The 115,343-nt window shown below is 72.3% G+C and carries 91 protein-coding genes and 3 pseudogenes (1 of these 94 running past the window's edge); 54 read left to right on the forward strand and 40 right to left on the reverse strand.

Annotated elements, in window-relative coordinates:
* Positions 1–144: 144 nt before the first annotated feature.
* From AC07DO_RS16880 to AC07DO_RS16910, 7 genes are all read left to right on the forward strand, one after another.
* Positions 145–1,509: an aminotransferase family protein gene (locus tag AC07DO_RS16880; protein ID WP_479060336.1), complete on the forward strand. Its 1,365-nt coding sequence runs from the start codon at positions 145–147 to the stop codon at positions 1,507–1,509.
* A complete protein-coding gene (locus AC07DO_RS16885; protein WP_479060338.1) occupies positions 1,506–2,498 on the forward strand; it encodes a zinc-binding dehydrogenase in 993 nt (330 codons plus the stop codon). The genes AC07DO_RS16880 and AC07DO_RS16885 overlap by 4 nt, the downstream gene beginning before the upstream one ends.
* A 38-nt stretch (positions 2,499–2,536) precedes the next feature.
* Positions 2,537–4,207 carry a GH3 auxin-responsive promoter family protein gene (locus AC07DO_RS16890; RefSeq protein ID WP_479060340.1) on the forward strand — a complete coding sequence of 557 codons (1,671 nt, stop codon included), beginning with the start codon at positions 2,537–2,539 and terminating at the stop codon, positions 4,205–4,207.
* A gap of 4 nt (positions 4,208–4,211) precedes the next feature.
* Complete coding sequence (locus AC07DO_RS16895) at positions 4,212–5,129, forward strand: TIGR03619 family F420-dependent LLM class oxidoreductase (protein ID WP_479060342.1); 918 nt, start codon at positions 4,212–4,214, stop codon at positions 5,127–5,129.
* Positions 5,130–5,142: 13 nt separating this feature from the next.
* On the forward strand, positions 5,143–5,889 hold the full coding sequence (locus tag AC07DO_RS16900; protein ID WP_479060344.1) for a fumarylacetoacetate hydrolase family protein: 747 nt from the start codon (positions 5,143–5,145) through the stop codon (positions 5,887–5,889).
* An 81-nt stretch (positions 5,890–5,970) separates the two neighbouring features.
* Complete coding sequence (gene thrS / locus AC07DO_RS16905) at positions 5,971–8,001, forward strand: threonine--tRNA ligase (RefSeq protein WP_479060346.1); 2,031 nt, start codon at positions 5,971–5,973, stop codon at positions 7,999–8,001.
* A 30-nt stretch (positions 8,002–8,031) separates the two neighbouring features.
* On the forward strand, positions 8,032–8,757 hold the full coding sequence (locus tag AC07DO_RS16910; RefSeq protein ID WP_479060348.1) for a helix-turn-helix domain-containing protein: 726 nt from the start codon (positions 8,032–8,034) through the stop codon (positions 8,755–8,757).
* On the opposite strand, the gene AC07DO_RS16915 is transcribed toward AC07DO_RS16910, so the two are convergent.
* On the reverse strand, positions 8,740–9,162 hold the full coding sequence (locus AC07DO_RS16915) for a VOC family protein (protein ID WP_479060350.1): 423 nt from the start codon (positions 9,160–9,162) through the stop codon (positions 8,740–8,742). The genes AC07DO_RS16910 and AC07DO_RS16915 overlap by 18 nt on opposite strands.
* A gap of 34 nt (positions 9,163–9,196) precedes the next feature.
* On the opposite strand from AC07DO_RS16915, the gene AC07DO_RS16920 reads away from it, so the two are divergent.
* Positions 9,197–9,331 carry a hypothetical protein gene (locus AC07DO_RS16920; protein WP_479060352.1) on the forward strand — a complete coding sequence of 45 codons (135 nt, stop codon included), beginning with the start codon at positions 9,197–9,199 and terminating at the stop codon, positions 9,329–9,331.
* Positions 9,332–9,368: 37 nt separating this feature from the next.
* Positions 9,369–9,779, forward strand: a complete 411-nt coding sequence (locus AC07DO_RS16925) for an NUDIX hydrolase (RefSeq protein ID WP_479060354.1) — start codon at positions 9,369–9,371, stop codon at positions 9,777–9,779.
* Positions 9,780–9,795: 16 nt separating this feature from the next.
* Here the strand turns inward: AC07DO_RS16925 and AC07DO_RS16930 are convergent, their stop codons facing one another.
* Complete coding sequence (locus tag AC07DO_RS16930; protein ID WP_479060357.1) at positions 9,796–10,554, reverse strand: hypothetical protein; 759 nt, start codon at positions 10,552–10,554, stop codon at positions 9,796–9,798.
* Between the two features lie 26 nt (positions 10,555–10,580).
* Entirely contained in the window at positions 10,581–12,011 is a 1,431-nt protein-coding gene (locus tag AC07DO_RS16935) for a hypothetical protein (RefSeq protein WP_479060359.1), read from the reverse strand.
* Between the two features lie 112 nt (positions 12,012–12,123).
* Here AC07DO_RS16935 and AC07DO_RS16940 point away from each other — a divergent pair.
* Positions 12,124–12,735 (forward strand): annotated as a pseudogene (locus AC07DO_RS16940) (dienelactone hydrolase family protein); the annotation flags it as partial.
* A gap of 108 nt (positions 12,736–12,843) precedes the next feature.
* Here AC07DO_RS16940 and AC07DO_RS16945 read toward each other — a convergent pair.
* Entirely contained in the window at positions 12,844–15,705 is a 2,862-nt protein-coding gene (locus AC07DO_RS16945; RefSeq protein ID WP_479060361.1) for a glycoside hydrolase family 2 TIM barrel-domain containing protein, read from the reverse strand.
* Positions 15,706–15,890: 185 nt separating this feature from the next.
* Here AC07DO_RS16945 and AC07DO_RS16950 point away from each other — a divergent pair, with 185 nt between their 5' ends.
* Positions 15,891–16,619: a pyridoxamine 5'-phosphate oxidase family protein gene (locus tag AC07DO_RS16950; RefSeq protein ID WP_479060363.1), complete on the forward strand. Its 729-nt coding sequence runs from the start codon at positions 15,891–15,893 to the stop codon at positions 16,617–16,619.
* A gap of 40 nt (positions 16,620–16,659) precedes the next feature.
* Here the strand turns inward: AC07DO_RS16950 and AC07DO_RS16955 are convergent, their stop codons facing one another.
* Positions 16,660–17,949 carry a hypothetical protein gene (locus AC07DO_RS16955; RefSeq protein ID WP_479060365.1) on the reverse strand — a complete coding sequence of 430 codons (1,290 nt, stop codon included), beginning with the start codon at positions 17,947–17,949 and terminating at the stop codon, positions 16,660–16,662.
* Positions 17,931–19,193, reverse strand: a complete 1,263-nt coding sequence (locus AC07DO_RS16960; protein ID WP_479060367.1) for a hypothetical protein — start codon at positions 19,191–19,193, stop codon at positions 17,931–17,933. The genes AC07DO_RS16955 and AC07DO_RS16960 overlap by 19 nt, the downstream gene beginning before the upstream one ends.
* A 202-nt stretch (positions 19,194–19,395) precedes the next feature.
* On the opposite strand from AC07DO_RS16960, the gene AC07DO_RS16965 reads away from it, so the two are divergent.
* Positions 19,396–21,942, forward strand: a complete 2,547-nt coding sequence (locus tag AC07DO_RS16965) for a polysaccharide lyase family 8 super-sandwich domain-containing protein (RefSeq protein ID WP_479060369.1) — start codon at positions 19,396–19,398, stop codon at positions 21,940–21,942.
* Positions 21,943–21,975: 33 nt separating this feature from the next.
* Here AC07DO_RS16965 and AC07DO_RS16970 read toward each other — a convergent pair whose 3' ends face one another.
* On the reverse strand, positions 21,976–22,170 hold the full coding sequence (locus AC07DO_RS16970) for a ferredoxin (protein ID WP_479060718.1): 195 nt from the start codon (positions 22,168–22,170) through the stop codon (positions 21,976–21,978).
* 26 nt (positions 22,171–22,196) lie between these two features.
* Positions 22,197–23,414 (reverse strand): cytochrome P450, encoded by a 1,218-nt coding sequence (locus AC07DO_RS16975; RefSeq protein WP_479060371.1) that lies wholly within the window; start codon positions 23,412–23,414, stop codon positions 22,197–22,199.
* A 340-nt stretch (positions 23,415–23,754) separates the two neighbouring features.
* Between AC07DO_RS16975 and AC07DO_RS16980 the strand changes: the two are divergent.
* The 5 genes and pseudogenes from AC07DO_RS16980 to AC07DO_RS17000 all read left to right on the forward strand — a co-directional run.
* Positions 23,755–24,192: pseudogene (locus tag AC07DO_RS16980) on the forward strand (GNAT family N-acetyltransferase); the annotation flags it as partial.
* A 204-nt stretch (positions 24,193–24,396) separates the two neighbouring features.
* Entirely contained in the window at positions 24,397–25,164 is a 768-nt protein-coding gene (locus AC07DO_RS16985; protein WP_479060720.1) for a class I SAM-dependent methyltransferase, read from the forward strand.
* Between the two features lie 332 nt (positions 25,165–25,496).
* Entirely contained in the window at positions 25,497–26,618 is a 1,122-nt protein-coding gene (rsgA, locus tag AC07DO_RS16990; RefSeq protein ID WP_479060373.1) for a ribosome small subunit-dependent GTPase A, read from the forward strand.
* 254 nt (positions 26,619–26,872) lie between these two features.
* Positions 26,873–28,276 (forward strand): DNA-3-methyladenine glycosylase 2 family protein, encoded by a 1,404-nt coding sequence (locus AC07DO_RS16995; RefSeq protein ID WP_479060721.1) that lies wholly within the window; start codon positions 26,873–26,875, stop codon positions 28,274–28,276.
* A gap of 72 nt (positions 28,277–28,348) precedes the next feature.
* Entirely contained in the window at positions 28,349–28,645 is a 297-nt protein-coding gene (locus AC07DO_RS17000) for a hypothetical protein (protein ID WP_479060375.1), read from the forward strand.
* 69 nt (positions 28,646–28,714) lie between these two features.
* Here the strand turns inward: AC07DO_RS17000 and AC07DO_RS17005 are convergent, their stop codons facing one another.
* Together AC07DO_RS17005 and AC07DO_RS17010 are read right to left on the reverse strand one after the other, a co-directional pair.
* Positions 28,715–29,197 (reverse strand): DUF456 domain-containing protein, encoded by a 483-nt coding sequence (locus tag AC07DO_RS17005; protein WP_479060377.1) that lies wholly within the window; start codon positions 29,195–29,197, stop codon positions 28,715–28,717.
* A gap of 41 nt (positions 29,198–29,238) precedes the next feature.
* Positions 29,239–30,267: a helix-turn-helix domain-containing protein gene (locus AC07DO_RS17010; protein WP_479060379.1), complete on the reverse strand. Its 1,029-nt coding sequence runs from the start codon at positions 30,265–30,267 to the stop codon at positions 29,239–29,241.
* Positions 30,268–30,493: 226 nt separating this feature from the next.
* Here AC07DO_RS17010 and AC07DO_RS17015 point away from each other — a divergent pair, with 226 nt between their 5' ends.
* The 3 genes from AC07DO_RS17015 (at position 30,494) to AC07DO_RS17025 (ending at position 37,976) form a co-directional block, all read left to right on the forward strand.
* A complete protein-coding gene (locus AC07DO_RS17015) occupies positions 30,494–34,279 on the forward strand; it encodes a S8 family peptidase (protein WP_479060722.1) in 3,786 nt (1,261 codons plus the stop codon).
* A 130-nt stretch (positions 34,280–34,409) separates the two neighbouring features.
* Positions 34,410–36,113: a protein phosphatase 2C domain-containing protein gene (locus AC07DO_RS17020; RefSeq protein ID WP_479060381.1), complete on the forward strand. Its 1,704-nt coding sequence runs from the start codon at positions 34,410–34,412 to the stop codon at positions 36,111–36,113.
* A 120-nt stretch (positions 36,114–36,233) separates the two neighbouring features.
* The gene (locus tag AC07DO_RS17025; RefSeq protein ID WP_479060383.1) at positions 36,234–37,976 is read left to right on the forward strand and encodes a pyruvate dehydrogenase; all 1,743 of its coding nucleotides are present in this window, start codon (positions 36,234–36,236) and stop codon (positions 37,974–37,976) included.
* A 36-nt stretch (positions 37,977–38,012) separates the two neighbouring features.
* Here AC07DO_RS17025 and AC07DO_RS17030 read toward each other — a convergent pair whose 3' ends face one another.
* Positions 38,013–41,057: an alpha-mannosidase gene (locus AC07DO_RS17030; RefSeq protein ID WP_479060385.1), complete on the reverse strand. Its 3,045-nt coding sequence runs from the start codon at positions 41,055–41,057 to the stop codon at positions 38,013–38,015.
* Between the two features lie 257 nt (positions 41,058–41,314).
* Here AC07DO_RS17030 and AC07DO_RS17035 point away from each other — a divergent pair, with 257 nt between their 5' ends.
* Entirely contained in the window at positions 41,315–41,719 is a 405-nt protein-coding gene (locus AC07DO_RS17035; RefSeq protein ID WP_479060387.1) for an ATP-binding protein, read from the forward strand.
* A 25-nt stretch (positions 41,720–41,744) separates the two neighbouring features.
* Here AC07DO_RS17035 and AC07DO_RS17040 read toward each other — a convergent pair whose 3' ends face one another.
* Positions 41,745–42,821 carry a DUF2637 domain-containing protein gene (locus AC07DO_RS17040; RefSeq protein WP_479060389.1) on the reverse strand — a complete coding sequence of 359 codons (1,077 nt, stop codon included), beginning with the start codon at positions 42,819–42,821 and terminating at the stop codon, positions 41,745–41,747.
* A 188-nt stretch (positions 42,822–43,009) separates the two neighbouring features.
* Positions 43,010–43,882 carry a (2Fe-2S)-binding protein gene (locus AC07DO_RS17045; RefSeq protein ID WP_479060391.1) on the reverse strand — a complete coding sequence of 291 codons (873 nt, stop codon included), beginning with the start codon at positions 43,880–43,882 and terminating at the stop codon, positions 43,010–43,012.
* Positions 43,883–44,021: 139 nt separating this feature from the next.
* Between AC07DO_RS17045 and AC07DO_RS17050 the strand changes: the two genes are divergently transcribed.
* A complete protein-coding gene (locus AC07DO_RS17050; protein WP_479060393.1) occupies positions 44,022–44,732 on the forward strand; it encodes a GntR family transcriptional regulator in 711 nt (236 codons plus the stop codon).
* A 761-nt stretch (positions 44,733–45,493) separates the two neighbouring features.
* On the opposite strand, the gene AC07DO_RS17055 is transcribed toward AC07DO_RS17050, so the two are convergent.
* Together AC07DO_RS17055 and AC07DO_RS17060 are read right to left on the reverse strand one after the other, a co-directional pair.
* Positions 45,494–46,255, reverse strand: coding sequence for a hypothetical protein (locus tag AC07DO_RS17055; RefSeq protein ID WP_479060395.1), 762 nt, complete (start codon positions 46,253–46,255; stop codon positions 45,494–45,496).
* A 186-nt stretch (positions 46,256–46,441) separates the two neighbouring features.
* The gene (locus tag AC07DO_RS17060) at positions 46,442–48,118 is read right to left on the reverse strand and encodes a PucR family transcriptional regulator (protein ID WP_479060397.1); all 1,677 of its coding nucleotides are present in this window, start codon (positions 48,116–48,118) and stop codon (positions 46,442–46,444) included.
* A 341-nt stretch (positions 48,119–48,459) separates the two neighbouring features.
* Here AC07DO_RS17060 and AC07DO_RS17065 point away from each other — a divergent pair, with 341 nt between their 5' ends.
* From AC07DO_RS17065 to AC07DO_RS17085, 5 genes are all read left to right on the forward strand, one after another.
* On the forward strand, positions 48,460–49,350 hold the full coding sequence (locus tag AC07DO_RS17065; protein WP_479060399.1) for an FAD binding domain-containing protein: 891 nt from the start codon (positions 48,460–48,462) through the stop codon (positions 49,348–49,350).
* Positions 49,350–49,943 carry a (2Fe-2S)-binding protein gene (locus AC07DO_RS17070; protein WP_479060400.1) on the forward strand — a complete coding sequence of 198 codons (594 nt, stop codon included), beginning with the start codon at positions 49,350–49,352 and terminating at the stop codon, positions 49,941–49,943. The genes AC07DO_RS17065 and AC07DO_RS17070 overlap by 1 nt, the downstream gene beginning before the upstream one ends.
* A 2-nt stretch (positions 49,944–49,945) precedes the next feature.
* Positions 49,946–52,330 carry a xanthine dehydrogenase family protein molybdopterin-binding subunit gene (locus AC07DO_RS17075; RefSeq protein WP_479060402.1) on the forward strand — a complete coding sequence of 795 codons (2,385 nt, stop codon included), beginning with the start codon at positions 49,946–49,948 and terminating at the stop codon, positions 52,328–52,330.
* A 232-nt stretch (positions 52,331–52,562) separates the two neighbouring features.
* Positions 52,563–54,020 (forward strand): NCS2 family permease, encoded by a 1,458-nt coding sequence (locus AC07DO_RS17080; RefSeq protein WP_479060404.1) that lies wholly within the window; start codon positions 52,563–52,565, stop codon positions 54,018–54,020.
* A 45-nt stretch (positions 54,021–54,065) separates the two neighbouring features.
* Positions 54,066–55,226 (forward strand): XdhC family protein, encoded by a 1,161-nt coding sequence (locus AC07DO_RS17085; RefSeq protein ID WP_479060406.1) that lies wholly within the window; start codon positions 54,066–54,068, stop codon positions 55,224–55,226.
* A 19-nt stretch (positions 55,227–55,245) separates the two neighbouring features.
* Here AC07DO_RS17085 and AC07DO_RS17090 read toward each other — a convergent pair whose 3' ends face one another.
* The 10 genes from AC07DO_RS17090 to AC07DO_RS17135 all read right to left on the reverse strand — a co-directional run bounded on the left by AC07DO_RS17090 (position 55,246) and on the right by AC07DO_RS17135 (position 69,717).
* Positions 55,246–55,692 carry an SRPBCC family protein gene (locus AC07DO_RS17090; protein ID WP_479060408.1) on the reverse strand — a complete coding sequence of 149 codons (447 nt, stop codon included), beginning with the start codon at positions 55,690–55,692 and terminating at the stop codon, positions 55,246–55,248.
* Between the two features lie 24 nt (positions 55,693–55,716).
* Complete coding sequence (locus tag AC07DO_RS17095; protein WP_479060724.1) at positions 55,717–56,517, reverse strand: polysaccharide deacetylase family protein; 801 nt, start codon at positions 56,515–56,517, stop codon at positions 55,717–55,719.
* A 95-nt stretch (positions 56,518–56,612) separates the two neighbouring features.
* Positions 56,613–57,164, reverse strand: coding sequence for a hypothetical protein (locus AC07DO_RS17100; RefSeq protein ID WP_157869104.1), 552 nt, complete (start codon positions 57,162–57,164; stop codon positions 56,613–56,615).
* 39 nt (positions 57,165–57,203) lie between these two features.
* Positions 57,204–57,629, reverse strand: a complete 426-nt coding sequence (locus tag AC07DO_RS17105; RefSeq protein ID WP_479060410.1) for a hypothetical protein — start codon at positions 57,627–57,629, stop codon at positions 57,204–57,206.
* A gap of 25 nt (positions 57,630–57,654) precedes the next feature.
* Entirely contained in the window at positions 57,655–58,467 is an 813-nt protein-coding gene (locus AC07DO_RS17110; RefSeq protein WP_479060411.1) for a hypothetical protein, read from the reverse strand.
* 49 nt (positions 58,468–58,516) lie between these two features.
* A complete protein-coding gene (locus AC07DO_RS17115) occupies positions 58,517–59,038 on the reverse strand; it encodes a hypothetical protein (RefSeq protein ID WP_479060413.1) in 522 nt (173 codons plus the stop codon).
* Between the two features lie 23 nt (positions 59,039–59,061).
* On the reverse strand, positions 59,062–60,660 hold the full coding sequence (locus tag AC07DO_RS17120) for a phenylacetate--CoA ligase family protein (RefSeq protein ID WP_479060415.1): 1,599 nt from the start codon (positions 60,658–60,660) through the stop codon (positions 59,062–59,064).
* A 9-nt stretch (positions 60,661–60,669) separates the two neighbouring features.
* A complete protein-coding gene (locus tag AC07DO_RS17125) occupies positions 60,670–62,169 on the reverse strand; it encodes a pyridoxal phosphate-dependent decarboxylase family protein (RefSeq protein ID WP_479060417.1) in 1,500 nt (499 codons plus the stop codon).
* A gap of 833 nt (positions 62,170–63,002) precedes the next feature.
* Complete coding sequence (locus tag AC07DO_RS17130; protein ID WP_479060419.1) at positions 63,003–65,558, reverse strand: ArnT family glycosyltransferase; 2,556 nt, start codon at positions 65,556–65,558, stop codon at positions 63,003–63,005.
* 235 nt (positions 65,559–65,793) lie between these two features.
* Positions 65,794–69,717 (reverse strand): WD40 repeat domain-containing protein, encoded by a 3,924-nt coding sequence (locus AC07DO_RS17135; protein ID WP_479060421.1) that lies wholly within the window; start codon positions 69,715–69,717, stop codon positions 65,794–65,796.
* Positions 69,718–70,433: 716 nt separating this feature from the next.
* Between AC07DO_RS17135 and AC07DO_RS17140 the strand changes: the two genes are divergently transcribed.
* From AC07DO_RS17140 to AC07DO_RS17165, 6 genes are all read left to right on the forward strand, one after another.
* On the forward strand, positions 70,434–71,450 hold the full coding sequence (locus tag AC07DO_RS17140) for a hydroxyacid dehydrogenase (RefSeq protein ID WP_479060423.1): 1,017 nt from the start codon (positions 70,434–70,436) through the stop codon (positions 71,448–71,450).
* Positions 71,451–71,587: 137 nt separating this feature from the next.
* Complete coding sequence (locus AC07DO_RS17145) at positions 71,588–71,818, forward strand: hypothetical protein (RefSeq protein WP_479060425.1); 231 nt, start codon at positions 71,588–71,590, stop codon at positions 71,816–71,818.
* 20 nt (positions 71,819–71,838) lie between these two features.
* The gene (locus AC07DO_RS17150) at positions 71,839–72,699 is read left to right on the forward strand and encodes an ABC transporter ATP-binding protein (protein WP_479060427.1); all 861 of its coding nucleotides are present in this window, start codon (positions 71,839–71,841) and stop codon (positions 72,697–72,699) included.
* Positions 72,696–73,676 (forward strand): iron-siderophore ABC transporter substrate-binding protein, encoded by a 981-nt coding sequence (locus tag AC07DO_RS17155; RefSeq protein WP_479060429.1) that lies wholly within the window; start codon positions 72,696–72,698, stop codon positions 73,674–73,676. Before AC07DO_RS17150 ends, AC07DO_RS17155 begins: the two co-directional genes overlap by 4 nt.
* Before the next feature lie 4 nt (positions 73,677–73,680).
* Positions 73,681–75,747, forward strand: coding sequence for an iron ABC transporter permease (locus tag AC07DO_RS17160; protein ID WP_479060430.1), 2,067 nt, complete (start codon positions 73,681–73,683; stop codon positions 75,745–75,747).
* 112 nt (positions 75,748–75,859) lie between these two features.
* On the forward strand, positions 75,860–77,374 hold the full coding sequence (locus tag AC07DO_RS17165) for a SulP family inorganic anion transporter (protein ID WP_479060432.1): 1,515 nt from the start codon (positions 75,860–75,862) through the stop codon (positions 77,372–77,374).
* Between the two features lie 22 nt (positions 77,375–77,396).
* Here the strand turns inward: AC07DO_RS17165 and AC07DO_RS17170 are convergent, their stop codons facing one another.
* Entirely contained in the window at positions 77,397–78,521 is a 1,125-nt protein-coding gene (locus AC07DO_RS17170) for an agmatine deiminase family protein (RefSeq protein WP_479060434.1), read from the reverse strand.
* A 184-nt stretch (positions 78,522–78,705) separates the two neighbouring features.
* Between AC07DO_RS17170 and AC07DO_RS17175 the strand changes: the two genes are divergently transcribed.
* Positions 78,706–79,305, forward strand: coding sequence for a TetR/AcrR family transcriptional regulator (locus AC07DO_RS17175; protein ID WP_479060436.1), 600 nt, complete (start codon positions 78,706–78,708; stop codon positions 79,303–79,305).
* Between the two features lie 112 nt (positions 79,306–79,417).
* A complete protein-coding gene (locus tag AC07DO_RS17180; RefSeq protein WP_479060437.1) occupies positions 79,418–79,807 on the forward strand; it encodes an STAS domain-containing protein in 390 nt (129 codons plus the stop codon).
* Positions 79,808–79,952: 145 nt separating this feature from the next.
* On the opposite strand, the gene AC07DO_RS17185 is transcribed toward AC07DO_RS17180, so the two are convergent.
* Both AC07DO_RS17185 and AC07DO_RS17190 read right to left on the reverse strand, forming a co-directional pair.
* The gene (locus AC07DO_RS17185) at positions 79,953–81,245 is read right to left on the reverse strand and encodes an aminotransferase class I/II-fold pyridoxal phosphate-dependent enzyme (protein ID WP_479060439.1); all 1,293 of its coding nucleotides are present in this window, start codon (positions 81,243–81,245) and stop codon (positions 79,953–79,955) included.
* Positions 81,242–81,796: an NAD(P)/FAD-dependent oxidoreductase gene (locus AC07DO_RS17190; protein WP_479060441.1), complete on the reverse strand. Its 555-nt coding sequence runs from the start codon at positions 81,794–81,796 to the stop codon at positions 81,242–81,244. Before AC07DO_RS17190 ends, AC07DO_RS17185 begins: the two co-directional genes overlap by 4 nt.
* Before the next feature lie 107 nt (positions 81,797–81,903).
* On the opposite strand from AC07DO_RS17190, the gene AC07DO_RS17195 reads away from it, so the two are divergent.
* Positions 81,904–82,134, forward strand: a complete 231-nt coding sequence (locus AC07DO_RS17195; protein ID WP_479060442.1) for a hypothetical protein — start codon at positions 81,904–81,906, stop codon at positions 82,132–82,134.
* A 211-nt stretch (positions 82,135–82,345) separates the two neighbouring features.
* On the opposite strand, the gene AC07DO_RS17200 is transcribed toward AC07DO_RS17195, so the two are convergent.
* Positions 82,346–82,564 carry an FAD-dependent oxidoreductase gene (locus AC07DO_RS17200; RefSeq protein WP_479060444.1) on the reverse strand — a complete coding sequence of 73 codons (219 nt, stop codon included), beginning with the start codon at positions 82,562–82,564 and terminating at the stop codon, positions 82,346–82,348.
* Positions 82,565–83,527: 963 nt separating this feature from the next.
* On the opposite strand from AC07DO_RS17200, the gene AC07DO_RS17205 reads away from it, so the two are divergent.
* From AC07DO_RS17205 to AC07DO_RS17225, 5 genes are read left to right on the forward strand one after another with little or no spacing between them, the layout of a single operon-like run.
* The gene (locus AC07DO_RS17205; RefSeq protein WP_479060445.1) at positions 83,528–84,217 is read left to right on the forward strand and encodes a hypothetical protein; all 690 of its coding nucleotides are present in this window, start codon (positions 83,528–83,530) and stop codon (positions 84,215–84,217) included.
* A 28-nt stretch (positions 84,218–84,245) separates the two neighbouring features.
* A complete protein-coding gene (locus AC07DO_RS17210; protein WP_479060447.1) occupies positions 84,246–85,496 on the forward strand; it encodes an FAD-dependent oxidoreductase in 1,251 nt (416 codons plus the stop codon).
* A gap of 11 nt (positions 85,497–85,507) precedes the next feature.
* On the forward strand, positions 85,508–86,311 hold the full coding sequence (locus AC07DO_RS17215) for a HisA/HisF-related TIM barrel protein (protein ID WP_479060449.1): 804 nt from the start codon (positions 85,508–85,510) through the stop codon (positions 86,309–86,311).
* A 10-nt stretch (positions 86,312–86,321) separates the two neighbouring features.
* Complete coding sequence (locus tag AC07DO_RS17220; protein WP_479060451.1) at positions 86,322–87,326, forward strand: zinc-dependent alcohol dehydrogenase family protein; 1,005 nt, start codon at positions 86,322–86,324, stop codon at positions 87,324–87,326.
* Positions 87,327–87,366: 40 nt separating this feature from the next.
* Positions 87,367–90,474 (forward strand): amino acid adenylation domain-containing protein, encoded by a 3,108-nt coding sequence (locus AC07DO_RS17225; RefSeq protein WP_479060453.1) that lies wholly within the window; start codon positions 87,367–87,369, stop codon positions 90,472–90,474.
* A 143-nt stretch (positions 90,475–90,617) separates the two neighbouring features.
* Here AC07DO_RS17225 and AC07DO_RS17230 read toward each other — a convergent pair whose 3' ends face one another.
* The 4 genes from AC07DO_RS17230 to AC07DO_RS17245 all read right to left on the reverse strand — a co-directional run bounded on the left by AC07DO_RS17230 (position 90,618) and on the right by AC07DO_RS17245 (position 93,754).
* Positions 90,618–91,151: a VanZ family protein gene (locus AC07DO_RS17230; protein WP_479060454.1), complete on the reverse strand. Its 534-nt coding sequence runs from the start codon at positions 91,149–91,151 to the stop codon at positions 90,618–90,620.
* A 26-nt stretch (positions 91,152–91,177) separates the two neighbouring features.
* A complete protein-coding gene (locus AC07DO_RS17235; protein ID WP_479060456.1) occupies positions 91,178–91,570 on the reverse strand; it encodes a DUF2267 domain-containing protein in 393 nt (130 codons plus the stop codon).
* A 107-nt stretch (positions 91,571–91,677) separates the two neighbouring features.
* Positions 91,678–92,604, reverse strand: coding sequence for a YihY/virulence factor BrkB family protein (locus tag AC07DO_RS17240; protein WP_479060458.1), 927 nt, complete (start codon positions 92,602–92,604; stop codon positions 91,678–91,680).
* 259 nt (positions 92,605–92,863) lie between these two features.
* The gene (locus tag AC07DO_RS17245; RefSeq protein WP_479060460.1) at positions 92,864–93,754 is read right to left on the reverse strand and encodes a DUF72 domain-containing protein; all 891 of its coding nucleotides are present in this window, start codon (positions 93,752–93,754) and stop codon (positions 92,864–92,866) included.
* Between the two features lie 186 nt (positions 93,755–93,940).
* Here AC07DO_RS17245 and AC07DO_RS17250 point away from each other — a divergent pair, with 186 nt between their 5' ends.
* From AC07DO_RS17250 to AC07DO_RS17265, 4 genes are read left to right on the forward strand one after another with little or no spacing between them, the layout of a single operon-like run.
* Positions 93,941–95,035, forward strand: coding sequence for a glycosyltransferase (locus AC07DO_RS17250; protein ID WP_479060461.1), 1,095 nt, complete (start codon positions 93,941–93,943; stop codon positions 95,033–95,035).
* Positions 95,032–96,099: a glycosyltransferase family 4 protein gene (locus AC07DO_RS17255; protein WP_479060462.1), complete on the forward strand. Its 1,068-nt coding sequence runs from the start codon at positions 95,032–95,034 to the stop codon at positions 96,097–96,099. The genes AC07DO_RS17250 and AC07DO_RS17255 overlap by 4 nt, the downstream gene beginning before the upstream one ends.
* Complete coding sequence (locus AC07DO_RS17260; RefSeq protein ID WP_479060464.1) at positions 96,096–97,172, forward strand: glycosyltransferase; 1,077 nt, start codon at positions 96,096–96,098, stop codon at positions 97,170–97,172. The genes AC07DO_RS17255 and AC07DO_RS17260 overlap by 4 nt, the downstream gene beginning before the upstream one ends.
* Positions 97,157–98,008 (forward strand): glycosyltransferase family 2 protein, encoded by an 852-nt coding sequence (locus tag AC07DO_RS17265; RefSeq protein ID WP_479060465.1) that lies wholly within the window; start codon positions 97,157–97,159, stop codon positions 98,006–98,008. The genes AC07DO_RS17260 and AC07DO_RS17265 overlap by 16 nt, the downstream gene beginning before the upstream one ends.
* On the opposite strand, the gene ligD is transcribed toward AC07DO_RS17265, so the two are convergent.
* Positions 97,986–98,999 (reverse strand): non-homologous end-joining DNA ligase, encoded by a 1,014-nt coding sequence (ligD, locus tag AC07DO_RS17270; RefSeq protein WP_479060467.1) that lies wholly within the window; start codon positions 98,997–98,999, stop codon positions 97,986–97,988. The two genes, AC07DO_RS17265 and ligD, sit on opposite strands and share 23 nt — an antisense overlap.
* A gap of 5 nt (positions 99,000–99,004) precedes the next feature.
* On the reverse strand, positions 99,005–99,682 hold the full coding sequence (locus tag AC07DO_RS17275) for a DNA polymerase ligase N-terminal domain-containing protein (protein ID WP_479060725.1): 678 nt from the start codon (positions 99,680–99,682) through the stop codon (positions 99,005–99,007).
* 260 nt (positions 99,683–99,942) lie between these two features.
* Between AC07DO_RS17275 and AC07DO_RS17280 the strand changes: the two genes are divergently transcribed.
* The 5 genes from AC07DO_RS17280 to AC07DO_RS17300 all read left to right on the forward strand — a co-directional run bounded on the left by AC07DO_RS17280 (position 99,943) and on the right by AC07DO_RS17300 (position 106,569).
* A complete protein-coding gene (locus AC07DO_RS17280; protein WP_479060468.1) occupies positions 99,943–100,878 on the forward strand; it encodes an anti-sigma factor RsbA family regulatory protein in 936 nt (311 codons plus the stop codon).
* Positions 100,879–100,969: 91 nt separating this feature from the next.
* A complete protein-coding gene (locus AC07DO_RS17285) occupies positions 100,970–102,811 on the forward strand; it encodes an APC family permease (RefSeq protein ID WP_479060469.1) in 1,842 nt (613 codons plus the stop codon).
* A gap of 152 nt (positions 102,812–102,963) precedes the next feature.
* Positions 102,964–103,377, forward strand: coding sequence for a hypothetical protein (locus AC07DO_RS17290; RefSeq protein WP_479060470.1), 414 nt, complete (start codon positions 102,964–102,966; stop codon positions 103,375–103,377).
* Positions 103,374–105,482, forward strand: coding sequence for a bifunctional polysaccharide deacetylase/glycosyltransferase family 2 protein (locus AC07DO_RS17295; RefSeq protein WP_479060471.1), 2,109 nt, complete (start codon positions 103,374–103,376; stop codon positions 105,480–105,482). The genes AC07DO_RS17290 and AC07DO_RS17295 overlap by 4 nt, the downstream gene beginning before the upstream one ends.
* 19 nt (positions 105,483–105,501) lie before the next feature.
* On the forward strand, positions 105,502–106,569 hold the full coding sequence (locus tag AC07DO_RS17300) for an LCP family protein (protein ID WP_479060472.1): 1,068 nt from the start codon (positions 105,502–105,504) through the stop codon (positions 106,567–106,569).
* Between the two features lies 1 nt (position 106,570).
* Here AC07DO_RS17300 and AC07DO_RS17305 read toward each other — a convergent pair whose 3' ends face one another.
* The 3 genes from AC07DO_RS17305 to AC07DO_RS17315 all read right to left on the reverse strand — a co-directional run bounded on the left by AC07DO_RS17305 (position 106,571) and on the right by AC07DO_RS17315 (position 109,325).
* Entirely contained in the window at positions 106,571–107,938 is a 1,368-nt protein-coding gene (locus AC07DO_RS17305) for a phosphatase PAP2 family protein (RefSeq protein ID WP_479060726.1), read from the reverse strand.
* 69 nt (positions 107,939–108,007) lie between these two features.
* Positions 108,008–108,361 carry a PRC-barrel domain containing protein gene (locus tag AC07DO_RS17310; RefSeq protein WP_479060473.1) on the reverse strand — a complete coding sequence of 118 codons (354 nt, stop codon included), beginning with the start codon at positions 108,359–108,361 and terminating at the stop codon, positions 108,008–108,010.
* A 499-nt stretch (positions 108,362–108,860) separates the two neighbouring features.
* Entirely contained in the window at positions 108,861–109,325 is a 465-nt protein-coding gene (locus AC07DO_RS17315; protein WP_479060474.1) for an RrF2 family transcriptional regulator, read from the reverse strand.
* Positions 109,326–109,481: 156 nt separating this feature from the next.
* Here AC07DO_RS17315 and AC07DO_RS17320 point away from each other — a divergent pair.
* From AC07DO_RS17320 to AC07DO_RS17335, 4 genes and pseudogenes are all read left to right on the forward strand, one after another.
* Positions 109,482–110,132: pseudogene (locus AC07DO_RS17320) on the forward strand (FAD/NAD(P)-binding protein); the annotation flags it as partial.
* A 954-nt stretch (positions 110,133–111,086) separates the two neighbouring features.
* The gene (gene cysC, locus AC07DO_RS17325) at positions 111,087–111,590 is read left to right on the forward strand and encodes an adenylyl-sulfate kinase (protein WP_479060728.1); all 504 of its coding nucleotides are present in this window, start codon (positions 111,087–111,089) and stop codon (positions 111,588–111,590) included.
* Positions 111,587–112,528 (forward strand): sulfate adenylyltransferase subunit CysD, encoded by a 942-nt coding sequence (cysD, locus tag AC07DO_RS17330; RefSeq protein ID WP_479060475.1) that lies wholly within the window; start codon positions 111,587–111,589, stop codon positions 112,526–112,528. Before cysC ends, cysD begins: the two co-directional genes overlap by 4 nt.
* Before the next feature lie 2 nt (positions 112,529–112,530).
* Complete coding sequence (locus AC07DO_RS17335) at positions 112,531–113,847, forward strand: sulfate adenylyltransferase subunit 1 (protein ID WP_479060476.1); 1,317 nt, start codon at positions 112,531–112,533, stop codon at positions 113,845–113,847.
* Between the two features lie 894 nt (positions 113,848–114,741).
* Here AC07DO_RS17335 and AC07DO_RS17340 read toward each other — a convergent pair.
* Complete coding sequence (locus tag AC07DO_RS17340; RefSeq protein ID WP_479060477.1) at positions 114,742–115,161, reverse strand: hypothetical protein; 420 nt, start codon at positions 115,159–115,161, stop codon at positions 114,742–114,744.
* Positions 115,158–115,343 carry the 3' end of a hypothetical protein gene (locus AC07DO_RS17345; RefSeq protein WP_479060478.1) on the reverse strand. It continues 441 nt past the right edge of the window, so the window shows 186 of its 627 coding nt (coding positions 442–627); its start codon lies beyond the right edge, outside the window — the gene reads right to left on this strand; its stop codon occupies positions 115,158–115,160. Before AC07DO_RS17345 ends, AC07DO_RS17340 begins: the two co-directional genes overlap by 4 nt.

Raw genomic sequence — 115,343 nt, forward strand, 5'->3', positions numbered from 1 at the left:
GTCTGGCTCTTCCCGCGATCTCCTCCCCCCCCCCCCCCCCCCCCCCCCCCCCCCCCCCCCCCCCCCCCCCCCCCCCCCCCCCCCCCCCCCCCCCCCCCCCCGGGGCCCCCCACCGCCGTCAACACCCCGCAGAGAGGTTTCCCAGTGGAGAAGACCGACGTCGACCGGCTGCGCAAGCTCGACCGAGAGCACATGTGGTACCCCTGGACGCCGATGGCCGAGTGGATGGCCCGCGACCAGCTCGTCGTCGAACGCGCCGAAGGGTGCTGGCTGATCGACGCGGACGGCAAGCGCTACCTCGACGGCCGCTCGTCGATGGGCATGAACCTGCACGGCCACGGCCGCAGCGAGATAGTCGAGGCCCTGGTCACCCAGGCGCGCAAGGCCGGTGAGACCACGCTGTACCGCGTCTCGCACCCGGCGGCGGTGGAACTCGCCGCCCGCCTGGCAGCGATGGCGCCGGCCGGGCTCCAGCGCGTGTTCTTCGCCGAGTCCGGATCGACCGCCGTGGAGACGGCCGTCAAAGCCGCCTACTCCTACTGGGTCGCGAAGGGCGAACCGCAGCGATCCACCTTCGTGTCCATGGAGGGCGGCTACCACGGAGAGACCCTCGGCACCGTCAGCCTGCGCGGCACCAACGGCGAACAGGTCGACATGATCCGCAAGACCTACGAGCCGCTGCTGTTCCCCTCACTCTCCTTCCACCAGCCCAACTGCTACCGGTGCCCCGTCGGTCAGTCGTCCGACAGCGACTGCGGGATGGCGTGCACCGACTCGCTGGAGAACCTCCTCGCCCGGGAGGGGGACCGCATCGCCGCGGTCATCGTCGAGCCGCGGGTGCAGGCCCTCGCCGGAGTGATCACCGCCCCGGAGGGACACCTCGCGAAGGTCGCGGAGATCACCCGCAGGCACGGAGTGCTCCTCATCGCCGACGAGGTCCTCACCGGCTGGGCCCGCACAGGACCGACGTTCTCCTGCGACGCCGAGGGCGTCACACCGGACCTGATGACGGTGGGCAAGGCGCTGACCGGCGGCTACCTGCCGCTGTCGGCCACCCTGGCCACGGAGGAGATCTTCGAGGCCTTCCGCGAGAGCGTCTTCCTCAGCGGCAGCACCTACTCCGGATACGCGCTCGGCGCGGCCGTCGCCCTGGCCAGCCTCGACCTGTTCGAGAAGGAGGACGTGCCCGCCCGGGCCGACGCGCTCGCCGACGTGCTCACCACCGCCCTTGAACCCTTCCGCGCGCTCACCCACGTCGGAGACGTCCGGCAGCTGGGCCTCATCGCGGGCGTCGAGCTGGTGGCCGACCGGGAGACCCGCACCCCCTTCCCGCCCCAGGAACGCGTCGTCGACCGCATCTGCACCCTGGCCAGGGACAACGGCGTGCTGGTCAACGCCGTCCCCGGCGACGTGATCACCATGCTGCCCTCGCCCTCGATGAGCCCCGACGACCTGCGCTTCCTCACCGGCACCCTGTACAAGGCCATCCGAGAGGTGACCGAAGAGTGAAAGCTCTGATGCGGGCGGCCGTCATCCGTGCCTGGGGCGGCCCCGAGCGGCTGACCCTGGACCGGGTCGAACGGCCGGCACCCCCGCCCGGATGGATCGTCGTACGCGTCGAGGCATGCGCCCTGAACCACCTCGACATCCACGTGCGCAACGGGCTCCCGGGCGTACGCCTGGAACTTCCGCACGTCTCCGGCGGCGACGTCGTCGGCGTCGTCGAGCAGGCCACCGACGAGGCGGGGGAGCGGCTGCTCGGCAGCCGGGTGCTGCTCGACCCGAAGATCGGGCGCGGCATCCTCGGCGAGCACTACTGGGGCGGGCTCGCCGAGTACGTCGTGGCACCCGCCCACAACGCGATCCCCGTACCCCGGCAGGACGCCGATCCGGCCCGCTACGCCGCACTGCCCATCTCCTACGGCACGGCCCAGCGCATGCTCTTCAGCCGGGCGAGGCTGCGCCCCGGCGAGACCGTGCTGCTGTTCGGCGCGACCGGCGGCGTCGGCGTCGCCTGCGTCCAGCTCGCCCTGCGCGCCGGCGCCCGGGTCATCGCCTGCTCCGGATCGCGGGCCAAGCTCGCCCGGCTGCGTGAACTGGGCGTGAGCGACACGATCGACACCGGCACCGAGGACGTACGGCGCCGGGTCCGCGAACTCAGCGACGGCGGCGCCGACGTGGTCGTCGACTACCAGGGCAAGGACACCTGGCCCGTCTCGCTGCGCTCGGCGCGCCCCGGCGGCCGCATCGTCACCTGCGGCGCGACGACCGGGTACGAGGCGACCACCGACCTGCGCTACGTGTGGTCACGTCAGCTGGACATCCTCGGCTCCAACGCGTGGCACCGCGACGACCTGCACACGCTTCTCGACCTCGTGGCCACCGACGCCCTGGAACCGGTGGTGCACGCCGACTTCCCCCTCTCCCGCGCCCCCGAGGCGGTCGCCGAGCTGGAGGAGCGCCGGGCATTCGGGAAGGTCGTCATCCGCGCGGCGTGAACCCACTCCTGTCCCGGAACGAACCAGGGGGAAACAGCGTGACCGGCAACACCACATCCGCACCGTTCCTGCAACGGACACAGAACGCGCTCGCCATGCAGCGCAAGATATGCGCCCAGCCCGAGGAGACCGCGGAACGCGTGTTCTGCGACCTCCTCTCGGTGTCACGCGACACGGGCTTCGGCCGCGAACACGGCCTCGCCCGGGTCCGCACCCGCCAGGAGTGGCGGCGCGCCGTACCCATCCGCACCTACGACGAACTGGCTCCCTACGTCGACCGGCAGCTCTCCGGCGAACGCCGCGTGCTCACCACCGACGACCCCCGCGCCTTCCTGCGCACCTCGGGATCGACCGGCCGCGCGAAGCTGGTGCCCACCACCGACCACTGGCGCCGCGTCTACCGCGGACCGGCGCTGTACGCGCAGTGGGGGCTCTACTTCGAACAGATCGGCACGGACCGCCTCTCCGGCGACGAGGTCCTCGACCTGTCCTGGGAACCCGGCCCCATCCGGCACCGGCTGCGCGGACACCCCGTCTACAGCATCACCGAACGCCCCGTGTCGGACGACCCCGACGACTGGAACCCGCCGTGGCGGCACGCGAGCTGGTTCACCCGTGACGCCGAGGCGCCCACCATGGCCGACCTGCTCTACGGCAAACTGCTGCGGCTTGCCGCCCACGACCTGAGACTCATCGTCTCGGTGAACCCCTCCAAGATCGTCCTGCTCGCCGAGGTACTGAAAGAGAACGGCGAACGCCTGATCCGGGACCTGCACGACGGCCGCGGCACGGCCCTGGCCGCCCGCCCGGCCCTGGCCCGCCGCCTCGCCGAGGCCTTCGACCGCACCGAGGGGCGGCCGCCGCTCACCGACCTGTGGCCCGGCCTGCGCCTGCTGGTGTGCTGGAACTCCGCCTCCGCGGCGCTCTACCGGCCCTGGCTGTCCCGGCTCGCGACCGGCGTGGCGACGCTGCCGTTCAGCACCACCGGCACCGAGGGGATCGTCACGCTGCCCGTCGACGACCACCTGTCGGCGGGGCCGCTGGCCGTGGACCAGGGGCACTTCGAGTTCGTACCGTGGCAGGACCTCGACGACGGCAGCCCCCTGCCCGCGGACGCCCCCACGCTCGGCTACGACGAACTCGAACCCGGCGCCGACTACCGGCTCGTCATGAGCCAGGCCAACGGCCTCTACCGGTACGACGTGGGGGACGTGTACCGCGTCGTCGGCGCGGTCGGCGCCACACCCCGCCTGGAGTTCCTGGGACGCGCCGGATTCCAGTCCTCCTTCACCGGTGAGAAGCTCACCGAATCCGACGTGCACACCGCCGTCATGCGGGTCCTCGGCAGCGAACCCACCGACCATCCGCACTTCTCCGGCATCCCCGTGTGGGACACCCCGCCCCACTACCTCGTCGCCATCGAATGGGCCGACGCCCACGGCACGCTGAACGTGCAGGACACCGCCCGCCGCATCGACGCGACACTCCAGGAAGTCAACGTGGAATACGCCGAAAAACGCCGCAGCGGACGACTGCGGCCCCTGCAAATACTGCCCCTCGTGCCCGGAGCCTTCGGCCAGGTCGCCGAACGACGGTTCCGCCAGGGCGCCGCCGGCGCCCAGATCAAACACCACTGGCTGCAGAAGGACTCGGCGTTCCTGGACACCCTGCGCGACCTCGGCCTCGTCCGGGCCCGCCCGGGGACGTGACGGCATGCGCATCGGATTCGCCGTACCGATGTCCGGCCCCTGGGCCACCCCGGACACCGCCGTGCATGTCGCCCGCACCGCCGAGCAGCTCGGATACGCCTCGCTCTGGACCTACCAGCGGGTCCTCGGCGCGCCCGACGACTCCTGGGGCGAGGCGAACCGCAGCGTCCACGACCCCCTGACCACCCTGGCGTTCCTGGCCGCGCACACCACCCGGATCCGACTCGGTGTCGCCGTCCTGATCATGCCGCTGCACACCCCCGCGGTCCTCGCCAAGCAGCTCACCACCCTCGACCTGCTCTCCGGCGGCCGACTCGACGTGGGGCTCGGCAACGGCTGGGCCGCGGAGGAGTACGCCGCCGCGGGTGTGGACCCCACCGGCCTCGGCCGCCGTGCCGAGGACTTCCTCGCCTGCCTGCGCGCCCTGTGGGGCGAGCAGACGGTGGTGGAACACGACGGCCCCTTCTACCGGGTCCCGCCCGCCCGGTTCGCCCCCCGGCCCGTCCAGTCCCCGCACCCTCCGCTGCTCCTGGGCGGCGCCGCGCCCGCCGCCCTGCGCCGCGCCGGCCGCCTCTGCGACGGCTGGATCGCGAGCAGCAAGGCGGGCCCGGACGCCATCCGCGATGCCGTCACCGTCGTACGCGACAGTGCGGAGCGGGCCGGACGCGACCCGGCGGCCCTGCGGTTCGTCTGCCGTGCCCCGGTGCGGCTGCGGACCGGACCGGGCCACGCCGAGCCGCCGCTGACCGGCTCCGCGGACAAGATCCGGGCCGATCTCGCCGCGCTCGCCGACACCGGCCTGACCGAGATCTTCCTGGACCCCAACTTCGACCCCGAGATCGGCTCACCGGACGCGCCGACCGACGACGTGGCGCACCGCGTCGACCTGCTGCTGCATGAACTGGCCCCCGCAACCTGGTGAGAGGACAAGAACAGTGCTGATCGCGCGCGTTGCCGTCGGAGACGACCGAACGTACGCCCGTGTCGACACCGACGCCGGGCTGGTCCACCTCCTGTCCGGCACCCCCTACGACGAGATCCGCCCGACCGGTGAGACCCGGCCGCTGGCCGAGGTGCGCCTGCTCGCACCGGCCGAACCCGGCAAAGTGCTGGTCGCCGGCCGCAACTACGGTGACGTCGTCACACCGGACCTGGTGGTCTTCATGAAACCGTCCACCTCCGTCGTCGGCCCCGCGGGCGCCGTCCTGCTGCCCGCGGAGGCCAAGGAGGTCCGCTACGAGGGAGAACTCGCCGTGGTGATCGGACGCCGCTGCAAGGACGTTCCCGAAGCCGACGCCGAACAGGCGGTGTTCGGCTACACCTGCGCCAACGACGTCACCGCCTGGGACATCGGGGAACCGAAGGGCCACTGGACCAAGGCGAAGAGCTTCGACACCTTCTGCCCGCTGGGCCCGTGGATCCGCACCGACCTCGACCCCGCCGACCTCGCCCTGCGCACGACCGTGAACGGCACACCGCGCCAGGACGGCTCCACCAAGGAGATGAACAGGAACGTCCGTGCCCTGGTGGCCCGGTGCAGCTCGCTGATGACGCTGCTGCCCGGAGACGTGATCCTCACGGGAACGCCCGCGGGCGCCGGCGTGCTGCGTCCGGGCGACGAGGTCGTCGTGGAGATCGACGGGATCGGTTCGCTCACCAATCCGGTTGGCATGGCCAGGTAGTTCACTGACTACACTCGCACGATCAACACGGTTCCGCCCGCGGCGACTTCGAGCCGCGCCGCTCCTCGAGGAGAGATTCCAGTGTCTGTAATCCGTCCCACCGCCGAGACCGAACGCGTCGTCGTGGTGGTTCCGGCTGGGACGACGTGCGCCGACGCGGTCACCGCGGCGAAGCTGCCGCGCAACGGCCCCAACGCGATCGTCGTGGTGCGAGACCCGTCCGGCGCCCTGCGGGACCTCGACTGGACCCCCGAGTCCGAAGTCGAGGTCGAGGCGGTCGCGTTGTCCAGCGACGACGGGCTGAGGGTGCTGCGACACTCCACGGCACACGTACTGGCGCAGGCGGTCCAGCAGCTCTGGCCGGAGGCCAGGCTCGGCATCGGCCCGCCGATCGAGAACGGCTTCTACTACGACTTCGACGTGGAGCGCCCCTTCCAGCCGGAGGACCTCGAACGCGTCGAACAGCGGATGAAGGAGATCATCAAGTCCGGCCAGCGCTTCCACCGCCGCGAGTTCCCCGACCGGGACGCGGCCCGTGCCGAGCTGGCCGAGGAGCCGTACAAGCTCGAACTCGTGGACCTCAAGGGCGATGTGGACACCGCCGAGGTCATGGAGGTCGGCGGCGGCGACCTGACGATCTACGACAACATCGACGCCAAGTCCGGCGACGTGTGCTGGTCCGACCTGTGCCGCGGCCCGCACCTGCCGTCGACCCGCCTGATCCCGGCGTTCACGTTGCTGCGCAACGCGGCCGCCTACTGGCGCGGCAGCGAGAAGAACCCGCAGCTGCAACGCGTCTACGGCACGGCCTGGCCGACCCGCGACGCCCTCAAGGCCCATCTCGCCGCACTGGAGGAGGCCGCCAAGCGCGACCACCGGCGCATCGGCGAGGAACTCGACCTGTTCGCGTTCAACAAGGAGATCGGCCGCGGCCTGCCGCTGTGGCTGCCCAATGGCGCGATCATCCGCGACGAACTCGAGGACTGGGCCCGCAAGACCGAACGCAAGCTCGGCTACAAGCGCGTCGTCACCCCGCACATCACCCAGGAGGACCTGTACTACCTCTCGGGTCATCTGCCGTACTACGCCGAGGACTTGTACGCTCCGATCGACATCGACGGCGAGAAATACTACCTCAAGCCGATGAACTGCCCGCACCACCACATGGTGTACAAGGCGCGCCCGCACAGCTACCGCGATCTGCCGTACAAGGTCGCCGAGTACGGCACGGTGTACCGCTTCGAGCGCAGCGGCCAGCTGCACGGCATGATGCGCACGCGCGGATTCAGCCAGAACGACGCGCACATCTACTGCACGGCGGAGCAGGCCAAGGACCAGTTCCTGGAAGTCATGCGCATGCACGCGGACTACTACCGCGGTCTGGGCATCAGCGACTTCTACATGGTGCTCGCACTGCGCGACCCCGCCAACAAGGACAAGTACCACGACGACGAGCAGATGTGGCAGGAGGCCGAGCGGATCACCCGGGAGGCCATGGAGGAGTCCGACATCCCCTTCGAGATCGACCTGGGCGGTGCCGCGCACTACGGCCCCAAGGTCGACTTCATGATCCGCGCCGTCACCGGCAAGGAGTTCGCCGCCTCCACCAACCAGGTCGACCTGTACACCCCCCAGCGCTTCGGGCTCAAGTACCACGACTCCGACGGCACCGAGAAGCCGGTCGTGGTGATCCACCGCGCCCCGCTGGGCTCGCACGAGCGCTTCACCGCGTATCTCACCGAGCACTTCGCGGGCGCGTTCCCGGTGTGGCTGGCTCCGGAACAGGTGCGGATCATCCCGATCGTGGACGAGCTCACCGACTACGCCGAGGAGGTCCGCGACCTGCTGCTGGACGCGGACGTGCGCGCCGACGTCGACGCGGGCGACGGCCGGCTGAACGCCAAGGTGCGGGCGGCCGTGACCCGGAAGATCCCGCTCGTCGTCGTGGTCGGCCGCCGCGAGGCCGAACAGCGCACCGTGACCGTGCGCGACCGGTCGGGCGAGGAGACCCCGATGTCCCTGGACGAGTTCGTCTCCCATGTCACCGAGTTCATCCGGAGCAAGAGCCTGGCCGGTGCCGGCCACCTCCGCTCCGGATCCGCAGCCGGCTGATCAGGCGCGGCGCGGCGTAATCTGGTCCCCGTGACCCCAGAGAGCGTCGCGCCGCGCGACTACCGGGAGCGGCCCTCCCGGCTGGCCGGCGCGGTCGTCTGGACCCGCGTGGCCACGGGCGCCCCCGGTGACACCCGGCCCGTGCTGCCCGACGGCTGTATGGACCTGCTGTGGACCGAGGGCAGGCTGTTCGTCGCGGGGCCGGACACCCGGGCGTACGTCCCGCAGGAGATGGAACCCGGCAGCCGGTTCGTCGGTGTCCGGTTCCACCCCGGCGCCGCGCCCGCCTTCCTCGGCGTGCCCGCCCATGAACTGCGAGACGGGCGTGCGGAGTTGGCGGACCTGTGGAGCGCCGCCGAGGCGCGACGGCTCACCGAGCGGGTGGACGACGCGCGCGACCCGGTGGCGGTCCTGGAGACCGTCGCGGTGGAACGCGCCGCCGCAGCCGAACCGCCCGATCCGCTGCTCGCCCACATCGTCGCCTCCCTGGACGCGGGCCGCTCCGTCGCGCGCACCGCGGCGGACGCGGGCATCAATGCCCGGCAGCTGCACCGACGTTCACTGCCCGCCTTCGGGTACGGGCCGAAGACGCTGGCCCGGGTGCTGCGGCTGCAACGGGCGCTCGCGCTGGCCCGCGACGGCATGTCGTACGCCGACACGGCGGCCGCCGCCGGCTTCGCCGACCAGGCCCATCTGGCCCGCGACGTGAAGGAGTTGACCGGGATGCCGCTCGGCACGCTACTCGGCGGCTCGTAGCGGCGCGAACAGGTCGACGCCGTTGCCGTCCGGGTCGAGCACGACGGCGTACCGCTGGCCCCAGGGCGCGTCGAACGGCTTGAGCTCGCTCGCGTACCCGGCGCCCGTCACGTCCTCGTACGCCGCGTCGACCCCGGCGGGCGTCCCGCAGTGGAAGGCGAGCCCGACCCGGCCCGCGCCCGCGGGCGGCTGCCAGTCCGGGTGGAAGGACCGCACGGTCGCCTCCGTGTCGAAGACGATGCGCAGCCCGCCCGGGAGCGCCGCCTCCACGTGCGGCAGGCTCTCGGCCCCCGCGGGGAACTCCAGGCCGAGACGGCGGTAGAAGGCGAGCGAGGCGGCCAGGTCGGAGACGACGAGACCGATCAGGTCGAAGCGGGGCGTGGGTGACTCCGGTGTGCTGTTCATGCCCGCAGCGTAGGCAGCGGGCCGCTCACCGGTCTTGAAGGAAACGGACACGGCGCCGCCGGGGCGTGCGCGGGTGGTGGGCTACGGCACTCTGCTGACGGACGTCTACCTTCCGTTCCGCCTCGACCAGGGAGAACGCGAACCGGTGGCCGACGAGCCGCTGCCGTGACTGTCACGGGCCCCGATTCCCCGCTACGTTGGAGGACATGGACTATCCCGGTGACAACCGGCTCGCGGCGGCTGTCGTGGTGTTCCGCCGCCGTGTGCTGCTCGTGCGACGCAGCGAGACCGAGCGGTTCCTGCCCGGCGTGTGGGGCGTGCCGTGCGGGAAGCTGGAGGCCGGCGAGAGTCCGCGGGACGGCGTCCTGAGAGAGCTGAAAGAAGAGACGGGACTGCTCGGCCGGGTCCTCCGCAAGGTCGGCGAGTCCTCCTTCGTCAGTACGTACCGCGGGCACGAGGTCAAGAACTGGCAGGACAACTTCCTCGTCCGCCCCCTCACCTTCGACGTGACCCTGCCCCTGCCCGACCAGGACCACCGCTGGCTCGCCCCCGCCGACCTCGGCACCGTCCGGATCGACGACTACAACCGCGAGATCGTCCGCCAGGCCTTCGGCTGAGGCCGAGCCGCACCCGTCAGTCCCCGGCCCGGCAGTCCAGGGGGCCCTCCGCGAGCAGATCGGCCAGCGCCGACAGCTCCGCCAGATAGTCGTTCACCTCGAGTGGCTTCTTCGCCACCGCGCGCCCCGACGGGTCGCCCCCGACCGCTCCCGCGTACACGTCCGTGTACCGCAGCCGCTCCGCCCCCGTCTCCAGGAACAGCGTGACCGTCGGCCGCTCCGCAGCGCACCACGCGCGGTGCAGCACGTGCGGCGGCAGCGCATAGCCGCTCCCGGCCGTGTACCGCGCGCTCTGCACGAGCCGCAGCCGCGCCCCGCCCGCGGGCTCGAGCAGCCAGTCACCCTCCTCGCCCGTCAGGGACTCCCGGTACCAGGACGCGGCGACGCCCTCGTCCGCACCGGGGACCGCGGGCTCGTACAGCTCCATCCCGAGCACGCCCCGCACCACGTACGAGGAGAGCGGCGAGCGGTGGTTGTGGATGTCCTCGCGGGTGCCGCGGCCCGGGTGCCACACGTGCGCGCGCAGCATGTGCCGCGGGCCGCCGTCGATGAGGAGCAGCTTGTCGAAGCCGAGGACGTGACGGTACGACAGGAGCGCGCACCCCGACGGATCGCCGGCGCCCGCGGCCAGCTCGCGGACCAGCGGCAACAGGCGTCCGGGGCGGCCCAGTTCGGCGACGACGGCGGCGGCCGCCCGCACCAGCCCGTCCCTCTCCGGCCCGTCCAGCGACTCCCGCAGAAGCCTCGTGGCGTCCTGGACGTGCCGACCACCCAATGCACTCTCCCTCTCGTCCGCGCGCCTCAGCCACCCGGCTGATACATCCATACGGCATGTGCCCGCAGGGCCGAAAGGCCTTGGTAGGTCATCCACAGCGGGTAGGCGAGATCAGCTCCGTCCCACGTCCAGATTCCGTTGTCCTGCTGCCGCCACACGCACGCCGCCGCCCCCGCGAGCATCTCCTGCCGGACCGCCTCCGTGCCCTCGTCGACGGCGACCGCGTGCGCGCCCGGCGTGAGCAGCGCCCGCATCACCCAGGCGGCCGAGAAGTGCCGCACGGCGAGCACCTCGGAGCGCGACGCGTCGTCGGGGTGCGGCCGGCGCACCGTCTCGTGGCCGCTCTCCAGGTCGTCGCAGCCGTCGTGTGCGGTTCCGGGGCAGGAGAGGAGCCAGCGGATGCCCTCCTCGCGCGTGGCGCGGGCGTTCGCGTCCTCGCCGAGCACCCGGGCCGCCCGGTCGAGGGCGACGACGGCCTGCGCCGTGTGCACGGCCGACGGCGCCACCGTCCTGCCGCGCGGCGGGGTGAGCCGGGAGCCCCAGCAGCGCCGGTGCCCGCGTGCCGGATCGGTGACGGCCCCGTCGACGAGCGCGTCTCGCAGGACCGGCAGGGCGGGCGAGCCCGGCGCGGCGCGCAGCAGTCCGCGCAGCACCGTCGTCACGACGTGGGTCAACTCCGCCCCGGCGGGTTCGTGTTCGCGGGTGAAGCGCTCCGTGCACCGCTCCGCCTCCGCGGCGAGGAGCCGGGCGTCGGCGCCCGCACGCGCGAGCGCGCCGAGCACCAGAGCGGTCACCTCGGGCCGCCCCACCGCGCCCTGCGAACGTGCCGACCAGCCGCCCTCGGGCAGCCGCAGCCGCCACAGCGTCTCCACCAGGTCGGAGGCGCGCAACCGCCCGTCGGGCATGCCGAGTTCGAGAACGATGTGCAGTCCGTACGCGGTGCCGGTCGCCGTCGGCCGCACCGGCTCCGGCTGTTCGTCGAGCGCGTGCGACCAGCCGGTGAGGCGGCCGCGCGGCGGATCGTCGAAGACCGTCAGGCGGTCGAGGAGTGTGGCGTACGTGGCGGCGGAGAGCCCCGGCAGCGGCCCCGGCGCACCCGCTTCCGCCGCGCCGGACGTCGTTCCGGGCCGCGGGCGGCGCGGCGAGGGCACCCCGTCCAGGGGGTCGGCGGCCCCGTCGTCCGCCGACCCCCTGGCCCGCAGCAGCGCCGCGGCGAGCCACGCGGAGATCCCCGTCCCGAGACCGCTGACCACCGCGAGCGAGTAGCGGGCCGTGTCCCCGAACAGCGCGTCGGGGAGCAGCCCGACCAGGGCCTGGAACACGGCGTAGCCCACGGCGACGGGACCGAATCTCCCCAGCCACGTCACGACCCGCCCCGACGGCGGGTCGGAGGGCGGCTCGGGCGGCACGGGGTGCCCGGCGGGGTCTGTGCTCGTACGCATGCGTGCTGTAGGCATGAACTCCACCTACCCATAGGACACGTGAGACGAAAGGGAGTGGGTACCGTGCCCGGTTCGGACCTGGGCCGGTCTCACCCATGATGTATATGAGAAAGGGACAGGCCCGGGCGTCGTCCTGGTTCCCGAGATACCGGGTGTGCATCCCGGAGTCCTGGGCCTGGGCGAGCACTTGGTGAAGCAGGGCTTCACCGTCGCGGTCCCGTCCCCTTTCGGTGAGCCGGGCCGCCCGGTCTCCGTACCGTATGCCATGGGCGTCTTCGGCCGGGTGTGCGTCGCCTCCGAGTTCCGTGCCTTCGCCACCAACGCCCGGCGCCCCTTCGCCGACTACCTGCGCGCCCTCGCCCGCGACCTCGCGTCCCGCACGCCCGGCCCGGGCGTCGGTGTCATCGGCATGTGCTTCACGGGCGGCTTCGCGCCGGCGGCCGCCACGGACCCGGCCGTCCTCGCCCCCGTGCTCAGCCAGCCCTCGCTGCCGCTCCCGGTGAGCGCCGCGCGCCGGGTCGACCCGGGCCTGTCCCGCGCCGAGTTCGACACGGTCGTCGCCCGCACCGGGAACGAGGGCCTGTGCGCGCTCGGCCTGCGGTTCAGCGAGGACAAGCTGGTCCCGCGCGACCGGTTCGCCACGCTGCGCCGCCCCTTCGGCGATGCGTTCGAGGTCATCGAGCTCGACTCGTCGCCGGGCAACGGGGCCGGGTTCGCGAAGTCGGCGCACTCCGTCCTCACGGAGGAGGTGCGCGAGGTGCCGGGGCACCCCGCGTACGCGGCGCGCGAGCGGGTCGTCGAGTTCCTGCGGGAACGGCTGGCCCCTACGGGACAGGGGCCGGGCCCCTCAGCCGTCCACCGCCGAGAACACGCAGCTCAGGGACGAGGGCCGGGGTGTGGCGCGGAGCTCGTACTGCGGCAGGACGCCCGGCCCGCACGACTGCGTGCCGATGCCGTGCCGGTCGATGTCGAGGTTGACCCAGACCGTGTCCCCGGGCACGAGGTCGGTGCGGTGCCGGGCGGCGTCGAGCTGTTCGGACGTCCAGCGGCGGGCGGTGAACGCGGGGGCGCCGTCGCTCTCCACGCGCAGCCCGCCGACCTCGGCCCAGCGGACGGCCGGGCGTGCCCCGTTCTCCTGCGGGCGCACGTACGGCGTCTGGAGCGCGTCGACGTCCGACTCCCAGACGCCGATCAGTGAGGCGGCCGCGGTGTCGGGGTAGGCCTCGCCGGGCCCGCCGCCGAACCACCGCACCCGGCCCGCCGCCCCCGGCAGCCCGAAGCGGATGCCGAGCCGCGGCAGCGGCACGGGCCACTCGCCCTCCGGCGTCACCGACATCCGCAGCAGCAGCTTCGGGCCGTTCGACGCCCAGTGGTACTCCGTGCGCAGCGCCAGGTCGCTCGCCGCGGGCGCCACCCGGGTGCGCACGGTCAGACCGGCGCCGCTCGGCTCGACGGCGTCGACGCGGTGCTGCATGCGGTGCAGGCCGAGCGCGCGCCAGCGGTCGGCCACGGACGGTTCGGGACGCCAGGGCATGCCGTTGTCGTTGTCGGTGGGGGCCCGCCACACGTCCAGGCGCAGGCCGGTGATCTCGCGGTCGTGGAGGGCGAGGAGCGTGCCGGTGCGGGCGTCGAAGGTGGCGGCGCCGAGCGTGATGTGCCGGCCGTCCGCGTCCGCCGTCGGAACCGCGCCGCCGGGCACGGGCAGGATCATGCCGTACTCGACGGGCAGCTGGGCCCATGCCACCACATGTCCCTTCGCCGCCCACGCCGTGTCCTCGGCGAGCGAGGCCCGCACCGTCCACTGGGTCTCGGCGTCCGGGTCCCTGCGGGGCGGGGGCGGCAGCGCGACCTCGGTGCGCTCGCCGGGGCCGACGTGCGGCACCGCGAGGGCGCCTTCGGTGACGGTGGTGCCGTCCTTCTCGTACGACCAGGTGAAGGCGAGGTGGGAGAGGTCGGCGAAGTCGTGGAGGTTGGTGACGGTGACCGTGCCGGACGGGCCGTCGCCCTCGATGCGGACCGGCTCGATCACCTTCTTGTACTCGGCGAGTCCGGGGGACGGCGTCCGGTCGGGGAAGACGAGGCCGTCGCAGACGAAGTTCCCGTCGTGCAGCTCCTCGCCGAAGTCGCCGCCGTACGCGTACTCGTACGCGGGGTGCGCGATGCCGTGGTCGATCCACTCCCAGACGAAGCCGCCCTGGAGCCGGTCGTACGTCTCGAACAGCTGCTGGTACTCGCTGAGTCCGCCGGGGCCGTTGCCCATGGCGTGGGCGTACTCGCAGAGGATGAACGGGAGGCGGCGCCGTCGCTCGGGGCCCTCGTCCTCGCCCCGGCCGATGCGTTCGACCTCGGCGTGGTCGGCGTACATGCGTGAGTAGACGTCCGTGTCCGCGCAGGACCGGTCGCCCTCGTAGTGGAGGAGGCGGCTGTCGTCGCGCGCGCGGATCCAGTCGGCCATCGCGGTCAGGCCGCGTCCGGTCCCGCACTCGTTGCCGAGCGACCACAGGACGACCGAGGGGTGGTTCTTGTCGCGCTCGACCATGCGGGCGGCGCGGTCCAGGAGCGCGGGGGTCCAGCGGTCGTCGTCGACCGGGTTGGCGCGCCAGCCGACGGCTCCGAAGCCGTGGGTCTCCAGGTCGCACTCGTCGACGACCCACAGGCCGAGCTCGTCGCACAGGTCGAGGAAGGCGGGGTGGGGCGGGTAGTGGCTGGTGCGGACGGCGTTGATGTTGTGACGCTTCATCAGCAGCACGTCGGCGCGCATCGTTTCGAGGTCGACGGTCCGGCCCGTCTCCGGGTGGAACTCGTGGCGGTTCACGCCCCGGAAGAGGAGGGGGCGGCCGTTGACCCTGATGGTGCCGTCCTCGACGGTGACCGTGCGGAAGCCGACGCGCAGCGGGACGCGCTCGCCCGGCGTGGTCAGCGTCGCGTCATACAGGCGTGGCGTCTCGGCCGTCCACGGCTCCACGGCCGCGGCGGTCTCCTCACCGGTCGCCACGTCGATCCCCAACTCGGGCACGGTGACGCGCCCTCGGACGTCCGAGTCGACGCGCAGCGTGCCCGTGCCCGTGCGGTGGTCGTACGACGCGTGGACGAAGAAGTCGCGGGCGCAGCCCTCGGGCCGGTGCAGGAGCGTCACGTCGCGGAAGATGCCCGGCAGCCACCACTGGTCCTGGTCCTCCAGGTACGAACCGGCGGACCACTGGTGGACGCGGACCGCGAGGACGTTGCCCGCCGGGCGCAGCAGCTCGCCGACGGCGAACTCGTGGGGCAGCCGGGAACCCTTGAAGTCGCCGAGCTCCGTGCCGTTCAGCCAGACCCGGGCGCAGGACTCCACGCCGTCGAAGCGGAGGACGGCGGTGCCGTCCGTCGGCCAGTCGGCGGGCAGGTCGAAGGTGCGCAGGTGGTCGCCGGTGGGGTTCTCGGTGGGGACGCGCGGCGGGTCGAGCGGGAACGGGTAGAGCATGTTGGTGTAGCGGGGCGCGCCGTGGCCCTGCAGCACCCAGTGGCCGGGTACCGCGATCTCGTCCCAGGCCGTGCTGTCGTACCCGTCGGTGGCGAAGGCGTCGTCCTGGGCGTGGGCGGTGGGGGAGAGGCGGAAGCGCCAGGGGCCGTTGAGGGAGAGGGTGACGGCGTCCGGCGTCGCGTACCACGCGCGGGGCGGGAGACAGCCGTTGCCGGGGGACACGTCCTCGTGGTGGGGAAGCTCCATGGGTTCCATCAGATCGTGCGGGGGCGGGGGCCCGCCATCCTCCAGGGGTGGGAGTCGTTGGATTCTTCGGGGCGGACTTGGACGGGTGGCGCTGGTGTTGCGCATATCGTCGCTGACGACGGCTCTGGCGACGAATTTCGTTAAACTATGGCTATAGGTGCGCGATATCGGTAACTTCTCGCGTCATGAACGGTCACCCCGAGCAGTACGGCGACGCCCCGCCCACCTCGCCCGCCCCGCCCGCCGCACTCCCCGCGACCCTGCCCGTCACCGACCGCACCCGCCACCGCCGCCTGCGCGAGCAGGGCAGCCTGGACCGGGCCGACCTGGAGGCGGTCCTCGACTCCGGCTTCGTCTGCCACCTGGGTGTCGTCGTCGACGGCCACCCGATGGTCGTCCCCACCGTCTACGGCCGCGACGCCACCCACCTCTACCTGCACGGCTCCGTCGCCAGCCGAAGCCTCGCAGCCGACCCCGAGGCGCCGGTCTGCGTCACCGTCACCCACATCGACGGGCTGGTCCTCGCCCGCTCGGTGTTCGAGCACGGGGTCAGCTACCGCAGCGCGATGATCCACGGCGTCCCGCGCGTGGTGACCGACCCCGGGGAGAAGCTGCGCGGCCTGCGCCTGCTCACCGAGCACGCGACCCCCGGCCAGTGGGATTACGCCCGCCGCCCCAGCCGCAAGGAGCTCGCCGCGACCACCCTGCTCGCCCTCTCCCTGGCGGAGGCCTCGGTCAAGGTCGCGGCGGGCCCGCCCGACGACGGCACGGGCCCGGACGCCGCGCTCGGCGTCTGGGCGGGCAACCTGCCGCTGACGGCGACGTGGGGGACGCCGGTTCCTGACCCGCTGCTGCCCGAGGGCATCGAACCGCCGCGGCACATCGCGGAGCGCAGCGGGACCCGCCAGGGGTGACGTGACCGGGCCCTGCCCGCACCGCCGCCTGTGGCCGAGGTCAGGACAGCTTCGGCGCCTCGCAGCCGTGGGCCCGCGCCGAACGTCGCGCGAACTCCTCCAGCGCCGCGCGCTCGTACGCCAGGTCGGCCGCCGACGGCTTCGCGCGGTGCTTGTCGTACGTCCTGGACCTGTCCTCGTGCCACGCTCCCTCGTCCCGGACCGTGAACAGCGCGGGGCCGCTCCCGTCCCGGCAGACCGCGCTCGCCCAGCGGCCACCGCCCGCGAGGCGTCCGGCCGGAGCGTCGCCGGGGCCGGGCTTCTCCGTGTACTCGCCGTGGCGTCGCTCGTAGTCGACGCGTTCGGAGTCCGCGTACGGGCCGTAGAACGCGGTGAGGTGGTAGCGGGGCGTCCCGTCCGACGGTGCGGGGCCCGGGAGTTCGGGCCGCTCGCCCGAGACGACGCACACCTCGACGGGGCTGTCGCCGCTCGCGCTCTCCCAGGCCCGGGAGACGCGCGCGCCCCGGCCGGGGACGCCGCGGCATGTCCCGGACGCGTCGGCGAGCGGCACGCTTTCGTCGGCGTTCACCGGCAGCGCGACCGTGCGCGGCGGTGTGCCCGACTCGGCGTCGCAGCCCCACTTCTCGGACGCCTTCGCGGCCGTACCCGTCGCGATCCGCGCGAAGGCGGCACGGCGGCGCGGGTCGTCGAGCGTGACGTCGTCGTCCTTCGCGTCGACGGTGACGAGGAGGCCGCCGCGGTCGCGGGCGCAGGCAAGGAGCGTCACCACGGTGGCGCTGCCGCTGTCGGACCGGTCCGTGTCGGCGGCGGACTCGGCGGTCGTGAACAGGCCACGCCAGCCGCCACCGAGTCCGACGGGCGGGAGCTCCGCCGCCGGTCGCGGGTACAACGGGTCCATGCCGCGAGCGCGTGCGGCCGCGGGGTCCACCGTGAAGTCGTCACCGCGTCGCCGCGGCACGCTCTGCACGGTGACCTGGACCTCCGCCTCGTTGGTGTTGCCGCCCGCCACGGACACGCCGTCGCCGGTGACGGAGCAGGTGACCGTGTGCTCCTCGTCCCGGGCGCGGTCCGAGGACTCTTCGGCCAGGAGCACGTCCACGCGGCCGGGCCCCTTCTCGAACGGCCCGTCGCCGAGCACGTCCCGCATCTCGCGCGAGGGCAGCACGCCGTCGCACGCCTCGTCGAGCACCCGCTGTGCCGCGCGGTGTTCGCGCGGGCCGCCCCACCAGTAGGAGCCGCCCGCGATCAGGGCCAGGGCGACGAGCGCCCCGCAGGACGACAGGACGACGCGTCCCGTCCTCGTCCGCCAGGTCAGTCGCGCCCGCGCCACTCCGCCACCTCTCCCACGATCTTCGTCCCGCGGCAGTGCGAACGCTTCGGCCAGCCGTCGGGCGCCGACAGATAGCGGTCGAGGACCGTGCGCACGTGCCGCGAGAGGCGCCGCTGGTCCTTCGGTTCGAGGACGACCTTCCCGTCTTCCGGGCCGTGGTCGAAGTCGAACGCGGGGGTCACCGACACGCGGTGGTACGTCGGTCCCGCCGCGCACTCGGACCGGGCCCACAGGGCGAGCTGCCGGTCGTCGGCCGACTGCTCGACCGTGAGGGGCTTGTCGTGCCCGGCCGGGGCCTTCGGGTCGGGCACCAGCGCCTTGTCGGCGTACTCCTCGTACGCGCCGACCGCGAGCACGCCCGACCAGCTCCGCGCGCCCGCCGCCCGGACCGTGAGGTGGCCGGGCGAGCCCGCCGTGTCGTCCCACCGCCCGCCGCACGCGCCGGCCCGCCGGTTGTACACCTCGTCGTTCCCGTCGAAGCTCCACTCGCCCGGGGTCGAACCCAGCCCCTCGGGCGAGAGCCAGGCGCAGAGCTCCGGCGCCTTCGCCGGGGCCGCGCCGGGCTCGGTGCGCAGCGGCTCGCTGCCGCAACCCTGCTTGCGGGAGACCCAGTTGGTGACCTTCGCGGCCGTCCGGGCGACGGCGAGCCGCTCGGCCCTCGGTACGCCGTACACGTCCGCCCCGTCCGCGTCGGACGGCAGCTCCACCGACACGAGGAGGTCCCGCGTCGTGCGGCCCCGCCCGTGCAGGCCCTTCGGGCAGTCGACGAGCAGCGACGCCGTCGCCACCGCGCCGCCGTCCGACCGGTCCGCCGTGCCCACGCCGCCCGTCGCGCCCGGCGGAAGGGGCAGCCCGAAATCGCCCGTCACGGAACCGGGGGACGTGCGGTCGGGGACCGCCTCGGCCCGCACCCGTGCCCGTACGCCCGCTTCCGCGCCTTTGCCGTCGCCCCAGGCCAGCGTGCAGTCGAGCAGCGCGCGGCTCTCCTGCCCGGGCCGCAGCAATGCCCCGTACTCGTCGAGTACGCCCCGCGCGTCATCCGGCACGGAGGCGTACATCTCCTCGCGGAGCAGACCCGCACAGCCGCGCGTCACCAGCTCGCGGTTGGCGTCGAGCCGGTCCTCGCGCTCCTCGGCCCGCGCCACGGCGAACCAGGTCACCGACGACGCGGCCAGCAAGGTCACCGCCAGAGCGGCCACCAGCCAGGTGCGCCGCCGCGTGCGCGGCGCGCCCTCCTCGGGCATGGCGCTCCCCTTCCCCCGTACACGGCTCCATGATCGAAAGGGACGCTATCAACCGGACGGGACGCGCCGGGGGCGGGGACCCTTGTCGCCGGTCGGACCGTCTGCTTGACTCCGCACGCCCCCAAAGGCTCCCTGTATGCACCGGAACGCTCCCCCCTTTCACGCTCCCGGAACGCCCCGCACGTCACCGTTGGAGGCCGCCATGGAGATCACCCGCAGACGTCTGTTGTCCGCCCTGTCGGCGGCCGGCCTGATGGCGGTGGTCCCCGTGGGCCCGGCGACCGCCGCCGCGGGTGCGGAGGGCCGTGCCCGGCTCGTCGCCAACACCGTCGCGGTCTTCGCCGGGACCACCGAGTCGAACGCACGCCCGGAGAACGCCGCCAAGCTCGCCGCCATGGAGAGGACCGCCCGGTCCGGCCTGCAGGCGATGGACGACGCGCGGGAGGGCGAGCTCTTCGCCGGTCTGGTGCTCGGCACCGACGAGGCCAACCTCAACACCGCCTACCGCAGGCTCTACGAGATCGCCCTCGCCACCCGCACCCCGGGCCTCCCCGCCGACCTGCACGGCAACACGACCGTGCAGTACCGGGTGCTCGACGGCCTCGCGTGGCTGCACGAGCGCTACTACGGCGACCAGTCCAAGGGGTACTACGGAAACTGGTTCCACTGGGAGATCGGCATCTCCCAGCACATCAGCAAGACCCTCGTCCTGCTCGCCGACGCCGTCTCCGCCCACCGTCCCGACCTGCTGCCCGCCTACGTCGCCTCCATGGACGCCTACCTGCGCAACGGCACCGGCGGCGACGTCGACCTCGAATCCCGCTTCCACACCGGCGCCAACCTCGCCGACATCACCACCAACCGGATCCTGCAGGGCGCCCTCCTGGGCGAGCCGGGCGAGGCGCGGATCCGCAAGGCGCTCACCGACCAGCTCACGGTCTTCGCCACCATCGACCCGTACCACCTCGAACACCGGGTGACGGACGGACATTACGCCGACGGCTCCTTCATCCAGCACTCCTCCGTCGCGTACACCGGCTCGTACGGCAAGGGCCTGCTCACCCGCGTCGTACAGACCCTCAAGATCCTCGACGGCACCGGTTTCGCGCACGGCGAGGAACTCGTGCCGACCGTGTACGGATGGGTGAGGAACGGGTTCGCCCCGCTGATGTTCGAGGGCTGGATGATGGAGATCGTCAAGGGCCGCGCCGTGTCGCGCCCCGACTCCGGATACACCGACGTCGCGGTGGTCGTCGAGGCCGTCGTCGACCTCTCCTCGCTCGCCGCCGGCGCCACGGCCACCGCCCTGAAGAGCTACGTGAAGCACGTCAGGGCCACCTCGCGCGCACCCCTCGACCCGGCCCGCTTCGTGTCGCCCGTCAGCGTCGTGCGGTACGCCGACATCCTCGACGACGCCGCCGTGCCGCCCGCCGACCTCAACCCCGCCGCGCGAAGCGTCGCGTTCAACGCCATGGACAAGACGGTGCACCGGCGGCCGGGCTACGCCTTCGCGCTCGCGCGGAGCTCCGACCGCATCAGCAAGTACGAGTACATGAGCGGCGAGAACCTCATGCCGTGGTTCCAGGGCGACGGCGCGTACTACCTCTACCTCTCGGGGCAGGACCAGAGCCGGGCATACGGGATCGACTACTACACGACCGTCTCGCCGTACGGCCTCGCCGGCGTCACCGCCCCGGTCGAACATCGCCGCACCGTACCGGAGTTGTACGGCAAGGCGTACTACGACAACCCCGGCCACCCCCTCAACTTCACGTCGTCGTCCGAGTCGCAGAACAAGTACGTCTACTTCCCGCGCGGCACCAACCGGTTCTCGGGCGGCGCCGTCCTGGGGGAGTACGGCGCGGCGGGAATGGCGCAGTCCAGCGACGTGGCGTACCACGACCGGGCGCTGCTGCCCGACGACTTCGTGGTGTACCGCGCCGCGACGGCGACCAAATCGTGGTTCCTGCTCGACGACGAGATCGTGGTGCTCGCCGCCGACGTCGCCGGAGCGGCCGGGCGCGCCGTCACCACGACCGTCGACGCCCGCACCGCCGCAGCCGACGACCGGATCTCCCTCACCGGGGCGCTCCGCGACGGCCGCCCCTGGACCGGCCCCGGCACCGCCGACCTCCACTGGCTGCGCTACGCCAACGCCACGGAGGGCACCGCCGTGGGATACGTCTTCCTGGACACGCCGAAGGTGCGGGTCACCCTGGACGAGGTGACCCGCAGCCGCCGCGTCGTCCGCGCCGCCAACCCCGATACGCGGGTGACCCGTTCGGTTCTCGGCGTCACCGTCGACGGGGCGGCGGGGGCACGGCCCGCCCGCCTCGCCTACGCGCTGGTGCCGAACGCCGGCGAGGCCGAGCTGCGCGCCCACCGCCATGGGCCGCTCAGGATCCTCGCCAACTCCGGCCGCCTGCAAGCCGTCACGCACACCGGCCTCGGCCTGACGGCCGCCAACGCCTTCACGGGAGGGCGGCACGAAGCAGGGGCCCTGCGCGTGCACGGCCCCGCCTCGGTCCTCGTCCGGCGCGAAGGCCGCCGCGGCGGCCCCGTCCGCGTCGCGGTGTCCGACCCGACGATGGACCGGGACACCGTGACGATCCTGCTCCGCGGCCGCCCCCTGCGCAGGACCACCGGGGACCCGCAGGTCCGGGTGGGCGGAGCCGTGGGCGGCACCCGCATCGAGGTCGACACGCACCACGCGTACGGCAGGAGCTTCACCGTCACGCTGAGCGAGTGAATCGCGTTACGTGGGCGTCCGGCTGACGGTGTATCAACTTGTCCGCACACTGATGGCCTGCACCGGGCACGCCCGCGCGGCCTCCCGCACCAGGGGATCGCCACCGCCGTCCTGACGCCCGGGCAGCACCTCGCTGAGACCGTCGTCGTCCTGGGTGAAGACGCCCGGCGCGGTGAGCGCGCACATGCCCGCGCCCACGCACCTGTCCTTCTCGACATGAATCGCCATGTGTTCCACGCGCGCTCCTCTGCTCCTCACCAGGTGACGGGAAGTTCGAGCATCCCCTGAATCGTGTCGCCCGGCTTGAAGGGGATGTCCTGCGGGGGCGCCGCGAGCCGCAGCCCCGGGAAGCGTTCGAAGAGCGTCCGGAACGCGATCTCCAGCTCGGCGCGCGCGAGGTTCTGGCCCAGGCACTGGTGGATGCCGAAGCCGAACGCCAGGTGGTGACGGTCCGTGCGGTGCCAGTCCAGGTCCTCGGCGCCTTCGAAGACCGTGTCGTCGCGGTTGATGAGGGACGTGGCGAAGACGACGCCGTCGTCGACGCGGATGGTGCCCGCCGGAGTCTCGATCTCCTCCTTCGCCACCCGCAGCAGCCCGTCCACGATGGACAGGAAGCGCAACAGCTCCTCGACCGCGTCCGGCAGCAGCGGCGGATCCGCGCGCAGCCCCGCCCGCAGTTCGGCCAGCCGGTCGGGGTGCTGGAGCAGCGTGAACGTACCGAGCGAGATCATGTTCGCGGTGGTCTCGTGCCCGGCGATCAGCAGGATGGTGGCCAGCCTGACGAGCTCCTCCGGGTCCACGGTGCCCGACGCGAGCTGCCCGGCGATCAGCTCGTCGAGCAGCCCCTCGCCCGGTTCCTTGCGCTTCTTGGCGATCAAGTCGTAGAAATAGGCGTCCAGTTCCTCCCGGGCCGCCTGCGTGTCCTCGGAGGTGGGGCCGCGCAGCAGCCGCCTCGACTGCTCCTCGAAGAACTCGTGGTCGCCGTAGGGCACCCCCAGCAGGGCGCAGATCACCATCGAGGGGACGGGCAGCGCGAAGGCGCTCACCAGCTCGGCGGGCGGCCCCTGCTCGGCCATCGCGTCCAGGAGCAGGTCGACCGTCGCCTGGATCTGCGGGCGCAGGGCCGCGATGCGCTTGACGGAGAAGCTGGGGATCATCATGCGGCGCTGTACCTTGTGCTCCGGGTCGTCGACCCCGAGCAGGGCGACCCTGCGGTCACGGACCCGGGCGAGCCGTTCGGCCGGAATGGGGAAGGCCTCGTTCTCGCGATCGGCGGAGAGGCGCGGATCGATGAGCAGCTCACGTGCCGCCGCCCGCCCGGTGACCAGCCACACGGAGCGGCCGTCGAACAGTCTGACGCGCGAGAAGGGCGCATCGTCGCGCAAGGGCGCGTACGCGGTGGGCGGGTGGTACGGACACGTGCGGTCCTGGGGGAAGTCGATGGATTCGATGGGGTTCGTTGTCTCCGTCATGGAAGTACCTCGCAAGCGCAGTTCGTCCCTGATCCACTCCCCATTGGATGGCTGAGGCAACTAATTCGTCCACGGCAAGACCGGCCAGATCGCGGGGGTGCGGGAGTTGTCCGGAACGGCACCCTCCGCTCAACCTGCCCGCGTCCATGGGGTCGTGACGGCTCGGCGGCGCGTTCGCGGTGGTCGGCGGCGACTGCGCGCGAGCCCGGTCCGGTGCGGCGACGCGAAGGCTGCTTCATGAGCGCCATGGACCGCCGCTGAAGGAAGAATTCCGGCCGACGTGCAACGGACCGGCGTGCGAAGATCCGGGTCGACCGCGAGGCCACTGTGGAGGACGAGGATGTTCGCGACACCCCTGGGAGACGGAGCGGAACTGCGCCCGCTGGAACCGTGGCAGGCCGAGGAGTTCCTCGCGCACATGGACCGTGGCCGCGACTACATCGGCCGCTACGTCGGACTCCCCGACATCACCGCCGACCTGGACTCCGCACGCGCCTGGCTCCAGGTGTTCGCCGACAAGGCCGCCGCCGACACCGGCCGCCTCTACGGCATCCGGCTCGAGGGACGGCTCGTCGGCGGCGTCCTCCTCCGGGCCTTCGACGCGGCGGCGGGCACGTGCGAGGCAGGCTGCTGGCTGGAACCGGACGCCGCCGGACGCGGCCTGGTCACGCGTGCGGTACGCGCCGTCCTCGACTGGGCGATCGAGGTGCGCGGCATGCACCGCGTGGAGTGGCGGGTGGCCCCCGAGAACACGCCGAGCATCAACGTCGCGAAGCGTCTCGGCATGACCCGCGAAGGCCGCCTGCGCGAGGACGACCCCTACCGGGGCGTACGGCAGGACACGGAAATCTGGTCGGTGCCGGCATCCGAGTGGCGGGAGGCGCGTGGGGCGGGTGAAGTGCGTGCGGGGCGGCAGGCGGTCTCCCCTCGCCGTGCGGACACGATCGATGCGGAGGCGGACATGATCGACGCGGAGGCGGACATGATCGATGCGGAGGCGGACACGATCGACGCGGAGTACGCGCACCCGCGCCTCGCCGCGCTCTACGACGTCCTCGACCCCGACCGCTCCGACCTCGACGCGTACGTCGCCATGGCGGAGGAGTTCGGCGCGCGCCGGGTCCTCGACATCGGCTGCGGCACCGGCGTCCTCGCACTGGAGCTCGCCGGGCGCGGCGTCGACGTGGTGGGCGTCGACCCGGCCGGCGCGTCGCTGGACGTCGCCCGTGCCAAGCCGGGCGCCGAACGGGTGCGGTGGATCCACGGCGACGCGCCGTCGCTCCCGCCCGGCCCGCCGCTCCAGGTCGACCTGGTCACCATGACGGCGAACGTCGCCCAGCAGATCACCGACCCGGACGCGTGGCGGGAGACCCTGCGCGCCGCCCGCGACGCGCTGCGGCCGGGCGGCCGTCTGGTCTTCGAGACGAGGGTCCCGGCCCGGCGCGCTTGGGACAACTGGACCCGCGAGGCGTCGCACCGCGTGACCCGGGTCCCGGGAACGGGCGCGGTCGAGAGCTGGGTCGAGGTGACGGCGGTGGACGGACCGCTGGTGTCGTTCCGCTGGACCTACGTCTTCGAGTCGGACGGACACGTGCTGACATCGGACTCGACCCTGCGGTTCCGTGAGCGCGCGGAGGTCGAGGCGGAACTGGTGGCGCAGGGGTACGTGGTGGACGAGGTCCGCGACGCCCCGGACCGGCAGGGGCGGGAGTTCGTGTTCGTGGCGCGGCGGCCGACGGCCGGGGGCTGAGGGGCGGCCCGTGACGGCGGCCGGTGGTCCAAGGGCCTTGCGGTGGGCCGGAGTTCGGGACTGCGGGGGACGGCGGAAAATAATCGGTGGTGGTTCGGGCGGGGGTGTGGATAGGGTCTGGGGTGTTGCCAGGCGGTCGTTCGCCGCCCGGTTCGGCTGAGCAGGATCAGATCTGGAGGTGTTGACCGATGGCTGTCGTTGCGACGGGCGCTGCCCGCATCCGGAAGTTCATCAAGTCCACCTCCGTGGCCACCGGCTGATCCGATCTCTCTCTGTGCCGCGCGCCGACAGCGTGCGCGGATGCCGGGGCCATCCCTGTGAAGGGTTCCCCCTTGTCTTCCTTGTCTTCCTTCTCGTCTTCTTCCTCCTCGCTCTCCTCGCATCCCCTCGCCCCGTACGGCTGGGACGCGGGCTGGGAAGCCGAGTTCGCGCTCTACGCGGCGCGAGGTCTCGTACCCGGGCGCGTCGCCCGGGTGGACCGCGGGCAGTGCGACGTCATCACCGCCGACGGCACCGTGCGCGCCGACACCGAGTTCGTCACCCCGCGCGACCCGCTGAAGGTCGTGTGCACCGGCGACTGGGTCGCCGTGGACGCGGACGGCGCCGATCCCCGCTACGTACAGACGTATCTGCCGCGGCGCACCTCCTTCGTGCGCTCCACCTCGTCCAAGCGGTCCGAGGGGCAGATCCTCGCGGCCAACGTCGACCACTCGATCATCGCCGTGTCGCTCGCCGCGGAGCTCGACCTCGCGCGGATCGAGCGGTTCCTCGCGCTCGGCTGGGAATCCGGCGGGCAGCCGGTCGTCGTGCTCAGCAAGGCGGACCTCGTGCCGGACGCCGCGACGCTCGGCCATCTCGTCGAGGACGTGGAGACCGCCGCGCCCGGCGTGCAGGTGCTGCCCGTCAGCGCCACGTCCGGGGAGGGCGTCGAGATCCTCGCCGCGGTCGTCTCCGGCGGCACGTCGGTGCTGCTCGGTCAGTCCGGCGCGGGCAAGTCGACGCTCGCCAACGCGCTGGCCGGCGCCGATGTCATGGAGGTGCAGGCCATCCGCGACGTCGACGGCAAGGGCCGGCACACGACGACCACGCGCAACCTCATCCCGCTCCCCGGGGGCGGGGTCCTCATCGATACGCCCGGACTGCGCGGAGTGGGCCTGTGGGACGCCGAGAGCGGCGTAGGACAGGTGTTCTCCGAGATCGAGGAACTGGCGACACGGTGCCGGTTCCACGACTGCGCCCACGGTGCGGAGCCGGGGTGCGCCGTGCTCGACGCGGTCGAGTCCGGCGTCCTCCCCGAACGCCGCCTCGACAGCTACCGCAAGCTGATCCGTGAGAACCGGCGCATCGTCGCCAAGACGGACGTGCGGGCCCGTGCGGAGATGCGGCGGCAGTGGCGGTTGCGGGGGGCGGAGGGGCGGGCGGCGCTCGAGGTCAAGCGGGGGCGCTTGCGCTGAGCCCGGGCGGTGTCGGAGGCCTGGGGCTGCGCCCCTGGGCCCCCGCTGCCGGGGGTGCGTGCTTCGGCCCCGCGGGCGGGTGCGGGTTCGCTGGGGCCGGGCGCGCAGTTTCCCGCGCCCCTGGGGCTCCTGGGCCTGCGCCCCTCGCCCCCCGGGTCCCGGGCCCGCCACCCCGCGCCTCACCCCCCACCTCCACCTCCACGTCCGAATTCCGCCAGACCCCGGCCTCCGCTCCACCCCACAATGGAGGCGTGATCGATGAAGAGACCAGGTACGAGGCCGTGCGCAGCCGGGACGCCCGGTTCGATGGTGCGTTCTTCTTCGCCGTTCGGACCACCGGCATCTACTGCCGTCCCAGCTGCCCCGCCATCACCCCGAAACGTCAGAACGTCCGCTTCTACACCACCGCGGCCGCCGCCCAGACCTCCGGCTTCCGTGCCTGCCGGCGGTGCAGGCCCGACGCCGTTCCCGGGTCCGCCGACTGGAACGTCCGCGCCGACGTCGTAGGCCGCGCCATGCGCATGATCGGTGACGGTGTCGTCGACCGTGAAGGGGTACCGGGGCTCGCCGTGCGGCTGGGGTACAGCGCCCGGCAGGTGCAGCGTCAGCTCACCGCCGAGCTGGGCGCGGGCCCCGTCGCCCTCGCGCGGGCGCAACGCGCGCACACCGCCCGCGTACTGCTGCAGACCACGGACCTGCCCGTCACGGAGATCGCCTTCGCCGCCGGATTCGCCAGCGTGCGGCAGTTCAACGACACGATCAGGACGGTCTACGCACTGACGCCGACCGCCCTGCGCGCCGCCGCCCCCCGCCGAGGCGCCGCCCGCGCCACCCCCGCCGCCGGCATCCCGCTCCGCCTCGCCCACCGCGGCCCCTACCGCGCCGACGCCGTCTTCGACCTGCTCGCCGGAGAGACCGTTACCGGCATCGAGGAGGTCACCGGCGAACGGGGCGCCCGCACCTACCGGCGTACGCTCCGGCTGCCCCACGGCACCGGCATCGTCGCCGTCGAGGAGACGCACCACGAAGGCACGGGGACCGGCGCGCACTCAGCCGGTGACGCCGTGCACCGCGGCGGCTGGCTCGACGCCCGGCTGCACCTCACCGACCTGCGCGACCTCACCACGGCCGTGCAGCGCCTGCGCCGACTCTTCGATCTGGACGCCGACCCGTACGCCGTGGACGAGCGGCTCGGCGCCGACCCCCGGCTCGCCCCGCTCGTCGCCGCGAGGCCAGGACTGCGGTCGCCCGGCACCGCCGACCCCGACGAGTTCGCGGTACGCGCGTTGGTGGGGCGGGAGGGTGCGGGGCGCCTCGTGCGGGAGTACGGCACCGTGCTCGACGCCGCGTGCGGCGGGCTCACCCACACCTTTCCCGCCCCGGCCGCGCTGGCCGCCGCACCGGGCACGCTCGGCGCGCTGGCCACGGCGCTCGCCGACGGCTCCCTGCGCCTGGACGCGGGTGCGGACCGCGATGACGCGGAGGCGGCGCTGCGGGCCCTGCCGGGGTTTGACGCGCGGACGGCCTCGGTCATCCGGATGCGGGCGCTCGGCGACCCGGACGTGGCGCTGTCCGGCGGGCCGGAGCCGGTGCTCGACGCGTGGCGCCCCTGGCGGTCCTACGCGCTGCACCACCTCGCCCTCGCCGACGCCTCATAAGAGGCCCTCTCATCCGAAGGGGGCAGACTGCGGCACCGTCCCGACCGCCCCCGACCGGTAGAGGTGCGGCCCATGACCCACGGAAGCACCAGGCGCGGCCAGCTCGTCCGTCGCGCCCGTCGCGCCCGTCGCGTCCGTCGCGTCCGGCGGGCCGTCATAGCCGCGGCCGCGGCGGCCGTACTGGCGGCCACGACCGGGGCCGCGTTCCCCGCCCGCGCTCCCGGCCACCACCAGCCGCCCGCCACCGTCCTCCAGAACGCCCCCTCCCCGCACGCCCCCGAGGGCAACACGCACAAGCTCATCCGCGACCAGATAGACATCGACCTCGACGACGAGAACCGCCACCACCCCCACCACCGCCCCCGCTGAACAGCCCCCGCACCCGGAGCGCTGCCCCCGAACCCACCCCTCACCACAGCCCCCGTCGGCAGCCGCCCCTCACCCCCAAATCAGCGCCCCCAACCACGCCCCCAGAACCAGCAGGCAGGCGAACAGTTCCGTCAATACGCTGCTTCCGCCCATGCGCATGGCTGTTCGTGTCGCCGTGACCGCCTCGCCGTGGCCGCCGAGCCGCAGGCGTTCCCCGGCGTAGATCCCGGCGACGAAGCCCGGGAGCGCGCCGATCACCGGCAGGACGCAGAAGCCGAGCAGCGCGCCGGCCCCGGCGAAGACCGCCATGCGGCGCGTCGCGCCGCTCTCGCGCAGGCGGCGGGGCGGCAGCTGCCAGCGGACGGCCTGCGCCGCGAGGAGCACGAGCGTCGCGCCGACCAGAATGCCCCAGGCCAGGCCATTCGGGTCCTGCAGCGTCCACCAGAGGACCGCGGCCCACACCAGCCACGCCCCCGGCACGCCGGGCACCAAGACTCCGCACAGGCCGAGCAGCATGACCACGCCGACCAGCAGGAGTTCCCACGCTCCCATCTGCCCAGCGTGCCGCAGATCCGGTGAAACCGCAGGTCAGGTTAGTCCTGGTGCGGGCCGTCCTGGTGGATGGGGCGGGGCCGCGCCCGGCGTGCCACCCAGTTCCGTTCGTACGCGTGCCAGCCCAGCTGCAGCCGCGTCGTCACGCCCGTCAGCTCCATCAGACGCTTCACCCGGCGCTGGACGGTGCGGAGGCCGAGGTCGAGCTGTTTCGCGACGCTCGCGTCCGTCAGGCCCGCGAGGAGGAGGGAGAGGATCTCCAGGTCCGTGCCGTCCGGGCCCTCCGGCGCGTCCTCGCTGAGCGTGCCGCCGTCCTCGCCGATGCGCAGCGGCAGCGCCTCACGCCACACCGCCTCGAAGAGGCCCGTCAGCGACTCCAGCAGGCCGCTGGCGTGCACGACCAGCGCGGCGGGCTCCGCCGTGCGCGAGGTCAGCGGCACCATCGCGAGCGTGCCGTCGGCGATCACCAGTTTGGTGGGGACGCGGTCCACGACCCGCACCTGCTCGTCGCGGCCGATCGCCGCCGACAGCTCCGCGAGGCCCGTCGGGAGGTCGAGGACCGTGCGCTCGACCACGACGCGGTAGCGCACGCCGCGGCCCGTCGCCTGCTCCTCGGCGCTGTTCTCCGTACCGGTGATGGCGACGGGGCTGCCGGTGACGAGGGCGCACACCTCGTCACTCGCGCCCAGCTGCAGCTGGAGGAAGCGCTGCGAGACGGCGGCCGCGCCGGTGACCACCTCGACCAGGTCGTGGACGGTGGGCTCGGTGGCCTGCGCGCGGTACTCCTCCGCGAGCAGCGTCGCCGCGAGCTCCGCCTTCTCCAGTTCGTGCCGCTGCTGGGTGAGGAGCGCGCCGAGCGCCACGCCGGGCGGCGCCGCCACCCAGCGGCCCGCCCTCCCGGAGGCCTGCGCGGCGAGCCCGTGCCGCTCCAGGCGGCGCAGCGTCCGCTCGGTCTCCGGCTCGCCGAGGGTGAGCCTGCGCGCGAGATCGGGCACGTCGGCGGCGCCCACCGACACCAGCGCCCGGTACGCCGACTCGTGCGTCTCGTCCAGACCTATCGCAGCCAGCATGCGGCGACGCCCCTCCCAGTGCTCCGTTCCGGCGGCGCCGTGGCGGGAAACAGCCACGGCGTAAACCCGCCCGGGGACATCATCCCCGTACCGCCCGTCCCGATGACAAGGTGACGCCACCGCAGCACCAACCGCGGCCTCCTTTGCGGCCTTTGGGTCGTGTTGGCCGTGTTTCCGCATGCCTGTCTGCACAGCAGCCCGCATGCCCACCAACCTGGGGAGAGCGATGCGCCTGATATCGCGTACGGCCTTGGGGGCGGCTTCCGCCGTCGCCCTCGCCGTCACCGCGGCCGTCTCGTCCGCGGCCGAACCACGCACGGACACGGCGAACACGGCGAACACGGCGAACGCGGCGGACAAGAGGCCACTGGTGGGCAGCGGCCCCCAGCGCGAGGGCGGCTCCGTCGTCACCCTCGTCACCGGCGACCGCGTCCTGGTCGGATCCGACGGCGAGAACGGGGCGGGGGCCTCCGCGCTGCCCGCCGAGGACGGCACGACGCCGCTGATCCAGACCAGACAGTCCGGCAACGATCTGTACGTCTACCCCGAGGGCGCCGTCCACGCCCTCGCCGAGGGCCTCGTCGACGAGGAGCTCTTCAACGTCACCGGGCTCGTCCGCCAGGGCTACGACGACGCGCACTCCAAGAAGCTGCCGCTCATCGCCGTCTACGACAGGTCCGTCGACGTCGCCCGCGCCGTGCCCGCCACCCCGCGCGGCGCCGAGCGCGGCCCCGTCCTCGAACCCGTCGACGGTGTCGCCCTGAAAGCCGACAAGAAGAAGGCGGGTGCCTTCTGGGCGGAGATCACCAACCCCAGGTCCCGTGCCGCGGGTGAGCTGAAGAAGCTCTGGCTCGACGCCAAGGTCGAGGCCACCCTCGACCGGTCCACCAAGCAGGTGCGCGCCCCCGAGGCCTGGGCCGCCGGATACGACGGCAAGGGCACCAAGGTCGCCGTCCTCGACACCGGCGCCGACGCCGGGCACCCCGACCTCAAGGGCCGCGTCGGCGCGACGAAGAACTTCACCGACTCGCCGGACAACGAGGACCGGCAGGGCCACGGCACCCACACCACCTCCACCGTCGGCGGCTCCGGCGCGGCGAGCGGCGGCAAGAAGAAGGGCGTCGCGCCCGGCACCGAGCTGCTGCACGGCAAGGTACTCAACGACAGCGGGTCCGGCGCCACTTCCTGGATCATCGAGGGCATGCAGTGGGCCGTCGACCAGAAGGCCGACGTCGTCTCGATGAGCCTCGGCAACCCCGCGCAGACCGACTGCACCGACCCGATGAGCACGGCGACCGAGGAGCTCGCGCGGTCCGCGAAGGACACCCTCTTCGTCATCGCCGCGGGCAACACCGGGCCGTCCCTCAACTCCGTCTCCTCGCCCGGCTGCGCGCCCGGCGTCCTGACCGTCGGCGCCGTCGACCGCGACGACACCACCGCGCCCTTCTCCAGCCGCGGGCCCGCGTACGGTTCGCACACCCTCAAGCCGGAGATCGCCGCGCCGGGCGTCGGCATCTCCGCCGCGGCCGCGGGCGGCAGGGGCGTCCACGCGTACCAGTCCATGAGCGGTACGTCGATGGCGACCCCGCACGTCGCGGGCGCCGCCGCCCTGGTCAAGCAGCGCCACCGCGACTGGAGCGCCCGGCAGATCAAGGCGGCCCTCGTCTCGTCCGCCGACAGCCGTGTGCCCGGTGACGCGCGCGAGACCGGCGGCGGGCGTCTCGATGCCAAGGCCGCCATCGACCAGAAGGTGCTCGGTTCGCCCGCCGTGCAGGGCGGCAGCTTCGGCTGGCCGCAGGACTCCTCCGACCGCACCACGGTCGACGTGCCCTACACCAACACCACCGACAAGACGGTCGAGCTGAGGCTGTCGGTGGGTGGTGTCACCGGCAACGACGGTTCCTCCGTCCGCTCCGGCGTCGCACGGCTCGGCCAGAGGTCCGTCACCGTCCCGGCCGGAACCACCGTGAAGGTGCCGCTGAAGATCACCCCCGACGCGGACCTGAAGCGCGCCCAGTACGGCGACGTCACCGGACGCGTCCTCGCCACCGCGAACGGCGGCGTCCGCGTCTCCACGCCCTTCTCCCTCTACGTCCAGCCGGAGACCGTCAGCCTCCGCGTGAAGCTGATCGACCGCGACGGCGAGCCCGCCGCCGGCGCGTCGTCCGTCGACCTCATCGGCACCGACACCGCCACCGGCGAGCGGCGCTTCAACGAGGGCGCGCACGACCAGACGTACCGAGTCCGCCCCGGCTCCTACTTCCTGACCGGGTTCATCGACACCCGGGACGCCGACGGCGACCGGAGGCTCACCGACTCCCTCGCCCACCTCGCCCGTCCGCAGGTCGAGGTGGAGAAGGACACCACGGTCACCCTCGACGCCCGCAAGGCGCACCGTCTCACCGTCAAGACGGACAAGGCGTCCGAAGTGCGCGGGGCCACCCTCGCCTTCGCCCGCACCTGGGGCAAGGACAACTGGCTGCACGCGGGCACCGCCGCGGGCCCGCGCACCGTCCGCTCCTACTACCAATCCGTCGAGGGCAAGCCGGCCGACGGCACCTTCGAGTCCGGCAGCTACTGGCGCGCCGCGGCGCCCCAGATCTCCGAACTCGCCGTCGTGGGCGGCAAGAAGCTGCACCCCCTGACCGCCTCCCTCGGCTCCGCCAACCTCGACGGGACAGGCAGGGCCGCCGTCGTCGACGCGAAGTCCGGCACCGCGCAGGAGCTCGAAGCCGCGGGTGTCAAGGGCAAGATCGCCCTGGTCGAGGCGCCCGACAGCGGTGACGTGGTGACCGTGGCCGCCGAGGCGAGGAAGGCCGGCGCGGTCGCCGTCCTCGCCCATCGCGCGGTACCCGGCCGCTGGTACCCGTCCGCCGGACTCGCCGGCTCCCCGCTGCCGGTCCTCGGCATCGAGCCGGACGAAGCCGCGCACATCATGTCCCGACTGGGCTCCGGAGCCGTCGAGTTGACGTGGCAGGCCACCGCGAGCAGTCCCTACGTCTACAACCTCGCGTTCCCCGAGACCGGTCAGATCCGCGACGGCCGCAGCTACCGCGTGCGGGACAAGGACCTCGCCGCGAACGAGGCGACGTACCGTGCGATGGGCCAGGCCGCGGACTACGTGGACCTGCCCTCCGCGGTCCGTCCCACCGGCCTGGAGATCTACTTCGGCAGCCTCGCGTCGGTCCCCGCACCCGGCAAGCGCACCGAGTACTACTCGGCGGGCACGACCGGCTGGGGCCACCAGGTGTCCAGCAGCTTCCCGTACGGCGAGTTCATGATCGACCCGGTGCGCACGTACGAGAAGGGCGAGCGGCGCGAGGAGACCTGGTACGACGGCGTCCTCACACCGGGCGCGCCCCGCGACGCCGCGGGCAGGCCCGCGCTCGCCGGTGAGCGCCAGGGGAACCTGATCGGGGTGGCCCCGGGCTTCTGGGCCGACGCCGAGCACGGCGGGATCCAGGGCAGCTTCGGCGACATCGGGTCCGTGCGGCTCGAGCGGGACGGCGAGGTCGTCGGGGAGTCCGGCTGGCCGTCCGGGGTGTTCGACGTCCCGGCCGAGGACTCCGCGTACGAACTCACCCTCACCACCATGAAGCTGGGCTCGCGGGTGTGGCAGCGGTCGACGTCGACGGAGACGACCTGGTCGTTCCGCTCGCACCTCGACGAGAACGCCGCCTCGCAGGGCATCCCGATGCTCTTCCCGCGGTACGGCATCGCCGAGGACGGACTCAAGACCCTGCCCGCGAAGGACGGACAGCGGATTGAACTCGGCGTGACGGGGCACGCGGGCTACGAGCCCGGCACGCTCACCAAAGCGAAGCTGTCGTACTCGTACGACGAGGGCCGGACGTGGACGGCGGCGAAGACCGCCGAACACGGCGGAAAGTGGAGCGCGACCGTGAACCACGCGGACGCTTCCGGCAAGCCGGTCCGGCTCAGAACCCAACTGACGGACGCCCACGGCAACTCCGTCACACAGACCGTGGCCCGCGCCTACGACGTGCGCTAGCCACACCGGCCCCGCCGGGCGGTCCTCCTGTGGGGGGTGGGCCCGCCCGGCGGCCTCCGTTGTCGCCGAGATGGCCGGAATTTCCGGATGCACCGTTTTCGTACGGCCGTCGCGGTGGAAAATTAGGGGCATGAGCCAGCAGGGGGACAGGCCCAACGGTCGCGACGACGACTGGTGGGGACAGCTGTACGACGACGCCGCGCCGGACACGGGTCCGGCCCCCGCGCCGGACACCCTGGACGACCGGTACGCCTCGGCGTCGGACGCGCTCCAGGAATCCTTCCCGACGCAGCGCCCGTCCACGGACCCCGCCGCCAGGGACCCGGCCGACGCCCGCCCCGGGCCCGGAAGCGGCGCGGATGCCCCCGCCGACGTCGACAACCCCCCGCGCACCCCGGTCCGGCCGCCCGCCCCCCGCGGCGACGACGCACCGCCCGACCGGCCGGGCCCTCCCGAGCCCTCCGCCGCCCACGGCCCCCGCGGCGGCAGCGCGTCGGCCGACGCGCCGGGTCCGCCTCACGGCCCGCCCGCCGCCCGCGATTCGGCCGGCCGGCCGGAACACCCCGCGCCTCCCGCCCCCGAAGACCCCGCCGCGCCCCGCACCCCGCGCACCCCGCCCACCTTCACCGCCCCGGCACCCTGGGCGCCGCCCACCGCGCCCGCCGGTCCGTCGACGTTCCCGGCCGGGGAGCGCGGCGGTGGTGCCGAGGGGGCCGGGGACCGCGACGCGACGGGCGGGTACTCCGCGGCGTCCACGGAAGAACCCCGCGCCGGCGCGCCCGCCTCACGTCCGCCCGGCGCCGATGGCACGCCCGCCTTCCCTCCGCCCGCCGCCTCCGGCGCGTCTCCGCGACCGGCCGACGACGGGGTCCCGTACGTAGGGGACGGACCGCCCACCTATGAAGCCGAGCCCACCGTGCTGCCCGCCGCCGACCCCGACGACCTCGGGGACCTCGTCGCCGACACCGTGCTGGACGGCGCCCGGTACGGGGCGGGCACGCTGCGTGCCGCCTCCGTGCGCGGGGACTCCGCCCGGTACCGGGGCGAGCCGCGACGCGACGCGCTGCTCACCGCCCGCTTCGGCACCGGCGAGGACGCCCTCGTGCTCGTCGCCATGGCCACCGGCGCCCGCGCCACCCCGGGCGCGCACCGCGCCGCCGCCGAGGCGTGCGACTGGATCGGCCGGGCCGTGGGCCGCAGCCACCTGCGGCTCTCCGAGGACATCAGGGCCGCCCGGCGCGGCGACCTGAAGTCGGGCCTGCACCGCCTCACGGACCGCAGCCTCGGCAAGCTCCGCGCGCACGCCGTGGACCTGGGCCTGGAGCCGGACGAGTACGCCGCGTCCCTGCGCTGCCTTCTCCTCCCCGCCGACCCCCGGTGCCGTACGCGCGTGTTCTTCGGCGTCGGCGCGGGCGGCCTCTTCCGGCTGCGCGACGGCGCGTGGCAGGACATCGAACCGCGCGTCGCCGACGCCACCGGCGAGGCCGTCGTCGGCTTCGGATCGCCGCCCCCGCCCGAGCCGCCGCAGGAGGGCGACCGGCTCACCATGGCCCTGGGGATCACCACACCCCCGAGCCCGTACGAACCGGCACCCGAGCCGCCCCGCGACCCCTTCCGTTTCCGCGCCTCCGTCGCCCGCCCGGGTGACACGCTCGTGCTGTGCAGCGAAGGCCTCGCCGAGCCGCTGCGCGGCGAACCCGAGCTCGCCGAACACCTCACCCGCCGATGGGAGAAGGGCGGTCCGCCGGGGCTCGCCGCGTTCCTGGCCGACATCCAGGTCAGGGTCAAGGGGTACGCCGACGACCGGACGGCCGCCGCGGTCTGGGAGGCATGAGCGGCGATCTTGTGAATTCATGGACCGGAGGAATGCCCGCGCAGGAGTACGAGTGAAGTCCTGGTCCACGGGTCACACGGGGTGAATCACGGTTCACCAGCGTCGGAAGGTGCGTACAGCATGGCCAAGCAGAACGTCGCCGAGCAGTTCGTCGACATCCTCGTCCGCGCGGGCGTCAAGCGCCTGTACGGAGTCGTCGGCGACAGCCTCAACCCGGTCGTGGACGCCATCCGACGCACCAAGGACATCGACTGGATCCAGGTGCGGCACGAGGAGACCGCCGCCTTCGCGGCCGGTGCCGAGGCCCAGATCACCGGGAACCTCGCCGCCTGCGCGGGCTCCTGCGGCCCCGGCAACCTCCACCTGATCAACGGCCTGTACGACGCGCACCGCTCCATGGCCCCGGTCCTCGCGCTCGCCGCGCAGATCCCGTCGAGCGAGATCGGGCTCGGATACTTCCAGGAGACCCATCCGGACCAGCTGTTCCGCGAATGCAGTCACTACAGCGAGCTGATCTCGACGCCGAAGCAGATGCCGCGGCTGCTGCAGACCGCGATCCAGAACGCCGTCGGCCAGAGCGGCGTCAGCGTCGTGTCGCTGCCCGGCGACATCGCGGGCGAGCCCGCGCCGGAGAAGGCCGCCGAGACCGCGCTGGTCACGTCCCGTCCCTCCGTGCGCCCCGGCGACGCGGAGATCGAGCAGCTCGCCGCGATGATCGACGAGGCGGACAAGATCACCCTGTTCTGCGGCAGCGGCACGGCGGGCGCGCACGCCGAGGTGATGGAGTTCGCCGAGAAGGTCAAGTCCCCGGTGGGACACGCCCTGCGCGGCAAGGAGTGGATCCAGTACGACAACCCGTACGACGTGGGCATGAGCGGCCTGCTCGGCTACGGCGCCGCCTACGAGGCCACGCACGAGTGCGACCTGCTGATCCTGCTCGGCACGGACTTCCCGTACAACGCCTTCCTGCCGGACGACGTGAAGATCGTCCAGGTCGACGTCCGCCCGGAGCGCCTCGGCCGCCGCTCGAAGCTGGACCTCGCCGTCTGGGGCGACGTGCGCGAGACGCTGCGCTGTCTGACCCCGCGCGTCTCGCCGAAGTCGAACCGCAAGTTCCTCGACAAGATGCTGAAGAAGCACGCCGACGCGCTGGAAGGCGTGGTGAAGGCGTACACGCGCAAGGTCGAGAAGCACGTCCCGATCCACCCCGAGTACGTCGCCTCGGTCCTCGACGACCTCGCCGCCGACGACGCGGTGTTCACCGTCGACACCGGCATGTGCAACGTGTGGGCGGCCCGCTACCTCACCCCGAACGGAAAGCGCCGCATCATCGGCTCCTTCAGCCACGGCTCGATGGCGAACGCGCTGCCGCAGGCGATCGGCGCCCAGTTCGTCGACCGGAAGCGGCAGGTCGTCTCGATGTCGGGCGACGGCGGCTTCTCGATGCTGATGGGCGACTTCCTCACCCTCGTGCAGCACGACCTGCCGGTGAAGGTCGTGCTGTTCAACAACTCCTCGCTGGGCATGGTGGAGCTGGAGATGCTGGTGGCCGGGCTGCCCAACTACGGCACGGCCAACCACAACCCGGACTTCGCCGCCGTCGCCCGCGCCGCGGGTGCCTACGGCGTACGGGTGGAGAAGCCCAAGCAGCTCGCCGGCGCCCTCAAGGACGCCTTCGCGCACAAGGGCCCCGCCCTCGTCGACATCGTGACCGACCCGAACGCCCTCTCCATCCCGCCCAAGATCAGCTCGGAGATGGTGACCGGCTTCGCCCTCTCCGCCAGCAAGATCGTCCTGGACGGCGGGGTGGGCAGGATGCTGCAGATGGCCCGCTCCAACCTGCGGAACGTACCGAGGCCGTGAGCCCGTTCGACCGTCGACCCCGGCACGCCCACGGACTCAGGCGGGCCGCAGCCGCAGCGTGACGATCTGGAACGGCCGCAGCGCGAGCGCGAGACCGGTCTCGCCCGTCCCCGCCTCGTGCAGCGGACGTTCCAGCAGGTCCGTCACCTCGGCCCGCGCCACCGGGAAGGACGTGCTGAGCGTGGCCGCCGCCCGGCCGCCGCGCGACTCGTAGAGCCGTACGATCACGTCGCCGCTGCGGTCGTCGGCGAGTTTCACCGACTCGACCGTGACCGCCGGATGGTCGACGTCCACCAGTGACGGAAGGACGGGGGAGTCCGCGACGCGCAGCGGCAGGTTGAGCGCGAGGCCCTCCGCCACCGCGTCGCCGGTCGCGGCCCCGGGCAGCAGCGCGTACGTGAAGCGGTGCCTGCCCTGGTCGGTCTCCGGGTCCGGGCTGTGCGGGGCCCGCAGCAGCGTGAGACGCACGGTGGTGCCGAGCATGTCGCCGTGCTCGGTGCGCGTCACGTCGTGGCCGTACGTCGCGTCGTTGAGCACCGCGACGCCGTACCCCTCCTCCGCCACCCGCAGCCAGCGGTGCGCGCAGATCTCGTAACGCGCCGCGTCCCAGCCCGTGTTGGCGTGCGTGGGCCGGTGCACATGGCCGAACTGGATCTCGGCGGCGGACCGTTCGGCGTGCACGTCGAGGGGGAAGGCCGCCTTGAGGACCTTCTCCGACTCCCGCCAGTCGACGTCCGTGACGACGTCCAGCCGCCTGCTGCCCGCCGCGAGCCGGATCTCCTGCGTGATCCGCGACGCCCCGAAGGTCCGCACCACCCGCACCGCGACCCGCAGCGGCCCGTCCTCGACGAGCTCGACGGAGTCGGCGTCGGTGAGGTCGGTGTGCCGGCGCCGGTAGTGCTTGTCGAGGTCCCACGCGTCGTAGTGCGTGGGGTGGTCGGGGTGCAGCTGGAGGAGGTTGCCGGGGGCGGCGAGCACCTCGCGGCCCGCGTCCAGGTCCTTGACGGAGGCGAGCAGCCCGGCGGCGTCGACGGTGACGCTCAGGTGCTCGTTGGTGAGCAGGATCGTGTCGCCGGTGGTGTGCGCCACCGCGCCGCCCCCGGTGTCCCGTGCCGCGTCGAGGCTCTGCGTGCCGAGCGCGGGCACGTCGACCCGCACCAGCATGCCGTCACCGGGGTCGACGACCTCGCTGCGCGCGTACGGCGAGGCGTTGAGCACCGCGGGCCCTCCCGGGCCGAGGGACCGCACGGCCGACGCCGTGACCTCGTCGAGCTCGGCCAGGACCCGCTCGTAGGTGTCGCGGGCCTCCCGGTGCACCCAGGCGATCGACGAGCCGGGCAGGATGTCGTGGAACTGGTGCAGCAGCACCGTCTTCCACAGCCGGTCGAGCGTGTCGTACGGGTAGACGTACGCGGGGTCGCGCACCGCGGCCGCCGTGCACCACGACTCGGCCTCGCGCAGGGCGTGTTCGCTGCGCCGGTTGCCGCGCTTGGTGGCGGCCTGGGTGGTGTACGTGGCGCGGTGCAGCTCCAGGTACAGCTCGCCGGACCAGACCGGGGCCTGGGCGCCGTACTCCTCCTGGGCCGTCGCGAAGAACGCCGACGGCTTCTCGATCTCGACGCGCGGCGAGCCCTCCAGGGAGCGCAGGCGCCGCGCCCGCTCCATCATCTCGCGGGTGGGCCCGCCCCCGCCGTCGCCCCAGCCGAACGGCACCAGGGAGCGCGAGGCGCGTCCCTTGTCGGCGAAGTTCCGTTCTGCGTGGGCGAGTTCGGCGCCGTGGAACTGCGAGTTGTAGGTGTCCACGGGCGGGAAGTGGGTGAAGACGCGGGTGCCGTCGATGCCCTCCCACCAGAAGGTGTGGTGCGGCATCTTGTTGGACTGGTTCCAGCTCAGCTTCTGCGTGAGGAACCAGCGGACGCCCGCGAGCTTCGCCAACTGAGGGAAGGCGGCGGTGTAGCCGAAGGAGTCCGGCAGCCAGATCTCCTCCGTCTCGACGCCGAGCTCCTCGCGGAAGAACCGCATGCCGTGCGTGATCTGCCGGGCGAGCGCCTCGCCGCCCGGCATGTTGGCGTCCGACTCGACCCACATCGAGCCCACCGGCGCCCAGGTGCCGTCCGCGACCGCCTTCTTGATGCGCTCCCAGATGTGCGGCTGGTGCTCCTTGACCCACGCGTACTGCTGGGCCTGCGAGCAGGCGAAGACCAGCTCCGGATACTCCTCGGCCAGCGCCGTCACGTTGGCAAAGGTCCGCGAAGCCTTGCGCACCGTCTCGCGCAGGGGCCACAGCCACGCCGAGTCGATGTGCGCGTGTCCGGCCGCCGATACGCGGTGGGCGCTGGCGTGCGCGGGCCGTGCGAGGACGTCGGCGAGTTCCGCCCGCGCGGCGGCGGCCGTGCCCGGTACGTCGTGCAGATCGAGCGCGTCGAGCATGTCCTCCAGGGCGCGCAGGATCTCGTGCCGACGCGGACGGTCGGCGTCCAGTTCCCGCATGAGCTCGGAGAGCACCTCGATGTCGAGGATCAGCTGCCATACGTCCTCGTTCAGTACGGCGAGATCGGCAGACGCGAATCGGTAGATCGGGGTATTGCCTGCGGTCAGGACGTCGCCCAGGGGTGTCGGCACGAAGTCGTGCAGAACGGCCGGATTGGCCGCCGCTTCGAGAAGTAGGTGCACCGGTTCGCCGCCTTGAGCTGGGGAGGCCACCGGAATATGCCGATTGCGCGGGTGAACGCCTTTGAGGGGGACGCCCGCCGCGTCGTAGACGAGCCCCTCCGCCTGGAAGCCGGGTCCCTCGCCGGTGAACCCGGGGTCGATCACGACCTCGACCCGGCGGCCACGCCACTCGTCGGGCACCTGTCCTTGAATCCGGAACCAACTGGTCGACCAGGGACTTCCCCACTCCGTGCCGGTCTCGAAGGGCTCGTACTCCGCTTCGAGCGCGGCCCCGACGGGCACCGGCTCGCCCGGCGCGTGCCACACGGAGAGGGTCAGCGGCGTGCGCCGCGTGTACTGGGCGGGACGGATGAACTGGCGCAGCGCCCGTTCCAGGCGGCCTTCCACCAGCAGTCTGTCGTCGTGCACTCGTGCTCCTCGGGACGCTCGACGGTGGGGTCCACCGCTTCACTTCCCCTCAACTCCCGAATGCACCCCCCGCCATTAATTGATGATTCGACAAGCGTGCGGTGACCGGCCCGGGGCATGCATCCCGTGAGGCTGTTCGAAAGGGAGGCAGAGACATCGCATTGTGGGCGGGGGTCATGACGAGGCATTCACGAGGGGGCGGCTCCGGCAATCTCGGGGCTTCTTCACCGGACATACGGAATGAGAGGACCGGTGAGATGCGGAGCGGGCCCGACCGGGGTCAGCTCACGCGGCGGCTGGGGAGAGCGGATCTGCGCGCGGTGTCCGAGGTCAGGAAATCCCTGAGGGAGCTTCTGCGGCACTGGGGAAAACCGGGTAAGAGCGAGATAGCCGAACTCCTCACCAGTGAACTGGTCACGAACGCACTGGTGCACACCGATCACGAGGCGGTCGTCACGGCGACCGTGGGCCCGCACGGCCTGCGCGTGGAGGTGAGGGACTTCGTGGGCCACCGGCCGGAGCCGCGGGTACCGATCGCCGACGACGGTACGAGCGGCAGGGGCCTGATCCTGGTGCAGTCACTCGCCGACGCCTGGGGGGTACGGGCGCACGGCGTGGGGAAGGCGGTCTGGTTCGAGCTCGACGGCGGCGGCGCGGCCTGAGCCTGCCGCCGCCGTACGGGCCGTGTCAGCCGAACTGCTGCTCCAGGTCCTTCAGTTTCCGCTCCAGCGAGTCGAGCCGGGGCAGGGCCTGCGTGTCGTCCTCGGCCGTGAGGTCGACGGTGACGGGAGCCACGGGAGCGGCACCGTCAGGGCCGTTCCTGACGGCCTGGAGGGAGGGACGGGAGCGTACCGGCAGCTGTTCCTGCGCCGCTATGGCAGGGTCCGCGCCGACCTGCGCGGACCCGGCGGCCGGTGCGACGGCCTGCACGTCCACCTGGCGGCCGCCGCCACGGCCCTGCCAGTTCCGGTGGCCCCGGCTGAGGGCCTTGAGCTGTGCGCGCTCCAGCTTCTCCTGATCACGCCTGCGCAACCGGGTCTGTTCCCTCTCGCGGCGGTCCTCCCGGACCTCCTCGACGGCCTCGTCCAGGGTGCGTACGCCTTCGAGGAGCATCAGCGACCACGCCCCGTAGGTCTCACGGGGCGCCCGCAGCCACCGCACGATGCGGATCTGCGGCAGCGGCCGCGGCACCAGACCCTGCTCGCGCAGCGCGGCCCTTCGGGTCTGCTTCAGCGCGCGGTCGAAGAGGACCGCCGCCGAGAGCGACATGCCCGCGAAGAACTGCGGAGCGCCCGCGTGGCCAAGACCCCGCGGCGCGTGCACCCAGTTGAACCAGGCGGCGGCGCCCGCGAACGTCCACACGAGCAGGCGCGAACCGAGGGCCGCGTCGCCGTGACTCGCCTCGCGCACGGCGAGGACGGAGCAGAACATCGCCGCGCCGTCGAGGCCGAACGGGACCAGATACTCCCAGCCGCCGGAGAGGCTGAGGTTCTGCCGGCCGAAGCCGACCAGGCCGTGGAAGGAGAGCGCCGCGGCGACGGCCGCGCAGCAGAACAGGAGCACGTAGGACGCGGTTCCGTAGACGGCTTCCTTGCGTCTGCGGCGTTCCTCGCTGCGCTCCCACGACTCGTCGCTCGCGCTTCCCTTGGCTGCTTTGGCGTGGCCTCGCTTGCCGCGCGTGAGCACCGCAACCGCCACCAGCAGGCCCAGGAGCAGGACGCCACCCGGGAGCAGCCAGTCCAGCGATATGTCGGTCAGTCTCATCTGGGGGTCCCTTGCATTGCGGTAGGGCGTAACGGGCGCCATATTGACCCAACCCGAAGGGACCCCACGGGGTTTCGGCGCAAGAGGACGCCATGGGGGTGCAAGGGAGCACACACGGCGTACTTTTGCTCGAACTCGCGGCTGAGTGCCGGATGTTGAGTTCGAATAAACGCGCGTGAAACGGTGGTTCAGGCGGAAGCGGCCGCTTCGGCGTCCGCGCTCAGCCGCGCGATGCGCTCAGCGTCGCAGGTGCGCGGGCAGGTGACGCAGGTGTCGTCGGGGCGCAGCGTGTAGAACATGCAGCAGCTCGCCCGGTCACGGGTCGGCAGCGACTCGCCGTTCGGGCCCGTCAGCTCCCGGAATCCCGCCGTGCCCACGTACGGCTTGGTGGCGCCGGGCAGCAGCCGCTCCAGCTCCGTCATCGCCCGCTGCTCCTCGCCGAAGAGGTGCGCCACGTACCAGAGACCCTCGACGATCTCGTCCGTGGCGAGGCTCCACAAGGCGCGCGAGCGGCGCCGCATCCGCGGTCCGAAGCCGTCCAGGAGCGGACCCAGGTGATCGGCGACGGCGGCCCGCACCTCCGCGCGCAGGGCCTCCTCGTCCGGTACGACGCGGGCGTCGGGCCGCGCCGCCGCCGGGTCGTCCGGCAGACAGGCGAAGCCGTCCGACCGTACGGCCATCCGGCCCAGCGTGCGGTGGAAGGAGACGTCGGCGACCGGGAAGCGGGGGACACGGCGCTGCAGGAACCAGGGGACCGTGATGAGCAGGGTGGCCGGCCAGGCGTAGCGGTGCAGGCCGAAGCTCGCCACCACGTCCGGGCGGGCCTGGACGCCGTAGTCCTTGAGGACCTGCGCGTTGTCCCACGCCAGGAACGCGTCGAGGTCGGCCCCGCCCTCCGCGAGCCGGGCGGCGGTGACCCAGCCGCCGCCCTGTGGGGCCTGTTCCTCGTGACCGAGTTCGGTGATGCGCAGTCCGGAGTACACCTCGCCCAGGCGGGCGTAGGAGTCCGCTACGGCACTGGGGGCGCCCTGGGTGGGTGCGGCCAAGGTGGGGACGGACATGCGGGGGACCACCGAATCGCGATCGATAGCAGGTTAGCCTTACCTTACCCGACGTGATCGATGTTTCAACTCCGGTCGTGTCCGCCTATGGTGCCTCTCGTACCTTTCACAGCGATCAGAGGCAGGGCGGGGTCAGGCGGTGGAGCAGACCGGAGCACGCGAGGGGGGTCCCCTCGCCGGGGCGCCGCGCGTCCGGGTGCCCGAACAGGCCGGCACGCGTCAGACGGTCCGGCGCAGCTCCGTGCGCGGCCAGATCCTGGCCGCGCTGCGTTCCGCGCTCGTCGGCGGCGAGCTCACGCCCGGCGAGGTGTACTCGGCGCCGGCCCTCGCCGAGCGCTTCGGCGTCTCCGCGACACCCGTCCGCGAGGCGATGCAGCAGCTGGCCACCGAGGGCGCCGTGGAGGTCGTCCCCAACCGCGGCTTCCGCGTCGTCGAGCGCGGCGCGCGGGAACTGGCGGAGCTCGCCGAGGTGCGGGCGCTGATCGAGGTCCCGGTGATGCTGCGCCTGGCCCGTACGGTGCCCGCGGCGCGCTGGGCCGAGCTGCGGCCGCTGGCCGAGGCGACCGCGACGGCGGCGGCGGGCGGCGACCTGGCCCACTACGCCGAGTCCGACCGCGCCTTCCACGGCGCGGTGCTCTCGCTCTCCGGCAACCAGCAGCTGGTCCAGGTGGCGGAGGACCTGCACCGCCGCTCGCAGTGGCCCCTGGCGAGCGGCCCCGTCGCGGGCCGCCGCGCCGACCTGGTGGCCGACGCGGCCGAGCACATGGCCCTGCTCGACGCCCTGACCGCCCAGGACCTGCCCGTGGTCTCCTCCCTGGTCCGCGAACACTTCACGGGCGCGTCGGCCTGAACGACGCCCGCTCGCGGCTCGGTGGCGCAGCGTCGGGCCGGGCGGCGGGGGCGGGCGGGGTACTCCATCGGGCGCGCGGCGTCCCGCCGGTGCCTCACCGGGTGTGGGGTGTCCCGCCTGCGCCCTGCCGGGGTGTGGGTTGTCCCGCCGGTGCCTCGCCGGGTGTGGGGTGTCCCGCCGGTGCCTCGTCGGGTGCGTGGCGCTCCATCGGTGCCCCGCCAGGTGTGGGGTGTCCCGTCGGTGCCCGCCGGGTGCGCGGCGTCCCGCCGGTGCCTCACCGGGTGTGGGGTGTCCCGTCGGTGCCCGCCGGGTGCGCGGAGTTCCGCCGGTGCTTCGCCGGGTGTGGGGTGTCCCGCCGGTGCCCGCCGGGTGCGCGGCGTCCCGCCGGTGCCTCACCGGGTGTGGGGTGTCCCGCCGGTGCTTCACCGGGTGTGGGGTGCCCCGCCGGTGCCCTGCCGGGGTGCGCGGCGCTTCACTGGTGCCCCGCCAGGTGTGGGGTGTCCCGCTGGTGCCCGCCGGGTGCGCGGCGTCCCGCCGGTGCCTCACCGGGTGTGGGGTGTCCCGCCTGCGCCCTGCCGGGGTGTGGGTTGTCCCGTCGGTGCCCGCCGGATGCGTGGCGCTCCACCGGTGCCCCGCCGGGCGCGTGGCGCTCCACCGGTGCTTCGCCGGGTGTGGGGTGTCCCGCCGGTGCCTCGTCGGGTGCGTGGCGCTCCACCGGCGCCCCGCCGTGTGGGGGCGCCCGTGGAGTGCGGTCGGTTGTGTCAGACCGCGGCCGCCGGCGGTTGCAGGTGCTGGGCCAGCCAGGACGGCACGCCGCCGAGCAGGCGGAAGAGGCGCGCGGCCTCGGCGCGCAGCCGGGTGGCCTCCGGTTCCGGCTCCGCGTCCGCGAGCGCGGCGAGCGCCGGAGCCGTGCCGACCAGGTAGCCGAGCTCCTCGCGGATGCGCAGGGACTCCGCGAAACCGTGCCGCGCCTCCGCCAACTCCCCGTCGCGCAGGGCGAGTCCGGCCAGGTGACGCCAGGTGAAGGAGAGGAGGAGCGGGTCGGAGTGCGCGGTGGCGCCCGCGTGGGCCCGCCGGTAGGCCGCCTTCGCCGACTGCGGTGAGTCCGCGATGTGCTCCGCGATCAGGCCGCGGCGGAAGTCGAGCAGGGGGCGCCCCGGTGCGTTCGGGGCGAGCAGCGCGGCCGCCCTGCCGAGCGCCGTACGCGCTTCGTCGGCCCGGTCGCGTACGTTCAAGACGGTGGAGGCGTACGCCAGTTGGCCCCGTTCGCAGGCCGCCGCGCCCCGGTCGTCGTCGTCCTCGGCGAGCGCCTCGGCGCTCCGCAGACCGTCCTCCGCCTCGCCCCAGCCGTCCCCGGTGAACAGGCACCGCTCGACGAGGAGCGCCGCCCTCTGGAGTGCCGCCGCGGCCCCCGCCCGTGAGGCGAGCAGCGCCGCAGCGTCGGTCCAGCAGCCGCGCGAGCGCAGCCGCCATACCGCGGTCTGGAGTGGATCGTGCTCTGCAGTCGTTCCGGTACCAGACATGGCGGTATGCGCCACGTTGCCCTCCCCGAGCACACCATTGAGCTGTTGAGTCGTGGGCGAATCTCAGCATGGATCGCGGCACCGGGCCAAGGGGCTGGGTGAAAGAATTCACAAAGGGCGGGCAAGTAAACGGGCCGGGCCCGGCCGGCGCCCCGTGGACGCGGGCCGGGCCCGACCCGGATGACCTCAGCTCATGCGCAGCGCGAGGAAGAAATCGAGCTTGTCCTCCAGGCGCGACAGGTCACGGCCCGTCAACTGCTCGATGCGTCCCACCCGGTAGCGCAGCGTGTTGACGTGGAGGTGCAGCCGCGCGGCGCAGCGCGTCCACGAGCCGTCGCTGTCGAGGAACGCCTCCAGCGTCGGGATGAGCTCCGCACGGTGGCGCTTGTCGTACTCGCGCAGCGGGTCCAGGAGCCGCGCCGTGAACGCCCGGCGCACGTCGTCCGGCACGAACGGCAGCAGCAGCACGTGCGAGGCCAGCTCCTGGTGACCGGCCGCGCAGACCCGGCCCGGGCGCGCCGCGGCGACCCGGCGGGCGTGCCGCGCCTCCTCCAGGGCGCCGCGCAGCCCCTCCGCCGAGTGCACGGACGCGCTGACGCCGAGCGTGAGGCGGCCGTCGCCGTCGAGGCCCGCCGACAGCGGGTCGTGGACGGAGGCGAGGAGCGCGTCCGCGAGCAGGCCCGTCTCCGGCCCCTCGTGCTCGCCGGGGACCGCGGGCAGCGGCACGAGGGCGATCGCCTCGTCGCCGGTGTGGGCGACCGCGATCCGGTCGGACGGCTCGGGGCCCGACGTCGACGGGTCGACGAGGATCTCCTCCAGGAGCGACTGTGCGACGGGACCGCCGTCGATCTCCCCGCCCTCCCACTCCACGCGGGCCACCACGACCTGCCAGTGCGGAGCCGTGCCGAGACCGGGCAGCAGCACCGGGGCGGCGACGCGCAGCCGGGCCGCGATCTCCGCGGGGGCCGCGCCCGTCTGCACCAGCTCGAGGACCTCCTGGGCCAGGCGGCGGCGCACCGTGCGGGCCGCGTCGCGCCGGTCGCGCTCCACCGCGATCAGCTGGGTGACGCCCTGCAACAGGTCGAGGCGCTCCTCGGGCCAGTCGCCCGCGTCGGCCTCCACCGCGAGCACCCAGTCGGAGAGCACGGACTCGCGCACGTCGCGCGAGGCGCCGGCCGCTCCGCGCCCACTGGTCCGAATGGGGAACAGCGAGTACGTGACCGAGTCGATCGTCACGCGGTGCGGGCCGCGCCGCCCCGTCCTGACGGCCGCCAGGTGCTCCCCGGCGAGCCGTGCGCACAGCGGTGCCGGCAGGGAGTTCCCGGCCGCGCCCGACCCGGCGATCACGCGCCCCGCGGGCGACAGGACCCAGGCCCGCAGGTCCAGGTCGGTGCCGAGCAGGTCGAGGACGACGTCGGGGCCGCCGCCCGCCGGGCCCGACGTCATCAGGCGGCGGTGCCGGTCGACGACGGCGGCCAGGTCCCCGGCACGCTCGCCGGAGACCTGGCGCACGACGTGCTCGGTGATCGTCGCGAAGGCCACGGACTCGTTGACCGCGAAGAGCGGCAGCCGGTGCCGGGCGCAGGCCTGCACGATGTCGTCGGGGATGTCGCCCAGCTCGGCCTCGCCGGCCGCCAGGGCCGCGACACCCGCACCGGCCAGGATCCGTACGAAGGGTTCCGTGTCCGAGGCGTCGCGGCGCCAGGCGAGGCCGGTGAGGACCAGCTCGCCGCCCGCCAGGTAGCGGCTGGGATCCCGCAGGTCCGTGGTCATCACACCGCGCACGGTGCGGTCCAGCTCGTCCTCGCCGCCGAGCAGCCGCAGGCCCAGCGCGTCGGTGTCAAGGAGTGCGCGCAGCCGCATGGTGTCGTCGCCGCCGATCTGTCTCGAATGGTGTGTACAAACATGTGCGCTCTGTAGCGCCGGGGCCCTGTGCCGTCGTGAGTCCGCGGTTTCCGGGGGGAACCCGCGAGGTTACTGGGGCCCGTTCTTCATACGAATCTACAAGACGCACGCCTTGGCCAGCCAACTCCTTCATGGTTTCGGTGACTGACCCCATCGGACGAGCGAGCGGTGTACTTGGCCCACTCCGCGTTAACAGCACATGAACGAGCAGTCGAGGGACCAACGGCCCGAGTGGCCGGAACGGAATGCTCCCGTCCCTCGAAGCGAAAGACCCTCGATACGAACAAGAAGAGAGCCTCATGGACTTCCTTCGCCCCGCCAGCTGGGAGGAGGCGCTCGCCGCCAAGGCCGAGCACCCCACGGCTGTGCCGATTGCGGGTGGCACCGACGTGATGGTCGAGATCAACTTCGACCACCGTCGTCCCGAGTACCTGCTTGACCTCAACCGCATCGGCGACCTGCGCGAGTGGGAGGTGGGCGAGGAGACCGTCCGGCTCGGTGCCTCCGTCCCGTACACCCAGATCATGGAGGAGCTCCGCACGGAGCTGCCCGGTCTGGCGCTCGCCTCGCACACGGTCGCCTCCCCGCAGATCCGCAACCGCGGCGGCGTGGGCGGCAACCTGGGCACCGCCTCACCGGCGGGCGACGCCCACCCCGCCCTGCTGGCCGCCGACTGCGAGGTCGAGGTGGAGTCTGTGCGGGGCTCCCGCCTCATCCCGATCGACGAGTTCTACACCGGCGTGAAGCGCAACGCCCTCGCCCCGGACGAGCTCATCAAGACCGTCCACATCAAGAAGGCGGACGGCCCGCAGCAGTACTCGAAGGTCGGCACCCGCAACGCGATGGTCATCGCCGTGTGTGCCTTCGGCATCGCGCTGCACCCCGGGACCCGGACCGTGCGGACCGGCATCGGCTCCGCCGCCCCCACGCCCGTCCGGGCGAAGGCGGCCGAGGAGTTCCTGAACGCGGCGCTCGAAGAGGGCGGCTTCTGGGACAGCAAGAAGATCATCACCCCCTCGATCGCCAAGCAGTTCGCGGAGCTCGCCTCCGGAGCCGCCAACCCGATCGACGACGTGCGCGGAACGGCGAACTACCGCAGGCACGCCGTCGGGATCATGGCCCGCCGCACGCTCGGCTGGACCTGGGAGTCGTACCGCGGCGAGGGCCGCAGCACTGAGGGAGTCGCATAATGCGCGTGAACTTCACGGTCAACGGCCGTCAGCAGGAAGCCGACGACGTGTGGGAGGGCGAGTCCCTCCTGTACGTGCTGCGTGAGCGCATGGGGCTCCCGGGCTCCAAGAACGCCTGCGAGCAGGGGGAGTGCGGCTCCTGCACCGTCCGGCTCGACGGCGTGCCGGTCTGTTCGTGTCTGGTCGCGGCCGGACAGGTGGAGGGCCGCGAGGTCACCACCGTCGAGGGCCTCGCCGACTACGCCAAGCACCGTCAGGACGCCCACCCGGGCGGCGGCTGCGCCTCGGGCGCCTGCGGCACGTCCCTCCAGGACGCCCAGCAGTGGAAGGCCAAGGGCCAGGACTCCCAGACCGGTGAGGGCACCGAACTCTCGCCGATCCAGCAGGCGTTCATCGACGCGGGCGCCGTCCAGTGCGGCTTCTGCACCCCCGGCCTGCTCGTCGCCGCCGACGAGCTCCTGGAGCGCAACGACACGCCGTCGGACGCGGACATCCGCGAGGCGCTCTCCGGCAACCTCTGCCGCTGCACCGGTTACGAGAAGATCCTCGACGCGGTCCGCCTCGCCGCGGCCCGCCAGGGAGAGGTGGTCTGATCATGGCCGGCACCACTACCGGTATCCCCGCCAACGTCACCCAGGGTTCGCAGACGAAGGGCGGCGTCGGCGAGTCGATGCTGCGCCCCGACGGCACCCTGAAGGTCACCGGCGAGTTCGCCTACTCCTCGGACATGTGGCACGAGGAGATGATCTGGGGCCAGGTCCTGCGCTCCACCGTCGCCCACGCCGAGATCGTGTCCATCGACACCTCCGAGGCCGTGGCCCTGTCGGGCGTCTACGCCGTCCTGACGGCCGACGACCTGCCGGCGGCGAAGAACTACGGCATGGAGTACCAGGACACCCCCGTCCTCGCGTACGGCAAGGTCCGCCACCACGGCGAGCCGGTCGCCCTCGTGGCCGCCGACCACCCGGAGACCGCGCGCCGCGCCGCCGCCAAGATCAAGGTCGAGTACCGGGAACTGCCGGTCATCACGGACGAGGCGTCCGCGACCGCGCCCGACGCGATCCTGGTCCACGAGAACCGCGGCGACCACCACGCCGGGCACGTCCCGCACCCGAACATCGTGCACCGCCAGCCGATCATCCGCGGCAACGCCGACGAGGCCGCCGAGAAGGCCGACGTGATCGTCAAGGGCGAGTACACCTTCGGCATGCAGGACCAGGCCTTCCTCGGCCCGGAGTCCGGCCTCGCCGTGCCCTCAGAGGACGGCGGTGTCGACCTGTACGTGGCCACCCAGTGGCTGCACTCGGACCTCAAGCAGATCGCCCCCTGCCTCGGCCTGCCCGAGGAGAAGGTCCGCATGACGATGGCGGGCATCGGCGGCGCCTTCGGCGGCCGCGAGGACATCTCGATGCAGATCCTCGCCTCCGTCCTGGCCCTGCGCACCGGCAAGCCGGTGAAGATGGTCTACAACCGGTACGAGTCGTTCTTCGGCCACGTCCACCGGCACCCGGCGAAGCTCTACTACGAGCACGGCGCCACCAAGGACGGCAAGATCACGCACATGAAGTGCAAGATCGTCCTGGACGGCGGCGCCTACATGTCGTCGACCCCCTCGGTCGTCGGCAACGCCTCGTCCCTCTCGGTCGGCCCGTACGTCATCGACGACGTGGAGATCGAGGCGATCGGCCTCTACACCAACAACCCGCCCTGCGGCGCCATGCGAGGCTTCGGCGCGGTCCAGGCGTGCTTCGCCTACGAGGCCCAGATGGACAAGGTCGCCGCCAAGCTGGGCATGGACCCGGTGGCGTTCCGGCAGAAGAACGCGATGGAGCAGGGCACGATCATGCCGACCGGGCAGCCGGTCGACTCGCCCGCCCCCGTCGCCGAGCTGCTGCGCCGCGTCAAGGCCCGCCCGCTGCCGCCCGTGCGCCAGTGGGAGTCCAGCGAGGGCGCCGACGTCCGCGCGCTGCCCGGCGGTCTGTCGAACACCACGCACGGCGAGGGCGTCGTCCGGGGCGTCGGCTACGCGGTCGGCATCAAGAACGTCGGCTTCTCCGAGGGCTTCGACGACTACTCGACCGCGAAGATCCGCATCGAGGTCATCAACGGCGAGGCCGTGGCCACCGTCCACACCGCCGCGGCCGAGGTCGGCCAGGGCGGCGTGACCATCCACGCGCAGATCGCCCGCACCGAGCTCGGCGTCCAGCAGGTCACCATCGCCCCCGCCGACACCCAGGTGGGCTCGGCAGGGTCGACCTCCGCGGGCCGTCAGACGTATATGACCGGCGGCGCCATCAAGAACTCCTGCGAGATCGTCCGCGAGAAGGTCCTGGAGATCGGCCGGCGCAAGTTCGGCTCGTACCACCCGGCGTGGGCCAACGCCGAACTCCTCCTGGAGGGCGGCAAGGTCGTCACCGACGGCGGCGAGGTCCTCACCACCCTCGTGGAGGTCCTCGAGGACGAGGCCGTGGAGGTGGAGGAGGAGTTCAGGCACCGCCCCACCGAGGCCTTCGATTTGCGCACGGGACAGGGCAACGGCCACGTCCAGTACGCCTTCGCCGCGCACCGCGCGGTGGTGGAGGTCGACACCGAACTCGGCCTCGTCAAGGTGATCGAGCTGGCCTGCGCCCAGGACGTCGGCAAGGCGGTCAACCCGCTCTCCGTCATCGGGCAGATCCAGGGCGGCACCACCCAGGGCCTGGGCGTCGCGGTGATGGAGGAGATCATCGTCGACCCGAAGACCGCGAAGGTGCGCAACCCCTCCTTCACGGACTACCTGCTCCCCACCATCCTCGACACGCCGACCATCCCGGTCGACTACCTCGAACTCGCCGACCCGAACGCGCCGTACGGCGTGCGCGGCATCGGCGAGGCCCCGACCCTGTCGTCCACCCCGGCGGTCCTCGCGGCCATCAGGAGCGCGACGGGTCTCGAACTCAACAAGACGCCGGTACGTCCCGAACACCTCACCGGCACGTGATCCCTCGCTGAGGGAAAGGTCCCCCCGCTCGGGGACCGGCAAGGTTCTCCGAGCGGTGCGCGGCTGCCAGGAACGTCACACTTCCGCCGCCCGCACCGTTCGGAGCTCGACTCCCCGCTCCTTCGAGGGAGATGTCGTTCGTCTCGGGCCGTCCCCCGGGTCGTGCAGCCAATGCACCATCCCAAATCCCGCGACTCCGCGGGTGCCCCTGTGAACCTTGGGAGTAGGCACCATGACCCAGTCGTCAGTGGAGCCGAAGACCACCGCAGAGGACGCGGGCCCCGGCTCGCGCGTCCCGGCCGGCAGGTCTTGGCTCGATCGGTACTTTCACATATCCCGGCGGGGATCCACGGTCGCGCGAGAGGTGCGCGGCGGTATCACCACTTTCATGGCGATGGCGTACATCGTCCTGCTCAACCCCCTGATCCTCTCCGGCAAGGACTCCGCGGGGGACACCCTGGGCCAGAAGGCCCTGATCACCGCGACGGCGCTCGCCGCGGCGGTCACCACGCTCCTCATGGGCTTCGTCGGCAAGGTGCCGCTGGCCCTGGCCGCCGGACTCTCCGTGTCCGGTGTGATCTCCTCGCAGGTCGCGCCCGAGATGACCTGGCCGCAGGCCATGGGCATGTGCGTGATGTACGGCGTGGTGATCATGCTTCTGGTGGTCACCGGGCTCCGCGAGATGATCATGAACGCGATCCCGCTCGCCCTCAAGCACGGCATCACCATGGGCATCGGCCTGTTCATCGCCATCATCGGCCTGGTCAAGGGCGGCTTCGTGCACCCCGGCAAGGCCACCGTGCTCAGTCTCGGCCCCACCGGGGAACTCCAGGGCTGGCCCGTCCTGATCTTCGCCTGCACCCTGCTCCTCATCTTCATGCTGCAGGCGCGCAACACCCCCGGCGCGATCCTGATCGGCATCGTCACCGGCACCGTCGTCGCCGTCGTCCTCAACGCCCTGGACGTCATCGACCCCAAGCAGTGGGCGAACGGCGCCCCCGAACTGCACGGCAGCGCGGTCTCGTCACCCGACTTCTCGCTCATCGGCGAGGTCGAGTTCGGCGGCTGGGGCGAGGTCGGCGCGATGACCGTCGGCATGATCGTCTTCACCCTCGTGCTCGCCGGGTTCTTCGACGCGATGGCCACGATCATCGGCGTCGGCACCGAGGCCAACCTCGCCGACGAGAAGGGCCGCATGCCGGGCCTCTCCAAGGCGCTGTTCATCGATGGTGCCGGCGGCGCCATCGGCGGCGTGGCGGGCGGCTCCGGCCAGACCGTCTTCGTCGAGTCCGCCACCGGAGTGGGCGAGGGCGCCCGCACGGGTCTCGCCTCCGTCGTCACCGGCCTCTTCTTCGCGGGCTGCCTCTTCTTCACGCCGCTCACCGCGATCGTGCCGCAGGAGGTCGCCTCCGCCGCGCTCGTCGTCATCGGAGCGATGATGATGATGAACGCCCGGCACGTGGACTGGGCCGACCGCGCCACCGCCATACCGGTCTTCCTGACCGTGGTGCTCATGCCCTTCACGTACACCATCACCACCGGTGTCGCGGCGGGCGTCATCTCCTGGGTCGCCATCAAGATCGCGCAGGGCAAGGCGCGCGAGATCGGCGCCTTCATGTGGGGCCTGACGGTGATCTTCATCGTCTACTTCGCCCTCAACCCCATCGAAGGATGGCTGGGCGTCCACTGAGGCGCTGAGCCCTCCGCACACCCGTAGAGCCTTGAGGAGGCCGACATGCTGGACATCGCCGACGAGCTGAACCGGTGGGTCGAGCAGGGACGTGACTTCGCCGTCGCCACCGTGGTGGCGGTCGGCGGGAGCGCGCCCCGGCAGCCCGGCGCCGCGCTCGCCGTCGACAGCGAGGGCACGGCGATCGGCTCGGTCTCCGGCGGATGTGTGGAGGGCGCTGTCTATGAACTGTGCCGGCAGTCCCTGGAGGACGGCGAGACCGTCCTCGAACGGTTCGGCTACAGCGACGACGATGCCTTCGCCGTGGGCCTGACCTGCGGCGGCGTCATCGACATCCTCGTGACCCCGGTCCGCGCCGACTCCGTGTCCAGGCCGGTGTTCGCCGCCGCCCTGGCCGCGGCCTCCGCGGGGGAGGCGGCCGCCGTCGCCCGGGTCACGTCCGGGCCCGCCGAACTCCTCGGCCGCGCCCTCCTCGTCCGTACGTCGGACGGGGCAGGCGGGTACGAGGGCGGCCTCGGCGGACACCCCGAGCTGGACCGCACGGTGGCGGGGGAGGCCCGCGCCCTCCTCGACGCCGGGCGCACCGCGACGGTGGAGATCGGCGCGGACGGCTCGCGGTGCGGCCGGCCGCTCGTGGTCCTCGTCGAGTCCAGCGTCCCGCCGCCCCGCATGATCGTGTTCGGCGCCATCGACTTCGCGTCGGCGCTGGTCCGCATGGGCAAGTTCCTCGGCTACCACGTGACGGTGTGCGACGCCCGGCCCGTCTTCGCCACCCCCACCCGCTTCCCCGACGCCGACGAGATCGTCGTCGAATGGCCGCACCGCTACCTGGAGGGCACGCAGGTCGACGGCCGCACCGTGCTCTGCGTCCTCACCCACGACGCCAAGTTCGACGTGCCGCTCCTGGAGCTCGCGCTGCGGCTCCCCGTCGCCTACGTCGGAGCGATGGGCTCACGCCGCACGCACGAGGACCGCAACAAGCGCCTGCGCGAGGTCGGCGTCACCGAGCTGGACCTCGCGCGCCTGCGCTCGCCCATCGGCCTCGACCTGGGGGCCCGTACGCCCGAGGAGACCGCCCTGTCGATCGCCGCGGAGATCGTCGCCAACCGCCGGGGCGGCAGCGGGGTCTCCCTCACCGGGGCGCACACCCCCATCCACCACGACGGCTCGCGCGAACTGTCCGGCCGCATCGGCTCGGTCGCCTGAAGCCCTCACGGCGACGGATTCACACCGGTCCGGCCGCGATGAGCCGGTCCGCGGCACGCCCGAACATCCGCCGTGCCACGGACGAGAGCACCCCGTCGCAGAGCGCGGGCAGCCCCCGTACGCGCAGATCTTCGCGCCACACCACCGCGGAACCCGCGCCCGCCGCGGGATAGACCTCGATCTCCGCCCAGCCCGTCACGAACGACCCGCGCTTCTCGAGACGGCACCGCCCCGGCGCGGCGCCGTCCGGCGGGCACCACTCGACGACCTCCATCACGTCGTCGAAGCCGACGGGGCCCAGCGCGCTGCGCGCGACGAAGACCGTGCCCACACGGGTGGGCGGGGGAGTGCCGACGGTGATGCGGGTGAGCGGGGCGACGTCGCCGTGCCGCTCCCACGTGGTGAGCCGGCGCCACGCCTCGGCGGCGGGCAGGGGAGTGTCGCGGGTGATCTGGAAGGTGGCCACGCCTTCGAGCGTGCCAGACAAGCCCTAGCGGTACACCTTGCCGGGTTCGGCCTTGCCGGGGGCGAGGAGCTGGGGGACCGTCACGAAGACGTAGCCGCGCTTCTTCAGCCCGTCGATGACGCCGGGGACGGCCGGCACGGTGCCCTTGTAGATGTCGTGCAGCAGGATGATGCCGTCCCGCTTCGTCTGGTCCAGGACGCGCTTCTGGATCAGCTCGGAGTCATTGGTCGTGTAGTCCTTGGCGGTGACGGTCCACAGGACCTCCGAGAGCCCGAGCTCTTTGGAGAGCTTGTTGATGTCGTCGTTGGTGCGGCCCTGCGGCGGGCGCATCAGCGTCGGCTTCTTGCCTATGAGCTTCTCGATCGCCTTGTTGGGGCGCTCCAGCTCGCGGCGCGCCTCGTCCGCGTCGATCTTCGTCAGGATCTTGTGCGACCAGGTGTGGCTGGCGACCTCGTGGCCCTCGGCGTCCATCTGCTTCACGAGCTCGGGGTACTTCTCTATGTGGTTCTTGCCGAGCGTGAAGAACGTCGCGGGCACCTCCTTCTCCTTGAGGATCTTCAGGAGTCTCGGCGTGTTCTCGCTGGGCCCCGCGTCGAACGTCAGGGCCACGCACTTGGCCTTGCGGCAGTCGACGGTGCCGAACTTCCCCTGGTCCGAGGCCTTCGCCTCGGCCCCGGCCTTGCGCACGGTGCTGGGCGACGTGGTGTCGAGCTTGGTGCACCCGGTCAGCGCGAGGGCGAGGGCCGCCCCCGCCGCGAGGACGGGGGCGGTGCGACGCAACCTCTTGGCCGAGTGCGTCGTCTTGCATGCAGATGGCGTGTTCATGGGGGGCATGCGCCCACTATACACAGGGCGTATACACCTGGTTCATAGTGCCGTCTGCTGTCGGAACCGCAGGTCAGGCCTGGGTCAGGCCGGGATCAGACCGGGATCACCCGGATCGAGGGATGGATGGCCGTGTTCAGGTACAGCCGTTCCTTCTTGTTCTCCTGCTCCAGCTCCATCACGAGCCGGTACCGGTACAGGCCGGGCTTCGCCGTGCTCATCACCGTGCCCGCCCAGTAGTAGTAGACGGGCGTGTACTTGTCCCGCATCCGGTCGGGCATCCCGTAGATCTTCAGCTCGTTGAAGATCCGCCGCTCCGCCACGTCCTCCTCGTCACCCAGCTCGGTGTCGAGGAAGACGATGTTGTTGATCTTCGGCATGGGCGGCCACGTGCCGTCGAGCCGCTTCTCCATGTCGATCGGGCGCACGATCCAGTTGATGACCTGCCCCTGCTTGCACACCGTCTCCAGCGACGACGTGCCCTGCCCCTTGCCGCCGATGCTGTTGTCCATCATGTACATCGCGTCGCTCAGCGAACCCGTCGCCGTCGCCCGCTCCATGTTGATGAGCGTCACGATGTTGAGCTGGACCGAGTTCAGCTGACCGGGGTTCTGCTTCTCCACGCCGCTGCGCGTAGTGGTGCTCACCGTGCCTCCTTCGCGTACACCGTCATGACTGCCCGGTCCCTAGCCGACGAGGGACGACGACAGGGTGGTGGTGATCGGTTCGTCCCGCGTGCCGAGCTTGAACTTGATCTGGTACGTGATCGGACCGGCGTCCTTCTTCACCGTCCCGGTCCAGTACGCGACGTCGGTCCCGGGGTACACCTTCCGCACGGGCTCGCAGACGTCGCGGTCGATGATGATGTCGTCGATCGCGACGAACGCCTCGCATTCCAGCGCGAGACAGTTCCACAGGATCTGGTCGCCGCGCCGCGCCTTCGTCTGCAGCTCCTCGGTGCCGAACCCCGTGGACCCGCCCGACTTGTTCGTGTCGTACATGTACAGGTGGCCCCGCATGTCGCCGGCCGCGAGCGCGCCGACGGCGTCCACGACGGCGGTGATGGAGATCGGCCGCTTCACGGCGGCTTCCCGCCTCGGTTTGGTGGTCATCCGTTCCTCCTCGTCCGGTGGTGGCTCAGGCGCCGCGGCCGGGGCGCGCGGCAGAAGGGATGGGCAGCTGACCGACGCCGGCCTTGGTGAAGGCGTTGCGCCGCGGCTCGGAGGTGATCTTCAGAGCCGACGCGCACGTCAGGTTCACCGGGTCCCACCGGAGTTCGCCGTTGGTCTGCACCAGCTTGTGCAGCTGGACGCGCATCATGTACGAGTACGTCCCCGGGCGTGACGTGTCGACCGTCGCCGACCAGTACCAACCGTCGGTCACCATGTCCGGGGAGCCGTACTCCGCCGGATACATGATCTTCGAGTCCACGGCCTCGCCGTAGATGTCGGTGATCACCGGCGCCGGGTAGCTGGCCGCGGCCGTCGCGTCCTCGGTGACGACCTGGCCCATGACGTCCACGATCTTCTGCCCGGACATCCGGCCCCGGGTGCGCCGGGTCGTCTTGACCCGGGTGCCCACGCTCCGCCGGATGCGGTTGAGTTCGGCCTCCGCGTCGGCGCCCGGCACGGACGACTTGGCCGCGAGCTCCTGAAGCTCGGCGAGGGCCTGCTCGTCGGTCTGCCGGGCGCGCTCGACCTCGTAGCCGCGGGGCACGGTCGGCGGGATGGAACCGAGGCTGTACGGCAGCCAGTTGAGCACCTGCTCGCTGGCCTGGGAGCCGTCACGCCAGTAGGAGCCGTTGATCGCGGTCACCAGCTCGCTGGTTCCCTCGTTCTCGGAGCCGTGCAGCTTCATGTTGTCGAACAGATAGGTGTTGCCTTCGAGGGTGCTGGACGCGAGCGCGTTGCCGACGTCCACGAGCACGATGATCGCCAACTGTTGGGGCATGATTCCGCCTTCGTCGTCGTTCCCGGCCTTGCCGTCGTCGTGCGGTCCGCTACTGGCACATCAACGCGGGTGAGTCGATGGACATGACGCTGTTGGACCCCTCGTACATCTGGAGTTCGAGGCGGTACTGGTACGGCACGCCCGGCGTCATCCAGTGCGGCACCACGCCGGTCCACACGTCGAGGTCGAGCTTGTCCCCCTCTTCCTCCTGGCCCTGGCCCTGGGCCTGCCGGCCGGGTACCTGGCGGCCCTGGTCCTGCCGACCGCGGGCCTCGCCGTTCGCGGTTGTGGGCGGGTTCATCGCGGGTCCCGACGCGGCCGCGCCGTTGTGCCCGTCGGCCGGCTCGAACGAGATGCTCTTGATCTCGACCGGCGTCTGCAGGTCGAGGGCGAGCGCGGTCCAGGACACGACCTGGCCGGGCTTGACCACGGTGACGAGGTCCGCCGTGCCCTGGTGGGTGCTGTCGAACGCCCCGTCGTCGACCATGCAGAGGTTGCCGTCGAGCAGCGTCTTGACGGACAGCGCTCCGATGACGTCCACCACGGCGATGATGTTCACCTGCGTTTTCATACCGCTCCTGTTCATTCCACTCCCTAGCCGCGGTCCCGGACCAGCGGGACCTTTCCGACGGCGGTCCGCTCGATCTCCGCGGACAACCTGGGCACGAACTTGAGCTGGAGGGTGTATCCGGTCCTCTCGACCGACGCGGCGTTGGCCTCGCCGTGGTTGAACAGCGAGAGGGCGCGCGGCAGTGCGTTCACGAACACCTGCTGGAGCCCGCACGCGCCGAGCACACTGTCGGCGCGGTAGGTCAGCCCCAGCACGTCGTCGACCGCCGCGTAGAGGGTGATCGTCTTGCCCTCGCGGTGGTTGACGAACTGGACGTCGTGCGCCACCGCGTCCAGATCCACCACCTCGGCCGCCTTCAGCTCGTCGCGCAGCGCCGCATAGGCCCGCGCCCCCGAGTACTGGCTGTCGTTGATGTGCAGCACGTCCCCGGTGCGGCCCGCGAACTCGAACTGCCGGGTCTTCAGACCCGGGCCGTCCGTGCGGGGCCGGTGGATCATGCGGTCGCCCAGCTTCAGACGCAGCAGCGGCGTCTCGTGCGCGTGCAGCCGCGTGACGACCAGCTCGCCCTCCTCGCCCTCGGGGACGTGGCGCCCCTCCTCGTCGACGATCTCGATGAAGTGCAGACCCGGCACCGCCGACAGGTACGGCGACGCGGCGTCCAGTTGCAGGCCGATCGTCTCCGCCTGGGTGGCGGCGAAGTAGCTGAGGATCGACAGGTTCGGGTACAGCGCCTGGAGTTCCACGCGCTTGCGCTGCGGCAGCACGCCGCTGCCGTACAGGGCGACACGGAAACTGTCGCGGTACTCCTGGCGCATGCCCGCGCCGAGTTCGGCGAGGATCGCGATGCCCGCCGAGATCCCCATCAGGGCCTTGGGGCCCCGGTAGGAGAACATGTGCTCGAGGACGGGGGCCGTGACGGGCCCCGCGCCGACGTAGTTGACGCCGGGCACGTGCTGCAGCACGCCGCCGACCATGGTGCCGCTGCTCCACATCTGGTAGTCGGCCAGCGTGGTGAACAGCCACTTCGGGTCACTGCCCGCGAGGTGCGGCGCGAGCTGGTAGGCCCCCATGAAGCGGCCCGCGATCTCGTAGGTGTCCTTCAACTCCCGCAGGGCGTAGACGACTTCGAGCGGGGTGCCGCTACTGGTGCCGCCGCTCGCCACGATCTCGAACTCGCCGCGGGTGAGGGGCACCACCATGCCGGGCCGCGTGTCCATGAAGAAGTCGCGCTGGACTTCTTTGTCCGACAGCGGGATGCGCTGCCACTCCTCGTACGTCTCGGGGGCGTGCCCGATGCCGGCGCCGCGCAGCCGCTCGCGCCACAGCGGGTTGAGCAGCACGGTGTTCACCATCTGCTGGAGACGGCGGAGCACGACCGCGTCCTGGATCTCGTGGGGGATCTCGCTGTACAGCGTCTGGCAGACCCGCTCGCACTCGCGCATCTTGCTCGCGAACGAGGGGAGCACGGTGACGGCTTCGACGGATTCGGGCCGCAGTTCCCAGTCGGGGATGAGCCAGTCGGCCAGTTCGCGGGCGCCGCCGGGAGCCGGTGCGGACGATGGAATGTGAGGTGCCTGAGGTGAAACATGAGGTGCCTGTGGAGCGTGAGATGTACTCAACATCCGTCCCCTCTATGCTTTTCCTGTTCCCACTTCTCCGTCGAGCAGGTCCTGAGCCGTCCTTTTGATTTCGGACAGCAGCATCCTGAAGTGCTCGCCGGTGATCTGGTGGTTCATCATGACCACGCGCAGTGCGGCCACCCCGTCGATGTTCACCTTCGAGAGGAAGAATTTCCCCTCGAATTTGATGCGGTTCCTGATGGCGATCTGCAGGTGATGCACGTCTTTCTTGCCGAGCCGCCTGCCGAGTCTGCTTTCGAGGTCCGCCGGATGGTAACGGAAGCACAGAATGTTCGCTTCCGGACGGTGCAGGGTCTCGAAGTCCGGATCGGCCCGCACGACGCCGTAGGACTCCTCCGTCAACTGACAGAGATACTCGATTTTCTCCGCGAACAGGGCCCGCCCGTAAATGGCCCACAGCGCCCACAGCGTCATGATCATGGGACGCTTCGTGCACTCGAAGTTCTTTCCTCCGCTGTCGTAGGCGGTATAGACGTCCTCCTCCTCGTCGAAGACGTAGCTGGCCTTCTGCCGGAATGCCGAGAGGGCGGTCTCCTTGTTCCGGTAGAAGAGCATCGTGCAGGGCGCGGGCACGAACATCATCTTGTGTGCGTCCCAGGTCAGGGAGTCCACTTTCTCGATGCCCCGCAGCTTGGCGCGGAGCGCGTCCGACACGAGCAGGCTCGCGCCGTGCGCACCGTCGATGTGCAGCCAGATGTCCTTCTCCCGGGCCACCTCGGCGAGCTCCTCGATCGGGTCGAAGGCGCCCACCGAAGTGCTGCCGGCCGAGGCGACCATGCAGAACACCTTGAGGTTCTGCCGCTCGGCCGCTTCGAGGGTCGCGCGCACCTCGGCGGGGCAGATCTGCTGCTGCCGGTTGAGCGGCAGGCGCACGAGCTGCGCGTCGCCGATGCCGAGCACGCCCGCCGCCCGCGCCACGCTGTAGTGCACGTCCGCGCCGACCGCGATGGCGGGCCGTGGCTGGCCGCGCACCGCGGAACCGCCCTCTGACCAGTACCCGGGCAGCTTCTCGTTCCTGGCCGCGAGGAGAGCGGTCAGATTCGCGAGCGAGCCGCCCGACGTGGTGATCATGGTAAAACGTTCCGGGTCCCACCCGATGAAGCGGTTCAGCTCGTCGGCCATGATCCGCTCGACGGCGTTGGGCAACTGCCCCGCCTCGTAGAACGAGGACGGCTGGTTGACCACGGAGCTCACGAAGTCGATGACGCCGGCGAGCGGTACGACTCCGGAGAACTGCCGCCCCATGTACCCGGGGGAGTGGACCTGGATCCCCGTACGGACGTACAGGTCGATGATGCCCGCCAGACGCTCCTCGTCGAACGCGGCGATCTTGTCGTGCTCGGTCGTCATGAGTGCCCTCGCCGCCTGGGAGAGCCGCGCCGGTTCGATCAGTTCGAGACCTCTGATCGAGATGTCCGACAGATGCTTCTCCAGCTTGGCGAGAGCCGTTTCCGAGTTCTCCCGGAACTGCTGCGGGTCAAAAGCCTCCAACAGCAGTGCGCTTCGATCCGACGTTAAGTCACTCCGTTCCGTTCCGGGATCACTCGAGCGAGATTCCGTCACTAGGGTCCCCCCTTGGAAAGCCCCCGTGTACCCGACATGGTTGGTCCGGTGCGCGCGACCGGGCAGAGGCAGGATTTTCATCGGCGTCGCAGCAAAGGCCTGCCGTCCGGCTGATCAAACCGGACGGCACTTCCTTTTCCGGCGGCGCGCGTTCAGCGCAGGCCGCACGGGCTCCCCCTAGAAGAGTTCTGCTCGGCTGTCATCTCCCCGGCATGGTCAGTGCCTGCCCCCACAGCCACAACCGTAGGCGGCGTCGATAAAACGAGAAATCGAAACTCCGAGTTCTGTCCGAAAGGGAGCGCGGACCATCTGATGGTACGTCACTCAACAGTTGTCACACCCGTACCCGGAGCGTTCTGCGGCTCCAGGCCGGCTCCCCGCTTTTCGGACACCATGCCGTCGGCATGTGCGCGACGGATAGGCAAAGCGGCAGGACCGGAGGTGTGGTCGGGGTGGCGCAAGGGGTTTTCTGCCAAACTGGGACCTGTTTTCGGGGATCTTTTCGCCGGTCCCGTGAGGCCCCGCAATCGAGGCGGATATTTCCCGCTCCGTCACGACGATCCGGCCACGAATGTGGCGCGGCGGCGGGATGTTCGAACAGGGCGGCGCTGTTGCGGGGTGCGGTGGCCGTGCCGGCGGATGCTCGTCGGGACGGCCACCGCTCCTCCCCCGGTCGGTGGGTGCGTCGGCCCTCGCCGGTCATGACGCAGGTTCTCGGCGGCCTCGTGGCCTCGGTGGCCTCAGTGGCTTTGGGGTGGCCTTCAGTGGCTTGTGGCGTCGGACGGCTCGCAGCGGTACAGGGTTTGTGCGGGCGTCTTGGGGGCGTCGTCACCGGGTGCCGCCTTGGCTTCGGCGGCCCCTCCGTAGGCCCGCGGATCGACCTCGGCGCATGCGGAGGCGACCCAGGAGCTGATCTCCGACGTCTTCGTGCCCGCGTCGGTGACGAGGGCGAAGCGGAGCTCGCCCGCGGCGACGAGGTGCCGGTACTCGGTGAGGGTGACGGATGTCGAGTGCATTCCGGCGAGCGGCAGGACGGGGATGCCGTCGGCGTAGATGTACGGGGCCGCTGCCGCCCAATTCTCGGCCGACAAGGGGTACTTGGCGTCTCCGTCGCGCTTCTGGACGTAGCCGAGGAGCTTGCTCTGGGCGGGCGTCAGGGAGGTGCGCAGGTCCCGGCCGACGGCGCCCACGCCACGTGTGGGGCCGCCACTTCCGCCGGTGGGGCCGCCGGGACCGCCGCCCGCGCCGGGCCGGTGGCTGATGGAGGACTTCCCCGTCGGCAGCCCGGCGGGCAGCGGGCCCGCGGCGGCGTCGAACGCCGAGCCCGCGTGCCGTTCGTTCAGCACGGACAGCGACCAGGCGGTCGGCGCGGCGAACATGGCCACGCAGCCGGCCAGCATCCCCGCGATGCCGATACGGGTACCGGTACGGGTACGGATACCAGTACCGGTATCGGTACCGGCATCGACGTCGATGCCTCGGTCCGTGCGACGGCGTGCGCTGAAGTGAGGGAGCGTCAGGGTGAGGACGGCGAGCAGCGCGGCCGTGACGGCCACGGGGATCAGCCAGGGCGCGAAGTCGGTGTAGTCGGAGGCGAGACGGACGGTCCAGGCGGTCTCGGCGACGATGACGGCGGGCAGCACCCATGGCCGTGCCCCGCCTCCGGCCTTGCCGTGCGCGCGCCACAGGGCGACGGTTCCGGCGGCGGCCAGTGCGGCGAGGGGCGGGGCGAGGGGGGCCAGGTAGGCGGTGTGGGGGAAGTCGAAGGAGCTGAACAGCGCGGCGGTGCCGATCAGCCAGACGCCCCACATCAGGTATCCGGCGCGGGCCTGGTCGGTGCGGGGGCCCTTGCGGTGCCGCAGCAGACCGTAGACGAGGGCGCTCAGCGCCAGCGGGTACAGCCAGCCGATCTGGGGCGCGTAGCGGGAGCTTTCGAAGAGCTTGAGGGCGCCGGTGGACTCGGGGTCGGGTTGCTTGCTCGTCGTGCCGCCGGAGCGGCTGTCGCCGTCGGAGTCTCGGGTGCGGGCGTGGCCGTCGGAGTCTCGGGTGCGGCTGTCGCTGTCAGCGTCTCGGGTGGGGTTGGCGTCGGGCACGGTTGCGCCGGTGGGGTTGGCGTCGGGCACGGTTGCGCCGGTGGGGTTGGCGTCGGGCACGGTTGCGCCGGTGTCTCGGGTGCGGCCGTTGCCGTCATTCGCCTTGTCACGATCACGTGGCGGGACCTGGCTGCGGCGGTTGTCCGTCTCCGGCGCCACCTTCGCTCCCAGCTCCTTCTTCTGTCCCTTCGCCCCGGTGTCCTTCTCCGGGCCTGCGCCCTGCCCCGAGGGCGTCTTCGCCCCCGGGCACCGCGTCTGCGGTCCGGGCGCCGGACGGCCGCCCCCGTCGCCCGGGGACGTGTCCCCGGCCGGAGCCCCGCCCGCCCCCGCGTCCGCCGGCGCCGCCCCGTCGATCAATCCCGGGTGCAGCCGGTTGAAGCCGTTGTAGCCGAAGACCATCGCGGCCGCGCTGTCGTCGGTCGAGCCGTCCACGTACGGGCGGTCGCGCTCCGGGGTGAACGTCATCAGCGCCACCCACGACAGCGACACGGTGAACATCAACACGCCCGCCAGGGCCAGTTGGCCGAGCCGGTGCCGCAGCCGGACCGGCGCCGCCACGAGGTAGCCGACGAACAGCGCCGGCACGATGACCCACGCCTCCATCATCTTCGCCTGGAAGCCGAGCCCGATCCACAGCGCGCAGAGCAGCAGTGACCGCAGCCGTGCGCTCCGCACCGCCCTCTGGTACTGGTCGGCGGCGAGTACGAGGCACATGGTGACCGAGCCGTCGAGCATCGCGTGGCCGAACATGGAGGCCGCCACGGGCGTCACCGTGAGCAGCCCCGCGGCGAGCAGCCCGGCGGCCGGTCCCTGCCAGCGGCGCACCAGCCGGTACATCACCAGGACCGAGATCACGCCCATGACGCACTGCGGCAGCGTCAGCGCCCAGTCGTGGAAGCCGAAGATCCGCGCCGACAGCGCCTGCGGCCACAGGAAGCCGCCGATCTTGTCCAGGGTGAGCGTGGCGGACGGATCGAGGCTGGTGAAGAGGAACGCCTCCCAGCTCACCGACATGCTGCGCGCGGCCACGGAGTAATAGGGGGCGAAGCCGCTGCTCGTGATGTTCCACGTGTAGAGCAGGGCGGCGAGGGCGGCGATGCCGAGGAGCGCGGGCCTGGCCCACCGGGGCTGGCCGGCGGGGGAGCGCCAGAACCGCAGGCGGCTCCGGGGTGTCCGGCCCGGCGGGGTCCGGCTCGCGGTCGGCGCGGTGGTCAGGGACGTCATGCCCCTTGCTTCTACCGGTACGAGGTTGTCCGGGGTCGGACGCGACGAACCGGACAACAAGCCCCGGACAACAAGCCCCGGACAACAAGCCCCGGACGACAAGCGTCGGGCAACAAGCGCCGGGCAGCAAGCGCCGGGCAACAACGCCGGGCAGAAGTCCCGGCCAGAAGTCCCGGGCAGAAGCCCCGGACAGAAGCCCCGGACATCCGGCGCGAACCACCCCGCGCTCTCTCACTCAGCGCGCGCAGGCCCGCCGCGGCCACTCACCCTCGTCGGGAACGTCCAGGTACCGGGCGCGTTCCTTCCGGCTGAGATCCCTCCGCAGCGAGCGGCAGATCCGGTCGACGGCCTCACCGGCTCCGCGCAGCACGCCCCAGAGCCGCAGGGTGCCGTCCTCGCCGCCGCTGGCGACGGTGTGTCCGTCCGGGCTGAACGCGACGGACCACACGGTCCCCTCGTGCCCGGCGAGGACGGAGTTCTGGAGTCCGGTGGCGGCGTCCCACAGCCGTACGGTCCCGTCCCGGTCCCCACCGGCCACCGTGCGGCCGTCGGGGCTGAACGCCACCGACTGAACGCCGCGACGGTTGCCCGTCAGCGTGGCGCGGGCCGCGCCCGTGGCCGTGTCCCAGAGCCGCAGCGTGCCGTCCTCGGCGCCCCCGGCGACCGTGCGTCCGTCGGGGCTGAACGCCACGGTCCGCACAGCTGCCCCGGTGCCGGTACGGACGGTGCGTGACGTGCCGGTGGCGGCGTCCCACAATCGCAGGGTTCCTCCGTCGCCCGCGACGGCGAGGGTGTGGCCGTCGGCCCCGAACGCCACGGACCGGACGCTTTCCCGTTGCCGGCCCGACACGCCACGCGGCTCGCCGGTCTCCGCGTTCCACAGCCGTACGTCGCCACCGCCGCCACGACCGGGGCCACGGTCGCCGCCGGCGGCCACGGTGCGCCCGTCGCGGCTGAACGCGAGGGAACGCACCGCTCCTTGAGGCCCCGTCAGCACTCTGCGAGCCGTGCCGGTCGACGTGTCCCACAGCCGTACCGTCCCGTCGTCGCCACCGCCCGCGACGGTACGTCCGTCAGGGCTGAACGCCACGGCTCGCACTGCTCCCTGATGGTCTGTCAGAACCCTTCGTGTCCTGCCGTCGGCCGCGTCCCACAGACGTACGGTTCCGTCGCGGGCACCCCCGGCGACCGTGCTCCCGTCCGGGCTGAACGCCACCGACCGCACGGCCCCCTGACGGCCGGGCACCGTGACACGCTCCTTGCCGGTCGACACGGCCCACAGCCGTACCGTGCCGTCACGCCCGCCGCTGGCCACCGTGCTCCCGTCCGGGCTGAAGGCCGCGGCGGAGACGGCGCCCCGGTGCCCGGCGAGCACGGCGCGCAGCGTCCCGGTCGCGGCGTCCCACAGCCGCACCGTGCCGTCGTGCTGGCCGCTGAGCACCGTACGGCGGTCCGGGCTGAAGGCCACCGACTCCGCGTCCCTGCGGCGCTCGGCGAGCGCGCCGCGCTCCTTGCCGGTGGCCACGTCCCACACCCGTACGGTGCCGTCGCGGGCGCCACCGGTCACCGTGCGGCCGTCGGGACTGAACGCCACCGATGCCACAGCGCTGCTCCGGCCGGCCCGCAGGACACGCGCCCGGCCGGTCGCCGTCTCCCACAGCCGTACCGTTCCGTCGTCGCCCCCGCCCGCCACCGTGCGTCCATCGGGACTGAACGCCAGGGAACGGACGCCTCCCTGATGCCCCCTCAGCGACCGCCGCTCCCTGCCCGTGGCCGCGTCCCACAGGCGTACGGTGCCGTCACGGCCCCCGCCGACGACCGTGCGCCCGCCCGGGCCGAACACCACCGCCCGCACGTCACCCCGCAGACTGGTCCTCATCTCCCGGGAGGACCCCGTGGCCGTGTCCCACAGCCGTACGGAGCCGTCGTCACCGCCTCCGGCCACGGTGTGCCCGTCGGGGCTGTGGGCGACGGAGGCGACTGCCCCCCGATGGCCCGCGAGTACGCGCTTCTGCCCGCCGGTCACGGTGTTCCAGAGGCGTACGGTTCCGTCCTCGCCGCCGCTGGCGACGGTCCGGGCGTCAGGGCTGAAGGCCACCGACCTCACCTCGCCCCGGTGACCCGTCATGCGCTGGTGCAGGGGGAGCGACGCGGCAGCGAAGAGGCCGGCGGTGGCCTCGGGGGTGGGGCGGATGCGGTACGCGTACACGGCGAGGAGCGACGCGAGGTCGGAGTCGGCCGCCAGGAGCGCGGCCGACTGCGCGGCGAGCTGGCGGGACAGGGCGCCGCGCTGCTCGGCGACGGCCTCGCGCCGATGGCCCTCGCTCGTCCGGTACTGGTCCCAGGCGAGCAGGCCCGACACCAGCGCGAGCAGCAGCAGGACGGACAGGGCGAGCGTGAAGCGGCGCAGCCGTCGCGTGGTGCGCGCCTCGACGAGCCGTTCGCGTTCCCGGGCGGCGGTGCTGGCCGCGAGGAACTCGCCCTCCAGCTCGGTGAGTTCGCTGCCGACGGAGCTTCCCGCGGAGGTCGGGCCGACGGCGGGGAAGGTGTCCTCGGCCGCGTCGAGGCGGGTGCCGCGGTACAGCGCCCCCGGGTCGCGGTGCTCGCGGTCCCACGCGGTCGCCGCGTCGCTGAGCCGCTGGCGGAGCAGGAGCCCGGCCCGGTCCTCGTCGATCCAGTGCCGCAGCCGTGGCCAGGCCTGCAACAGGGCCTCATGGGTGAGCTCGACCGTGTCCGTGTCCAGGGTGATCAGGCGGGCTCCCGCGAGCGCGTCGAGGACCGCCTGCACGTCGCCGGGGCCGGTGCCGGGTCCGCCCAGGGAGTCGAGGTCGGCGCGGGCCGGCCGGCGTCTCGTGGCGTCGGTGCCTTCGCCGACGGCGACGAGGCGCAGCAGCAGTGCGCGGGCCAGCCGCCGACGACCCTCGTCGAGACCGGCGTGGACGGTCTCCGCGGTCTGGCCGAGGGCGTGCCGGATACCGCCCGCGGCCTCGTACCCGGCCAGGGTGAGCGTGTTCCCGCGCCGCCGCCGCCAGGTCTCGCGCAGGGCGTGGGAGACCAGTGGCAGCACGGTGGCGCGGCCGGTGGCGTCGGCGATCACCCGGGCGAGCAGGGCCCCCTCGACAGTGCAGCCGGCGCGTGCGGCGGGCCGGCTGATCGCCCGGCGCAGTTCGTCGGTGGTCATCGGACCCACCAGCAACTGGGCGTCGCGCAGCGCCTCGACGAGCTCCGGGTGCTGCGCGCAGCGGGCGTAGAAGTCGGCGCGCACACCCAGGACGACGCGTGTGCGGCTGTTGGGCGCATGGGCGGCGGTGAGCAGGGCGGTGATGAACCGCGTACGTTCCCGGGCATCGGAGCAGAGCGTGAAGACCTCCTCGAACTGGTCCACCACCACGAGAAGTTCGACGTCGTCGGGCCGGTCGGCCAGCGCTTTGAGCGCGGTCAGGTGCAGGGCGCGTGGATCCGAGGCGAGGTCCGTGTGGAGGGCGGTCGCGGAGTCGCCGGTGACACCGGCGAGCCGCGCGGCACACTCCTCCAAGGGGTGGGCCCCGGGCGCGAAAAGCACGACACTCCAGTCGGCCGACTCGGATGCCGGGCTCCTGCCCGCCCCACCCGTGCCGCCGGCCTCACCCACGCCACCCCCACCCACCCCTCCCCGCACCCGCGGCAGCAGGCCCGCCCTGAGCAGCGAGGACTTTCCCGAGCCGGACGCGCCGAACACGGCGAGGAAGCGTCGGGCGCGTACCCGCGCCACCAGGTCCTCCGTGAGGTGCTCCCGTCCGAAGAACCACTCCGCGTCCTCGGGTTGGAACGCGGCGAGTCCCACGTACGGTCCCCGCCGGTCGGGGTCCTCCGATGCGGGCGCCGCATCCGTGCGGGCGTCCGTCGCCGCGAGCCGGGCCCCCAGCGCGCGCCACCTCGCCTCCCACGCCTGCGTGTCCCCGCCGCACGCCCGCACGTAGGCGAGTGTGACCGGCAGGCTCGGGAGTCTGCGGCCGCTCGCCGCGTCGGCCAGCGTCGTCGAGGAGTAGTGGGCGTCGCGGGCCAGACGGCGGTACGGCGGGCTGCCCGCCTTCTCCCTCAACCGCCGCAGCTCGGCCGCGAATTCGGTGAGCTCGCCACCGTCGCACTCCAGCGGCCGCTCACCCCGTGGCACCGTCACCACCCCCGCCCCTCATTGTCCGGCCCGCCGTCCCCCGCCGAGCCACCGGAACCGGACAATCCACCGGCTCGGCGGACCCGAACCCACCAGTCGGCCAGGACGAGCAGAACGGGGCCCGACACGTCCGCCATGCTCAGAACGGCGCGGCGGCGGGCCGCGGCCCAGAGGGACGGACCCCGCCCCGCCGCGTGATCGGACCGCCCCTCCGCGCCGGGGGAGCGGTGGCCCCCTCCTCGTCCTTCGTCGTCTCCTTCACGCCGCATGCGTACCTCCGCGTCCCCAGCGGGCGTTGCCCGCACGACCGCACCTCGTGCCCGGTCGGTGGCGCCACCCTGCGGCCGCCCGGCCCCGGGGCCCGTGCTCCCGGGCGAAGCGGGCGGACCGGGCGACGCGGGCGTACCGAGCGAAGCGGGCAGACCGGGCGGACCGGGCACGCCCGGCGAACTATCCTGCTGGCCGACGTCCTCCCGTACGGCGGCACCCGGAACACCCGCTCCGGAGGGAACGGGCAGCGGCAGCGGGTACGGCGCCGGTACACGCGGGAAGGAGGCGGAGCGGTGGGAGCGGCGCGGCAGCGACTGTGGGAGCACCTGCGCGGGTTGCGCGCGAGGGCCGAGGCGGCCCGTGGTACGCAGAAGCACCGTCCCCGCCCCGGGGTCCGCGCCCGCCCCACCCCCCCCAGGCCCCGCCGCTGAGCGGCCCCCACGAGGAGGAACATGTCACCGTCCCCCCGGCCCACGGCCGCCCTCGCCATGTCGCGGAGGGCGGCCGAGGCCATCCTGGAACCGTCGACCCTCGAAACGCTCGCCGACGCCGTGTCCCTCGAACCGCCCCCGGCGCTCGACGACTTCACCACCGACCGCGCGCGATCCGTACTGGCCGACGCCGAACTCCTCGTCACCGGGTGGGGCTGCCCGCCGCTCACCCCCGAAGTCCTCGCGCTCGCACCCCGGTTGCGCGCTGTCGTCCACACCGCCGGTTCCATCCGCGGGCACATCACCGACGCGTGCTGGGAACGCGGCATCGAGGTGTCGTCGGCCGCCGCCGCCAACGCGCTGCCCGTCGCCGAGTACACGGTCGCGATGGTCCTGCTCACCGGCAAGCGCGTCCTGGAGAGCGCCCGCGACTTCCGGGCCACGCGCACGGAGGCCGACTGGCTGCGCACGCCGCGCGGCACCGGGAACTACCGCCGCACGGTGGGCATCCTCTCCGCCTCCCTCATCGGCCGCCGCGTCATCGAGCTGCTGCGCCCCTACGACCTGCGGGTGCTGTTGCACGATCCGTACGTCACGGCGGACGACGCCGCCAGGCTTGGCGCGGAGCCGGTGACGCTCCACGAACTCTTCGAGCGGAGCGACACGGTGAGCGTCCATACCCCGCTGCTGCCCGCCACCCGCGGACTCGTCGGCCGCCGGCTCATCGACGCCATGCGCCCCGACGCCGTACTCATCAACACCGCACGTGGCGCGGTCGTCGACCAGGACGCGCTCACCGAAGCCGTCACCACCGGCCGCATCCGCGCCGTGCTCGACGTGACCGACCCCGAAGTCCTGCCCCCGGACCACCCGTTGTGGTCCGCGGACAACGCCCTGCTCACCCCGCACCTCGCGGGCTCCCAGGGCAACGAGTGGCGGCGGCTCGCGGGCGCCGCCGTCGACGAGGTGCGCCGCTGGGCCGCGGGTGACGGGTTCGCGCACCCGGTGCCCTTCGACAGGCTGGCGTACCTGGCATGAGGGGGAACGCGCACGGACTCGACCTCCCGGGCAGGCCGTCCGCGTCGGGCGCGCGCTCCGACGGCCTCGAAGGGTAGGTCCATACGCTCCTGGCGGCCGTGTGGCGGCCGCGTGGCGGGCGCCGGTGGCCCACGTCCGTGGCGCTGAGCCTGCGCCTCACCCGGCCGTGGCTGGGGGACACCCTCGACGGCGAGGTCCAGGACAGGGCGGGGAGCCGGCTGCGCGGTGCCCTGCGCCACGTCCCCGCGCCCAGCACCTGGTGCCTGTTCCCCCGCACCGTCGCCGCGTCCACCACCGTCGAACGGCCAGGTCTGGCCGAATACTCGCTTGCGCGCCGTACTTGGGGGCCTGTTTCCCACCCTGATTAGGTTAGGCTAACCTCTGCGGCGTGCATGTAGGTGAAGAGACCGCCGCGGCCCCGCGCCCCCCAGGTCATGAACTCATCGCCACGGGTGTCACCGTGGCGTACGAAGGCGTCGATGTCGTCCACGACGCCTCGATGACGCTGCGCCCGGGCGAAGTGACCGTCCTCGTCGGGCCGAACGGCAGCGGCAAGTCCACCCTGCTGCGCACCCTCGCGCGGCTCCAGCGCCCCCGCACCGCGCAGCTCGTCATCGACGGCGACACCGACGGGCTCGCCCTGAGCCCCCGCGCGTTCTCCCGCCACGTGGCCCTGCTCACCCAGGGCCGCCCCACGCCCAGCGGCCTGACCGTGCGGGACGTCGTCGAGTTCGGCCGCTACCCGCACCGGGGCCGCTGGGGCAGGGCCGACCCCGGCGGACGTGCCGCGGTGGACCGCGCGCTCGCCATGACCGGCGTGACCGACCTCGCCGAGCGCGGCGCCGAGCACCTGTCCGGCGGGCAGCTCCAGCGCGTATGGCTCGCGGGGTGCCTCGCCCAGGAGACGGGCGTGCTCCTGCTCGACGAGCCCACGAACCACCTCGACCTCCGCTACCAGGTCGAACTCCTCGACCTCATGCGGGACCTGGCGGACGACCACGGCATCGCCGTCGGCGCCGTCCTGCACGACCTCGATCAGGCCGCGGCCATCGCCGACCGGATCCTCCTGCTCGACGAGGGGCGGGTCGTCGCGGACGGCGACCCCGAAGAGGTCCTGACACCGCAGCGGCTCACCGACACGTACGGCATCCGCATCGAAGTCGACTCCGACCCCCTCACCGGTCGCCTGCGCACCCGCGCCATCGGCCGCCACCACTCGCGAAGCGAAAGGTTCAGCACCACCTCATGAGACGCCACCTGATCACCGCGGCGGCCGCCACCGCCGCGGCCCTCGCCCTGTCGTCCTGCGGCACCACCGAGCCCGCCGCCGACGACGCGAAGAGCGCCGACTCCCTCACCCTCACCGACGGCACCGGCGCCAAGGTGACGCTCAAGAACGGGCCCGCCAAGAAGGTCGTCGGCACCGAGTGGAACGCCGTCGAGAGCCTGATATCGCTGGGCGTCGCCCCGACCGGCGTCGCCGACGTCAAGGGCTACAAGGCCTGGGACAGCGCCGTACCGCTGAAGAACGACGCGAAGGACATCGGCACGCGCGGCGAGCCGAGCATGGACACCATCGCGTCCCTGAAGCCCGACCTCATCATCGCGACCACCGACCTGCCGGCCGCCGCCGTCAAGCAGATGCGGAAGATCGCCCCGGTCCTCAACCTGCGCCCCGCCGACGCCGCGGACCCCATCGGGCAGATGACCGAGAACCTCGACCTCCTCGCCGAGGCCACCGGCACCACCGAGCAGGCCGCGAAGCTCAAGAAGGACTTCGAGGCGAAGCTCGCCGAGGGCAAGAAGGCACTCGCCGGTGCCGGCCTGGACGGCGCGAAGTACGCCTTCGCCGACGGCTACGTCACCGGCAACCAGACCTCCGTCCGGCCGTACACCGACGGCTCGCTCATCGGCGCCGTCAACAAGAAGCTCGGCCTGAAGAACGACTGGAAGGTCAAGGGCGACAAGGCCTACGGCCTCGGCACCACCGACGTCGAGGGTCTCACCAAGCTCGACGAGGACGTGCACTTCGCCTACATCGGCAACGACGACGACAAGGGCAGCAACCCGTTCTCCGGCGTCCTGAAGAAGGACAAGGTGTGGACGTCCCTGCCGTTCGTGAAGAAGGGCAACGTGCACCGGCTGCCCGACGGCATCTGGATGTTCGGCGGCACCGAGTCGATGAACCAGTACGTCGACTCCGTCGTCAAGGCGCTGAAGAAGTAACACCATGGCCGTCACCGCAACCGCCTCCGCCACCCGTCCGTCGGCAGCCGCGTCCCGGTCGGGCGCGGTCGCGGTGACGGCCGCACTGCTCCTCCTCGTCGCCGCGCTCGCCGTCGTCGACATCACCCAGGGCACCGCCGCCGTCGGAGCGCCCGAGGTGTGGAAGGCCCTCACCGGCCGGGGCGACACGACCGACAGCTCCGTCGTCATCGCCTCCCGGCTGCCCCGCATGACCGCCGCGCTCCTCGTCGGCTCCGTGCTCGGCATGGCCGGCGCCGCCCTCCAGGCCGTCAGCCGCAACGTCCTCGCCTCGCCCGACACCCTCGCCGTCAACGCCGGTTCCTACGCGGCGCTCGGCCTCGCCGCCGCCACCGGCGTCTCCCTGCCCTTCCTCGCCTCCTCCGGCATCGCGTTCGCCGGCGGGCTCCTGGCCGCGGCCGTCGTCCTCGGACTCTCCGGCCTCGGCGCGGGCACGGTCCGGCTCGTCCTCGCGGGCAGCGCCCTCACCCTCGGCCTCACCGCCGTCACCGAGGGCATGCTCCAGCTGTTCCCGCAGGAGACCGAGGGCCTCTACAAGTGGAACCAGGGCAGCGTGGCGCAGAACGGCTTCGACGGCGTGCTGCAGATGGCACCCGTCGCCGCCGTCGGCCTCGTCGGGCTGCTGCTGCTCGCCCGCAAGGTCGACGCCCTGGCGCTCGGCGACGACGCCGCGCGCGGCGTGGGCGTACCCGTCCGCTCCACCCGCCTCACCGCGGTCGTGCTCGCCGCGCTCCTCTCCACCTCCGCCGTCACCCTCGCGGGCCCCATCGGCTTCGTCGGCCTGTGCGCCCCCGCCCTCGTACGCCCCCTCGCCCGCAAGCTCCGCGCGTTCACCCGCTCCCGCGCGAGTCTCCCGGTCGCGGGGCTCACCGGCGCGGCCCTCGTCCTCGGCTCCGACGTGCTGCTCCGCGCCGTCGTGCCGTCCGACGTGTCGGTCGCCGTGCCGACGGGCGTCGTCACCAGCCTGCTCGGCGCCCTCTTCCTGGTCGTCATGGCCGCACGGGTACGGGACACGGCGGGCGCCGCCCAGCCCGACCGGCTGCGCATCCGCAGCCGCGGCGTCTTCATCGGCACGACCGCCGTCCTCGTGGCGGCCCTCGCCGGCCTGGTCGTCGCCGCGGTCCTCATCGGCGACAGCAAGCTGCTGATGGGCGACGTCGTCAACTGGGCGCAGGGCAGGGCGGGCCAGACCGTCTCCTTCGTCCTGGACACCCGGGTGCCGCGCGTCCTCGCCGCGCTCTGTGCGGGAGCGGCGCTCGCGCTCGCCGGTACCCTCGTGCAGGCCGTCACGCGCAACCCCCTCGCCGAGCCGGGCGTCCTCGGCGTCACGAACGGCGCCGCGCTCGGCGCCGTGCTGCTCGTGACGACGGTGCCCGCCGCCGGGTCGTGGACCATCGCGGGCGGCGCGTTCGCGGGCGCCGCGGTCAGCGCCGTCCTCGTCTTCGGCCTCGCGGCGAAGGGCGGGTTCGGGCAGAACCGGCTCGTCCTCGTCGGATTCGGCGTGGCCACCGGCGCGACGGCCGTCATCAGCATGCTCATCATCCTCACCGACCCGTTCAACGCGACGAAGGCGCTCACCTGGCTCGGTGGCTCCACCTACGGCCGGACCCTGCCCGACGTGGTGCCCCTCGCCCTCGTCCTCGCCGCGGGCCTGACCGTCGCGGTCGTACGACGCACCGAACTCGACCTCGTCTCCCTCGACGAGGACACCCCCCGGCTGCTCGGCCTGAACCTGAGCCGCGGCCGCTTCGGCTTCCTCGTCCTCAGCGTGCTCCTGAGCGCCACCGCCGTGGCCGCCGCAGGCACCATCGGCTTCGTCGGGCTCGTCGCCCCGCACGCGGCCCGCGCGCTCGTCGGGAGGCAGCACGTGCGCGTGGTCCCGGTCGCCGTGCTCCTCGGCGCCATCCTGGTGTGCGTCGCCGACCTGGTGGGGCGGACGGTGATCGCACCGGCACAGCTCGGCGCGGGACTGATGACCGCGGTGATCGGCACGCCGTACTTCCTGTATCTGCTGGTACGCAGCCGCCGCTAGGCGGCGGGGAAGGTGACGGGGAGGCGGCAGGGAGGCGGCGGGGAGTCGGCCGGCTGTCATGGTCCCGCTATAGAGTGGGCGGTCCTCTCCCACACTCCTCAGGTAGCCCTTCTTGCCCACGCCCGCATCGCCCGCACCCTCCCGCGCCGCCCGGCTGCGCGGTCTGCGCCCCGACTGGCTGTCCGACCCGAAGGTCTGGCGCACCGAGATCCTCGCCGGTCTCGTCGTCGGCCTCGCCCTGATCCCCGAGGCGATCTCGTTCTCGATCATCGCCGGGGTCGACCCCGCGATCGGCCTGTTCGCGTCGTTCACCATGGCCGTCACCATCTCAGTCGTCGGCGGCCGCCGCGCGATGATCTCCGCGGCGACCGGCGCCGTCGCCCTGGTGATCGCCCCGCTCAACCGCGAGCACGGCTTCGGCCACCTGGTGGCCGCCGTCGTCCTGGCCGGTGTCTTCCAGATCGTCCTCGGTGTGCTCGGCGTCGCCAAGCTGATGCGGTTCGTACCGCGCAGCGTGATGGTCGGCTTCGTCAACGCCCTCGCCATCCTGGTCTTCATGGCACAGGTGCCGGAGATGCACGACGTGCCGTGGGCGGTCTACCCGCTCATCGTCGGCGGGCTCGCGCTCTTGGTGTTCTTCCCGAAGATCACCAAGGTGGTCCCGGCGCCGCTGGTCTCCATCGTCGTCCTGACCACCATCACGGTCGCCGCCGGCATCGCGGTGCCCACCGTCGGCGACAAGGGCGAGCTGCCCTCGTCCCTGCCGGTGCCGGGCCTGCCCGACGTGCCGTTCACCTGGGCCACCCTGACCACCATCGCCCCCTACGCGCTCGCCATGGCGCTGGTCGGCCTGATGGAGTCCCTGATGACGGCCAAGCTCGTCGACGAGATCACCGACACACACTCCTCCAAGACCCGCGAGTCCGTCGGCCAGGGCATCGCCAACATCGTCACCGGGTTCTTCGGCGGCATGGGCGGCTGCGCCATGATCGGCCAGACGATGATCAACGTACGGGTGTCGGGGGCCCGTACCCGCCTCTCCACGTTCCTCGCGGGTGCGTTCCTGCTGGTGCTGTGCGTCGTCTTCGGACCCGTGGTCTCCGACATCCCGATGGCCGCGCTGGTCGCCGTGATGGTGATGGTGTGCTTCGCGACCTTCGACTGGCACTCCATCGCCCCGCGGACGCTGAAGCGGATGCCCGCCGGCGAGATCGTCGTCATGGTCGTCACCGTGGTCTGCGTGGTCGCCACGCACAACCTCGCCATCGGCGTCGTCGTCGGCACGATCACCGCGATGGTCATCTTCGCCCAGCGCGTCGCCCACTTCACTGCCGTCACCTCCGTCACCGCCCCCGACGGCGGCAGCGTGGTGCACTCCGTGACCGGCGAGCTGTTCTTCGCCTCGTCGAACGACCTCGTCACACAGTTCGACTACGCCGAGGACCCGGACCGGGTCGTCATCGACCTCTCGGCCGCGCACATCTGGGACGCCTCCACGGTCGCCGCGCTCGACGCCATCACCACCAAGTACGAACAGCGCGGCAAGACCGTCGAGATCATCGGCCTCAACCGGCCGAGTGCCGAGAGGTACGAGAGGCTCAGCGGCGAACTCACCTCGACCGACTGACGCCCTCGACCGACTGACGCGCTCAGTCGGCCGGTCTGCCCGGCTGGTCGTGCGTGGAGCAGTGGATGCCACCGCCGCCGGACGCGATGGTGTCGATCCGGACCGGGACGACATCGCGTCCGGGAAAGTGCTCCCGCAGGATGCTCCGCGCCCGGCTGTCGGCCTTCCGGTCCCCGAACTCGGGCATGAACACGGAGCCGTTGGCGACGTAGAAGTTCGTGTACGTCGACACGAAGTCGTCGCCCTCGCCCGTGATCCTCGACAGGTCGGGCTGCGGCAGGTCGACGATCTCGAAGGGGCGCCCCTTCGCGTCCTCCGCCCTGCTCAGTACGTCCCTGGCCCGGTCGGCGGCGCGTGACCAGACGTCGGCGGGTGTGTCCGGGTGCGCCCGGTCGAGCAGTACGACACCCGGCTCGGTGAACCGTACGAGGCTGTCGACGTGCGCGTCGGTGATGTCCTGATCGCGCACCCCGGCGAGCCACACGACCTTCTCGATGCCCAGGGCTCTTTCGAGTCCGGCCTCGATCTCGTCCCGGCTCTTCCCGGGGTTGCGGTTGTCGTTGACGACCGAGCTCTCGGTGACGAGGAGCGTGCCCTCGCCGTCCGTCTCCAAAGACCCGCCCTCGGCGACCAGGGGCGCCTTCCGGCGCGGGATGCGGTACTCGGACAGCAGGGCGCGGCCCACCCGGGCGTCATGGGTATGGACCTGTTTGTCGCCCCACCCGTTGAAGTTGAGGTCGACTCCGGTGACCCCGCCCGCCTCCTCCACGAACACCGGCACCGTGTCGCGCGCCCACAGGTCGTCGACCGCCAGCGGAACGACCTCCACGTCGCGCCCGCACGCTTTCTGGGCGGCCGCGCGCTGGCCGGGACGGGCCAGCATCACGACGTACTCGTACTCGGCGACCGCCCGCGCGATCCGGGCGATGTCCTCGCGCACGTGGGGGAGGTCCTCACCCCACACGGAGTCCAGCGCGGGCCATGACATGAAGGTCCGGGCGTGGCTCTCCCACTCGGCGCCCATGCGCGGGGCCCGCGCCGCCTTGCCCTTCTCGCATGCCGAGGTGCCGAGGGCCGCGGTGGTCGCGGCACCGATACCGGCGAGCGTGCGCAGGACGGAGCGTCGGGCGGGCGGGGGAGGGGACACGGGGAACTCCGGTCTCGAAAGCGCAGGAAATCGCAGGAAAGCGCAGGAAGGCGCGGAAAGGCGCAGAAGGCTCCGCACAGCTGGTCTGTCCGTCCTCGACTCTGACACGGACTGAAAATTCAGTCAAAGAGGCGGCGCGGGGTGGCGGCCCCCGGCGGGACGGGGGTCGGTAGGGTGCTGGTCCATGGCGCCCCGCACCACCCAGATCCTCGAAGCGGCCGCACGGCTGATCGCCCGCCGCGGAGTCCGCGGCCTGCGCGTCGAGGAGCTCGCCGCAGAGGCGGGCGTCTCGACCGGCCTGATCTACTACCACTTCAAGGACCGCACCGGGATCCTGCGCCACACGCTCGAGTTCATCAGCGACCGCGCCGAGCGCTACACGACCGCCCGTGACGAGGGCGCCGCCCCGCCGGATCCGCGCGCGGAGCTGACGGAGACCCTGCTCCTGGAGTTGCAGGACACCCCGGAGGTCAGGGAGAACAGCGCCGCCTGGGGCGAGTTGCGGGCGAGCGCCGTCTTCGAGGAGGCGCTCCGGGAGGACCTCGCCAGGGCGACCCTGGTGTGGGTGCAGGAGGTGTCCGCGCTCCTCGGCGCGGTCCGGCCGACGGCTCCGGCGCCCGCCCTCGCGGAGGCCGCCGAGCGCCTCACCGCCCACTTGGAGGGGCTCAGCATGCGCTGGCTCAGCGGCGGGCTGCGCATCGACCGCGCGCGTGACCTGATGCGGGGCGCGATCCGCGCGGAGCTCGCCGTGCTGGGCGCGGGGGACGCGGAAGCAGTGGAGTAGACCTCTGGCGGAATCTCTGGGTCGCGTGGTATAGACGTATGGAAGAAGTATGAAGAAGTACCTTTCGGCCCGTCTCGGCCGACAGGCGGCGTACCGCCGGAAGGTCTGTCCCGTGCAAGCTTCTGATTCCGTTCCCCTTCCTGAACACGTTCACAAGAGGCCGTGGCTGCCCAGCCCGGGCACGGCCCGCAGGCTGCGCCGCGCGGGCATCGCGCGGGTGCTCGTCACCGGCTGTGTGGTCCGGGTGAGCCTGCGCGGCGAGATCACGGCCCGCGAGGCCGACTCGCTCGCGGCGCAGCTGCGCGATCTGGTCCAGGACGGCTGCCGCCATCTGATCGTGGACCTCTCCGAGGTCACCTACCTCGCGCGAGAAGGCGCCGGCGTCTTCTTCGGTACGCTGCGGGCCCTCAGGGCGGTGGGAGGCACCCTCGCCGTACGAGGCGCCTGCCCCCGCTCCGCGGCCACACTGCACTGCCTGGGCATGGGCCGTCTCGCCGAGTAGGGCGTACGGGCCGCTTGCGGACTTGGTGTCAATGCACGCGCCGAGGACCCATGCCGCCGACCATTCCGACGGCGCCGACCGTCAGGGCGATGGTGGAGACCCGTTCATACCGGGCAACCCGGACGAGGATCGTCGCAGCGGACGGTCACACCTGATCCCCACGGGCCGACCGCCCCGCTCCACCGGTGTGCTCAGCCCGCACCTCGGACAGGAGATCACCGATGCGCTGGACGGCCGCGGTCATCTCGGCGGGGGAGGCCAGGGTCGTCAGCCGCAGATGCTTGTGGTGGGTGCCGTCGGCGCCGAACTGCCCGCCGGGAGCGACCAGTACGGACTTCTCTCGCAGCAGGCGTCGGGCGAACTGGTCGGCAGTGATCGCCTCCGGGAGGTCCAGACGGGGGAAGGCGTAGAAAGCTCCGTCCTGTGCTGCGCAGTGCAGGCCTGGCTGGCGGAACATCGCGGTGCGGGCCGCCGCTCGCGCCTCGTACAGTGCACCGCCCGGCACGGTCAGCGCGGCGGTGTCACGCACGGCGGAGGCGGACAGGGCGGGCGGGACGGCGTGCTGGCCCGCGGCATTGGGGCTCAAACGCAACGCGGCCAGCGAGGTGAGCGCCTCGAGATAGCCACGCCCGGCGCCGGATGGGCGGCTCGCGACCATCCATCCGGCGCGCAGGCCTGGCAGGCGGGCGAACTTCGACAGCCCGCCGAAGGTGAGGCACAAAAGATCCGGTGCCAGGGCGGCGAGCGGCACGTGCGGGCCGGGGAGGTACCGCAGCCGGTCGTAGATTTCGTCGGAGAACAGCACCAAGCCGTGCGCGCGGGCCACCGCCGCCAGCCCCTCGAGAACCTGCGGCGGCCAGACGGCCCCCGTGGGGTTGACCGGGTTGATGACTACCAGGGCGCGCGTGCGCGGACCGGCCAGACGTGACAGGGCGTCGAGATCCGGACGCCAGTGCTCCGCCTCGGGGCACGGGTAGGGAACCGCTGTGCCACCGCAGAGACCGATGTACGCGGGCCACATCGGATATCCAGGGTCGGGCACGAGGACCTCGTCACCGGGGTCGAGCAGGGCCTGGAGGGTCAGCAGGGCCAGTTCCGAGACGCCATTGCCCAGCCACACGTCGCCCGGCTGGATTCCCGGAAGTCCCAGGCGAGTGCGGAAGTGCTCGGAAACGGCGGTCCGGGCCGTCAGGTTTCCGGCCTCGTGGCTGTAGCCGCGCAGGTCTTCGAGCTGCTCCCGCAGCGCGACCAGCACGGCCGACGGCGCCGGTATTCCGTGCGCCGCCGGATCGCCCAGCCCCAGGTCGATGATCCGGCGTCCTTGGGCACGCAGTTGACGGGCCTCGTCGGTCAGCGCGCCGCGCAGCGTGTGGCGGGCTGCGGCCACCCGCCGGGCCGGACGCGCCGAGTCCGCCTCCGGCCGTGCGGTGGAGGTCATGAGGGGGCCTGCGACTCAAGAGCGGCGCGCAGCCGGGCGGTCCGGGCCGCGGACGCGTCGATTGCCTCTGCCGCGCGCAGCGCCGAACGGACTGCCGACTCCTGGCTGTCGATGTCGTACAGGTAACTGCCGGCCAGTTGTAGATGGGGGCTGAGCTGCAGCTCCTGCAGCTTGCGCCTGGTGCTCACCGCGTCGGCGGTGAGCACCAGGTGCCGGAAGCGTTCAACGCGCAGCGTGTCGGCGGGCTCCTGACGGTGGGTGATCCAGCTCTTGAAGAGGTCGGGTCCGCCGGCCGCCCCGAACCAGTACGTCATCTCCCCGCGGTCGTCGTGCGCGTCGATGTTCACGGCCGACCAGTGGCGGCGCTGCGCCGGCATCAGCGCAGGGTCGCGGTGCAGGGCGACGGTCACCGGTTCGTAGGGCAGGCGGTCCAGCAGGACCGCCCGTTCGGCGAGGACGGCGTCCGCGGTCAGGATTCGGGCAGCCGCCCAGGCCGGGGTGGCGACGATCACCCGGTCGAAGCGGTGCGGGGTTCCTTCGGCGGTGTGCACGGTCAGTGGCGCCGCGCCGCCGGGGCCGGACGCGCTGACCCCGGGCGGACAAGCGCAGTCGGCCGCCGAGAGATTTCGCCAGATTCGCGGTCAGGGCGTGCAGGCTCGTGGAGAGGTTGGTCCACAGTGCCGCGTCGCCGGGCCGGGTGGGCGGGGTCCGCAGCGCCCAGGCGGCCGCGTACCGGGCCGGCATCGCCGCTGCGTCCGTCAGCCTGCAGCCACAGTACGAAGCCAGCCAGGGCAGCAGGACCCGGTCGAGGATCTCCGCCGAGACCGCGGCCGCGCGCGCCACCTCGGTGACGGTGGCGTCGGGAGCGGGGGCGACGGCGGGCGGGTGACCGGAGCCGTCGTGTGCGCCGGTGCCCGATGGCTGCGCGGCGGCAGCCAGGAATGCCCCGACCTGCGCCCAGGCCTGGCCGGTCACCGGGGTGCGCCCGCGCGCTTCGTCGTGGGCGTCGTCCGGGGTGACCAGGAGAGGAGTGGCACTGTCGGCGGCAGTGACGGTCATGGTGAGCGGCACACTCACCTCGTCGTCCTGGTGAAGGCCCGTCAGACGGCGCAGGGCTCGGTGGGCGGTGAAGTCGGACGGGGACAGGTGCTGGGCGCCGAGGTCCAGCGGCACGGTTCCCCGTCCATGTCCAGCAGATGGGTGCGGACCGCGCCGCCCGGCGCTGGGCCTGCCTCGTAGAGGGTGATGTCGTGGTCGCGGGCGAGGAGCCAGGCCGCAGTCAGTCCGGCGGTTCCGGCTCCGATGACGGCGATGCGCATAGGGGGGCCTTTCCTGGTTGGGTGAACGCTGTGGGCTGAGGCACGGTGAAGCGATGCGGTGTGCGTGTCCCACGGGCGGCCGGAGGGCGTCGATGACGCCAGGGGAGGCGGAGTAGCGATGCCCCGAGCCCGCGAGTTCGTAGGGGCCCGCCGTCTTGAGTACCGCCGTATGACGGCAGCCGCAGGAACACGTGGCTGAGCGTCGCGACGAAAAGGGTGCGCGCTGCTCCGGCCAGACGGCGCCGCAATATGCACCGCAAGCGGCGATCAATGAGCCTTCGGCCGTATGGCCGCTGCCGGACATATCGTCATCTCCGGTTTCCGGTCATCCGGTCATCAGGCCGTCCCGTGGGGAGCCGGTGCCCCCTCCTATTTCGCATCCTCTGCAAAATCACCGGCGATTGTCCAGTGGGGCCGGAGTGCCTTCCACGTAAAATGGAATGTACACCCATGAAACTCGGCCATTGGGCGCGTGTCTCTTGGGAACCGCTGATCCCGTCCCTCGCACTGGTGGTGCGTGCGCACCCGACGCGCGAACGGGCGCCATTACAACGGAAAATGCCTAACGGCATATGCGCCCTTCCGGGGCGCGTGGGGCGTCGGCGCGCGGGAGCCGTGCAGTCGATATATCACTCCGCCGCTGACTGGAATTCCCTCCCTTTCCTCCCTCGAATGTGGATCCGGTGCTGACGTCGGAGGGGGGTGAGTGTGATTGTTTCCGATGCGGCGTCCGTGGCGAATAGTTAAAGACAGCTCCCGGCGAGTCCGGTTTGAAAAGGGGCTTACGGTTACCCGGTCATCAGGCTTTCGATGAATCGGCGGAGGACGCCCGGGCCTTTCGGTAAGTACCGGATATGTGTATGGCGGACCTCTGCCCTGTTGCACACGAACGCCGTTTCCCCTGAAGAACCGCACGAGAAGTGCACAACCGGCCTTCTGGAAGACCGAGGAGAAGAACAGGTCATGATCAATTCTGCCACCGCAGGCGTCACCGCCGCCGAACTGGCCGCACAGCTCCTGGAGCGGCGCGAGAAGGAACCGGTAGGCAACGCGCTGCTGGAGAGGGCCGCGACGGGGCGGCTGACGGAGGAGTCGCTGCGGCGCCTCGTGGGGATCGAGGCGCACTGCCACACCGCCGAGCTCGCGGCGTACGGCAACCTGCTCGCACGGTTCCCCCGTCGCCCGGCGGCGGACCTGCTCATCCGACTCGCCCGGCTGGTGTATGACGCCCAGCCCAAACTGCGGGAGTGCGCGCGTGCCCTCGGCATGGAGATGGACGTGCACACCGCCCGATGGCCCGCCGGGCACGCCGCCTACGCGTTCAACGGCACCTTGAGCTGGCTGGCGTCCCAGGCCTCTCAGGCCGCTTTCGCCCTGGCCTCCTACGCCGACATGCAGGTGTACTTCTCCGGCTGCGCCGAGGTGATCGAACGCGCTCAGGAATCACCGCTGGAGGTGCCGAGGGAACTGCTCGAGTACTACGACGACGAGGCCTCCGACGAACTGATCCGGCTCGCCCTGGACGTGGTGCAGGACGGCCTGGACCGGGGCGACGATCCCCAGGACGCGGTCTTCTGCGCGCGGTTGCTCGAGGAATCCATCGGGCACTTCTGGCGCGCCGCCGCCGACAGCGCGCCGGCACCGGGCGCATGACGCCCACGCGACGCTCGGGGACGACCCCATGAGGATCGGCATCGCCGGAGCCGGAGCCGCCGGGCTGGCCACCGCCTGGCTGCTGGAAGGAACCCACGACACGCTGGTGCTCGAAGCCCGCGAGAGCATCGGTGGCAACCTCCGCTCGACGAGCGTGCCGAGCCCCCACACAGCAGAGCCCGCCGCCTGTGACCTGGGCGTGCAGGAGGTGCCCCTGCATCTGTCCACCGTGACCGGGGAACTCGCGCGGGCCCTCGGCCTGGACAGCCACTGGGAAGAACTGTCCACCGGACGCACCACCGTCCGCAGCGGCGCGCCCTGGGCACGCCCCTCGGGCAACGGTCTCGCCATCACGCCCTGCGCCACCGGTGACGAAGCGAGAGAAGCGGAGGAACTGCTGGCTTCGCAGGCCGCCGACTGGGCGCGGCAGGACATTCCGTGGACCGTGCCGCTGGCGGAGCTGGTAGAACCCTGGGACCTGCCCGGACACGTCAAGGATCAGGCGATCTATGCCCTCCCGGCGTCGGTGTTCGGCTGCACCCGCGCCGATGCCCGGGGCCTGTCGGCACGCGCCGTGGGGGCGCTCTACGCCGACCCCGGGCCGGACGCGGACGCCCGTACCTACCGGCTGCGTGGCGGCATGCAGACGCTGGCCTGGGAGTTGGCCCGCCGGTGCCCGACCGCGCGGATCGTCCCCGCCGCGGCCCTGCGCCGGATCCGCCGGGTCGACGGCCGCCTCGAAATGGTCGACTCGCGCGGCGCCCGCCATCTGGTGGACGCCGTCGTACTGGCTCTGCCCGCGGAGGCCGCCCGCTACGCCGTGGCCGCGCTCGGCGGCACCGGCCCGCTGAACCGGATCCTGGGCGCGTACGACTACAACGATTTGGTGTACGGCGTGCACAGCGACCCGTGCTACCTGCCCGCCGAGCGCAGCCGCTGGGCGCCGACGACGCTGTCGCTGCACGGCGCCTGGGCGGAGACCACCACCTGGCACGACAGTCCCGGCGGTGACGTGTTCGTCAGCCAGCTCACCCACCGCGACGAGCCGCCCCGCTCGCTCCTGGCCTCGACGGCTTTCCGCACCCTGCTGCCCACACCGTCGATGCTCAGCGCCCAGGACGAACTGCTCCACCGGCAGGGCGAGGGCCGACTGTACTTCGCCGGCCACCTCACCACCCCCGTCGACGACCTGGACAGCGTTTTGGGCTCCGCTGTCGCGCTCGCCCGTCGCCTGGCCCCCGACAGCCCGCGCCTGACCGCGCTCTTGGGCCGTACCTGAACGGAGACACGATGAACCACCCCATATTCCACAGCCAGTACGACCACGTCGGCGATCTGGTGATCCCGTGCGTGGACGTCTCGGCCGGCCGCGCCACCGAGCCCAGCGGCATCGCCGGCCTCGACGACCCCGGCGACGTGGCGGCCATCGTCGCCGCCTACGCCCGCGGCCACGTCCGCAAGGTCTTCCTGGACGTCTTCGACCCCTGGGACGCCGCCGTCGACTACCTCCCCGCCCTTCTGCGCGACATCAAGGAACTGGGCGTGTGCCCACTGGTGTCCGTCGGGCACGGTGACCTGCCGTCAGTGATGCACGCCAGTGGTCTGCTGGAGGCCGGCGCGCAAGCCCTGTCCGTGAGCACCAGCCTGATCGAGAAGCCCGGCACCGTCGAGGCGGCGGTCAGGGAGTTCGGCGCCGAGCGGCTGATGGGCGTCATCAACTGCCGCCGGACCGGCCCCGGGCAGTGGGGGGCTTTCACCCACGACGGCGAGAAGGACGCCGGAACCAGCGCCCTCGACGTGGCCCGGCAACTGGGGAACCTTCAGGTCGGCGCGGTCCTGGCCAACAGCATCGACCGTGAAGGCACCGGAAGGGGCTTCGACCTGGAGCTGTTCCACACCATCGCCACGGCCTCGGGCCTGCCGGTCATCGCCTCGGGCGGCTGCGGCACACTCGACCACCTCCATCAGGCGCTGAACGCGGGCGACGTGACGTACGTCCTGGTCAACAACATGCTGCACCAGGGCACGTACCGCATCGAAGAAGTCCGCGACCACCTGCTGGCCCACTCCTCCTTCGGCGACGCGGTGGGATGACAGGACCGTCATGCGACAGATCGTCTTCCCCCGCCACGGAGAGCCCACCGACGTGCTGCTGCTCCACCACCGGCCCGTCCCCGAACCCGGCGCCGGGCAGGTGCGGGTACGGATGCATGCCAGCCCGGTCAACCCCGCCGACCTGCTGCTCGTGCGGGGACGTTACGGTCGGCCCGCCCCCTTCCGCGCCGGTCTGCACCCGGCCCCGGACACCGCCGCCTCACCCGTCGGCTTCGAAGGGGTCGGCGTGGTCGACGCCGCGGGCCCCGGGACGACCCTCAGCCCCGGGACGAGGGTGGCGGTCTCCGCGCTGGGCACATGGGCCGAGTACGTCACCACGTCCGCCGCCGACGTCTTCCCGGTCCCCGCCGGCCTGCCCGACACGATCGCCTGCCAGCTCACCATCAACCCGCTCACCGCGCACCTCCTCCTCGACGACCTGGCCGGCGACCGGGGTGACCTCGTCCTGCTCACCGCAGCGGCCTCCACCGTCGGCCGGATGCTGGTGTGCCTCGCACACCAACGGGGCCTGCGCTGCCTGTGCCTGGTACGGGACGAGCGGCATCGTTCCTCGCTGAAGGACATCGGCGCCGAGGCCGTCATCTGCCAGGACGACCCTGATGCCGCACAACACCTGGCCGCTCACGCCGAAGGCCACGGCATCGCCGCCGCCCTCGACGCGGTCGGCGGAGACACCGCGACCCTCGCGCTGCGGGCCCTGCGCGACCACGGCCAGTTCGTCAGCTACGGGATGCTCGCCGGCCGGCCCGTCGCCGTGGACCCCGGGCAACTGGTCTTCCGCAACATCACCATGACCGGATTCTGGCTGCCCGAACGCCTCGGCCGACTGCCGGCGGCGGACATCGGCCAACTGGTGCGCCGCCTCACCGAGCAGCTCACCGAGGGCCGGCTGCCCGCGCCGGAGGCCGTGTGCTTCGACCTGGCCGACGTCGCCCGAGCCGTGCGCCACAAGCCCGGCCCCGGCCCCGGCACCAAAGCCGTCCTGACCAGCTGACAGCTCCCCCCCCGCCCAACCGCGACACCGGGACATCACCATGCGCCACGACACCTACCGCATCCCCGACACCGTCCGCACCTGGAACGACACCGCCACCGACTACCCCCGCGACGCGACCGTCGCCTGTCTGTTCGCCGAGCAGACCCGCCGCTCTCCCGACCGCCCGGCCCTGGAATGGGACGGGGGCCACCTCAGCTACCGCGAGCTCTACGCCCGCGTCCGCCGCGCCGCCGCACACCTCCGCGCCCGCGGCATGCAGGACGGTGACACGGTCGCCGTCCTGCTGCGGCGTTCCCCCGAGGCCGTGGTCGCGGTGCTGGCCGTCCTGGAGGCCGGCGGCGCCTACCTGCCCCTGGACCCGGACGACCCCGAGGAGCGGCTGGAGACGGTGCTGACCGGTGCCGGAGTGCGCCACACCGTCACCGCACCGGGCGAGCCGCCGCCCCCGGTCGGACGCCACGGCACCCACGTCACCACGGAAGAACTGGCCGCACACCGCCCGCCGACCCACGACGAACGCTGGGGAGTCGGCCGGTGTGCCACCGACCCGGCCTACGTGATCTACACCTCCGGCTCCACGGGCACTCCCAAGGGCGTGGTCTGCCCGCACCGCGGCCCGGTCCGGCTGGTGAAGAACACCAACTACCTGCAAATGGGCCCCGACGACAGGCTGCTGGCGACCACCGCCCTGACCTTCGACATCTCCTGCCTGGAACTGTTCGGCCCGCTGCTGAACGGCGGCTGTCTGGTGCTGCCGGACCCCGAGGTCCTGCTGTCCACGGAGGCTCTGGAAGAGACCCTGCGGACACGGCGGATCAGCGTGCTGTGGCTCAGTGCAGGGCTGTTCCACCAGCACGCCGAGGACAGGCCGGACATGTTCGCCACGCTGCGTGCGCTGATCGCTGGGGGTGACGCGCTCAGCCCGTCCGCGGTGCGCGCCGTGCTCCGGCACGGCCGCCCCGGCCTGCTGATCAACGGATACGGGCCGACCGAGGCATCCTCACTGGCCGTCACCCACCACATCGGGGACCTCGCCGCACATGCCGAGAGCGTGCCGATAGGGCGCCCCATCGCCAACGCCACCGCCTACGTCGTCCGAGAGGACGGCCGACTGGCCGAGCCGTGCGAGGACGGTGAGTTGTGGGTCGGCGGCGACGGCGTCGCCTGCGGCTATCTGGGTGACCCGCAGCGGACCGCCGAGGTGTTCGTACCCGACCGGTTCGGCCCCGATCCGAACGCGCGGCTCTACCGCACCGGCGACGTGGCGCGCTGGCGGCGGGACGGCGTGCTGGAGTACCGGGGCCGCCGTGACCGGCAGGTCAAGATCCGTGGCTACCGGGTGGAGCTCGACGAGGTCGAGATCGCTCTGACCGGCCATCCCGAGGTACGCGAGGCAGCCGTGGACCTTTTGGGGGAGGGTGCCGGGCAACGTCTGGCCGCCGCGGCTGTGCCCGCCCCCGGCGTCCGTGTGAAGGACCTGGCCGCACGGCTGACCGCGCACGCCCGGGACCGGCTGCCGCACTACATGGTTCCCGCGCAGCTGACCACCGTCGAGGAGATCCCCCTCAAGACGAGCGGCAAGATCGACCGTGAACGGTTCATGGAACTGGTGATACGCAAGGACGGCCGGGCCGAGCAGGACGGTGCCCCGCCGCACGGCCCGACCGAAAAGGCCGTGGCCGAGGTGTGGAAGGACCTGTTCGGCCTGGGCCACGTCGACCGCGCCGACGACTTCTTCGCGCTGGGCGGCACCTCGCTGCAAGCCACGCAGGTCGCCTCTGTCCTGCGGGAGCGCCTCGACCTGCCCCCGGGCACGAGCCGGCTCCTGCTACGGCACTTGCTGGAGCACCCCTCCCTGGCCGACTTCGCCGCCCGCGCCGAGGCGCTGCACAAGGGCGGCGACCAGGAGCGCGAGGGCGGGGACCAGGTCGACTTCACCGCCGAGGCGCGGCTCGAGGACCGGCTGCGCTTCGACGCCCCCGCGGCCGGTGCGCCCACCGCCCCGCACACCGTGCTCCTGACCGGCGCCACCGGATTCTTCGGTGTCCACCTGATCGACAAGCTGACCGCCGCCGGGGTGCCCCGGATCCGCTGCCTGACCCGGGCGGAGAACCGCGGCGCCGCGCACGCGCGGATCGCCGCGCGCATGCGCCACTACGGCCTTGACCCCTCCTGCTGCGAGAGCCGCATCGTGGCGGTCCCCGGCAACCTGGACGCACCCCGATTCGGCCTGTCCGACGCCGAGTGGGACGATCTCGCCCGCACCACTGACCTGATCGTGCACGCGGGGTCCCAGGTCAACTTCGCCTACCCCTACACCGCACTCGCACCGGCCAACGTGGGCGGCACCCGCACGGTCCTCGAACTGGCCGCCACCGAACGCCTCAAGCCCGTCCACTACATCTCCACCGTGGCCGTATGGGCCGGCCACGGGGCCGCGGGCAACCACCACGCCGACGAGAACACCCCGCCCGCTCACCCCGAACTGATCTCCCTGGGCTACCCGGAGACCAAGTGGGTCGCCGAACGCCTGGTCGTCCAGGCCGCTGAACGCGGTCTGCCGACCGCCATCCACCGTCCCTACGAGATCACCGGAACGCAGAAGCGCGGCGTGTGGAACACCGACACGATGATGTGCGCCCTGTTCCGCACCATCGCCGAAACCGGCATCGCTCCGGACATCCCGCTACCGCTGGACTTCGTGCCGGTCGACTACACCGCCCAAGCCGTCGTGCACATCCTCACCCACGAGCAGCCCGACGGGCGCACCTACCACCTCACCAACCCGCACCCGGCCCGCCTGCCGCTGCTGGCCGACCGCTTGCGGGCCCTGGGCTACCCCGTCACCGACCACACCTACGACTCCTGGGTCGCCCGCATCGCCGACCTGACGGCCCGGCAGCCGGACCACCCCATGGCGCCCTACATGCCCATGTTCACCGATCAGGCCCACGGAACGGGGCACACCGTCAAACAGCTCTACTTCTCCGGCACCTTCCCCGACCTGGACCGCGCACACGCCGATGCCGCCCTGCACGGCACCGGCATCACCTGCCCGCCCGTGGACGCCGACATGATCGATCTCTATCTGCGCCGCTTCCAGGACATCGGCTTCCTCGCGCCGCCCGCGAGCACGCACGACTGACGAGCGGAAGACCTCCTCACCCGCACCCGCTGCCTGGTCCGGCACCGCAGCCGGACCAGGCAGCGAACCGATCACGAATGGATCCTCCTACTGGTTCGACGTGCACGCCGAACCACACGACCCCGCCGGGGCAGAACGCTCTTTCAGGCGTCGACCGCGTTCCGCCGCGTGAAGCGGTGCCACCAGTGCCGTCGGCGCGGGTGGATGGCCCGGCCAAGGCGCCGCCCCAGCACGACGTAACCGAGCAGCGCACCCGCCGTGTTGAGGATGACGTCGTCGATGTCGAAGGTGCGGCCCGTCACGAACGCGCCCTGCGCCAGCTCGACGAGCACCATCGTCACCGCCGTGGCGATCCCGACCCGCACGAACCCGCGCGTGCGGGGGAGCACCACCGGCAGCAGCACCCCGAACGGCACGCCCAGCAGGATGTTCCCGCCCAGCTGCTTGACGGTGTCGCGGAAGGCGGGCTGCGCGAGATACGTGTCGATGGAGTCGCCCGGGGTGAAGTTGCTGTGGGTCAGCGCCTCCGAGCTCGCGGACGGCTCCAGCGTCAGACGGGCGAGCACCACGGCGAAGCCGACCATGAAGGCGAAGGCCACCAGCATGGTCACCACGCGGGCCAGCGGCGACATGGGCGCCGCACGACGGTCCTCCTCGTGACGTCCTGTCCGTGCCATCAGCGCCTCCTGGTCCCTCGGGTGCGTCAAACCGGTTCGGTGCGGCCGAACAGTCCCGCGTTCCCGGGCGGGAGCTGCGTGAGGATGCGGCGCAGCAGCGCGTCGTCCGCCACGTCCGCGAGCGTGCCGAGCACCGAGGTGACGGCGCGGCGCGCTCCCGCCGTGTCCTCGGCCGTCCGAGCGGCCACCGCGTCGACGAACTCCGCGGCCGACAAGGGCTCGGCGGCGGGTTCCGCGTCGGTGAGCAGGGCCCCGCACCCCTCGGGCAGCAGCCGGGCGAGATCGGTGCGGTCGTCCCCCACCAGGTGTGCGCCCAGGACGACCAGGACGTTCTCGACGGCGCCCGCTGCCTGCTGGCGGTCGGCGTAACTTCCCCGCTGCCGCACCCGGTCGAGAAGCGCTTCCAAGGATGTGTCCATGCGTGAGTCCCCGAGTCCCTGTTGTGGCAGTCCCTCTGGTGGCATCAACCGTTCATCCGGTACCCGGAGAACACGATGTGATGCCTCATCGGATGTGCTACCGGCGCCTAGGCCGATGTCGCCGCGCGGGCCTTCTCCACCTCGACCGTGAACTGCGCCCCCGCCAGCAGCGCCAGATTGGACACCCACAGCCACACCAGGAAGACGACGATGCCGGCGAGGGAGCCGTACAGCTTGCCGTAGGTCCCGAACACCGTGGCGTACAGCGTGAACAGGCCCGATGAGAGCAGCCAGAGCAGCGCGGACAGCAGTCCGCCGGGCAGGATGTGGCGCCAGCCGCGGGCCTCGGGCGGCGCGTTGCGGAAGAGGACGAGGACAAGCAGCGCCACCAGGCAGACCAGCGCGGGCCACTTCAGGACGGTCCAGGCGGTCTGGCCCGCGTCGCCGAGGCCGATGCGGTGCCCCACGCTCTCGGCGACCGAACCGCTGAGCACGATGAGCAGCGCGCTGGCGACGAGCAGGGCGAGCAGCGTGAGCGCGGTCATCACCACGCGGTGGCCCTTCCGCCACACGGGACGGCAGTCCTCGACCCCGTGCATCGCGTGCAGCGCGCGCCGGAACACGGCCGCGTAACTCGACGCGGACCACACCGCGCTGACGGCGCCGGCGATCACCACGGTGAGCGCGGCGGAGCGCGCGTCCGCCATGTCGCTGAGCGCCCGGTGCAGGGAGCGGCCCGATTCGGCGGGGGCCCAGTCCGTCACCTCGGCGATGAGCGCCTGGGTCGTGGCGGGGCTGACGAGACTGATGAGGCTGACGGTGACGAGCAGCGCGGGGAGCAGGGCGAGGATCGCGTAGTACGTCAGTGCCGCCGCCCAGTCCGACACGTCGTCGTCCCACATCGACACGGGGGTGCGGCGCAGGGCGGTGCGCCGCAGGGCCCACGTGGACCGGGCGTCGGAGCCGGAGCCCCCCTTGCGTCCGTGCGGTGCCAGGGCCGGCGTTCCGTGGACGGCGGACGGTGAACTGTCCATAGGGCTGCTCTTTCTTGCATGTCGACGGCGGATGCCGCCAGGCGTTCTCTTGCTCTGTTGCCCTGCCTGCGCGGTTTCGTGCCCGGAGACGACAGAAGCCCCGGACTCCCACATGCGGAGTCCAGGGCTTCTCATGGAGCGCTGGGCAGGCCTTGCACCTGCATTTCCCCGCAGGAAGCGGGGCGTCTTTCCTTGGACGACCAACGCCTGTCCCCCGACCGGAAGTCCGGCTTGAGGAGGCGATATTGATCTTATCCCATCACGGGAGGTGCTCCGTACCGCTCGGGGCCGCGGAGCGGTCGAGCAGGCGCGTCATCGTCTCGGCGGCCCGCACGGCCGCGTCCGCACAGCAGTTGTTGAACAGGACGTGCACCTCCTCGGTCCGTTCGGCGAGGGCGTGCAGCCGGGGGAGCCAGGCGCGGAGTTCGTCCTCGTCGTACGCGTACCGGAAGCGGTCCTCCTTGCTGCCCCGTCCCCACGAGGTGCTGCGGCCGTGGAACCGTACGACGGAGAGCGCGGGCACGGTGACCGGTGCGACCGGCGGCACGGCGGACGGCACCGACTGGTTCATGTCGACGGCGACCGCCGCCATGCCGTGCGCGGCGAGGAGCGCGCGCGTGGCCTCGGCGTTGCCCTCGCGCCACCAGTCGGGGTGGCGGAACTCCACCGCGACCGGCCAGCCCCGCGTGCGCCGCGCGGTCCGCGCGAGCAGTTCGTCGGCGCGCTCGCCGGGCCGCAGCCACGGCGGGAACTGGAACAGCACGCTTCCGAGCCGCCCGGCGTCGCGCAGCGGCGCGATCCCCGCGGTGAACCGTGCCCACACCTTGTCCAGGGCGGCCGCGTCCCGGGGGCCGTCGCGCAGCTCGTCGCGGAGGTCGGCGGGGAGCGCGGCGGGGCGCGTGGGGTGCCCGGTGAGCATCGAGAACGCCTTCACGTCGAACGTGAAGCGGTCCGGTGTCCGCTCGGCCCACAGCCGGCTGTTGCGCTCGCCGGGCAGCGCGTAATACGTCGAGTCCACCTCCACGACCGGGAAGCGCTCGGCGTAGTACCGCAGCCGCCCCGCGGCGTCCCGCCGTCCGCGCGGGTACCAGCCGCTGCGGACCAGCGCCGGATCGGTCCACGAACACGTGCCCACAAGGATGTTGCCCATGGGGGCCCGGTACCCGGATCCCGCACGGTGACAAGTGCGCGCCGGCGATCAGTGTGACAGCAGCGTGCGCCGGGACGCCCCTTACCTCCCCTATGTGCCTTACGCTCCGTTACGCTCCGCATGCGCGCTGCGGTGGTTCTCTACAGACTGGACGGAGGTGCCAAGCCCCCGCACTGAGGAGTCGCCGTGCTCGAAGGAACGCAGCCGCCCCCCACGCCCGCCCGTGAGATCCGGGTTGCATCGGTGCCGGCGGGCCACGTGTACGTACGACACTGCTCCCCGCCGGAACCGGACGGCGTCCGGCGCCTGGCCGACCCCCGGCCCAACGGCGCCCCCAGCACCTCCGAGCGCTGGTGGCCGCCGGTGATGCTGCAACCGGAGTGGGTCGAGGCGCACCACCGGGACTTCGACGTCTTCCACCTGCACTTCGGGTTCGACGCGCAGAGCCCCGACCGGCTGACGGCCCTCGTGGACGCCCTGCGCGCCCACGGGAAACCACTGGTCTACACTGTGCACGACCTGCGCAACCCCCACCAGCCAGGACCCTCCGCCCACGACGCGGCCCTGAACGTCGTCATTCCGGCCGCCGACCGGCTCATCACCCTCACCCACGGCGCGGCCGGCACCATCAACCGGCGCTGGGGCCGCGCGGCGACCGTCCTGCCCCACCCCCACGTGGTGGACCTGCCGCTCCTGGACCGGGCCAGACCGCACCGCGACCGGTTCCGTGTCGGCGTACACGCCAAGAGCCTGCGGCCGAACATGGACGTGCAGCCTGTCGTGCGCGTCCTCGCGGACACCGTCGCGGGGCTCCCCGACGCGGAGCTCCAGGTCAACATCCACCGCGAGGTGACGGACCCGGCCTCCCCGGCCCACGCCCCGCAGCTCCTGCGCGAGCTCCGCGACCTCGACGAACGGGGCCGCCTCACGCTCGTCGTGCACGACTACTTCGACGACGAACAGCTCTGGGACTACCTCACCTCGCTCGACCTCTCCGTGCTGCCCTACCGGTTCGGCACGCACTCCGGATGGCTGGAGGCGTGCCACGACCTGGGAACCGCCGTCGCCGCGCCGGACTGCGGCTTCTACGCGCAACAGCGCCCCTGCCACACCTACGGGCACACCCAGGAAGACGGCCTGGACGAGGAGTCCCTGCACAAGGCGGTGCTCGCGGCCCACGAGCAGAGACCGGCGCCGCGGGCCGCGGCGCGGCACAGGACGCGGGAGCGCGCCGCCATCGCGGCGGCCCACCGCGCCCTCTACAGGGAGGTGCTCCGATGAGCGGCGTGCGGGTGGCGCTCATCGCGTCCGCGCGCCACCCCATCACCGAGCCGTTCGCGGGCGGCCTCGAAGCGCACACGTGGGGCCTCGCCCATGCGCTGACCCGGCGCGGCCACGAGGTCGACCTGTTCGCGGCGCCGGGCTCCGATCCGGCGCTCGGCGCGTGCGAACTCCCCGTGCGGCACGTCGTGCTGAGCGCGGCGGCCCGCTCGGACGCCTCCATGCCGAGCACCGTGTGGATAGAGGAGCACCACGCGTATCTGAGCCTGATGCTCGACCTGGCGCGCGACGGCGAGCGCCGGTTCGACGTCGTGCACAACAACAGCCTCCACTACCTGCCCGTCGCGATGGCCTCGGCCCTGCGGGTCCCGGTCATCACCACGCTCCACACGCCCCCGACCCCCTGGCTGGAATCGGCCATCCAGAGCCACGACGTGTGCCCGGTGGTGTTCACCGCCGTCAGCCGGTACACGGCGTCGGCCTGGCACCCCGTCGTCCCCGCGGCGCGCGTCGTGCGCAACGGGATCGACACCGACTTCTGGCGGCCGGGGCCCGGCGGCAGCGACCTGGTCTGGTCGGGCCGCCTCGTCCCCGAGAAGGGCCCCCACCTGGCGATCAGGGCCGCCCGCGCGGCCGGCGTGCCGCTGAAGCTCGCGGGGCCGATCTCCGACGAGCGGTACTACGAGGAGGAGGTCGCGCCGCTGCTCGGCGACGGTGCGCAGTACGTCGGCCACCTCGACCGGCAGGGGCTCGCCGAACTCCTCGGCCACTCGGCCGCCGCGCTGGTCACCCCCAGCTGGGACGAACCGTACGGCCTGGTCGTGGCCGAGGCGCTGGCTTGCGGCACGCCCGTCTGCGGCTTCGACCGCGGCGCCCTCGCGGAGATCCTCACCCCGGCCTGCGGACTGCTCGCGCCGTCCGGCGACGTGGAGGCGCTCGCCGGACTCATCCCGCGCGTCATGGAACTCGACCGCGGGCAGGCGCGGCGCCGCGCGGAGCGGTTCTGTTCGCTGGGCCGCACCGCCGACGCGTACACGCGCCTGTACGAGGAGGTGGCGAGGTGATCGGCTACTACGTCCACCACCAGGGGCGCGGACACCTGCACCGCGCCCTGTGCATCGCGTCCCGGACGACGGACCACGTCACCCTCCTCTCCTCCCTTCCCCGGCCCGCCGCCTGGGCCGGCCCGTGGGTCTCCCTGCCGACGGACACCGCCGACGACCCGCTCGACCCCACGGCGGGAGGACGCCTGCACTGGGTGCCGCTGCACCACCCGGGGCACCGCGAACGCATGGGGATCATCGCGCAGTGGATCCGCCGGGAGAGGCCGTCCCTGTTCGTGAGCGACGTGTCCGTGGAGGCGGCGGCGCTGGCCCGGCTCATGGGAATCCCCGTCGTGGTCATGGCCATGCGAGGCGACCGCAAGGATCCCGCCCACCGCCTCGGCTACGACCTCGCCGACGCACTCCTCGCCCCCTGGCCGCACACCGTGCCGGAACCGGGCTGGCCCGCCCACTGGCACGCCAAGACGGTCCACACGGGCAGCATCTCCCGCTACGACGGACGGCCTCGGCCGGCCCCCGACGCCGCCCCGGACGCCAAGGAGGTGGTGGTCATGCTCGGCGCGGGCGGCACCCACCTCACCGCCACCCACCTCCGCGAGGCGCAACGGGCGGCCCCGGACTGGACGTGGACGGTACTGGGGGGCCGGGCTCCCGAGAACCCCGCGGGAGGCGGTCCGGCCGCCGGCGGACCCGTCCCCGACGGCGCCTCCCCGTCGGCCTGGCTCGAAGACCCCTGGCCCGTGCTCTGCCGGGCCCGGGTCGTGGTCACGCACGGCGGGCAGAACGCCGTCGCCGAGTGTGCCGCCGCCCGCGTGCCCACCGTGGTCATTCCCGAGGAGCGGCCCCACGGGGAACAGCACGCCACCGCCCGGGCGCTGCGCTCTGCCGGTCTCGCGACCGTGCGGGAGAGGTGGCCCGACGCCGAGGAGTGGCCCGCGCTGCTCACCGAGGCGGCCGCCCTGCCGGTCCGGTGGGACCAGTGGTCCTGCGGCGACGGTGCGGGGCGCGCCGCGCGGCTCCTCGGCGACCTGGCAGCCCGGCCGGCCAAGGGGGTCGCATGCGTACCGCGGTGATCACTCTCGCGGCGGGCCGCCACCGGCACCTGCTGCTCCAGCAGGACGGCCTCGCCCGCGGCGAACGCGTCCCCGACCACTACGTCGTCGTCTCCATGGACGACCCGGACATCGGCCCGCTCGCCACCGGCAGGGAGCCCGCCGCGGAGGTGGTCACGCTGCCGCTGGCCGACGGACGGCTGCCGCTCGCCGCCGCACGCAACGAAGGGGCGGCGCGGGCCGTGGCGCTCGGCGCGGACCTGCTGGTCTTCCTCGACGTGGACTGCGTGCCGGGGCCGACGCTCCTGGACAGCTACGTCAACGCCGCCCACGACTGGGCACTGCTGTGCGGAACCGTCGCCTATCTGCCGCCCCCGCCGCGCGGCGGCTACCGGCTCGACGAGCTCCACACCCTGGCCCGGCCCCACCCCGCACGGCCCGCCCCCGACCACGGCCAGGTGCTGCGCGGGGGAGACCCGCACCTGTTCTGGTCCCTTTCGTTCGCCCTGACCACCCGCACCTGGAAACACGTCGGCGGCTTCCACGAGGCCTACACCGGATACGGCGGCGAGGACACCGACTTCGCCGCCACCGCGGCCCACCGGGGAGTCGACCTGTGGTGGGTGGGCGGCGCCCCCGCCTACCACCAGCACCACCCGACGCGTCAGCCCCCCGTTCAGCACATCGACGACATCCTGCGCAACGGAGCGATCTACAAACGCCGTTGGGGCAGCTGGCCGATGGAGGGCTGGCTGCGCGCCTTCGAGGCGCGGGGCCTCGCCGTGTACGACCACGCGGCCGACGCGTGGCGCAAGGCCGAGCCGGGACCGCTGCTCAAGGCTCCGTACGCTCCCTGACGACGTCGGCGGGGTCCCTGTCGTCGCGGAGCCCCTGGTAGCGGGGGTGGCGGAGCATGCCGTCGCGCGTCCACTCCGAGAAGGCGATCTGCGCCACGAGCCGCGGCCGCGTCCACCGCGCCGCACGTTCCGCGACCCGCCCCTCGAACGGCGACGTGTCCACCCGGAGATCGTCGAGTTCGCCGCGCAGGGCGAGCAGGGTCCTGCGGTCGAAACCGGTGCCGACCTTGCCCGCGTACCGCAGCCGCCCGTCCTCGTGGTAGCCGAGCAGCAGCGCGCCGATGCCGACCCGGCTGCCCGCGGGCTCGGTGAAGCCGCCCACCACGAACTCCTGCCCCCGGGAGCACTTCAGCTTGAGCCAGTCGTCCGAGCGGCGCCCCTGATAGGTGCTGTCGGCCCGCTTGGCGATCAGCCCCTCCCAGCCGCGCTCGCAGGCTTCGGCGAGGAGTTCGGGGCCGCCCGCGTTGCGGTGGGCGCTGAAGCGCAGCGGCGCGGCGAACGTGACCGAGCGGCGCAGCAGGGACTTGCGGGTGCGCAGCGGCAGCCGCCGCACGTCCGTGCCGTCCAGGCGCAGCAGGTCGAAGACGTAGTAGGTCACGGCGACCTTGCTGGCCGCGACGTCGGCGGGCCGGGTGAGGCCCATGCGCTGCTGGAGCCGCGCGAAGTCGGTGCGGCCGTGCGCGTAGGCGACGATCTCGCCGTCGACGGTGAAGTCCGCGCACTCCTGCGCGGCGAGCGCCTCCACGATCTCCGGGTACGTGGCGTCGAGCCGCCGCCCGGACCGGGACCGGAGCGTCACCCGCCCGTTCTCGCGGACGGCGAGGACGCGGATGCCGTCCAGTTTCCTCTCGAAGACCCAGCCCCCCGGGAAGTCACGCCGGTCGCTGAGCGTCGCCAGCATCGGCGACGCCGCCAACTCGACGCCCGGCGACGCCTCGCGGGTACGGCTCGACAGGTCCGGCGGCAGCGTCTCCAGCGCGCTCCGCTCCACGGCGGTCAGCCCTGCTCGGCGATCTGGCGCAGCGTGCGGCCGGTGCGGGCCGAGCGGGCGCGCCGGGGATCCGGGGTGCCGCCGCCCGAGTGGTGCCCGGTCCGCACGAGCAGCCAGGTCGGCTTCGCGCCGCCCCCGGACGAGGCGTCCTGCTCCTCGCGGCCGTGGAAGCGGGTCAGCGCGTACTGTCCGCGCAGCTTCTCGCCGTGCAGGTCGAACGTGGCGTGCCCCTTCTCCAGGGCCTGCGCGAACGGCACCGGGCGGTGCTGCTTGTCGTGGCTCGTGGGCCGGTACGTGCCGCGGTCCCAGACCATGACGGTCCCGCCGCCGTACTCGCCCTCGGGGATCACGCCCTCGTAGTCCCGGTAGTCGAGGGGGTGGTCCTCGGTGGGGATGGCGAGCCGCTTGTCCCGCGGGTCGGTGGAGGGGCCCTTGGGGACCGACCACGACTTGAGCACGCCGTCGACCTCCAGACGGAAGTCGAAGTGCATCGTGCTCGCGTCGTGGATCTGCACCACGAACGAGGGCTCGTCGTCGGCGGGCCGCCCGTCCGCGTCCCGGGCCGCGCCCTCGCCGCTGGGCTCGGCGGTCCTGCCGAAGTGCCGCTTGTCGCGGTAGGTCCGCAGAGCGTCCTTCCCGCCCTTCCCTCTCCCGCTCCCGCCGCTCTTGCCGTTCCCGCTCATGCCGCTCCCGCCGGTCCCGCTCTTCTCGCTCACCCCGACTCCCTTCCGCGCCCCCTGTGCTCGGTTTCGGCCAGGTTATGCACGCCCGGTTCCCTCCGCACGGCAAGCGCCCGCGGCCGCCCGCGGCTGTAGCACGGGCCACGGGCGCCCTCGTTCCACTTCAACTCACCGCCGGTTCGAGCCACGTGGGGGATAATGGGCCACCCGCCCGCCGGAGCCGCTCCGGCCCGAGCCGCCGGCAAGCGAGGTGTCCGCCGCCCATGAGTGCCCCGACCCAGACCGAGTCCTTCGTCCACCCGGCGCTGTTCTACCGGGGCCCGGAGGAGTACGTGGCGGGCACCGTGCCGTTCGTCCGTGAAGGGCTCGACGCGGGCGAGGCGGTGGCCGTGGCGGTCCCCGAGGCCAATCTGGCGCTCATCAGGGACGCGCTGGGGGAGCGGGCCGGCCAGGTGCGGCTGCTCGACATGGAGCAGGCCGGACGCAACCCGGGCCGGATCATCCCGCGCGTGCTGCGGGCCTTCGCCGACGCCCACCCCGACCGGCGGGCGCGCATCATCGGCGAACCCATCTGGGCCGGGCGCACCCCGACGGAGTACCCGGCCTGCGCACAGCACGAGGCACTGATCAACCTGGCGTTCCAGGGCCGTGAAGCAACGATTCTCTGCCCCTACGACGAGGCGGGCCTGGCAGAAACGGTCCTGGCCGACGCCCACGCCACCCACCCCACGGTCATCCGCGCAGGCCGGACGGACCCCAGCGCCGCGTACGCGCCCGAAGCGGTGGTCTCCCGCTACAACCAGCCCCTGACGGCCCCCGACGACGTCCCGCAGGCGGCGTACGCGAGACAGTCACTGTCCGACGTACGGCATCTCGCCATCCTCCGCGCGACCGAGCTCGGCATGCCCGAGGCCCGGCTGCAGGACTTCGCCCTGGTCGTCTCCGAGCTGACGACCAACAGCGTGGTGCACGGCGGGGGCACGGGCGCGCTGCGGGTCTGGGCCGAGGACGGCCACGTCGTCTGCGAGGTCCGTGACGCGGGCGTCCTCACCGACCCGCTCGCGGGCCGCCGTCCCCCGGCCATGGACCAGTACGGGGGCCGGGGCCTCCTCATGGTGCACGTGCTCACCGACCTCGTCCGCGTCCACACCGACCCGGCCCTGGGCACGACCACCCACTGCTACTTCCAGTGCCCCTGATCGTCAGAACCCCGTCAGGAATCGCCGCCGCGGCATGAAGGGTCCGTAAGGGACGGCCTGCGCGTGTCGCCGGGGGACGGAACCTGGGCGCATGTCCCTCCTGACTGCAAGGTCCGCCGTCGCCGAGAGCGCGCAGGCGGCCCCGGACCCCGGCGAGAAGCACCGGCTCACCGCCCTGACGGGGCTCGCCGCGCTCTCCCTCGACGCGATGGCGTCCGTGGCGTACGGGCCCGAGGCGATCGTCCTCGTGCTCGCCGCGGCGGGCGGCCACGGCCTCGGCTTCACCCTCCCCGTCACCCTCGCCATCGCGGTCCTGCTCGCCGTACTCGTCGCCTCGTACCGGCAGGTGATCGCCGCGTTCCCGGACGGCGGCGGCTCCTACGCCGTGGCCAAGCGGCACCTGGGACGCCGCACGAGCCTGGTCGCCGCGGCCTCCCTCGTCCTCGACTACGTACTGAACGTCGCCGTGGCCGTCACCGCCGGTGTCGCCGCGCTGACCTCCGCCATTCCGGAGCTGTACGGCGACCGGCTGGTGATCTGCCTCGCGGTGCTCGCCCTGATCACCGCGGTGAACCTGCGCGGCATCGTCGAGTCCGCGAAGGTGTTCATCGCCCCCACCGCCGTCTTCGTCGTCGCGATCCTCACCCTGATCGCCGTCGGTCTCTTCCGGAGCGGGCCGGTCTCGACCGCCGCCGCCGACGGCCATGCCTCCGTCGTCGCCGACAACGCCACGACGGTCGGCGCCCTGCTCCTGCTCAAGGCCTTCGCGTCCGGCTGCTCGGCACTGACCGGCGTCGAGGCCATCGCGAACGCCGTGCCGTCGTTCCGCGAGCCGAGGGCGAGGCGCGCCCAGCACGCGGAGGTCGTCCTCGGCGGGCTGCTCGGCACGATGCTGATCGGCCTCGCCGTGCTCATCTCCCGCTTCGAGCTGCGGCCCGCCGACGGCGTCACCGTCCTCGCCCAGCTCGCGGACGCCTCCCTCGGCCACAACTGGGCTTTCTACGTCGTCCAGTTCGCCACGGCGGTGCTGCTCGCGCTCTCCGCCAACACCTCCTTCGGCGGCCTGCCCGTCCTGCTCGAACTGCTCGCCCGCGACAACTTCGTCCCGCACGTCTTCGCGCTGAAGGCCGACCGGCAGGTGCACCGGCACGGTGTGCTCGCGCTCGCCGCCGTCTCGGCCGCGCTGCTGCTGTTCTCCGGCGGCGACACCAACACCCTCGTGCCGCTCTTCGCGATCGGCGTCTTCATCGGCTTCACCGTCGCGCAGACCGGCATGGTGCTGCACTGGCGGCGCGAACGCGGCACGAACTGGCGCGGCAAAGCGTTGCTCAACGGCGCGGGCGCGCTGCTCACCGGCGTCGGCGCGGTCGTCGTGACCGCCACCAAGTTCCACGACGGTGCCTGGCTGATCGTGATCGCGCTGCCGCTGCTCGTGCTCGCCTTCGAGACGGTCCACCGCGCCTACACGCGGATCGGTGAACGGCTCGGCATCGGCCGCGTGCCCGAACCCCCCTGCCGCGCACGCTCGTTGGTCATCGTCCCGGTCGTCGGTCTCTCGAAGCTGACCTGCGAGGCGCTGAACACGGCGGTCTCGCTCGGCGACGAGGTGCGCGCGGTGACCGTGACGTACGACGAGCCCGCGGACCGCGAGAGCGCGGCCGCGCTGCGCCGCGACTGGGAGCTCTGGAACCCCGGCGTCGACCTCGTCGAACTCCCCTCCGCGCACCGCACCGTCGGCGGTCCCGTCGCGGCGTACGTCAGGAAGGTCCACGAGACCCACCCCGGCGCCCGGGTCACGGTCCTGATCCCCGAGACCGAGCCGGCCCGCCTCTGGCAGCGGATCCTGCAGAACCGGCGCGGCGCGGTCGTCGCCCGCGCTGTGCGCAGAAACACGAACGCGGCGATCTGTCGCCTCAGGTTCCGTCTGACCTGATCTGCACCGGCCCGTCTGGGCCGATCTGCGCCTTTTCGCCCCGACTGGCCTTCCCGATCGGCCTGTTGCCCCGGGCCGTGGGTGCCCGAGTAGGGTCGGGGACCCCCACATACAAAGAGTCGCGCTCGCGCGGCCGCAGATCAGGAGCACCAGTGCAAGGCACCCCCCACATAGCCGGCACACCGCACGACGGGCGATGGCCGTCCACCGACCCCTGCCCCACAGCCGCCGCCGAGCCACAACTCCGCGTCTTCATCGACGAGTCGGGCTTGCGCAGGCGCACGCTGCAAGGCATGGCGCTGCTCGTCGGCTGCGCCTGCCTCGGCTATCTGCTGTTCGTCGGCGCGCTGGCCGGCGGCCTCCGCAACCCCGTCGGCACGCACCCGCCGAGTACGAACGGAACCAGCACGGACGGAACCAGCACGAACACGACCGGGGACACGGCCACGGACGCGGGCACGACCACGCGTACGAGCGCGCGCGACAGCGACAGCGACGGCGGCGACCGCCACCGCCCGCCCACCGGCAGATCCGGCAGGCCGCCGGCCGGAGGCGCGGAGCAGTGAGCCGGCGCGCCGCTGTCCGCCGCCCCCCACGCGGACACTGGCTCGTGCTCCTGCTCGTCCTCCTGGTGGTCGCCGTCGCCCTCCTCTTCGAGGGCTGGACGACCCACCAGGTCGACGCCGCGCGCGTCAAACCGCCCTGCACCCGCCCGATCCCGCGCGACGCCGACGACGGGAAGCCGCTGCTGCGGTTCGGCCCGAACGGAGTCACCACCGCGGCCATGCCCCCGGGAACCGCCGCGATCACCTTCGACGGCGGCCCCGACCCCGTGTGGACGCCGCGCCTGCTCGATCTGCTGCGCAGACACCACGCGCGCGCCACCTTCTTCGTGTACGGGAAGGACGCCGCCGAACACCCGGAGCTGATGCGGCGGATCCTGTACGAGGGCCACGAGATCGGCTCGTACACGTACAGCGGCGGTGACCTCGGCGTCGCGTCGCCGCTGCGCGCACGCCTCGAACTGTCCCTCACCCAGACCGCGCTCGCGGGCACGGCAGGCATCAACACCACCCTGCTGCGGCTGCCGCACACCACGGCCGCGGACACGCTCTGCGGCCCCCAGTGGCCCGCCGCGAAGCGGGCGGCGGGCCAGGGCTACCTGGTGGTCGCGTCGGACCACAAGGACCGCAAGCCGTGGCGGGGCGTGGTGACCCAGCACAGCCAGACCGACCTCGGCTACCACGAGGCCCAGGACCTGCTGCGGGACCACCGCGTGAAGCGGTTCACCACCATCAGCGGCGGCCTCGGCAGGACCTCGTTCAACGACGAGGTCCCGGTCGCGCAGGAGGTCAAGGGCGAGGGCCTGGTGTGGACGCAGCAGCTCGGGCACGCCTTCCTCACCGTGATGGTGTGGGCGCTCACCCTCACCGGTGTGCTCGGCGTCCTGCGCATGCTCCTGTTCGCGGTGTTCGCCCGGCTCCACGTGCGCAGGCTGCACCGGTACAGGCCGGGAGCGCCCCGGCTGCGCGAGGTGCGGGACCCGGTGACGGTCCTGGTGCCCGCGTACAACGAGGAGGCAGGCATCGCCTCCACCGTGTACTCGCTGCTCGCCTCGACCTACCCGCACTTCCAGATCATCGTCGTCGACGACGGCTCGACCGACGCCACCGCCGACATCGCCGAGGACATCGACGACCCGCGGGTGACGGTGATCCGGCAGCCCAACGGCGGCAAGCCCAGCGCCCTCAACACCGGCCTGGCGTACGCACGGCACGACATCGTCGTCATGGTCGACGCGGACACCATCTTCGAGCCCGAGGCGCTGGCCCGCCTCGTCCAGCCGCTCGCCCACCCGGCGGTCGGCGCGGTCAGCGGCAACACCAAGGTCGGCAACCGGCGCCGACTCCTCGGCAAGTGGCAGCACCTGGAGTACGTCCTCGGCTTCAACCTCGACCGGCGGATGTTCGAGGTCCTGGAGTGCATGCCGACCGTGCCGGGGGCGATCGGCGCCTTCCGCAGGGACGCGCTGATGGGCGTCGGCGGTGTCAGCGACGAGACGCTCGCCGAGGACACCGACCTCACGATGGCGCTCTGGCGGGCCGGCTGGCGCGTCGTGTACGCGGAGTCGGCGGTCGCCTGGACCGAGGTGCCGACCACCATCCGGCAGCTGTGGCGCCAGCGCTACCGCTGGTGCTACGGCACCCTCCAGTCGATGTGGAAGCACCGCGGCGCGCTGACGGAGCTCGGTCCTGCCGGACGCTTCGGCCGCCGCGTGGCGCTCTACGTCACGCTGTTCCAGATCGTGCTGCCGCTGTGCGCGCCGGTCGTCGACCTGTTCGCCCTGTTCGGCGCGGTGTTCCGCGACCCCGTGGAGGCCGCACTCGTCTGGTTCGGGTTCCTCTCCGTGCAGCTGGTCACCGCGGCGTACGCGCTGCGGCTCGACCGCGAACGGCTGCGGGTGCTGTGGGCCCTGCCGCTGCAGCAGCTCGTCTACCGGCAGCTGATGTACCTGGTCGTCATCCACTCCGTGATCACGGCGCTGCTCGGCACCCGCCTGAAGTGGCACAGCATGAAACGGGCGGGCACGGCCGACCCCTATCTGGTCGAGGCGCCGCCCCCGTCGCCGCCCGAGGAGGAGCGGCCGAGTCTGCAAGGGAGCCGGACATGACTCTGCGAGGGAGCCGGACATGACGGAGACGGACCCCACGGTCACGCGGGAGCGGTTCGCCGAGCGCCCCAGTTCCCGCTACGGGCCCCGGCGCGCCCACGCCCGCAGGCCGAAGAAGCGCCGGAGGCTGCGGCGGACCCTGCTCGTCCTGCTGGCCGCCGCGGTCGTCGCGGCGGGCGGCACGTACGGCTGGGCCGAGACCCGGCTCCGGCGCGACGTCGACCTCGGCGCGTACGGCGACCGTCCGCCGCCCGGCGCGGGCACGAACTACCTCGTCGTGGGCTCGGACAGCCGCGACGGGCTCTCCGCGGACGACGTGAAGGAGCTGCACGCGGGCGGGGGCGGCGGGCGGCGCACCGACTCGATGATGCTGCTGCACACCGGGGCCAACGGCGCGACGATGGTCAGCCTGCCGCGCGACTCCTGGGTCACCCTGCCCGGCCGCCTCGACACGACGACGGGCAAGACGAAGCGGCCGGAGGGGGACAAGCTGAACGCCGCCTTCTCCTACGGCGGCCCCGAGCTCCTCGCGCACACCGTCGAGCGCAACACCGGCCTGCGCATCGACCACTACGCGGAGATCGGCTTCGCCGGGTTCGTGAACATCGTCGATGCCATCGGCGGCGTACGGATGTGCCTGGACCGCGACATCAAGGACGAGAAGTCGGGCGCCGACCTGCGCAAGGGCTGCCACACCCTGAACGGCAGGCAGGCGCTCGCCTACGTGCGCCAGCGCCACCAGGAGCGGGAGGGCGACCTGGGCCGGTCGAAGAACCAGCAGAAGCTCCTGTCGACCCTCGCCCACCAGGCCGCCCGCCCCGACACGCTCTTCGACCCCACGGAGATCGGCCCGGCCGCGCAGGCCGGACTCGACACGCTCATCGTCGACGAGGACATGAGCCTGCGCGATCTGAGCCGGATGTTCCGCGCGGTGCAGAGCGTCTCGGGCGGCCACGGCAGACGGCTCAACGTGCCCGTGTCCGGCATCGGCATCCCCACGTCGAAGGGCAACGTCCTGAAGTGGGACCCGAAGAAGGCGCCCCGGCTCTTCGCCGACCTGCGGCACGACAGGCCGCCCGCCGCGTGACTCACACGAGCTCGGGCGCGGGCGGCTGCGTCCGGGAGTCCGGCACGGGCCCCGCCTGCCGGGGCAGCCGCACCGGCTCGGGCTGCGCGTCCCACACCCGGGTGGTCCGCACATAGACGTAGATCACCGACAGCATCGCGAGGACGACGAGGGGGCCGGCCACCCACGGGTGTTCGGCCATCTCCACCGGCAGGAAGCGGTACGAGGCGAGGAGCGCGGCGAACACGGCGGTGCCGTGGGCGACCAGCCGGATCCCGGACCGGTCCCAGCCGCGGTCGTACGTGCGCAGACCCGCCTCGACCGTGAGCGAGAACACCACGCCCGCGAGGAGATCCACGCCGTAGTGGTAGCCGAAGCCCAGGGTGGCCGTGAGGGTCGCGACGAGCCAGAAGGTGCCCGCGTACCGGAGCAGGCGCGGTCCCTTGCGAGAGTGGATGAAGATCGCGGTGGCCCACGCGGTGTGCAGGCTGGGCATGCAGTTGCGGGGGGTGATCCCGTCGTACGGCACCGGGTGCGGGACGGAGATCCGCAACGGAGTGTGCGGCCACAGGTCGGCCACCGCCCACTGGAGACCGCCGGTGCCGGAGGTGCCGGGGCCGTACGCGAAGATCGGCCCGACCACCGGGAAGATCATGTAGAAGGCGGGCCCGACGACGCCGATCAGCAAGAACGTGCGCACCAGGTGGTGGCGCGGGAAGCGGCCCTCGGTGGACACGTTGCGCAGCTGGTACAGGGCGACGACGACCGCGGCGACCGCGAGCTGTGCGTAGACGAGGTCCGTCACGTGCCTGACGACCGGGCCGCTCGCGTCGAGGAGCCGGCCCGCCAGCCACGACGGATTGCCCAGGGCGTGGTCGGCGACCGCCACGTACGGGTCGAGGACGGTCGGGCGGGTCTTGGCCGTGACGAGCAGCCAGGTGTCACCGGTCTTGCGGCCGGCCACGAGGAGCAGGCCCAGACCGACGCCCTTCAGGAGCAGGACGCGCTGCTCGCCGGTACGGCGGGTGATCGCGAAGACCGCGCAGCCCAGCATGGCCCAGAGGGCGCCGTTGCCGAAGAACTGCCCCTCCGGCACGTCGGCGTCGACCGCCCACCGCACCAGCACGAAGACGGCGTCGATGCCGATCGCGGCACCGGCGGCGATGAATCTCTGCCGCCAGGTGAGCACCACCATCATCAGGGCGAGGCCGCCGTAGAGCGGCCCCGGTTTGGGCGGGAACAGCACTTCGCGCGCCTGGTTGGTGAGGGGGCCCGGCACGCCGCCGTAGTGACGTGCGGCGACCTCCAGGGCGATGAGCATCCCGAGGGCCATCACCCCCGCCCCGGCCCACAGGAGCACCCGTGGCCGACGCCACGCGGCGCGCTCCATGCTGTGGTCTATTCGCGAATACACCCGGAAACTATAGGTTTCTTTCGGCCGTCCCGGTTCGGCGGGGAGTCAGCTTCCGGGATGTCCGGCGTAGTGCGCGTCGATGCGCGCCCGGTAGCCGGGATCGGTGACCCGCAGGTCCCTGTCGAATGGCGGGGCGTCCCTGACGTGGTCCTTCGTGTGGGGCACGTGGAGAGTACGGGTCGACTCGTCGACGTGCGAGACGACCCAGAGGGGCAGCAGGACCTTCTTGCTCAGGAGCGTCCCGCCGGTGTCGACGACGATGTGGTCGGGTGCCACTTCCTCCGAGACCGGGTCCACCTTGCCGATCGGTCCGTCGCTGCCCTCCACCGCACAGTCCAGGATGCGGGCGACGGCGATGTGGCTGTTCGGGTTCCCCGGGGCCGGGACTCTGTCGGTCATCGCGCGGTTCCTCTCCGCCGCAAGCGGCATCGGCTCAGTGCTCTCTGTAACGCGTGGTAGCCGCATGCTCGCGTCGGCGCGGATGAAACGTGGTTCCCCCGCCGTCACCCCTGCCGGGTGGGGCCGCCCGGGCAGCGTTGCGGGACCTTCACATCCCGGGACCGGTGAAGGCGCCGGAGAAGGGCAACCGGGAGGGGACGCCGCGGGGAGGTTGCCGCAGATGTTAGTTGTTGCTCTCTTGTTGTTGCCGGTCATGGGGCTGCTGCTGATCGGTATGGACCGGATCGAGAGCCGTTTGGACGCAGAGACTCCACCACCCTCCGGCCGCCACCGACGTCACCTGCGCCTGATCCCCGGGCACGCCGGACGCACCCGGCAGTCCGGAGCGTCCGGCCAGCACCGCGGGGGACGCCGGGAGACGGTAGCGGGGGCACGCCGCGAGGACGAGGCGGCGTGACGCCTGGGCGGGCGGTGGCCTGAGCCCGGCCCGGGCGGTGGGCTAGGAGGGCGGGTACCTGACGTCCTCCCGGTACTCCTGTGCCTGCTGCTGGACCGAGGGTGGCAGCTCGCCGACCGCCAGGTCGGCGAGCGTCACCCGTTCCAGGACCTGGCGAAGGCTCACCCGCACCGCACGCCACACGTCCGGCAGCGCGGCCGCAGCGCCCGGGTAGCTGAGGTCGCTGAGCTTGAGATCGCGGAAGTTCGCCAACGAACCGTCGATGGCCCGGATGATGTCGGCGATGGATATCTCCTCCGGCGGCCTGGCGAGCCGGTACCCCCCGTCGGGGCCGCGACTGCTGTGCACGAGACGGTGCTGACGCAGCTCACGCAGGATCGACAGCAGGAATCGCACCGGTATGCCCTGGGACTCGGACAGCTGCTCGGCCTTCTGCGGTGACTGCGGACTGCGCGCGAGTTCGGCCATCGCCCGTATCGCGTAGTCCGTCCGGGCCGTGATCCGCATACGCACCAGCCTCCGTGGGTCGGTCGGGGCCGCGCCAGGCCGCTTTCGGTCAACTGGCCGCTACTTCCCGACATTTGACGGTCCGTAGGGAGCGCTGGGTCCACCCCCTGACATATAACCTATCGAATTGGTGGACAATCCCTCGCGGAGGTGCAGATGCTCTCCAGCACACGCGCACATGTCCCGCACAGACTCGTGGTGGTGGGCGCAGGAGCGGCCGGAGCCATGGTCGTCATCCACGCCGCCGACGAGGCGGTCCGGCGCCGCCGGGCGGTGCGGATCACGCTGGTCGACCCGAACCCGCGGACCGGCGCGGGCGTGGCCTTCGCCACCGACGACCCGCGGCACCTCCTCAATGTGCCCGCCGGAGGCATGAGTTGCTTCCCGGACCGACCCGACCACTTCGTCGACTGGCTCGTCCTGCACCGCGACGCCACCGCGACCGCCCGCTCCTTCGTCCCCCGGCGCCACTACGGCGACTACCTCGCCGCCACGTCGGCCGCCTCCGTCGCACGGGCGGGCGGCCTGGTGACGTACCGGCGGCTGCACACCCGCGCGACGGCCTGCGCCTGGCACGGCGACCGCGCCCGGCTGACCCTCGCTGACGGCACCCGCCTCACCGCCGACAGCGTGGTGCTCGCGACCGGCCCGTTGGCCGGCCGCTCCCCGTGGGCGTCGCCCGAACTCCGCGCGTCCAAGCGGTTCGTGAGCGACCCCTGGGCTCCCGACGCGCTGGCGGGTCCGCTCGCGGACGACGCGGACGTCCTGCTCGTCGGCAGCGGCCTCACCGCCGTGGACGTCGCCTTGACGCTCGCCCGCCCGGGCAACCCGGGCAGCCCTGGCGGTCCTGGCGGCCCTGGCAGTCCCGGTCGCACCAGCCGCACCGCCCGCACCGGCCGCACCATCAACGTTCTGTCCCGCCACGGCCTGCTGCCCCACGCCCACGCCGTCGCGCCGCTGCCGCCCGTGACACCGGCCGAACCCCTGGAGGGCCTGCCGCTGCGCCCGCTGCGTGCGGCGGTCCTGCGGCACATCCGGCAGGTGACGCACGCACACGGCGACTGGCGTCCGGCCGTCGACGGCCTGCGGCCGCTCACCCCCGGCCTGTGGAGCGCGCTGGGGGAGGAGCAGCGAGCGGAGTTCCTGCGCACCGACCGGCCCCGGTGGAACGTGCTCCGGCACCGGATGGCCCCGGAGACGGCGGAGGCGGTCGCCCGGCTCAGGACTGCCCGGCGGCTGCGCCTGCACGTGGGCGACGCCGCCGGAACCCGGATCGATCCGGACGCGCTGACCGTCACACCGGCGGGCTCGGCACCCGTACGGGTCGGCTGGGTGGTGGACTGTTCCGGGCCGGGTCTCCGCCCGGCCGATTCCGACGACCCCCTGCTGTCCTGCCTGCTGTCGTCCGGCCTTGCCGTCCCCGGCCCTCTGGGCATCGGGCTCGCCGGCACCCCCGGGGGACAGCTGCGGTCCCGCGACGGGTACCGCTCGCTGTGGACGCTCGGCGCGCACCGGCGCGGCGAACTGTGGGAGACCACGGCCGTCCCGGAGATCCGGCAGCAGGCCGCGGGTATCGCACGGTCGATCTTCTGCGCCGCGCGAACCGACGGCGGCCCGTCGGACGTACGAACCGACGTCGGCCCGGCGGCCGTGCGGTCCGACAGCCTCCCCTCCGCTCCGGAGGAGTCGCCGGTCGTCGTCGCCTCCCCTCCGTCGGCCCGGGTACGCCACCGCACCGGCTGCACGGTCTGGCTCACCGGACTGCCCAGCGCGGGGAAGAGCAGCGTCGCCCGGGAACTGGCCACCCGGCTGCGGGCGGAGGGGCACCGGGTGGAGGTCCTCGACGGGGACGAGGTCCGCTCGAACCTCTCGGCGGGGCTCGGCTTCTCCCGCGAGGACCGCGACACGCACGTACGGCGGATCGGCATGGTCGCCGAGGTGCTCGCCCGCAACGGCGTCATCGTGCTGGTACCGGTCATCGCGCCCTACCGGGCCAACCGCGAGAGTGTCCGGCTCCGCCACGACCTCGCGCGCATCCCGTATCTGGAGATCCATGTCGCGGCGCCCGTGGAGGTGTGCTCAATGCGGGATGTGAAGGGTCTGTACGCCAAGCAGGCCGCCGGTGCGATGCGGGGCCTGACCGGGGTGGACGACCCGTACGAGGCACCCGAGCGCCCCGATCTGCGCCTGCACACGCACCGCGAGCCGGTCTCGGTCTCGGCGGACGGCGTCCACCTCATGCTCAGCGAACGGGGGCTGATATGACCACGGTTGCGTCAACGACCGCGGGGTTGCCGACCGGCGGCGCGCCCCACCTCTCGCACCTGGACGTGCTGGAGTCGGAGGCGGTGCACATCCTGCGCGAGGTGGCGGGGGAGTTCGAGAACCCGGTGATCCTGTTCTCCGGCGGCAAGGACTCCATCCTGATGCTGCATCTGGCGCTGAAGGCGTTCACTCCGGCGCCGGTACCGTTCGCGCTGCTGCACGTGGACACGGGACACAACTTTCCCGAGGTGCTGGAGTACCGCGACCGTGTGGTGGCTGAGCACGGGTTGCGTCTGCATGTCGCCTCGGTGCAGGAGTACATCGACCGGGGTGTGCTGAAGGAGCGTCCTGACGGCACCCGTAACCCGCTCCAGACGCTGCCGCTGACGGAGAAGATCCAGAGTGAGCGGTTCGACGCGGTCTTCGGCGGGGGCCGCCGTGACGAGGAGAAGGCCCGTGCGAAGGAGCGGGTGTTCTCGCTGCGGGATGAGTTCTCGCAGTGGGACCCGCGCCGTCAGCGCCCCGAGTTGTGGCAGCTCTACAACGGTCGGCACGCGCCGGGTGAGCACGTGCGTGTGTTCCCGCTGTCGAACTGGACCGAGCTGGATGTGTGGCAGTACATCGCCCGTGAGGACATCGAGCTTCCCGGCATCTACTTCGCCCATGAGCGTGAGGTGTTCCGCCGCTCGGGGATGTGGCTGACGGCGGGTGAGTGGGGCGGGCCGAGGGAGGGCGAGACGGTCGAGCGGCGGCTCGTGCGCTACCGCACGGTCGGCGACATGTCGTGCACCGGCGCGGTGGACTCCGACGCCACCACGCTGGACGCCGTCATCACGGAGATCGCCGCGTCCCGGCTGACCGAGCGCGGCGCGACCCGCGCCGACGACAAGATGTCCGAGGCCGCGATGGAAGACCGCAAGCGCGAGGGGTACTTCTAACCATGAGCAACAGCACCACCGAGCCGGTGAAGCCGCTCTCCACCGAGCAGTTGTCGGCCACCACCCTGCTGCGGTTCGCCACCGCCGGTTCCGTCGACGACGGCAAGTCCACCCTGGTGGGCCGCCTCCTCCACGACTCCAAGTCGGTCCTCACCGACCAGCTGGAGGCCGTCGAGCGCGCCTCCGCCAGCCGCGGCGCCGGAGCCCCCGACCTCGCCCTCCTCACCGACGGCCTGCGCGCCGAGCGCGAGCAGGGCATCACCATCGACGTCGCCTACCGCTACTTCGCCACCCCCCGGCGCCGCTTCATCCTCGCCGACACCCCCGGCCACGTGCAGTACACCCGCAACATGGTCACCGGCGCCTCCACGGCCGACCTCGCCGTCGTCCTCGTCGACGCCCGCAACGGCGTCATCGAGCAGACCCGCAGGCACGCAGCGGTGGCCGCGCTGCTGCGCGTCCCGCACGTCGTCCTGGCGGTCAACAAGATGGACCTCGTCGGCTACCAGGAGTCCGTCTTCGCCGCGATCGCCGAGGAGTTCACGGCGTACGCGACCGGGCTCGGCGTCCCCGAGGTCACCGCGATCCCGATCTCGGCGCTGGCTGGGGACAACGTGGTGGAGCCGTCCTCGAACATGGACTGGTACGGCGGCCCGACCGTCCTGGAACACCTGGAGACCGTGTCCGTCGGCCAGGACGCGGCGCCCGGTTCCGCCCGGCTGCCCGTGCAGTACGTGATCCGGCCGCAGACCGCCGACCACCCGGACTACCGCGGCTACGCGGGCAGGGTCGTCGCCGGTACGTTCCGTGTCGGCGAGGAGGTCACCGTCCTGCCGTCCGGCCGGACCACGAAGATCTCCGGCATCGACCTGCTGGGCGAGCCGGTCGACGCGGCGTGGACGACGCAGTCGGTGACGGTCCTGCTCCAGGACGACGTCGACGTCTCGCGCGGAGACCTGATCGTGCCGATCGCGGCCGCGCCGTCCCTCACGCAGGACGTGACGGCGACCGTCTGCCACGTGGCCGACGCCCCGCTGACCGTCGGACACCGGGTGCTGCTCAAACACGGCACGCGCACGGTCAAGGCGATCGTCAAGGACATCCCGTCCCGGCTCACGCTCGACGACCTGTCCCTGCATCCGCACCCGGGCCGCCTCGTCGCCAACGACATCGGCCGGGTGCGCCTGCGCACCGCCGAGCCGCTGCCCCTCGACTCGTACACGGACTCGCGCCGCACCGGCTCGTTCATCCTCATCGACCCGGCCGACGGCACCACGCTGACCGCGTGCATGGCGGGCGGATTCGAGGCCGGAAATTGAAGTCCGGTACGTGAGATGGACGAACTCCAGGTCATCGGCTCGTTTACGGCCTACAACCACATCGCGAGGAACGCGGACCCTTCTTCTGACATCGCGGCGGGCCGATCGGCCGTAGCAGTCGAATCGCTCCAGCTCCATGAAGAGTGAGGAGCTCACAAGGCCGAGTACGCCTTGTGAGCTCCTCAGGACGGATGGCATGGATCTCTTGCCGCTCTTTCCGCCGGTCGCCGAGGCAACTCTCTTTCCGTACCTGAGTCTTCCCCATCTCGTCGGTCACGTCCGCCGGTCCGGCTACAGCGCGCACCAGGTCGACTTGAGCATCAAATTGACCCACCGGATACTGGACGGCCCGGCGCTCACCCGGGACGAGCTCGCGCTGGAAGAGGTGCGGACGCTGCCCGCCTGGTACCGAGCGGCAGTGGCCGACGCCACGCTCCAGCACCTCGACGAGATGCGTGACTTCGTCCTGACGAAGGCCCCGCCATCCGGCCTCGGCCCTGTCCGCGCGGTGCGGCCGGCCCGACAGGCCGCCCAACTGCTGCTGCGCGAAGCGCCGCTGTCGCAGGTGTGGGACGGCTTCGATGCGGTCGACCGATCGGTGCTGTGCCTGGCCGCGTCGCAGGTCGATTCGCTCGACTTCGCCACCCGTACGCTGCACGCTCTCCTGGTGGAGGCCATCGACGAGTCCGCGCCCCGGGCGGCCGGCATATCCGTCGCCTTCTTCAGCCAATTGGCGCCGCGGCTGCTGATCGCCCACTGGATCCGGCGACTCTCCCCGTTGGCCGTCCCACCTCGCGGGAAACACGCCGCGCTCCGGGGTGCCGGGGAAGCACGCCGGTGGACCCCCGGCGGCTGTGCTCCCCGAGGGGTGGCAGCTTTGCCGACCGGCGGGCGCTACACGCGCAGCAGCAACTCAGTGGTCTCCTTGTACTGCCTCAGCGCGAGCCGCAGTTCCTCCGTCTGGGCTTCGGTGTCCTGGCCCCGCCAGCCTGCACGGAGGACACGGTGCCGCTCGGCGAGGGTCGCGGTCAGCTGGGTGACGGCTTCGTCGAAGACGTCGTCGGCCTCCTCCAGCGCTTGTCGTGGGCTCTCCACGAAGGTGTTGAGGGCCTGCTGGAGCCGGACGGTGAGCTTGTCCCGATCGCTTTGGGGGAGAAACACGAGGCTGGGGGTGTGGTCGGGGTCGGTGGCGCTGGTGACCGGCTGATCGGGTGTGCGAGCCGAATCGGAGCGGTGCGGCTGCAAGGCATGTTGCTCGGCGAGGTTCGGCCTATCGGCCCGGGGCTGTTGTGCGCGTTCCTGGTCGTACGTCATCGTGTGCCGTTTCCCTTCGCGTGGTGTCGACTCTGTGTTCCCGGAGTGTGGCCGCGAGCGTCGGGGAATTGCGGACGGCGCCGGTGCGAGCCCGCCGACTGATCGGTGGCCAACGCCTCGAAGAGGGGGCGGGCTTCGATCATGGCCTCCCGCATCTCCTCGGTGCCCCTCTGGTCACGGGC

Source organism: Streptomyces sp. NPDC045678 (genome assembly GCF_056432085.1).

Coding starts and splice junctions, on each gene's coding strand:
- AC07DO_RS16895 (WP_479060342.1), top strand. CDS start 4,212: ATGCGCATCGGATTCGCCGTACCGATGTCCGGCCCCTGGGCCACCCCG.
- AC07DO_RS16915 (WP_479060350.1), bottom strand. CDS start 9,162: ATGAACAGCACACCGGAGTCACCCACGCCCCGCTTCGACCTGATCGGT.
- AC07DO_RS16925 (WP_479060354.1), top strand. CDS start 9,369: ATGGACTATCCCGGTGACAACCGGCTCGCGGCGGCTGTCGTGGTGTTC.
- AC07DO_RS16935 (WP_479060359.1), bottom strand. CDS start 12,011: ATGCCTACAGCACGCATGCGTACGAGCACAGACCCCGCCGGGCACCCC.
- AC07DO_RS16945 (WP_479060361.1), bottom strand. CDS start 15,705: ATGGAGCTTCCCCACCACGAGGACGTGTCCCCCGGCAACGGCTGTCTC.
- AC07DO_RS16950 (WP_479060363.1), top strand. CDS start 15,891: ATGAACGGTCACCCCGAGCAGTACGGCGACGCCCCGCCCACCTCGCCC.
- AC07DO_RS16960 (WP_479060367.1), bottom strand. CDS start 19,193: ATGCCCGAGGAGGGCGCGCCGCGCACGCGGCGGCGCACCTGGCTGGTG.
- AC07DO_RS16965 (WP_479060369.1), top strand. CDS start 19,396: ATGGAGATCACCCGCAGACGTCTGTTGTCCGCCCTGTCGGCGGCCGGC.
- AC07DO_RS16970 (WP_479060718.1), bottom strand. CDS start 22,170: ATGGCGATTCATGTCGAGAAGGACAGGTGCGTGGGCGCGGGCATGTGC.
- AC07DO_RS16975 (WP_479060371.1), bottom strand. CDS start 23,414: ATGACGGAGACAACGAACCCCATCGAATCCATCGACTTCCCCCAGGAC.
- AC07DO_RS16985 (WP_479060720.1), top strand. CDS start 24,397: ATGATCGATGCGGAGGCGGACACGATCGACGCGGAGTACGCGCACCCG.
- AC07DO_RS17000 (WP_479060375.1), top strand. CDS start 28,349: ATGACCCACGGAAGCACCAGGCGCGGCCAGCTCGTCCGTCGCGCCCGT.
- AC07DO_RS17005 (WP_479060377.1), bottom strand. CDS start 29,197: ATGGGAGCGTGGGAACTCCTGCTGGTCGGCGTGGTCATGCTGCTCGGC.
- AC07DO_RS17010 (WP_479060379.1), bottom strand. CDS start 30,267: ATGCTGGCTGCGATAGGTCTGGACGAGACGCACGAGTCGGCGTACCGG.
- AC07DO_RS17015 (WP_479060722.1), top strand. CDS start 30,494: ATGCGCCTGATATCGCGTACGGCCTTGGGGGCGGCTTCCGCCGTCGCC.
- AC07DO_RS17020 (WP_479060381.1), top strand. CDS start 34,410: ATGAGCCAGCAGGGGGACAGGCCCAACGGTCGCGACGACGACTGGTGG.
- AC07DO_RS17025 (WP_479060383.1), top strand. CDS start 36,234: ATGGCCAAGCAGAACGTCGCCGAGCAGTTCGTCGACATCCTCGTCCGC.
- AC07DO_RS17035 (WP_479060387.1), top strand. CDS start 41,315: ATGCGGAGCGGGCCCGACCGGGGTCAGCTCACGCGGCGGCTGGGGAGA.
- AC07DO_RS17040 (WP_479060389.1), bottom strand. CDS start 42,821: ATGAGACTGACCGACATATCGCTGGACTGGCTGCTCCCGGGTGGCGTC.
- AC07DO_RS17045 (WP_479060391.1), bottom strand. CDS start 43,882: ATGTCCGTCCCCACCTTGGCCGCACCCACCCAGGGCGCCCCCAGTGCC.
- AC07DO_RS17055 (WP_479060395.1), bottom strand. CDS start 46,255: ATGTCTGGTACCGGAACGACTGCAGAGCACGATCCACTCCAGACCGCG.
- AC07DO_RS17060 (WP_479060397.1), bottom strand. CDS start 48,118: ATGCGGCTGCGCGCACTCCTTGACACCGACGCGCTGGGCCTGCGGCTG.
- AC07DO_RS17065 (WP_479060399.1), top strand. CDS start 48,460: ATGGACTTCCTTCGCCCCGCCAGCTGGGAGGAGGCGCTCGCCGCCAAG.
- AC07DO_RS17070 (WP_479060400.1), top strand. CDS start 49,350: ATGCGCGTGAACTTCACGGTCAACGGCCGTCAGCAGGAAGCCGACGAC.
- AC07DO_RS17075 (WP_479060402.1), top strand. CDS start 49,946: ATGGCCGGCACCACTACCGGTATCCCCGCCAACGTCACCCAGGGTTCG.
- AC07DO_RS17080 (WP_479060404.1), top strand. CDS start 52,563: ATGACCCAGTCGTCAGTGGAGCCGAAGACCACCGCAGAGGACGCGGGC.
- AC07DO_RS17085 (WP_479060406.1), top strand. CDS start 54,066: ATGCTGGACATCGCCGACGAGCTGAACCGGTGGGTCGAGCAGGGACGT.
- AC07DO_RS17095 (WP_479060724.1), bottom strand. CDS start 56,517: ATGAACACGCCATCTGCATGCAAGACGACGCACTCGGCCAAGAGGTTG.
- AC07DO_RS17105 (WP_479060410.1), bottom strand. CDS start 57,629: ATGACCACCAAACCGAGGCGGGAAGCCGCCGTGAAGCGGCCGATCTCC.
- AC07DO_RS17110 (WP_479060411.1), bottom strand. CDS start 58,467: ATGCCCCAACAGTTGGCGATCATCGTGCTCGTGGACGTCGGCAACGCG.
- AC07DO_RS17115 (WP_479060413.1), bottom strand. CDS start 59,038: ATGAAAACGCAGGTGAACATCATCGCCGTGGTGGACGTCATCGGAGCG.
- AC07DO_RS17120 (WP_479060415.1), bottom strand. CDS start 60,660: ATGTTGAGTACATCTCACGCTCCACAGGCACCTCATGTTTCACCTCAG.
- AC07DO_RS17130 (WP_479060419.1), bottom strand. CDS start 65,558: ATGACGTCCCTGACCACCGCGCCGACCGCGAGCCGGACCCCGCCGGGC.
- AC07DO_RS17140 (WP_479060423.1), top strand. CDS start 70,434: ATGTCACCGTCCCCCCGGCCCACGGCCGCCCTCGCCATGTCGCGGAGG.
- AC07DO_RS17155 (WP_479060429.1), top strand. CDS start 72,696: ATGAGACGCCACCTGATCACCGCGGCGGCCGCCACCGCCGCGGCCCTC.
- AC07DO_RS17160 (WP_479060430.1), top strand. CDS start 73,681: ATGGCCGTCACCGCAACCGCCTCCGCCACCCGTCCGTCGGCAGCCGCG.
- AC07DO_RS17175 (WP_479060436.1), top strand. CDS start 78,706: ATGGCGCCCCGCACCACCCAGATCCTCGAAGCGGCCGCACGGCTGATC.
- AC07DO_RS17185 (WP_479060439.1), bottom strand. CDS start 81,245: ATGACCTCCACCGCACGGCCGGAGGCGGACTCGGCGCGTCCGGCCCGG.
- AC07DO_RS17200 (WP_479060444.1), bottom strand. CDS start 82,564: ATGCGCATCGCCGTCATCGGAGCCGGAACCGCCGGACTGACTGCGGCC.
- AC07DO_RS17205 (WP_479060445.1), top strand. CDS start 83,528: ATGATCAATTCTGCCACCGCAGGCGTCACCGCCGCCGAACTGGCCGCA.
- AC07DO_RS17210 (WP_479060447.1), top strand. CDS start 84,246: ATGAGGATCGGCATCGCCGGAGCCGGAGCCGCCGGGCTGGCCACCGCC.
- AC07DO_RS17215 (WP_479060449.1), top strand. CDS start 85,508: ATGAACCACCCCATATTCCACAGCCAGTACGACCACGTCGGCGATCTG.
- AC07DO_RS17220 (WP_479060451.1), top strand. CDS start 86,322: ATGCGACAGATCGTCTTCCCCCGCCACGGAGAGCCCACCGACGTGCTG.
- AC07DO_RS17225 (WP_479060453.1), top strand. CDS start 87,367: ATGCGCCACGACACCTACCGCATCCCCGACACCGTCCGCACCTGGAAC.
- AC07DO_RS17230 (WP_479060454.1), bottom strand. CDS start 91,151: ATGGCACGGACAGGACGTCACGAGGAGGACCGTCGTGCGGCGCCCATG.
- AC07DO_RS17235 (WP_479060456.1), bottom strand. CDS start 91,570: ATGGACACATCCTTGGAAGCGCTTCTCGACCGGGTGCGGCAGCGGGGA.
- AC07DO_RS17240 (WP_479060458.1), bottom strand. CDS start 92,604: ATGGACAGTTCACCGTCCGCCGTCCACGGAACGCCGGCCCTGGCACCG.
- AC07DO_RS17245 (WP_479060460.1), bottom strand. CDS start 93,754: ATGGGCAACATCCTTGTGGGCACGTGTTCGTGGACCGATCCGGCGCTG.
- AC07DO_RS17255 (WP_479060462.1), top strand. CDS start 95,032: ATGAGCGGCGTGCGGGTGGCGCTCATCGCGTCCGCGCGCCACCCCATC.
- AC07DO_RS17265 (WP_479060465.1), top strand. CDS start 97,157: ATGCGTACCGCGGTGATCACTCTCGCGGCGGGCCGCCACCGGCACCTG.
- AC07DO_RS17275 (WP_479060725.1), bottom strand. CDS start 99,682: ATGAGCGGGAACGGCAAGAGCGGCGGGAGCGGGAGAGGGAAGGGCGGG.
- AC07DO_RS17280 (WP_479060468.1), top strand. CDS start 99,943: ATGAGTGCCCCGACCCAGACCGAGTCCTTCGTCCACCCGGCGCTGTTC.
- AC07DO_RS17285 (WP_479060469.1), top strand. CDS start 100,970: ATGTCCCTCCTGACTGCAAGGTCCGCCGTCGCCGAGAGCGCGCAGGCG.
- AC07DO_RS17300 (WP_479060472.1), top strand. CDS start 105,502: ATGACGGAGACGGACCCCACGGTCACGCGGGAGCGGTTCGCCGAGCGC.
- AC07DO_RS17305 (WP_479060726.1), bottom strand. CDS start 107,938: ATGGAGCGCGCCGCGTGGCGTCGGCCACGGGTGCTCCTGTGGGCCGGG.
- AC07DO_RS17310 (WP_479060473.1), bottom strand. CDS start 108,361: ATGACCGACAGAGTCCCGGCCCCGGGGAACCCGAACAGCCACATCGCC.
- AC07DO_RS17315 (WP_479060474.1), bottom strand. CDS start 109,325: ATGCGGATCACGGCCCGGACGGACTACGCGATACGGGCGATGGCCGAA.
- cysD (WP_479060475.1), top strand. CDS start 111,587: ATGACCACGGTTGCGTCAACGACCGCGGGGTTGCCGACCGGCGGCGCG.
- AC07DO_RS17335 (WP_479060476.1), top strand. CDS start 112,531: ATGAGCAACAGCACCACCGAGCCGGTGAAGCCGCTCTCCACCGAGCAG.
- AC07DO_RS17340 (WP_479060477.1), bottom strand. CDS start 115,161: ATGACGTACGACCAGGAACGCGCACAACAGCCCCGGGCCGATAGGCCG.